The sequence below is a fragment of the Pseudomonas sp. P129 genome (assembly GCF_020312195.1).
Classification (GTDB): Bacteria; Pseudomonadota; Gammaproteobacteria; order Pseudomonadales; family Pseudomonadaceae; genus Aquipseudomonas; species Aquipseudomonas fragariae.
The window spans coordinates 1-114,747 of record NZ_JAGPYS010000006.1 but is presented as its reverse complement, the minus strand read 5'-3'; the positions used below and the strand labels follow the sequence as shown (position 1 = coordinate 114,747).

At 59.9% G+C, this 114,747-nt stretch carries 104 protein-coding genes, 5 tRNA genes and 1 pseudogene (1 of these 110 only partly in view); 74 read left to right on the top strand and 36 right to left on the bottom strand.

The features are described 5' to 3' along the window. A protein-coding gene (locus tag KBY02_RS15975; protein ID WP_024641148.1) for a class II glutamine amidotransferase crosses the window boundary here: on the top strand, positions 1–314 show its final stretch. 487 nt of this gene lie to the left of the window's left edge; only the last 314 of its 801 coding nucleotides appear in the window; the start codon falls outside the window, past its left edge; its stop codon occupies positions 312–314. 46 nt (positions 315–360) lie between these two features. Next, the gene (locus KBY02_RS15970; RefSeq protein ID WP_024651796.1) at positions 361–885 is read left to right on the top strand and encodes a DUF2937 family protein; all 525 of its coding nucleotides are present in this window, start codon (positions 361–363) and stop codon (positions 883–885) included. 37 nt (positions 886–922) lie between these two features. On the opposite strand, the gene KBY02_RS15965 is transcribed toward KBY02_RS15970, so the two are convergent. From KBY02_RS15965 to KBY02_RS15955, 3 genes are all read right to left on the bottom strand, one after another. Beyond that, the gene (locus tag KBY02_RS15965; RefSeq protein WP_225650618.1) at positions 923–1,639 is read right to left on the bottom strand and encodes a WbqC family protein; all 717 of its coding nucleotides are present in this window, start codon (positions 1,637–1,639) and stop codon (positions 923–925) included. A gap of 201 nt (positions 1,640–1,840) precedes the next feature. After that, positions 1,841–3,019 carry a vWA domain-containing protein gene (locus KBY02_RS15960; protein ID WP_111522023.1) on the bottom strand — a complete coding sequence of 393 codons (1,179 nt, stop codon included), beginning with the start codon at positions 3,017–3,019 and terminating at the stop codon, positions 1,841–1,843. 39 nt (positions 3,020–3,058) lie between these two features. After that, the gene (locus tag KBY02_RS15955; protein ID WP_225650617.1) at positions 3,059–3,904 is read right to left on the bottom strand and encodes an AAA family ATPase; all 846 of its coding nucleotides are present in this window, start codon (positions 3,902–3,904) and stop codon (positions 3,059–3,061) included. A gap of 207 nt (positions 3,905–4,111) precedes the next feature. On the opposite strand from KBY02_RS15955, the pseudogene KBY02_RS15950 reads away from it, so the two are divergent. Together KBY02_RS15950 and KBY02_RS15945 are read left to right on the top strand one after the other, a co-directional pair. After that, positions 4,112–4,338, top strand: a pseudogene (locus KBY02_RS15950) (DUF4160 domain-containing protein). Continuing rightward, positions 4,335–4,853, top strand: a complete 519-nt coding sequence (locus tag KBY02_RS15945) for a DUF2442 domain-containing protein (RefSeq protein WP_177410912.1) — start codon at positions 4,335–4,337, stop codon at positions 4,851–4,853. Before KBY02_RS15950 ends, KBY02_RS15945 begins: the two are co-directional and overlap by 4 nt. Here the strand turns inward: KBY02_RS15945 and KBY02_RS15940 are convergent. Beyond that, positions 4,819–5,886 (bottom strand): DUF748 domain-containing protein, encoded by a 1,068-nt coding sequence (locus KBY02_RS15940; protein ID WP_225650616.1) that lies wholly within the window; start codon positions 5,884–5,886, stop codon positions 4,819–4,821. The genes KBY02_RS15945 and KBY02_RS15940 overlap by 35 nt on opposite strands. A 126-nt stretch (positions 5,887–6,012) precedes the next feature. On the opposite strand from KBY02_RS15940, the gene cysK reads away from it, so the two are divergent. Both cysK and KBY02_RS15930 read left to right on the top strand, forming a co-directional pair. Next, positions 6,013–6,987: a cysteine synthase A gene (gene cysK / locus KBY02_RS15935; protein WP_003407253.1), complete on the top strand. Its 975-nt coding sequence runs from the start codon at positions 6,013–6,015 to the stop codon at positions 6,985–6,987. A 175-nt stretch (positions 6,988–7,162) separates the two neighbouring features. After that, complete coding sequence (locus KBY02_RS15930; RefSeq protein WP_024659528.1) at positions 7,163–8,101, top strand: aspartyl/asparaginyl beta-hydroxylase domain-containing protein; 939 nt, start codon at positions 7,163–7,165, stop codon at positions 8,099–8,101. 69 nt (positions 8,102–8,170) lie between these two features. Here KBY02_RS15930 and KBY02_RS15925 read toward each other — a convergent pair whose 3' ends face one another. Further along, complete coding sequence (locus KBY02_RS15925; protein ID WP_060406073.1) at positions 8,171–11,647, bottom strand: PAS domain-containing hybrid sensor histidine kinase/response regulator; 3,477 nt, start codon at positions 11,645–11,647, stop codon at positions 8,171–8,173. Positions 11,648–11,889: 242 nt separating this feature from the next. Here KBY02_RS15925 and KBY02_RS15920 point away from each other — a divergent pair, with 242 nt between their 5' ends. After that, on the top strand, positions 11,890–13,764 hold the full coding sequence (locus KBY02_RS15920) for an MFS transporter (protein WP_003407259.1): 1,875 nt from the start codon (positions 11,890–11,892) through the stop codon (positions 13,762–13,764). Positions 13,765–14,355: 591 nt separating this feature from the next. Here the strand turns inward: KBY02_RS15920 and KBY02_RS15915 are convergent. Both KBY02_RS15915 and rdgC read right to left on the bottom strand, forming a co-directional pair. Beyond that, positions 14,356–15,303: a bile acid:sodium symporter family protein gene (locus KBY02_RS15915; protein ID WP_011267112.1), complete on the bottom strand. Its 948-nt coding sequence runs from the start codon at positions 15,301–15,303 to the stop codon at positions 14,356–14,358. Between the two features lie 96 nt (positions 15,304–15,399). Next, positions 15,400–16,320 carry a recombination-associated protein RdgC gene (rdgC, locus tag KBY02_RS15910; RefSeq protein WP_003317427.1) on the bottom strand — a complete coding sequence of 307 codons (921 nt, stop codon included), beginning with the start codon at positions 16,318–16,320 and terminating at the stop codon, positions 15,400–15,402. 171 nt (positions 16,321–16,491) lie between these two features. Between rdgC and KBY02_RS15905 the strand changes: the two genes are divergently transcribed. The 5 genes from KBY02_RS15905 (at position 16,492) to KBY02_RS15885 (ending at position 19,185) form a co-directional block, all read left to right on the top strand. Further along, positions 16,492–16,567: transfer RNA gene (locus KBY02_RS15905), tRNA-Val, on the top strand. Positions 16,568–16,588: 21 nt separating this feature from the next. After that, positions 16,589–16,665: transfer RNA gene (locus KBY02_RS15900), tRNA-Asp, on the top strand. A gap of 360 nt (positions 16,666–17,025) precedes the next feature. Beyond that, complete coding sequence (locus KBY02_RS15895) at positions 17,026–17,421, top strand: hypothetical protein (protein WP_011267113.1); 396 nt, start codon at positions 17,026–17,028, stop codon at positions 17,419–17,421. A gap of 125 nt (positions 17,422–17,546) precedes the next feature. Continuing rightward, positions 17,547–18,737, top strand: a complete 1,191-nt coding sequence (locus KBY02_RS15890) for a CaiB/BaiF CoA transferase family protein (protein WP_057457602.1) — start codon at positions 17,547–17,549, stop codon at positions 18,735–18,737. A 55-nt stretch (positions 18,738–18,792) separates the two neighbouring features. Next, on the top strand, positions 18,793–19,185 hold the full coding sequence (locus KBY02_RS15885; RefSeq protein WP_003346527.1) for a VOC family protein: 393 nt from the start codon (positions 18,793–18,795) through the stop codon (positions 19,183–19,185). A 32-nt stretch (positions 19,186–19,217) separates the two neighbouring features. Here the strand turns inward: KBY02_RS15885 and KBY02_RS15880 are convergent, their stop codons facing one another. Beyond that, the gene (locus KBY02_RS15880; protein ID WP_004408551.1) at positions 19,218–19,736 is read right to left on the bottom strand and encodes a hypothetical protein; all 519 of its coding nucleotides are present in this window, start codon (positions 19,734–19,736) and stop codon (positions 19,218–19,220) included. 247 nt (positions 19,737–19,983) lie between these two features. Between KBY02_RS15880 and KBY02_RS15875 the strand changes: the two genes are divergently transcribed. The 5 genes from KBY02_RS15875 (at position 19,984) to KBY02_RS15855 (ending at position 23,996) form a co-directional block, all read left to right on the top strand. Beyond that, positions 19,984–21,393, top strand: coding sequence for a DUF4329 domain-containing protein (locus tag KBY02_RS15875; protein WP_011267115.1), 1,410 nt, complete (start codon positions 19,984–19,986; stop codon positions 21,391–21,393). Positions 21,394–21,599: 206 nt separating this feature from the next. Further along, a complete protein-coding gene (locus KBY02_RS15870; RefSeq protein WP_003346532.1) occupies positions 21,600–22,370 on the top strand; it encodes an FKBP-type peptidyl-prolyl cis-trans isomerase in 771 nt (256 codons plus the stop codon). A 366-nt stretch (positions 22,371–22,736) separates the two neighbouring features. After that, entirely contained in the window at positions 22,737–23,189 is a 453-nt protein-coding gene (locus KBY02_RS15865; protein WP_004408555.1) for a YkvA family protein, read from the top strand. A 100-nt stretch (positions 23,190–23,289) separates the two neighbouring features. Continuing rightward, complete coding sequence (locus KBY02_RS15860; protein ID WP_024643196.1) at positions 23,290–23,628, top strand: helix-turn-helix domain-containing protein; 339 nt, start codon at positions 23,290–23,292, stop codon at positions 23,626–23,628. After that, positions 23,625–23,996, top strand: coding sequence for a hypothetical protein (locus tag KBY02_RS15855; protein ID WP_024639956.1), 372 nt, complete (start codon positions 23,625–23,627; stop codon positions 23,994–23,996). The genes KBY02_RS15860 and KBY02_RS15855 overlap by 4 nt, the downstream gene beginning before the upstream one ends. 17 nt (positions 23,997–24,013) lie before the next feature. Here KBY02_RS15855 and KBY02_RS15850 read toward each other — a convergent pair whose 3' ends face one another. Both KBY02_RS15850 and KBY02_RS15845 read right to left on the bottom strand, forming a co-directional pair. Beyond that, positions 24,014–25,786 carry a GGDEF domain-containing protein gene (locus tag KBY02_RS15850; RefSeq protein ID WP_024643195.1) on the bottom strand — a complete coding sequence of 591 codons (1,773 nt, stop codon included), beginning with the start codon at positions 25,784–25,786 and terminating at the stop codon, positions 24,014–24,016. Between the two features lie 117 nt (positions 25,787–25,903). After that, complete coding sequence (locus KBY02_RS15845; protein ID WP_192874572.1) at positions 25,904–27,985, bottom strand: carboxy terminal-processing peptidase; 2,082 nt, start codon at positions 27,983–27,985, stop codon at positions 25,904–25,906. Positions 27,986–28,123: 138 nt separating this feature from the next. Here KBY02_RS15845 and KBY02_RS15840 point away from each other — a divergent pair, with 138 nt between their 5' ends. Then, positions 28,124–29,086, top strand: a complete 963-nt coding sequence (locus tag KBY02_RS15840) for an NAD(P)H-quinone oxidoreductase (protein WP_024643193.1) — start codon at positions 28,124–28,126, stop codon at positions 29,084–29,086. 19 nt (positions 29,087–29,105) lie between these two features. On the opposite strand, the gene KBY02_RS15835 is transcribed toward KBY02_RS15840, so the two are convergent. The 6 genes from KBY02_RS15835 to KBY02_RS15810 form a co-directional block, all read right to left on the bottom strand. Continuing rightward, positions 29,106–29,759, bottom strand: coding sequence for an HAD family hydrolase (locus KBY02_RS15835; protein ID WP_024643192.1), 654 nt, complete (start codon positions 29,757–29,759; stop codon positions 29,106–29,108). A 92-nt stretch (positions 29,760–29,851) separates the two neighbouring features. Beyond that, positions 29,852–30,841: an ABC transporter ATP-binding protein gene (locus tag KBY02_RS15830; protein WP_011267122.1), complete on the bottom strand. Its 990-nt coding sequence runs from the start codon at positions 30,839–30,841 to the stop codon at positions 29,852–29,854. Position 30,842: 1 nt separating this feature from the next. Next, complete coding sequence (locus tag KBY02_RS15825) at positions 30,843–31,640, bottom strand: ABC transporter permease (RefSeq protein ID WP_004408565.1); 798 nt, start codon at positions 31,638–31,640, stop codon at positions 30,843–30,845. After that, positions 31,627–32,469, bottom strand: a complete 843-nt coding sequence (locus tag KBY02_RS15820) for an ABC transporter permease (RefSeq protein WP_003421288.1) — start codon at positions 32,467–32,469, stop codon at positions 31,627–31,629. Before KBY02_RS15820 ends, KBY02_RS15825 begins: the two co-directional genes overlap by 14 nt. Further along, on the bottom strand, positions 32,466–33,272 hold the full coding sequence (locus KBY02_RS15815; protein WP_225650615.1) for an alkaline phosphatase family protein: 807 nt from the start codon (positions 33,270–33,272) through the stop codon (positions 32,466–32,468). Before KBY02_RS15815 ends, KBY02_RS15820 begins: the two co-directional genes overlap by 4 nt. Before the next feature lie 78 nt (positions 33,273–33,350). After that, positions 33,351–34,418 (bottom strand): ABC transporter substrate-binding protein, encoded by a 1,068-nt coding sequence (locus KBY02_RS15810; RefSeq protein WP_011267124.1) that lies wholly within the window; start codon positions 34,416–34,418, stop codon positions 33,351–33,353. Positions 34,419–34,772: 354 nt separating this feature from the next. Here KBY02_RS15810 and KBY02_RS15805 point away from each other — a divergent pair, with 354 nt between their 5' ends. Together KBY02_RS15805 and KBY02_RS15800 are read left to right on the top strand one after the other, a co-directional pair. Next, complete coding sequence (locus tag KBY02_RS15805) at positions 34,773–35,492, top strand: UTRA domain-containing protein (RefSeq protein WP_162886048.1); 720 nt, start codon at positions 34,773–34,775, stop codon at positions 35,490–35,492. Positions 35,493–35,951: 459 nt separating this feature from the next. Next, a complete protein-coding gene (locus KBY02_RS15800) occupies positions 35,952–39,338 on the top strand; it encodes an Ice nucleation protein (RefSeq protein ID WP_225650614.1) in 3,387 nt (1,128 codons plus the stop codon). A 251-nt stretch (positions 39,339–39,589) separates the two neighbouring features. Here KBY02_RS15800 and KBY02_RS15795 read toward each other — a convergent pair whose 3' ends face one another. The 5 genes from KBY02_RS15795 to minC form a co-directional block, all read right to left on the bottom strand. After that, positions 39,590–40,879, bottom strand: coding sequence for a M18 family aminopeptidase (locus KBY02_RS15795; protein ID WP_011267127.1), 1,290 nt, complete (start codon positions 40,877–40,879; stop codon positions 39,590–39,592). Between the two features lie 569 nt (positions 40,880–41,448). Then, positions 41,449–42,084 (bottom strand): RluA family pseudouridine synthase, encoded by a 636-nt coding sequence (locus tag KBY02_RS15790; protein ID WP_024642759.1) that lies wholly within the window; start codon positions 42,082–42,084, stop codon positions 41,449–41,451. Positions 42,085–42,174: 90 nt separating this feature from the next. Then, complete coding sequence (gene minE / locus KBY02_RS15785; protein ID WP_003317453.1) at positions 42,175–42,429, bottom strand: cell division topological specificity factor MinE; 255 nt, start codon at positions 42,427–42,429, stop codon at positions 42,175–42,177. Beyond that, positions 42,429–43,241 carry a septum site-determining protein MinD gene (gene minD, locus KBY02_RS15780; RefSeq protein WP_003317454.1) on the bottom strand — a complete coding sequence of 271 codons (813 nt, stop codon included), beginning with the start codon at positions 43,239–43,241 and terminating at the stop codon, positions 42,429–42,431. Before minD ends, minE begins: the two co-directional genes overlap by 1 nt. A 231-nt stretch (positions 43,242–43,472) precedes the next feature. Next, positions 43,473–44,213 (bottom strand): septum site-determining protein MinC, encoded by a 741-nt coding sequence (gene minC / locus KBY02_RS15775; RefSeq protein WP_003368369.1) that lies wholly within the window; start codon positions 44,211–44,213, stop codon positions 43,473–43,475. A 120-nt stretch (positions 44,214–44,333) separates the two neighbouring features. Here minC and KBY02_RS15770 point away from each other — a divergent pair, with 120 nt between their 5' ends. Together KBY02_RS15770 and KBY02_RS15765 are read left to right on the top strand one after the other, a co-directional pair. After that, on the top strand, positions 44,334–45,266 hold the full coding sequence (locus tag KBY02_RS15770) for a lipid A biosynthesis lauroyl acyltransferase (protein WP_024642758.1): 933 nt from the start codon (positions 44,334–44,336) through the stop codon (positions 45,264–45,266). A 32-nt stretch (positions 45,267–45,298) separates the two neighbouring features. Beyond that, complete coding sequence (locus tag KBY02_RS15765; protein WP_004408362.1) at positions 45,299–46,483, top strand: patatin-like phospholipase family protein; 1,185 nt, start codon at positions 45,299–45,301, stop codon at positions 46,481–46,483. Positions 46,484–46,524: 41 nt separating this feature from the next. Here the strand turns inward: KBY02_RS15765 and KBY02_RS15760 are convergent, their stop codons facing one another. Genes KBY02_RS15760 through KBY02_RS15740 form a run of 5 tightly spaced genes read right to left on the bottom strand, consistent with a single transcriptional unit; the run spans position 46,525 to position 50,096 of the window. Next, the gene (locus KBY02_RS15760) at positions 46,525–46,761 is read right to left on the bottom strand and encodes a Rieske (2Fe-2S) protein (RefSeq protein ID WP_004408361.1); all 237 of its coding nucleotides are present in this window, start codon (positions 46,759–46,761) and stop codon (positions 46,525–46,527) included. After that, the gene (locus KBY02_RS15755; RefSeq protein WP_011267130.1) at positions 46,745–47,602 is read right to left on the bottom strand and encodes an iron-containing redox enzyme family protein; all 858 of its coding nucleotides are present in this window, start codon (positions 47,600–47,602) and stop codon (positions 46,745–46,747) included. Before KBY02_RS15755 ends, KBY02_RS15760 begins: the two co-directional genes overlap by 17 nt. Then, the gene (locus KBY02_RS15750; RefSeq protein WP_024651338.1) at positions 47,602–48,399 is read right to left on the bottom strand and encodes a dihydrodipicolinate synthase family protein; all 798 of its coding nucleotides are present in this window, start codon (positions 48,397–48,399) and stop codon (positions 47,602–47,604) included. The genes KBY02_RS15755 and KBY02_RS15750 overlap by 1 nt, the downstream gene beginning before the upstream one ends. Further along, a complete protein-coding gene (locus KBY02_RS15745) occupies positions 48,389–48,907 on the bottom strand; it encodes a DUF6190 family protein (protein WP_011267132.1) in 519 nt (172 codons plus the stop codon). The genes KBY02_RS15750 and KBY02_RS15745 overlap by 11 nt, the downstream gene beginning before the upstream one ends. Beyond that, positions 48,900–50,096, bottom strand: a complete 1,197-nt coding sequence (locus KBY02_RS15740; RefSeq protein WP_011267133.1) for an aminotransferase class I/II-fold pyridoxal phosphate-dependent enzyme — start codon at positions 50,094–50,096, stop codon at positions 48,900–48,902. Before KBY02_RS15740 ends, KBY02_RS15745 begins: the two co-directional genes overlap by 8 nt. Before the next feature lie 219 nt (positions 50,097–50,315). On the opposite strand from KBY02_RS15740, the gene KBY02_RS15735 reads away from it, so the two are divergent. Beyond that, complete coding sequence (locus KBY02_RS15735; RefSeq protein WP_060400750.1) at positions 50,316–50,996, top strand: acyl-homoserine-lactone synthase; 681 nt, start codon at positions 50,316–50,318, stop codon at positions 50,994–50,996. 1 nt (position 50,997) lies between these two features. On the opposite strand, the gene KBY02_RS15730 is transcribed toward KBY02_RS15735, so the two are convergent. Continuing rightward, on the bottom strand, positions 50,998–51,741 hold the full coding sequence (locus KBY02_RS15730; protein ID WP_011267135.1) for a helix-turn-helix transcriptional regulator: 744 nt from the start codon (positions 51,739–51,741) through the stop codon (positions 50,998–51,000). 287 nt (positions 51,742–52,028) lie between these two features. Between KBY02_RS15730 and KBY02_RS15725 the strand changes: the two genes are divergently transcribed. Beyond that, on the top strand, positions 52,029–53,132 hold the full coding sequence (locus tag KBY02_RS15725) for a transketolase-like TK C-terminal-containing protein (protein WP_024651336.1): 1,104 nt from the start codon (positions 52,029–52,031) through the stop codon (positions 53,130–53,132). Positions 53,133–53,134: 2 nt separating this feature from the next. On the opposite strand, the gene KBY02_RS15720 is transcribed toward KBY02_RS15725, so the two are convergent. Beyond that, the gene (locus KBY02_RS15720) at positions 53,135–53,587 is read right to left on the bottom strand and encodes a MarR family winged helix-turn-helix transcriptional regulator (protein ID WP_004408348.1); all 453 of its coding nucleotides are present in this window, start codon (positions 53,585–53,587) and stop codon (positions 53,135–53,137) included. A gap of 144 nt (positions 53,588–53,731) precedes the next feature. Between KBY02_RS15720 and aceE the strand changes: the two genes are divergently transcribed. Further along, positions 53,732–56,401: a pyruvate dehydrogenase (acetyl-transferring), homodimeric type gene (gene aceE, locus KBY02_RS15715; RefSeq protein ID WP_003415662.1), complete on the top strand. Its 2,670-nt coding sequence runs from the start codon at positions 53,732–53,734 to the stop codon at positions 56,399–56,401. A 97-nt stretch (positions 56,402–56,498) separates the two neighbouring features. On the opposite strand, the gene KBY02_RS15710 is transcribed toward aceE, so the two are convergent. From KBY02_RS15710 to KBY02_RS15700, 3 genes are all read right to left on the bottom strand, one after another. Then, on the bottom strand, positions 56,499–57,353 hold the full coding sequence (locus KBY02_RS15710; protein ID WP_024642752.1) for a pirin family protein: 855 nt from the start codon (positions 57,351–57,353) through the stop codon (positions 56,499–56,501). Between the two features lie 190 nt (positions 57,354–57,543). Then, positions 57,544–57,954 (bottom strand): PA2817 family protein, encoded by a 411-nt coding sequence (locus KBY02_RS15705; RefSeq protein ID WP_004408346.1) that lies wholly within the window; start codon positions 57,952–57,954, stop codon positions 57,544–57,546. A 76-nt stretch (positions 57,955–58,030) separates the two neighbouring features. Then, positions 58,031–60,478 carry an acyl-CoA dehydrogenase gene (locus tag KBY02_RS15700; protein ID WP_116893481.1) on the bottom strand — a complete coding sequence of 816 codons (2,448 nt, stop codon included), beginning with the start codon at positions 60,476–60,478 and terminating at the stop codon, positions 58,031–58,033. Positions 60,479–60,638: 160 nt separating this feature from the next. Between KBY02_RS15700 and KBY02_RS15695 the strand changes: the two genes are divergently transcribed. The 10 genes from KBY02_RS15695 to murB all read left to right on the top strand — a co-directional run bounded on the left by KBY02_RS15695 (position 60,639) and on the right by murB (position 69,716). Next, positions 60,639–61,262, top strand: a complete 624-nt coding sequence (locus KBY02_RS15695; protein ID WP_060400748.1) for a glutathione S-transferase — start codon at positions 60,639–60,641, stop codon at positions 61,260–61,262. Positions 61,263–61,445: 183 nt separating this feature from the next. Next, on the top strand, positions 61,446–62,378 hold the full coding sequence (locus KBY02_RS15690) for an ABC transporter ATP-binding protein (RefSeq protein ID WP_011267141.1): 933 nt from the start codon (positions 61,446–61,448) through the stop codon (positions 62,376–62,378). Continuing rightward, entirely contained in the window at positions 62,375–63,163 is a 789-nt protein-coding gene (locus KBY02_RS15685; protein ID WP_003421319.1) for an ABC transporter permease, read from the top strand. Before KBY02_RS15690 ends, KBY02_RS15685 begins: the two co-directional genes overlap by 4 nt. Before the next feature lie 136 nt (positions 63,164–63,299). Beyond that, positions 63,300–65,516, top strand: coding sequence for a DNA internalization-related competence protein ComEC/Rec2 (locus KBY02_RS15680; protein ID WP_116893480.1), 2,217 nt, complete (start codon positions 63,300–63,302; stop codon positions 65,514–65,516). Positions 65,517–65,558: 42 nt separating this feature from the next. Further along, the gene (locus KBY02_RS15675) at positions 65,559–66,275 is read left to right on the top strand and encodes a MotA/TolQ/ExbB proton channel family protein (protein WP_011267143.1); all 717 of its coding nucleotides are present in this window, start codon (positions 65,559–65,561) and stop codon (positions 66,273–66,275) included. Further along, on the top strand, positions 66,272–66,703 hold the full coding sequence (locus tag KBY02_RS15670; RefSeq protein WP_003317468.1) for an ExbD/TolR family protein: 432 nt from the start codon (positions 66,272–66,274) through the stop codon (positions 66,701–66,703). Before KBY02_RS15675 ends, KBY02_RS15670 begins: the two co-directional genes overlap by 4 nt. Next, a complete protein-coding gene (lpxK, locus tag KBY02_RS15665) occupies positions 66,703–67,698 on the top strand; it encodes a tetraacyldisaccharide 4'-kinase (protein WP_054091479.1) in 996 nt (331 codons plus the stop codon). The genes KBY02_RS15670 and lpxK overlap by 1 nt, the downstream gene beginning before the upstream one ends. Before the next feature lie 17 nt (positions 67,699–67,715). Further along, positions 67,716–67,901, top strand: coding sequence for a Trm112 family protein (locus KBY02_RS15660; protein ID WP_002552679.1), 186 nt, complete (start codon positions 67,716–67,718; stop codon positions 67,899–67,901). Continuing rightward, positions 67,898–68,662, top strand: a complete 765-nt coding sequence (gene kdsB / locus KBY02_RS15655; RefSeq protein ID WP_024639315.1) for a 3-deoxy-manno-octulosonate cytidylyltransferase — start codon at positions 67,898–67,900, stop codon at positions 68,660–68,662. Before KBY02_RS15660 ends, kdsB begins: the two co-directional genes overlap by 4 nt. A 34-nt stretch (positions 68,663–68,696) precedes the next feature. After that, positions 68,697–69,716 (top strand): UDP-N-acetylmuramate dehydrogenase, encoded by a 1,020-nt coding sequence (murB, locus tag KBY02_RS15650; protein WP_024642747.1) that lies wholly within the window; start codon positions 68,697–68,699, stop codon positions 69,714–69,716. Positions 69,717–69,870: 154 nt separating this feature from the next. Here murB and rne read toward each other — a convergent pair whose 3' ends face one another. Beyond that, the gene (rne, locus tag KBY02_RS15645) at positions 69,871–73,161 is read right to left on the bottom strand and encodes a ribonuclease E (RefSeq protein ID WP_162496690.1); all 3,291 of its coding nucleotides are present in this window, start codon (positions 73,159–73,161) and stop codon (positions 69,871–69,873) included. Between the two features lie 726 nt (positions 73,162–73,887). Here rne and rluC point away from each other — a divergent pair. The 3 genes from rluC to sppA are packed head-to-tail and all read left to right on the top strand — an operon-like array spanning position 73,888 to position 76,519. Further along, on the top strand, positions 73,888–74,844 hold the full coding sequence (gene rluC / locus KBY02_RS15640; protein ID WP_003317474.1) for a 23S rRNA pseudouridine(955/2504/2580) synthase RluC: 957 nt from the start codon (positions 73,888–73,890) through the stop codon (positions 74,842–74,844). Then, on the top strand, positions 74,834–75,496 hold the full coding sequence (locus KBY02_RS15635) for an HAD-IA family hydrolase (RefSeq protein WP_024661286.1): 663 nt from the start codon (positions 74,834–74,836) through the stop codon (positions 75,494–75,496). Before rluC ends, KBY02_RS15635 begins: the two co-directional genes overlap by 11 nt. Before the next feature lie 24 nt (positions 75,497–75,520). Next, complete coding sequence (gene sppA / locus KBY02_RS15630) at positions 75,521–76,519, top strand: signal peptide peptidase SppA (RefSeq protein WP_011267147.1); 999 nt, start codon at positions 75,521–75,523, stop codon at positions 76,517–76,519. A 55-nt stretch (positions 76,520–76,574) separates the two neighbouring features. On the opposite strand, the gene KBY02_RS15625 is transcribed toward sppA, so the two are convergent. Next, entirely contained in the window at positions 76,575–77,153 is a 579-nt protein-coding gene (locus KBY02_RS15625; RefSeq protein WP_032656554.1) for a Maf family protein, read from the bottom strand. A gap of 106 nt (positions 77,154–77,259) precedes the next feature. On the opposite strand from KBY02_RS15625, the gene KBY02_RS15620 reads away from it, so the two are divergent. The 32 genes from KBY02_RS15620 (at position 77,260) to KBY02_RS15465 (ending at position 105,212) form a co-directional block, all read left to right on the top strand. Beyond that, positions 77,260–77,787: a YceD family protein gene (locus KBY02_RS15620; protein WP_003390869.1), complete on the top strand. Its 528-nt coding sequence runs from the start codon at positions 77,260–77,262 to the stop codon at positions 77,785–77,787. A 13-nt stretch (positions 77,788–77,800) separates the two neighbouring features. Further along, the gene (gene rpmF / locus KBY02_RS15615) at positions 77,801–77,983 is read left to right on the top strand and encodes a 50S ribosomal protein L32 (protein WP_002552688.1); all 183 of its coding nucleotides are present in this window, start codon (positions 77,801–77,803) and stop codon (positions 77,981–77,983) included. Between the two features lie 4 nt (positions 77,984–77,987). Next, positions 77,988–79,010, top strand: coding sequence for a phosphate acyltransferase PlsX (gene plsX, locus KBY02_RS15610; RefSeq protein ID WP_024639321.1), 1,023 nt, complete (start codon positions 77,988–77,990; stop codon positions 79,008–79,010). A 116-nt stretch (positions 79,011–79,126) separates the two neighbouring features. Then, on the top strand, positions 79,127–80,065 hold the full coding sequence (gene fabD / locus KBY02_RS15605) for an ACP S-malonyltransferase (protein ID WP_032656552.1): 939 nt from the start codon (positions 79,127–79,129) through the stop codon (positions 80,063–80,065). A 15-nt stretch (positions 80,066–80,080) separates the two neighbouring features. After that, complete coding sequence (gene fabG / locus KBY02_RS15600; RefSeq protein WP_024639323.1) at positions 80,081–80,824, top strand: 3-oxoacyl-ACP reductase FabG; 744 nt, start codon at positions 80,081–80,083, stop codon at positions 80,822–80,824. Between the two features lie 193 nt (positions 80,825–81,017). After that, on the top strand, positions 81,018–81,260 hold the full coding sequence (gene acpP / locus KBY02_RS15595) for an acyl carrier protein (protein WP_004408315.1): 243 nt from the start codon (positions 81,018–81,020) through the stop codon (positions 81,258–81,260). A 114-nt stretch (positions 81,261–81,374) separates the two neighbouring features. Next, a complete protein-coding gene (gene fabF, locus KBY02_RS15590) occupies positions 81,375–82,619 on the top strand; it encodes a beta-ketoacyl-ACP synthase II (RefSeq protein WP_003390862.1) in 1,245 nt (414 codons plus the stop codon). Then, on the top strand, positions 82,619–83,434 hold the full coding sequence (pabC, locus tag KBY02_RS15585; protein WP_024643100.1) for an aminodeoxychorismate lyase: 816 nt from the start codon (positions 82,619–82,621) through the stop codon (positions 83,432–83,434). The genes fabF and pabC overlap by 1 nt, the downstream gene beginning before the upstream one ends. Positions 83,435–83,436: 2 nt before the next feature. Then, a complete protein-coding gene (gene mltG / locus KBY02_RS15580; protein ID WP_054091483.1) occupies positions 83,437–84,579 on the top strand; it encodes an endolytic transglycosylase MltG in 1,143 nt (380 codons plus the stop codon). 19 nt (positions 84,580–84,598) lie between these two features. Then, complete coding sequence (gene tmk, locus KBY02_RS15575; RefSeq protein WP_024639326.1) at positions 84,599–85,231, top strand: dTMP kinase; 633 nt, start codon at positions 84,599–84,601, stop codon at positions 85,229–85,231. Then, positions 85,224–86,210, top strand: coding sequence for a DNA polymerase III subunit delta' (locus tag KBY02_RS15570; RefSeq protein ID WP_116893479.1), 987 nt, complete (start codon positions 85,224–85,226; stop codon positions 86,208–86,210). Before tmk ends, KBY02_RS15570 begins: the two co-directional genes overlap by 8 nt. A gap of 34 nt (positions 86,211–86,244) precedes the next feature. Continuing rightward, positions 86,245–86,601: a PilZ domain-containing protein gene (locus KBY02_RS15565; RefSeq protein WP_003409617.1), complete on the top strand. Its 357-nt coding sequence runs from the start codon at positions 86,245–86,247 to the stop codon at positions 86,599–86,601. 14 nt (positions 86,602–86,615) lie between these two features. Further along, the gene (locus tag KBY02_RS15560) at positions 86,616–87,401 is read left to right on the top strand and encodes a TatD family hydrolase (protein WP_004408301.1); all 786 of its coding nucleotides are present in this window, start codon (positions 86,616–86,618) and stop codon (positions 87,399–87,401) included. Positions 87,402–87,705: 304 nt separating this feature from the next. After that, positions 87,706–88,359: a LysE family translocator gene (locus KBY02_RS15555; RefSeq protein WP_024643097.1), complete on the top strand. Its 654-nt coding sequence runs from the start codon at positions 87,706–87,708 to the stop codon at positions 88,357–88,359. A 146-nt stretch (positions 88,360–88,505) separates the two neighbouring features. Then, the gene (locus KBY02_RS15550) at positions 88,506–89,168 is read left to right on the top strand and encodes a TetR/AcrR family transcriptional regulator (protein ID WP_003368424.1); all 663 of its coding nucleotides are present in this window, start codon (positions 88,506–88,508) and stop codon (positions 89,166–89,168) included. 123 nt (positions 89,169–89,291) lie between these two features. Beyond that, complete coding sequence (locus KBY02_RS15545) at positions 89,292–89,894, top strand: DUF4823 domain-containing protein (protein ID WP_003318496.1); 603 nt, start codon at positions 89,292–89,294, stop codon at positions 89,892–89,894. Positions 89,895–89,915: 21 nt separating this feature from the next. Continuing rightward, positions 89,916–90,476: a DUF1285 domain-containing protein gene (locus KBY02_RS15540; RefSeq protein ID WP_004408288.1), complete on the top strand. Its 561-nt coding sequence runs from the start codon at positions 89,916–89,918 to the stop codon at positions 90,474–90,476. Positions 90,477–90,561: 85 nt separating this feature from the next. Further along, positions 90,562–91,575 (top strand): aspartate-semialdehyde dehydrogenase, encoded by a 1,014-nt coding sequence (locus KBY02_RS15535; RefSeq protein ID WP_116893478.1) that lies wholly within the window; start codon positions 90,562–90,564, stop codon positions 91,573–91,575. 109 nt (positions 91,576–91,684) lie between these two features. Then, the gene (locus tag KBY02_RS15530; protein WP_116893477.1) at positions 91,685–94,525 is read left to right on the top strand and encodes a FimV/HubP family polar landmark protein; all 2,841 of its coding nucleotides are present in this window, start codon (positions 91,685–91,687) and stop codon (positions 94,523–94,525) included. Between the two features lie 159 nt (positions 94,526–94,684). Next, positions 94,685–95,509: a tRNA pseudouridine(38-40) synthase TruA gene (gene truA / locus KBY02_RS15525; protein ID WP_004408281.1), complete on the top strand. Its 825-nt coding sequence runs from the start codon at positions 94,685–94,687 to the stop codon at positions 95,507–95,509. 61 nt (positions 95,510–95,570) lie between these two features. Next, positions 95,571–96,191, top strand: coding sequence for a phosphoribosylanthranilate isomerase (locus KBY02_RS15520; protein ID WP_004408280.1), 621 nt, complete (start codon positions 95,571–95,573; stop codon positions 96,189–96,191). Between the two features lie 252 nt (positions 96,192–96,443). Further along, positions 96,444–97,364 (top strand): acetyl-CoA carboxylase, carboxyltransferase subunit beta, encoded by a 921-nt coding sequence (gene accD / locus KBY02_RS15515; protein ID WP_003318491.1) that lies wholly within the window; start codon positions 96,444–96,446, stop codon positions 97,362–97,364. Further along, entirely contained in the window at positions 97,361–98,665 is a 1,305-nt protein-coding gene (folC, locus tag KBY02_RS15510) for a bifunctional tetrahydrofolate synthase/dihydrofolate synthase (RefSeq protein ID WP_096135941.1), read from the top strand. Before accD ends, folC begins: the two co-directional genes overlap by 4 nt. Next, positions 98,649–99,305: an SPOR domain-containing protein gene (locus tag KBY02_RS15505; protein WP_116893476.1), complete on the top strand. Its 657-nt coding sequence runs from the start codon at positions 98,649–98,651 to the stop codon at positions 99,303–99,305. Before folC ends, KBY02_RS15505 begins: the two co-directional genes overlap by 17 nt. Positions 99,306–99,423: 118 nt before the next feature. Beyond that, positions 99,424–100,011 (top strand): CvpA family protein, encoded by a 588-nt coding sequence (locus KBY02_RS15500; RefSeq protein ID WP_003318487.1) that lies wholly within the window; start codon positions 99,424–99,426, stop codon positions 100,009–100,011. A 12-nt stretch (positions 100,012–100,023) separates the two neighbouring features. Beyond that, on the top strand, positions 100,024–101,532 hold the full coding sequence (gene purF / locus KBY02_RS15495) for an amidophosphoribosyltransferase (protein ID WP_003347797.1): 1,509 nt from the start codon (positions 100,024–100,026) through the stop codon (positions 101,530–101,532). Between the two features lie 20 nt (positions 101,533–101,552). Continuing rightward, positions 101,553–102,764: an O-succinylhomoserine sulfhydrylase gene (locus KBY02_RS15490; protein ID WP_011267161.1), complete on the top strand. Its 1,212-nt coding sequence runs from the start codon at positions 101,553–101,555 to the stop codon at positions 102,762–102,764. After that, the gene (locus tag KBY02_RS15485) at positions 102,761–103,579 is read left to right on the top strand and encodes an SDR family oxidoreductase (protein WP_024641122.1); all 819 of its coding nucleotides are present in this window, start codon (positions 102,761–102,763) and stop codon (positions 103,577–103,579) included. The genes KBY02_RS15490 and KBY02_RS15485 overlap by 4 nt, the downstream gene beginning before the upstream one ends. A gap of 149 nt (positions 103,580–103,728) precedes the next feature. Then, a tRNA-Val gene (locus tag KBY02_RS15480) sits at positions 103,729–103,804 on the top strand. A gap of 79 nt (positions 103,805–103,883) precedes the next feature. Beyond that, positions 103,884–103,960, top strand: a tRNA-Asp gene (locus KBY02_RS15475). Positions 103,961–104,075: 115 nt separating this feature from the next. Next, positions 104,076–104,152, top strand: a tRNA-Asp gene (locus tag KBY02_RS15470). A 235-nt stretch (positions 104,153–104,387) separates the two neighbouring features. Next, the gene (locus KBY02_RS15465; protein WP_003397398.1) at positions 104,388–105,212 is read left to right on the top strand and encodes a DUF2242 domain-containing protein; all 825 of its coding nucleotides are present in this window, start codon (positions 104,388–104,390) and stop codon (positions 105,210–105,212) included. Between the two features lie 222 nt (positions 105,213–105,434). Here KBY02_RS15465 and ilvA read toward each other — a convergent pair whose 3' ends face one another. Further along, positions 105,435–106,970, bottom strand: coding sequence for a threonine ammonia-lyase, biosynthetic (ilvA, locus tag KBY02_RS15460; protein WP_080432858.1), 1,536 nt, complete (start codon positions 106,968–106,970; stop codon positions 105,435–105,437). Between the two features lie 315 nt (positions 106,971–107,285). Between ilvA and KBY02_RS15455 the strand changes: the two genes are divergently transcribed. After that, a complete protein-coding gene (locus KBY02_RS15455) occupies positions 107,286–107,519 on the top strand; it encodes a hypothetical protein (protein ID WP_225650612.1) in 234 nt (77 codons plus the stop codon). Between the two features lie 6 nt (positions 107,520–107,525). Here KBY02_RS15455 and KBY02_RS15450 read toward each other — a convergent pair whose 3' ends face one another. Next, positions 107,526–108,566 (bottom strand): AraC family transcriptional regulator, encoded by a 1,041-nt coding sequence (locus KBY02_RS15450; RefSeq protein ID WP_024650822.1) that lies wholly within the window; start codon positions 108,564–108,566, stop codon positions 107,526–107,528. 2 nt (positions 108,567–108,568) lie between these two features. Next, a complete protein-coding gene (locus KBY02_RS15445) occupies positions 108,569–109,702 on the bottom strand; it encodes a carbon-nitrogen hydrolase family protein (RefSeq protein WP_225650611.1) in 1,134 nt (377 codons plus the stop codon). Positions 109,703–109,909: 207 nt separating this feature from the next. Between KBY02_RS15445 and KBY02_RS15440 the strand changes: the two genes are divergently transcribed. From KBY02_RS15440 to KBY02_RS15430, 3 genes are all read left to right on the top strand, one after another. Further along, entirely contained in the window at positions 109,910–111,949 is a 2,040-nt protein-coding gene (locus tag KBY02_RS15440; RefSeq protein ID WP_024650821.1) for an NADPH-dependent 2,4-dienoyl-CoA reductase, read from the top strand. A gap of 84 nt (positions 111,950–112,033) precedes the next feature. Continuing rightward, the gene (locus KBY02_RS15435; protein ID WP_032656534.1) at positions 112,034–112,978 is read left to right on the top strand and encodes a 1-aminocyclopropane-1-carboxylate deaminase/D-cysteine desulfhydrase; all 945 of its coding nucleotides are present in this window, start codon (positions 112,034–112,036) and stop codon (positions 112,976–112,978) included. A gap of 147 nt (positions 112,979–113,125) precedes the next feature. Further along, a complete protein-coding gene (locus KBY02_RS15430; RefSeq protein ID WP_032656532.1) occupies positions 113,126–114,463 on the top strand; it encodes an MFS transporter in 1,338 nt (445 codons plus the stop codon). The last annotated feature ends 284 nt before the right edge of the window (positions 114,464–114,747 follow it).

Here is a 114,747-nt window from a genome sequence, read left to right as displayed (position 1 = left end):
AATATCGCAGCAAAGGCGTGTTCAACTGCCTGTTGAGCGACGGTGACTGGCTGTTTTGCTTTTGCAGTACCAAACTGGTTCAGATCACCCGCCGTGCTCCGTTCGGTCCGGCGAGGTTGAAAGATGTCGACGTGATTGTCGATTTTCAGGCTGAAACCACACCGCACGACGTGGTCACGGTCATTGCGACCGAGCCCTTGACCGAGAACGAAAACTGGAACCGCTATGAGCCGGGCCAGTGGAGCCTGTGGCGCAAGGGCGAGTGCGTGGTGCAAGGCTCGGTCGACACCGTCACCGAGACTGCCAGGCCGTAATACACCAGCACATCGGCTTACTGGATAAAAAAGAAGAGGGATATTGATGCTGCGAAGTTATCTGCGATTGGTCCTGTTCACCATGGGCCTGCTGTTCGGGGTCCAGATTCCCGGTTTCATCAGTGACTACAGCAAGCGTGTCGAAGCGCATCTGATCGAGGCGCAGCAAGCCGTAAAGGGCTATACCGCCACTGCGCAGCAGTTCTTCAAGGGCGATATCCAGGCGCTGATCCAGCACTATCGCAGCAGTGAGGACCCGGTTTTTCGCAGCGATGCGGACACCATCGATACCCTGATGAACCGCACGCATATCCTTGAGCGTCAGTGGCTCGGGCTCCAGGGGCCGTGGTATTCCAAAGCCATCTTCGTGGCAACCTCTTCCGATCCGGATATCCGTCGCGAAACCTTCAATGGTTATACGTGGCAAGTTCTGCTGGCCCCCGAAGTCATCGCCTGGGGCATCATCAGTGCGTTGCTGCTGGCGCTGGTCATCGAGAGCTTCGTGCTGTTGCTTGGCTGGGTTTTCAACGGCGGACGGCGCAAGCCGCAGCTGGAACGTGACTGGAATTGACTGTGGGGCGGGGCATAGCGAAACATCGGCGCGCAGCTCATATGACTGCCCGTGTTTCATTATGTAGATAGGCGAGTACCGTTTCAGGTGCGTTCCACATCAGCACGTCGATGATTGAAAGGTTTTCGACGAAATTCAGAGGTCCCGTGGAATAACTGAATGAAGCGGGCTCGAGAAACCTCAGTTCTATGCCTCGTTCCTGCCATTTGCCGGGTATGAAAATTTCGCGTCCACCTGTGGCGTTGATGTACTGGCGCGCCCCCAGCACGGTGCTTATTTCCAGCGCCCATTGGCCTGCATGTTCAATGGGCGGCAGATCCAGGTTCATCGCCGCACAGCTTTCCCAGTTAAAACTCATGCCTAAATACTCGCAGACCACTTTCAGCGCGCGCGTGTTGAGTTCACACAGGTGGGTGGCAGGTGTGCCGAATGTCTGCTCGACCACCTGCAAGGTTTCCCGGAAGTACGGCGCCTGGCTTCGATAGTGTTCAAGCTGATTCTTGATTCGTCGGTGGGCACAGGCAAGGTCGATGATGGTCGCGTCCTTGATCAGTGCGCCCTCGCTGACACAGACCGGAACATTGATGTATTGCCAGTCGCCTTTGCTGCCCAGTACCCGATTGCGGTTCATCCAGCTTTTGCGTTTGTATTTGACGATGTCAAAGACCAGCCCGCGCTGGACCGCCGCAATGAGCTGGAAGTAACCGATGTAGGGGAAAAAGTAAGGCTGCATGATCCCGAGCGTTTCGTTCATAAGTAACCCGCGACGTCGCGACGGCTGCTCAGGCAAAACGATGGAGTAACTGCAAAACGACCTACTCAATCAGCACTTTTGCGTCTGATTGGTTGTGTGGAACTGTCAGCGTAGTTTGGGTGTTCAAAATGATCATGCTGCTGGTCGGGTGGTATCGGTCGGTCGATGACCGGCTTATACAGCATTGGCAGCAGCCTTATTTCATTTCGCCAGGTAGCGCATGCCTTCTTCCAGACCGCTGAGGGTCAGCGGATACATCTGACCTTCAATCAAATCACGCACGATATGCGTCGAGGTGGTGTAGTCCCAGGCATCTTTCGGGTAGGGATTGATCCAGATGATCTTCTTGAATTTGGCCATGAGGCGCTGCATCCATACATAGCCCGCCTCTTCATTCCAGTGTTCGACGCTGCCGCCGGGCTGGGTGATTTCATAGGGCGCCATCGAGGCGTCGCCGATGAAAATCACTTTGTAGTCCTCGCCATACTTGTGCAGCAGGTCCTGGGTAGCGGTCCGCTCCGAGCTTCTGCGCAGGTTGTTCTTCCACACCGATTCATAGATGAAGTTATGGAAGTAGAAATACTCCATATGCTTGAATTCGGTCTTGCATGCGGAGAACAGTTCTTCACAGACCTTGACGTGCGAATCCATCGAGCCGCCGATGTCGAACAGCAGTAATAACTTGATGGTGTTGCGCCGCTCCGGACGCATCTGAATGTTCAGCAGGCCGGCATCGCGTGCGGTGTGATCGATAGTGCTGTCGATGTCCAGTTCATCCGCAGCGCCCTGACGAGCGAACTTGCGCAGGCGACGCAGGGCCACCTTGATATTGCGCGTCCCCAGCTCAACCTGATCATCCAGATTCTTGTACTCGCGCTGGTCCCAGACTTTGACGGCCTTGCCTTTGCGCTCGCCGGCCTCGCCGACGCGGATGCCTTCCGGATTGTCGCCACCCGAACCGAACGGGCTGGTGCCACCGGTGCCGATCCATTTGTTGCCACCGGCATGGCGTTCCTTCTGTTCTTCCAGACGTTTCTTGAACTCCTCGATCAGTTTGTCGAGGCCGCCCAGCGACTGGATCTGCGCGCGTTCCTCGTCCGTCAGCGAGCGCTCGAACTCTTTGCGCAGCCAGTCTTCCGGGATCAGCGCCTGCAAATGCTCGTCGAGGTTTTCCAGGCCGTTGAAATACGCACCGAAGGCGCGGTCGAACTTGTCGAAATGGCGCTCGTCCTTGACCAGAATCGTGCGCGCCAAGAAGTAGAACTCATCGATGTCGGCGAACACGACCCGCTGTTTCAGCGCATTGATCAGGTCCAGCAGTTCACGCAGAGACACCGGCACTTTGGCCGCGCGCATTTCGTTGAACAGGTTGAGCAGCATGGCTGTCGCCCTTTTACATGGCAGGTTGGATAGACACGATCAGCGATTGCCGCGACGGCTCATGAACGCCAGACGTTCCAGCAGATGTACGTCCTGCTCGTTCTTGACCAGCGCGCCGGCCAGTGGCGGAATGGCCTTGGTCGGATTGCGTTCGCGCAGCACGGCTTCACCGATGTTGTCGGCCATCAGCAGCTTCAGCCAGTCGACCAGCTCGGAAGTGGAGGGCTTCTTCTTCAGCCCCGGCACCTTGCGCACGTCAAAGAATACGTCCAGCGCTTCGCTCACCAGGTCTTTCTTGATGTCCGGGTAATGCACATCGACGATGCGTTGCAGCGTGGCCCGATCCGGAAAGGCGATGTAGTGAAAGAAGCAGCGACGCAGAAAGGCGTCCGGCAGCTCTTTCTCGTTGTTGGAGGTAATGATGATGATCGGTCGCTTTTTGGCCTTGATGGTTTCATCGATCTCGTAAACGTAGAACTCCATCTTGTCGAGTTCCTGCAACAGGTCGTTGGGGAACTCGATATCGGCCTTGTCGATTTCGTCGATCAGCAGAATCACACGCTCCTCGGACTCGAAGGCTTCCCAGAGCTTGCCCTTTTTCAGGTAATTGCGTACGTCGTGGACCTTGTCGACGCCCAGTTGCGAGTCGCGCAGACGACTCACCGCATCGTACTCGTACAGGCCCTGATGGGCCTTGGTCGTGGACTTGATATGCCAGGTAATCAGTTTCGCGCCGAAGGACTCGGCCAGTTGCTCGGCGAGCATGGTCTTGCCGGTGCCGGGCTCGCCCTTGACCAGCAATGGACGCTCCAGCGTGATGGCCGCGTTGACCGCCAGCTTGAGATCGTCAGTGGCAACGTAGGCCGGCGTACCTTCGAACTTCATTGATCCATCCTTTTTCGCATGGGCGCGCATATCCGGTCGGCACGCACGCCGTAAGAGGGGCAAGCAATGCCCTGACTATAACGTGGCGGCCCGATGGCTGTGAACGAAGACGCCTCATTCAGTTCTTGAATGGCGCGTCACGCTGTGACCGGGTGTAAATTGTAACGCTGCTTCTGGTATGGCTAATTTGGCGATACCATGCGTGCCATGTCGACCAAATACAGATTCAGGGATAAATACAGGATTCAGCTGAGAGAAAAAGACCACCTGCCGCCGCATGTTCACCTGACTGGGGGCTGGACGTGCTGATTTGCCTTGAGCTTGTAGAGCCCATGCGCGGAACTGCACCGGCTGTTGTGTTGAGGGAAGCTCTTGAATGGATACGCATTCGCCGTAACGAACTGATGGAGGAATGGAAACGATGGCATCCATGAAACGCCCACGGCTCAAGGAGGTTCATGCCCAGTCTGGATATCGACTGGCCTTGACGTTCATCGACGATCAGCAATTCGTGCTCGACATGAGCGCGGATGTGCAGACTTTTCCTGGGTTACGGCCTTTGATCGCTGCCGATGCCTTTGCCCAGGCCCAGGTGGGCGATGATGGCTGGACGGTTGAATGGCCAGAGCCGGATATCCAGATCGGTGCCGATACCTTGTACCTTGACGCTCAGGCTCAAGCGGCCACCGATGAAAACACGCGTATTTTCATCGGGTGGCGGGCCCGCACGGGTTTGCCCCTGGCTCAGGCCGCAAAAGCATTGGGTGTCAGCCCGCGCAGCATCACCCGCTACAGCAACTCCCGCGAGCCTACACCACGCACTCTGGCGCTGGCTTGCCTGGGCTGGGATGCATTGCAGCAACAGGCACAGGCCGCCGAAGGGCGGGGTGTATACGGCACAGACAAAAAACACGCTAGGAACCCTTGCTGCTCTCATAGCGCGCATTGAATGCCTGCACAAAAGCATTGCGCAGGATCTGCAGAAACGCCTGGAAGCCGCTGATGTCCTGCTGATGGACACTGCCGCTGAGGTCGACGCGTGTGGCGAACTGGTTTTCCCGCTGGTTTTTCAATACGGTTTCGCTGGTGCCGACCAGCGCTTCCCAGATCGAACGGAAAAAGCCCTTGTCCTTGTTTTCGACATCCTGCTGCCAGTTGAATACGTCCACATTGCGCAACAGCGGCTTTATGTAGCCCTTGAGCTGGCCTTTGTCGGCCTGCGCTTCAATCACCACGTCGCCATCGCCGGCGTTGAAATCGAACTTGCCGTAGGCCGACGAGAAGTCGTTGAGTTTCTTGAGCTGGATGCCGGTGGCGCGCAGTTTGAAGTCGAAGTCTTCAAAGTTGCTGAACGGGTCGAATCTGGCTGTGCTCTCCAGATCGGCGTGGCCCAGCAGGCGCGCCTTGCCCTTGAACTCGGCATCGCGATTGCCTTCCACGTCGACCACGTTAGTCAGGTTATAGATGCTGGCATTGACCTGATCCGCCTCGATTTTTACCTTGGGCGTGGAGTTGAAGTTATTGAACGTGATACGCCCGTCGTCGATGCGCAATTCGTTGAGGGTGATAGGCAGCAACTTGTTCATCTGGGTACGCCAGTCGGTGCCTTGACCGGTCTGCGAGTCCTGCTTGCTGCCGCCGTCCACGAAGTTGATTTGCGGATCGGTGAACAGGGCTTTCGCGACCACCGCATGGTCATACCAGAGTGAATGCCAGCTGACTGCCAGTTCGATCATCGGTGCATCGAAGAAGGGCACCGGGACCTTGCCGTCGGTCTTGACGATCTTCAGCCCCTTGATCCGGTACGCCCCTCGCCACAGTGCCAGGTCCACATCGGTGATCTCGCCTCGGTAGTCACCCATGTCGGCCAGTTTGTCGTTCAGATAGTCACGCACCAGGTATGGCAGGGCGATATTGACAGCGATCAGCAGGACTACCAGAGCGGCCAGGGTCCATAGCGGCCAGCTGTAGCGACGTTTCATGACATGAGTCTCCTGTTTCAATGAAGGATTGACTGCTCGCGTCGTCATCCGTTCGGTCAGACTGGACGCCCCAGAGTTGGCGGCATAGGCTTTGGATCTTTAACCGATGTGCACAAGGACACCCTCATGAGCCGTATCTACGCTGATAACGCCCATTCCATCGGTAATACGCCGTTGGTGCAGATCAACCGTATCGCGCCGCGCGGTGTCACCATTCTGGCCAAGATCGAAGGGCGTAATCCGGGCTATTCCGTCAAGTGCCGTATCGGCGCCAACATGATCTGGGACGCCGAAAGCAGCGGCAGGCTCAAACCGGGCATGACCATCGTCGAGCCGACCTCTGGCAACACCGGCATCGGTCTGGCCTTCGTTGCCGCTGCCCGTGGCTACAAGCTGATGCTCACCATGCCCGCTTCCATGAGCATAGAACGTCGCAAGGTCCTCAAAGCACTGGGCGCAGAGCTGGTGCTGACCGAAGCGGCCAAGGGCATGAAAGGCGCGATTGCCAAGGCCGAAGAACTGCTGGCAGGCAACCCCGGGAAATATTTCATGCCGGCGCAATTCGAAAACCCGGCCAACCCGGCCATCCATGAAAAAACCACTGGCCCGGAAATCTGGGCAGACACCGACGGTGCCATCGATGTCCTGGTGGCAGGCGTAGGGACTGGCGGGACTATCACCGGTATCTCCCGGTATATCAAGCACACCGAAGGCAAACCGATCCTGTCGGTCGCGGTCGAGCCGGACGGTTCGCCGATCATCACCCAGGCGATGGCCGGTGAAAAGATCACCCCCAGCCCACACAAGATTCAGGGCATCGGCGCCGGCTTCATCCCGAAAAACCTCGACCTGTCGATTGTCGACCGGGTAGAGCGTGTCACCGATGAAGAGTCCAAGGCCATGGCGCGGCGTCTGATGCAGGAGGAGGGCATTCTGTGCGGTATTTCCTGCGGCGCGGCAATGGCGGCGGCCGTCCGTCTGGCTGAAAAGCCGGAGATGCAGGGCAAGACGATCGTGGTGGTGCTGCCGGACTCCGGCGAACGTTACCTGTCGAGCATGCTGTTCAGCGATCTGTTTACCGATCAAGAGCTTTCCCAGTAACACATCTTCGCAAGTGCGCACTTCATGCGGGCAACGCAAGGGTTTATGATGGCCAGCTTACGACTCGCCGGACGATCAGCGCTGTCCGCCCGGCGCTCCAGCCATTATTCAGAATCATGCATCAGCACTGCCCGCGTGACGTTTGGCGTTATCTGCCCGCTTCAAGGAGAGCTTCATGACCCTTTCATTTGTTGCCAAGGCATCGATCCTGATGCTGTTTCTGGGCAGCACGCTGTACGTTCATTTGCGCGGTCGGGCCCGATTGCCTCTGTTGCGGCAGTTCGTCAACCATTCGGCATTGTTCGCACCGTACAACGCACTGATGTACCTGTTTTCCCGCGTGCCGTCCGAGCCGTATCTGGACCGCAGCAAATTCCCTGAACTGGACGTCCTCAAGGACAACTGGGAAACCATTCGCGACGAAGCCATGCACCTGTTCGACGAAGGCTATATTCGTGCGGCGGAGAAAAACAACGACGCCGGTTTCGGCTCGTTCTTCAAGAAGGGCTGGAAGCGCTTTTACCTGAAGTGGTACGACAAGACCTTGCCGTCTGCCGAGGCGCTGTGCCCGAAAACAGTCGAACTGGTCAACAGTATTCCCAACGTCAAGGGCGCGATGTTCGCGCTGTTGCCGGGTGGCAGTCACCTCAATCCGCACCGCGATCCGTTTGCCGGCTCGCTGCGTTATCACCTGGGCCTGTCCACGCCCAACTCCGATGACTGCCGGATCTTCGTCGATGGCAAGGAGTACGCCTGGCGTGACGGTCAGGACGTCATGTTCGATGAGACCTACGTTCACTGGGTCAAGAACGAGACCGACCAGACTCGTGTGATTCTGTTCTGTGACATCGAGCGTCCGCTGACCAACCGCTTCATGACCCGTATCAACCGCAGCGTCAGCGCGTTTCTGGGCCGCGCCACCGCTCCGCAGAACCTTGACGACGAGCGCGTCGGCGGAATCAACCAGGCGTATGCATTCAGCAAGCGTTTCAGCGATGGCTTCAGTGGCAAGGTCAAGCAGTTCAAGCGCGCCAACCCCAAGGCTTACCGCGTACTGCGCCCGGTTCTGGCAGTGGCGGTACTGACGCTGCTGGGCTACTGGTTGTTTGGTTAAACGACAGTCTTTCCTGTTATTCCGCTCTGATCCGGTTGTTCGTGGCCTCTGCGAACAACCGGCATTCCGTTACCCGTCCAGACTCACATGCCGGCTCAACAGCGCGCGCAGCACTGCAGGCTTGACCGGCTTGGGCAGATAATCGAGTCCCGCCGCATGCACCTGAGCGATCAACTCTGCCCGCCCATCGGCACTGATAAGCACGCCCGGCACCGGTTGACCCAGTCGGGTGCGTAGCCAGACCATGAGTTCAGTACCGGTTTCGCCTTCATCCAGGTGGTAATCCACCAAGGCAATCTGCGGTCGAACGCCATTGTTCAACAGCGCTTCGCATTCCTGGCGATTGCGCGCGGTCCAGACCTGACAGCCCCAGCGTGACAGCAGACTGTGCATACCGATCAGGATGCTGTCTTCGTTGTCGACACACAGCACCTGTGTGCCGTTCAGCGCGGGGCGGCTGACATCGGGCAGCGTAGCGGGGAGTGCCGCCTGGGGCGCGGCCAGCGGTACCCGGACGCTGAACACGCTGCCTTTGCCGGTCCATGAGCGCACCTGCAAAGGATGCTCGAGAATGCGGCACAAACCATCGGCAATCGCCAACCCCAGACCCAGCCCCTTGGCCGCGTGAGTCTTGTGGCTGTCGAGGCGTTTGAATTCTTCGAAGATCACCTTGCGCTTGTCCTCGGGAATGCCCGGCCCCCGGTCCCAGACTTCCAGACTCAGGCTCTCACCGTAGCGCCTGACACCCAGCAGAATGGGGCCTTTGGCATAGCGGAACGCGTTGGTCAAAAAGTTCTGCAGCACCCGGCGCAACAGCTTGATATCGCTGTCGACGCGCAGTGAACTGCCCCTCACACGAAAACTCAGGCCCTGCTCCTGAGCCAGCGCCTTGAATTCGGCACCGAGGGTGTCAAACAGCGCGCTGAGCGGAAACGGCTGGCGGTCCGGGGTGATCTTGCCGTTTTCGATGCGGGAAATATCCAGCAGGTCGCTGATCAGGTCTTCGGCAGAGCGCAGCGAGCTGTCCAGGTGCCGAACCAGTTGCTGAGCGTCGCTGGAAATCCCTTCCTGCTGATGTGACAGCGCAGCGGAGAACAGCCGTGCAGCGTTCAACGGCTGCATCAGGTCATGACTCACCGCGGCCAGGAAGCGGGTTTTCGATTCGTTGGCAGCTTCAGCGGTACCCTTGGCTTCGGTCAGCGCCTGGTTGAGCTGGGACAATTCGTGGGTACGTGCGGCTACCCGCTGCTCAAGGCTTTCATTGACGCCTTTGAGGGCGTGTTCGGCAGCGCGGAACTCGGTGATGTCGGTGAAACTCATGACGAACCCGCCGCCCGGCATCGGGTTGCCAATCAGTTCGATCACCTGGCCATTGGGAAACAACCGCTCCGAGGTATGAGCGCGGCCCTGGCGCATCCAGTGCAGACGGCGCGCAACGTGAACTTCTGCCTCGCCCGGTCCGCAGAGCCCGCGTTCGGCGTTGTAGCGGATGATGTCGGCAATCGGCCGGCCAACGCCGATCAGGCCTTCGGGGTAATTGAACAGCTCAAGGTAGCGACGATTCCAGGCCACCAGCCGCAGGGACTGGTCAACCACGCTGATGCCCTGGGTAATGTTTTCGATGGCGCCCTGCAGCAGCGCGCGGTTGAACTGCAGGACTTCGGAGGCTTCGTCGGCGATGCGTACGACGTCTTCCAGCTGCATGTCGCGACCTTCGATAGCGGCCTTGACCACCGCGCGGGTCGAGGAGGTGCCGAGCACGCCGGCCAGCAGTCGCTCGGTATGCGCGATCCACTCACCGTCGGCATTCAGGCTGGGGTTGAAACCCTTGCCCTGCCTTTGGGCGAAACGGATGAAACTCTGCCGCGCGCGGTCTTCACCGACGAAGCGTGCCGACAGGCTGAGCAGGTCCTCGATCTGCACCGCAAGCAGCGGGCGGCTGAAGTCGCGCCCCTGGGTTTCCTGACCGATGAAACGCCCCGCCTGCCAATGCTCGGCCACTCGCGTGCGCGACAACATCGACACCCAGGCGAACAGCGTGCAGTTGCCGGCCATCGACAACACGACCCCCTGGGTCATCGGCGAGATAGGCAGGTCGAACGGGTTGCTGTGCAGCCAGGAAAGCAGCGGGAAAGTGCTCAGCGACCAGCCCATGCCATGCGCCGCCACTGGCAGCACGAGGGTGTAGAACCAGATGAAGATACCGGCCGCCAGCCCTGCGAAGACGCCACGCCGATTGGCCTGCTTCCAGTACAGCGCACCGAACATGGCGGGAGCCAGCTGGGTGATCGCGGCAAACGCGATCTGGCCGATGGTCGCCAGACTCGCCGTCGACCCGAGCATCCGGTAGCTGACATAGGCCAGCAGGAGAATCATTACGATGCTGATGCGTCTGACAGAAAGCATCCAGTGACGAAACGCTTCGAACGGCCGCTCGGTGTTTTTGCGTCTTAACAGCCACGGCAGCAGCATGTCGTTGGAAATCATCGTCGACAGCGCCACGCAGGCGACGATCACCATGCCGGTTGCCGCCGATGCTCCGCCGATGAAGGCCAGCAACGCGAGTGACGGGTGAGCGTGCGCCAGCGGCAGGCTGATCACGAACGAGTCGGGCAGCATGGAGCCGGGCAGGAGCATTTGTCCGGCCAGTGCAATCGGCACCACGAACAGCGCGGCCAGCGCCAGATAGGCCGGGAACACCCATTTGGCGAGATTCAGGTCCTGAGGCTCGATGTTCTCGACCACCGTCACGTGGAACTGGCGGGGCAGGCAGACAATCGCCATCATCGCCACGCCGGTCTGCACGAACATCGACGGCCAGTTGATCGTGTCTTTCCAGTATTCCTCAAGGCGTGGCGCGAGTTTGGCCTGATTGAGCAGGTCGTCGAATCCGTCATACAGGCCGAACGTGACGAACACGCCGACTGCCATGAACGCAAACAGCTTGACCAGCGCCTCGAAGGCAATGGCCAGCACCATGCCGCGATGGTGTTCGGTGACATCCAGATTGCGTGCGCCGAAGACGATGGTGAACAGCGCGAGAATCAGCGACACCACCAGCGCAGTGTCCTGAGCGCGGGTGCCGGTGGAATCGGCCACGGCACCGATCAGGATATTCACCCCCAGCACGATGCCTTTGAGCTGCAGCGCGATGTACGGCAGCATGCCGATCAGGCAGATCAGCGCCACCATCACCGCCAGGGGCTGAGATTTGCCATAGCGCGCCGCGATGAAGTCGGCGATGGAAGTGATGTTTTCCTGTTTGCTGATCAGCACCATCTTCTGCAGCACCCAGGGTGCCAGCACCATCAGCACGATGGGCCCCAGATAAATCGGCAGAAACGACCATAATTGCTCGGCGGCCTGACCCACTGCGCCGAAAAACGTCCAGCTGGTGCAGTACACCGCCAGCGACAGGCTGTAGACCCAGGCACGCATGGTCGGGCGCAGGGATGCGCTGTAGCGGTCGCCGTAGAAGGCGATGGCGAACATGATGGCCATATAGGTAAGGGCAACGGCCGCAATCAGCCCGCTGGACAGCGACATATCAAATTCCACACCGTATCGATAACGCGCAGTCTCGCACGATGGCCGCGCTTCGTCTTTGTCGACCAAGGTCGAGCGTGGCGCGGTGTCGCAGCCGCCCCGACAAAGCCCGAAGTGATAAAAAAAGCGACACAGGTTTTGTAAAAGAAAATGTCCTATCGACATTCGGCGGCGTTACGTCTTCAATGTGCCTCGGATTGGCCGCTGCGTCAGTTCTCCCCAGCCTCTCAGGACCACGGACGATGAGCCAACAGTCACAATTCAGCCTGCTCGGGAAACGCCGTTTCCTGCCGTTTTTCATCACGCAGTCTCTCGGGGCATTCAATGACAATGTCTTCAAGCAGTCATTGATCCTTGCCATTCTTTACAAGCTCAGCATCGATGGGGATCGCTCGATCTACGTCAATCTATGCGCATTGCTGTTCATCCTGCCGTTCTTTCTGTTCTCGGCGCTGGCCGGGCAGTTCGGCGAGAAATACCCCAAGGACAAGTTGATCCGCATCATCAAGTTCGGCGAGATCGTCATCATGGTGGTCGGCGCCGCAGGCTTTCTGTTCAATCATCTGGAGTTGATGCTGGCCGCGCTGTTCGCCATGGGCACGCATTCGGCGCTGTTCGGGCCGGTCAAATATTCGATCCTGCCCCAGCACCTGCGCGAGAGCGAACTGGTCGGCGGCAACGCGCTGGTCGAGATGGGCACCTTTCTGGCGATCCTGGCCGGCACCATCAGCGCGGGTGTGATGATGTCTTCTTCGCAATACGCCTGGGTGGTGGCGGCTGCCATCGTGCTGGTCGCCTGCCTGGGGTTTCTGGCCAGCTTCGGTATCCCGCGCGCCGAGGCTGCCTCGCCGGAGATGAAGCTCAACTGGAACATCTTCACCCAGTCGTGGGCGACCTTGCGCATGGGGCTGGGGCAAACGCCCGCGGTTTCGCGCTCGATTGTCGGCAACTCGTGGTTCTGGTTTGTGGGCGCTATCTACCTGACGCAGATCCCGGCCTATGCCAAGGAATGGATGTACGGCGACGAAACGGTCGTTACGCTGATTCTGGCCGTATTCTCCATCGGCATCGCGCTGGGCTCGTTGCTCTGTGAGCGCTTGTCCGGGCATAAGGTCGAGATCGGGCTGGTGCCGTTCGGCTCGATGGGCCTGACAATTTTTGGCCTGCTGCTGTGGTGGCATTCGGGCGGTTTCCCGCAGAACGTGCAGGCCAACGACTGGCTGGCGGTGCTGTCCTCCGGGCAGGGCTGGCTGGTGCTGTTCGATATTCTGGGTATCGGCGTATTCGGTGGCTTTTATATCGTGCCGCTGTACGCCTTGATCCAGTCGCGCACGCCGCTGAAAGAGCGCTCGCGCGTCATTGCCGCCAACAATATTCTCAACGCGCTGTTCATGGTGGTCTCGGCGATTGTCTCGATCCTGCTGCTGAGCGTTGCCAAGCTGTCGATTCCGCAGCTGTTTCTGGCCGTGTCGGTGATGAACATCGCGGTCAATATCTACATCTTCAAGATCGTCCCCGAGTTCACCATGCGCTTCATGATCTGGCTGCTTGGCCATTCCATGTACCGCGTCGAACACCGCAATCTGGACCGGATTCCGGACGAAGGCGCGGCGCTGCTGGTCTGCAACCATGTGTCCTTTGTCGATGCATTGCTGATTGCCGGTGCGGTGCGGCGTCCGATCCGCTTTGTCATGTACTACAAGATCTACCAGCTGCCTGTGCTTAACTTCATCTTTCGCACCGCCGGGACCATCCCCATTGCCGGGCGTAACGAAGACATGGACATCTACGAAACATCGTTCAAGCGCATCGCCCAGTACCTCGCGGAAGGCGAACTGGTGTGCATCTTCCCGGAAGGCAAACTGACCACCGACGGCGAAATCAACGGCTTCAAGAACGGCATGAGCCGCATCATCCAGGAAACCCCGGTACCGGTCATTCCACTGGCACTGCAAGGCCTGTGGGGCAGCTTCTTCAGCCGCGACCCGAGCAAGACTCTGTTTCGCCGCCTGTGGTCTCGCGTTGTGCTGGTGGCCGGTTCGCCCATCGCAGCGGACGTGGCAACCCCCGTGGACGTACGTGAAGAAGTGAAAGCGCTGAGAGGAAAAGTGCAGTAGCGCCGGCGCTCCGTACGACTGACGTGCCAATCACTTCGGATTGGCACGATGGCCAAAGGTGACCTGAGCTGGAACCCACATCCACCTGACCTCGCAGAACCGCTGTGTGACGCGGAGCGTCACGAACTGCATTCCCACGCGGAGCGTGAGGAACGATAGTCAAAATCGCATTAACTACCACCGAAATGCTTTTTAACCACGATGGCACAGACGACGCAGAGTGCGACGTAAGTGACGGCTGAGTCCTGGCGCTGATCCGGGGGTAGCCTGGCAGGACGCCAGGCTAGCCGCACCGGGCCATGGATGGCCCGTTGCGGCGACCCCCGGAGCAGTGACAGGGCGAAGGAACCCGACGAAGTCGGGCCGGAAACAGGAGCGAGGGGGTTTGCTTACTTTGGCCCCATCAAAGTAAGTCGCCGAGGGGCGAAAAGGTGACCTGAGCCGAACCCCGATCCACCTGACACCGCAGAACCGCCGTGTGACGCAGAGCGTCACGAACTGCATTCCCACGCGGAGCATGGGAACGATAGTCAACCGTCCAACTTTTTGGGGGCAGTTCACTGGAGCGTGAGGAACGATAGTCAACTGGCATCAACGGACGGACGTATTCTCTTCCTCCGGCATCTTCCTGAAATACGTCGACAGCAACGCCCCGGAAATATTGTGCCAGACACTGAACAGCGCACTTGGCACCGCCGCCAGCGGCGAAAAATGTGCACTGGCCAGCGCAGCGCCCAGCCCCGAGTTCTGCATACCGACCTCCAGCGCCAGCGACTTGCGTTGCGCCAATGGCAGCTTGAAAACCTTGCCAGTGAAATAACCCAGCAGAAAACCGAACGTGTTATGCAGAATCACCACCGCCATGATCAGCAGGCCGGATTCAGCGATTTTCGCCTGACTGGCGGCGACCACCGCGCAGACGATCATCACAATACTGACCACCGACACCAGCGGCAGCACATCGACCGCATAGCTGACCCGCGCGCCCAACAGACGCTGGGCAATCACGCCCAACACAATCGGCAGCATGACCAGTTGCAGGATCGACCAGAACATATCCAGAAAGGACACCGGCAGCCACGCCGACGCCAGGAACCAGATCAAGGTCGGGGTCAGCAGCGGGGCGAGCAGGGTAGTGACCGCAGCGATTGCCACCGCCAGCGCCAGATCACCCTTTGCCAGCCAGGCCATGACGTTGGATGAAGTGCCGCTCGGACAGCAGCCGACCAGAATCACACCCACGGCGATCTCCGGCGGCAGTTGAAACACCTGGCACAGCAACCAGGCCACACCGGGCATGATCACAAAGTGCGCGATCACACCCAGCGCCACTCGCCACGGGTTACGCGCCACTTCAGAGAAGTCTTCGAGTTTCAGGGTCAGGCCCATGCCGAACATGACCAGCCCCAGCAGCGGCACGATCCAGCTCTTAAGGCCAATGAATGCCTGCGGAAACAGAAATGCCAGAATGGCGAACAGCAAAACCCAGTAGGCAAACGTGTTGCCGACAAAACGACTCAAGGCTGCCAACGCACGCATGGCCTGTTCCTTATTGTTGAATAACCGGGGTGAAATGAATGCGCCGTCTGACGAGACGGCGCGGTGTTTCGAGCGGCAGTGCTGCAAGAGCGGGTATCAGATGCCCTGCGGAATCTCTTCGCCGCCCAATGCCTCGAACAGCTCCGGCAGGAACTCGCCGAAGGTCAGCATCATCAGCGTGAAGCTGGCGTCCAGTTGCCCCAACGCTTCGTCGCCACCGTCCTGTTCGGCCTGATCCTGCAGCAGGTCCTCGAACTTCAGACGCTTGACCACCAGTTTATCGTCCAGCACGAACGACAGCTTGTCCTGCCAGGCCAGCGACAGTTGGGTCACGACCTTGCCTGTGCTCAGGTGCAGCTGGATTTCGTCGCCGGTCAGGTCCTGACGCTTGCAGCGCACGATGCCGCCATCTTCATGGGTGTCGCGCAGCTCGCACTCGTCCAGCACGAAGAAGTTGTCGGCCGCTTTCTGGGTCTTGACCCAGTCGGTCATGGTCGCACTCGGTGAAACCTTGACCGTCAGCGGACGTACCGGCAGCGAGCCGATGACTTCGCGCAGGGTCGACAACAGGTCCTCGGCGCGTTTCGGGCTGGAGGCATTGACCAGGATCAGGCCCTGTTTCGGCGCGATGGCGGCGAAGGTGGCGGAGCGACGGATAAACGCACGCGGCAGGAACGCCTGGATGATTTCATCCTTGAGCTGATCGCGTTCCTTCTTGTAGACCTTGCGCATCTGCTCGGCTTCGATCTCGTCGACCTTTTCCTTGAGCGCGTCACGCACGACGCTGCCCGGCAGAATGCGTTCTTCCTTGCGTGCTGCGATCAGCATGAAGTCCTGACTGATGTGTACCAATGGAGCGTCTTCGCCCTTGCCGAAAGGAGCGACGAAACCATAGGTGGCTACCTCCTGGCTGGCGCAGGCGCGCGCCGGCTTGGTCGCCAGTGCTGTCTCCAGCGCTTCGGCATCAAAAGGCACGTCCTGGGTCAGGCGATAGACAAGCAGGTTTTTGAACCACATGAGGTGAATCTCTCTTTCTATACAAAGGCGGGCATTATTCGCTCCTCAGCCGCTGGGGCCAACCCTGTACAGAGCGTTTGTAAGCCTTTGGAAGGATTATAAAAATTATTTAAAAAAGTGCTTGCCAGAGTACAGGTCGCTCCGTAGAATGCGCGCCACACCGAGAGTGAAGGGTGATTAGCTCAGCTGGGAGAGCAGCTGCCTTACAAGCAGCGGGTCGGCGGTTCGATCCCGTCATCACCCACCAAACTCGCTTTTAGTGTTACGCGCAGCGGTAGTTCAGTCGGTTAGAATACCGGCCTGTCACGCCGGGGGTCGCGGGTTCGAGTCCCGTCCGCTGCGCCATATTCCGCTTCAAGGCCCTTGAACTCCTTGAAGCAAACAGAAAGCCCGCCCAGTGCGGGCTTTCTGCTTTCTGTCGTTTGGAAATTCCAACCCCCTCGTGCAATGCCCCCGCGGCAGTTCTATTGAAGTTCTGTAAGAATTATTCTTCGCGAATGTAAGTAATGTCCTTAATTAGTGAAGTTTAAACCAGGCTTGTTAGTTAGCCTTGGTGAGCGCTTGATTTATCCTCTTTGCTGGTATTAGCTGAATGGGTTGATGGGGTATCCAGACATTAAACGTTTTTTGATGATCCCAGATAATTAATCCAGACCGACCGCCGAATCGAGGCGGTCTGATACGATAATGAGCAAAGGAATGACTATGAAAAATCGTTTTAAACTGTTTGTAGGCACTACGGCCTTGATCCTCTCTGCGAGCGCGCTGGCCAAGCCAGTACTGCACACGGCGACCATCGACCAGCACGGCAATATCGTTGCTCAGTCGTCGCCCTGGATCAAGTCTGTAAGTTACAGCAGCCAGAAAGACTACTTCGCGACGTATAAAGTGCTCTTCAAGGAAGGGCAGTTTAAAAAGTCTCCAGGGTTCTGCTCGGTGTCTTCCATTGATACCAGTGATCATGAGCGGCTGTTCTACGGGCACGCCAAGTTGGGCGGCGCTGCGACAACAGAACAGGTCAATGTATTGGGACTTATGGTCGGTAAGCGGGGGGCTTCGGGTGACTCCTCAATGAGTTTCCAGTTGGCCTGCAGTAATTGATTCAATGAACCCCGCCTGGTGCGGGGTTTTTTACGGCGGTCTGATCTGGAGGCGCACCTTCCGGCTTTCCATCCAGCGCATTTGCGCAGATCATTCCTCCACCTCCCAACAAGAAAGGACGTGTCATGAGCCTGCCTCTTCAGGGCATCAAGGTGGTGGAACTGGGTCAGCTCATTGCCGGGCCGTTCGCGACGAAGATTCTCGCCGAGTTCGGTGCCGAGGTCATCAAGGTCGAGCCGCCATTGACCGGTGATCCCCTGCGCAAATGGCGTTTGCTGCATAACGGCACGTCCGTCTGGTGGGCGGTGCAGTCCCGCAACAAACAGTCGGTAACCCTCGATCTGCGCCAGCCTCAGGCGCAGGAGATGGCACGGCGCCTGATCCGCGATGCCGATGTACTGGTCGAGAACTTCCGCCCCGGCACACTTGAAGGCTGGGGGTTGAGCTGGGAAGCGCTGCACGCCCTCAATCCGAAACTGATCATGCTGCGTGTCTCCGGCTACGGGCAGACCGGGCCGTATCGCGACCGGCCGGGTTTTGGCGTGATCGGTGAGGCCATGGGCGGTCTGCGTCATCTGTCGGGTGAGGCAGGGCGCACGCCAGTGCGTGTCGGCGTATCGATTGGCGATTCGCTGTCTGCGCTGCACGGTGTGATCGGCATTCTGCTGGCGCTTCGTCATCGCGAGCAGAATGGCGGCGACGGGCAGCAGATAGATGTCGCATTGTACGAGTCAGTGTTCAACATGATGGAAAGCCTGATTCCCGAGTATTCGGTATTCGATACTGTCCGCGAGCCGGCTGGCAGCAGCCTGCCAGGCATCGCGCCGAGCAATGCCTACCGCTGCAATGACGGCAAGTACGCGTTGATCGCGGGCAATGGCGACAGTATCTTCCGGCGCCTGATGGAAAAGATCGGCCGCGCGGACCTGGCCAGCGACCCCGAGCTTGAGCACAACGACGGGCGGGTCAGGCACGTGGCGCGCATCGATGCGGCCATCTCGACCTGGACCGCCGAACGCTCGATGGACGAAGTTCTTGCAGCGCTCAACGAGGCCCGTATTCCGGCAGGCAAGATCTACGACGCAGCCGATATCGCCAGGGACCCGCATTATCAGGCGCGGGACATGCTGTTGCAGGGCACGCTGGATGACGGAACGCCCGTCACCCTCCCGGGTATTGTGCCTAAACTTCAAGACACGCCGGGGCAGGTACGATCGTCTGCGCCAACACTCGGTCAACACACCGATGCTGTGCTTGAAGCGCATGGCATCGACGCTGCCACCCGTGCCGAGTGGCGTCGGCTTGGCATTATCTGATCCGAAACCTGACCATTGTCGTAAACAGAACTCTATTCCAAACGGAGCTGATCCCGTGATTGATCATCTGGACCATCTGGTACTGACCACTGCCGATATCGACGCCTGCAAGGATTTTTACGTACGCGTTCTGGGCATGACCCCTGAACGCTTTCGTCAGGGGCGTCTGGCATTTCGCTTCGGCAATCAGAAAATCAACGTCCATGAACGCGGCAAAGAGTTCGAGCCCAAGGCTCACTTGCCGGTGCCAGGTGCGCTGGATCTGTGTTTCATCGCCACCATCCCGCTGGAGCAGGTGATTGTGCACCTGCAGGAGCAGGACTGGCCGATCGTCGAAGGTCCGGTCGAGCGCACCGGTGCTACCGGGCCGATCTGGTCGGTGTATGTGCGTGATCCGGATCTGAACCTGATCGAAATTTCCGAGCCGGCGGCTGATGCGTCGATGTAATCGCGCTCGATGAGGGCGGTTGCATCACTGCATCAGCAGCCCTTCGCAGGCGCTCCGTCCTTCGGCACGAATGCGCCTTTTTCGCCTGGCTTGGTGATGATATACGCACGTCGCCACGGCTGATCGTCGATCAGTTTCCAGCGATGGCCGGGGCCGGTGGTGTCCTGCGCCAGCAATACTTCCCCAGGGTGCAGGATAAAGTTCTCGCCGCCGGTGGTGGAAAATTCCAGCGTGCCGGACAGGGTGATCACGTACTGCTCTTCGGGGGCCGGATGCCAGTCAAAGGTCGAGTGCGCCGGGGTTTCCTTGAAGTGCAGGGCGCTGACATCGGTCATGGCTTTTTGATCGATCGAACCCTCGATGACGTGTGACAGATTGTCGGGGCCTGTGCACAGGCGGTAGGCCTTGATGCCCTCAGTGACAACCAACGGCGGCTTCTTGGCGGCATAGGCTGCGCTGACCGGCAACATGGCTGCGGCGGCGATTACGGCCAGGCTTGCCAACTGGCGAGCCGTCGAGCGCGTTGAGCGAAAACGAGTGGTCGGTTGCATAAAAATGTTCCTGAGCACGACAAACTGCGTGAGCCCTGGTCGCCAGTCGCGATGGTCGATGCAGGGTCTGGGCCGATTCGCCCACGCCGCGGATCGAAGCACATCCCGGGATGCTTAAAAATTATCTTTAATTTCATGTTGTTCGGCGCCGGCAGGCGTACGTAACGTCATATTCATCTATGTCACTTGCCGTCTCGGGTTTCCTTACGCTCATGACTCAATCAGTCAGGCTTCCAAGGAGCCCCGCATGCACCCCAGAAAAAGGCGCTACAAACGATCCATCGATCACCACCCCGGCATGCCGGCGCTCAGCGCGCCGTTCGATCATCCTGATGATGCGGCGCGTTATGCCCACGAGCGGATCGGCAATCGGCGTGATCGCGAATACGGCGGTTTCATTCTGGTTCGCAAGGATGGTAAATACATCGCGACCGAACCCATGAACGGCAGCGAGTTCAGCTTCGATCCCAATGAAGTCTTCCCGCGCAATGACCAGGAAGGTTACGTGCTCTACCCGCAAGGGCATGACGACTATGCGGTCTACCATTCTCATCCGTCACTGCAGGCCGGGCTGGACGAGTGGCCGGAGAGTGAAAAGGTCACTTACCCGAACAGTTTTTCAGTCGGCGACATTTATGCGGTGATCGATGATCAGGAGGTGTGTGCGGCGACGTATCTATCCGGGCCTGACGGCTCCCTGATCAAGTACACGCTGTCGCGCTCTGCCGCCGAAGACACATTGTTTGCGCGCGTCTCCGGCCCGCGCAGCATGCCGCACCTGTGTGAACTCAGCCAGATCCACAAGGCGCTGCAGAACCTGAGCATGATGCCCAGTGATGTGGTCCGCCTGCTGGCCGGTGCCGGGGATCTGCACGTGATAGTGCCCAGCCGCCTGTGGGGGCAGGCAGGCAAAGTGCCGGCCGACTGGCAGCCTTACCCGGACGATGCTGCCGCTCGTACACCTCCCGCCAAATCGCCTGCAAGCTGCGAAGCGCAATGGCCACCCCGACCTCTGAGCCTCAGCGCGCCGTTCAACAGTGCCGATGAGGCTGCACGTTACGCACATGGCCGTATCGGCAGTCGTATTCATTCGCAGATCATCGGTTTTCTTCTGTTCAATCCGGTCGCACGAGCCTATCGGATTGCCGAGCCGATTCTCGATGACGGCATGCCGGTGTATGCACCGTGTTCGGCATTTCATCCCGATGCCTATTATCGGCCTGCATTACCTGACGGCTACCGTGTGGACGGCATGTATTTCTGCTCAGCCAATCTGGCCGTCGAGGGCGGACGTGACGTCATCAACGATTTCTTCGAGCCGGATGACCTGCATCGGATGTTCAGTTACCGGCACAAACCGGCACAACGCCGTAAAGGCCTGCCGATTCGCTATGGTTTCGAGATGTCGGCGGTTTATTTCTCGGCAGCCGACGGCGCACTGCTCTGTTACACCCCAAGCCAGTCCGCCGAGGAGTTTCAACTGTTGCAAAGCGTATCGCGAGTGTACTCCGGGGCCGAGTCCGTTCAAGCGCAACTCGCTGCCGGTAACCTCAGCGTGCAGGATTTCGCCCTTCGAGTGGCGCGGGCCGGGCTTCTGCGCGTGCTGCAGACCAGTGAGCGCTGGCCTGATGCCGGTGTGATCAGTCCCGTGGCCTGAGCCCTGTGCAGCGAGCCAGCGCCTTGCCTTCGCGAATCACAAACTGAACTGCAACTGAACAATGCGGTACAGATCCGGGAAAACCTTTGGATACCTGAACTTATCGGCGTTTTCTCCCTCTCATGCCGGTAGCCATTGATCGCGGCGGCCTGATAAGCTCGCGGCTTTACTCGTTTGCCCTTTTGGCGCATGAACAAGGAATTAGCATGAAACAGCATCGGTTGGCAGCGGCGATTGCCCTGGTCGGTCTGGTACTCGCAGGTTGTGACAAGCAAGCCAGCACCGTAGAGCTGAAAACCCCAGCACAAAAAGCGTCTTATGGCATCGGTCTGAACATGGGCAAAAGCCTGGCTCAGGAAGGTATGGATGATCTGGATTCCAAGGCTGTAGCCCTGGGTATCGAAGATGCTGTTGGCAAGAAAGATCAGAAACTCAAGGACGAAGAGCTGGTTGAAGCCTTCTCCGCGCTGCAAAAGCGTTCCGAAGAGCGTCTGGCGAAGATGAGCGAAGAGGCTTCTGCCGCTGGCAAGAAATTCCTCGAAGAGAACGGTAAGAAGGACGGCGTGGTCACCACCGCTTCCGGCCTGCAGTATCAGATCATCAAGAAAGCCGATGGCGCTCAGCCCAAGCCTACCGATGTTGTGACTGTTCACTACGAAGGCAAGCTGATCGACGGCAAGGTCTTCGACAGTTCCGTTGAGCGCGGCAGCCCGATCGACCTGCCGGTTGGCGGTGTGATTCCGGGTTGGGTCGAAGGTCTGCAACTGATGCACGTCGGCGAGAAGATCAAACTCTTCATCCCGAGTGATCTGGCTTACGGCGCACAGAGCCCGAGCCCGGCGATCCCTGCCAACTCGGTACTGGTGTTCGATCTTGAACTGTTGGGTATCAAGGACCCTGCAGCGGCACCGACTCCTGGTGCTGATGCCGACGAAGAAGAGGCAGCTCCTGCCGCTTCGGCTCCGGCCAAGAAGTAACGCACCACCTGGCTACAGAAAACGCCCTGTCTCGACAGGGCGTTTTTGTGTCCGGCTTATTTCCCGAACGCTTGGCCATTCGGGCAGTCCCACTATCATGGATGCATGCAAAGGCATTGTCCGACAGTCCGGCAAGATCAAGGCACTCGTTTAATAGAGGGTGTCGGGTTCACACGTTTGTAGTTTTTTTGTGAGTAAAAAACGCCCGATTTGACTACGGCCCCCCGAAAACGGGGGGTTGAGGCTGGAAAGAAGCCGCTGTTCACAAGGTTATCCACAATTATTGTGGATAACCTTGTGGCACTGGCCGGGCAGGTTCGGCGAATCTGCTTTTATCGAACGACATTTTGCTCAACGGGAGTGGGTATGAAAGCACCGTGGAATTTTATCCGTTATCTGCCCGGAGCCCGGCGTTTGCTGGCCGCTGGACGATTGCCAGGACTGTTGTTCGCTGTCGCGCGCAAGGGCAACAGTGAAGGTAATCGTCTGGGCAAACTCAAGGAAGACCTGCGTTTGCTGCAGGCCTTGTGCCTGGCTTACTGGCGGGGCGAATACCGCGCCATCAGCCCCAAAGCGATCCTGTCCATTGTCGCCGGTCTGATGTACTTCCTCAGCCCGCTGGACGCGATCCCCGACTGGATACCCGGCCTCGGCATGCTCGATGACATCGCCGTGCTGGCGTGGGTTACCAAGCACCTGAGCAATGAGCTGGACGCTTTTCGTGAATGGCGCGCGCAGCAATCGCCCGAGAAACTCATCGTGGTCGAGCAACTGCCGAAGACTCAGGCCCTGCTGGAGCAAGAGCGGGGTAAGGTGTAAGTCTCACGGATTGAACACAAGCCCTGGCGTTCCGCTGTTAAGATGCCTGCCTATGGATCAAGCCTGATCAGTATGCGGTCGTGTAGTACAAGGTGACTCTATGGATCTTCAAGTGATATCCCGTGACGGGGAGCCGGAATACGCCGTGCTGCCCTGGGCGCAGTATCAAGCACTGCTCAAGGCCGCCGGCCTGGCCGGCAAGCCTTCCGAGCCGGCTGCCTCGACTGGCGGCACCACCGCCAGTGAGCTTCCCGGGTTCGATGAATTGCGTGCACTGCGCGAGGCCAAAGGCCTTGAAGCGACGAGTCTGGCGCGTACCGTCGGGATCAGCCCGTCCTATCTGGAACTGATCGAGAACGGTACTCGGCAGCCGGACGGCGCCATCAAACGCAGCCTGGCGTGGGAGCTTGGAGTGCCGGGCTGGCGAGGTGAGTCGTGAGCGTGCGCATCAGTCGTCAGCATTGGGATGGACTGCTCAATGAGCTCGATCTGGCCCGTCGCCAACGGCACCTGCTGACCTATCGCGCTCTGGTGGAACGCCTGCAACTGCCCAGCCCGGCCATGCAGACCCTTACGGCCGCCCTTGAGCACCTCGCCGCCATGGATGCCCGCGCTGAACAGCCCTTGCGCAGTTCGCTGGTCATCAGCCAGGGCGCCAGCCGCCTGCCGCGTCCCGGTTTTTTCGAGTGCGCCGAACGCCTTGGCCGTTTCTCCGGACCTTCGGACGGCGTCGCGGCAGCGTCATGGCACGCCTCGGAAGTGGTTCGGGTGTTTGAATACAGTTATCCGCAAGTGCAAGCGCAGTAGGGGTATGGCGCCGGCGCTCACGCCTGCATCAACAAATCCAGTCGCGTCGAATCGATGACGTGAATGCTGGCGCCGGCGACATCCTTGGCGAAGTGCTTGGCCTGTGAAGCGAGGTCGGCCAATTGGCTGGCATCGACCAGCGTGCAGCTTGCTTCATGCAAGTGCACCACGCCAATCGACAGTGACAACAGGGGGAATTCCTGGCGTTGGCCCTGACGGTTGAGGGCGATGAAACAACCGGCTTCCAGGTGTTCTGCGCGGTAGAAACGCCGGCATTGATTCTGAAAATCATCCAGCAGGGTTTTCAGGCGTCGTTCCCAGTCATCAAAGCCCAGCACCATCAGAAAATCATCCCCGCCGATGTGCCCGACAAAGTCCCTGGCTGGATCGATGCGGTCGTTCAGGCATTGCGCCAGACACAGCAGCACCTCGTCGCCACGCGCATAACCGTAGATGTCGTTGAAGGGCTTGAAGCTGTCGATGTCCACGTAGCAGATCATCGACGCACGGCCTTGCTGCAGCAGTCGAGTCAGGCATTGCTGAATCGGAACGTTGCCGGGCAGCAGGGTCAGCGGGTTGGCGTAACGTGCCTGCTGGATCTTCATTTCGGTAATCAGCTTGAGCACGTCGATCACTCGTCCGAGGCCCAGATAGGAACCGTTCGAGGTGATGATGAAATCCTCCTCGATGCGCTGCCGGGCACGGCTGGTCAACAGCCGGCTGACCTGTTGCAGCGACTGGCTGACCTCCACGGCGAGAAAGTCACTGCTCATCAGACGGCTGATCGGTTTGCGGGCAAACAGCTCGGTGCCGAAGGGCTTGAGCAGGGCCTCGGACAACGAATGCCGGTGGACGATGCCGCACGGTCGGGCGTCGTCATCCAGCACCGCCAGAGAATTGAGGTTGGCCTGCCTGCGAAACGCTTCCAGCACTTCAGCCGTGGGTGTCGACTGGCTGACCGATGGCTGCGGATTGAGCAGGGCAGACAGGTCGGCCGCTTCTTCGTTGAGCGGCGCTACTGCGGTTTCTGTCCTGGGCGGCATGGCGCGGGTGTCGCGCGGCGGGCGCTCCTGAGGTCGGGCCAGCAGATAGCCTTGAACCAGGTTTACACCCATGTCTTTCAGCGTCGCGAGCTCTTCGGGCAATTCAATGCCTTCGGCAATGACCGTCGCTCTGGAGGCCTTGGCCATCTGCAGCATGGAGCCGACGAATTCGCGCTTCACCGCATCCTGGTGAATGCCGTCGATGAAGTGCCGATCGATTTTCACGTAGTCCGGGCGCAGCTCCGACCAGAGTCGCAAGCTCGAATAACCGGCACCCAGATCGTCCAGCGCGATGGAAAAGCCCATGTCGCGGTAGTGGTGCAACGCTTTGTACAGCAGGTCGAAATCGTCGGTGGGCATCTGCTCGGTCAACTCGATGACCACGTCCTTGGGCGCGATGTGGTAGCGACGCAGCATCTCCAGAGTCCGCCCCGGTGGATGCGAGGTTTCGAGCAGCGATTCGGGGGAGACGTTGAGAAACAGCTTGCCCGGCAACTTCTGCTGACTGAAACGTCGGCAGGCGCTGTCCCGACAACTCAACTCCAGCTCGCTCAGACGACCGGCCTGGCGGGCGATGGCGAACAGGTTCAGGGGCGAGTGCAGGGCGCTGTTGGACGGGCCGCGGGTCAAGGCTTCATAGCCCAGGATCCGGTGTTCCGACAGCGAGACGATGGGTTGGAACAAACTGTGCAAATCACCACGAGCCAGAATGGAACTCAGTGCGCTCAGCTGCTCTGTTATGGTCATGGTCGTCTCGAAGAGAATGAAAAAGGGCTGAGCGCTTTCGCGTTCAGCCCCGTATTTCACGACAGCTTCATGACTGTTTGATGACGTTGAAGCTAAATGGCCATCAATGAACCTGCGTTACTTTTTCGCGACAGCGGCACTCAGACCCAGGTAGTCGATGAGAATGCGCCCGGTCTCTGCCAGATAGGCATCGTCCTCGGGTTTGGTTTTCTCGTCTTCCACCGGCAGCGCGTCTTCGTCTTCCTTCTTCAGCTCTTTGAGCGGCTCTTCACCCTTGGCCTTGCGGCGGGTGTTTTCCAGCGCAAGTTGCTTGCTTTCGATAGACGCATGCTCGGCACGACGGTCGGCTTCATTGAGGCTGACGGTCTTCTCGTTCATCAGCTTCTTGGCAAGCGCCAGGCGATCCTCGATGAACACGAACTCGGCGTCTTTTGCCGAACGTGCCTCATGACGCGCCTGCAGTTGGGCCAGGAACGGCCTGAATGGGTCGATCGCCGGCTTGATCGCCGGTTTGATGCTGTCCCACGGCATGGCCTCGGGCAGCGCGCTCTCGCCGATTTCCTTGGTGTCGATCAGCGACGGGTAAGTGATGTCCGGTACCACGCCCTGATGCTGGGTGCTCTGACCGGAAACCCGGTAGAACTTGGCCAGGGTCAGTTTCAGTTCGCCGTGATTGAGCGGCTGAATGGTCTGCACGGTGCCTTTACCGAAGGTCTGACCACCGATCACCAGCGCGCGGTGATAATCCTGCATGGCCCCGGCGAAAATCTCCGACGCCGACGCAGACAGACGGTTGACCAGCAGTGCCATCGGGCCTTTGTAGAACGCGCCCTTGGCTTCGTCTTCCAGCACGTCGACCTTGCCGTCGGCATTGCGCACCAGCACGGTCGGGCCTTTGTCGATGAACAGGCTGGTCAGCTCGGTGGCTTCCTGCAATGAACCGCCACCGTTGTTGCGCAGATCCAGTACCACACCGTCGACCTTCTCGGCCTGCAATTCGGTGAGCAGTTTCTTCACGTCACGGGTGGTGCTCTTGTATTCCGGATCGCCAGCCCGGTAGGCCTTGAAGTCCAGATAGAAGGCCGGAATGTCGATGACCCCGAGCTTGTAATCCTTGCCGTCCTGCTTGAGGTGCAGGATCGACTTCTTGGCCGCCTGCTCTTCAAGTTTCACCGCTTCACGGGTGATGGCGACGATCTTGGTGGTCTGGTCGTTCGGCGCATTGCTGGCCGGGATGATCTCCAGGCGTACCACCGAGCCTTTCGGACCGCGGATCAGCTTGACCACTTCATCCAGACGCCAGCCGATCACGTCGACCATTTCCTTGTCGCCCTGAGCGACGGCCACGATCTTGTCGGCCGGGGCAACCTGCTTGGTCTTGGCCGCCGGACCTGCCGGCACCAGACGCACGATCTTCACGTTGTCGTTATCGCTCTGCAACACGGCGCCGATGCCTTCCAGCGACAGGCTCATGTTGATGTCGAAGTTCTCCGCGCTGTCAGGTGACAGGTAGTTGGTGTGCGGATCGTAGGACATGGCGAACGTGTTGATGTAGGCCTGGAAGATATCTTCGGCGCGAGTCTGATTCAGACGCGCCTGCTGATTCTTGTAGCGCTTGGTCAGGGTTTCCTGAATCTTCGCCGGGTCCTTGCCTGCAATCTTCAACCGCAGGACTTCATCCTTGATGCGCTTGCGCCACAGTTCGTCGAGCTCGGCGGTATCCTTGGGCCAAGCGGCGTCCTTGCGGTCGACCAGCAGGGTTTCCTTGGTATTGAAGTCGAGCTTGTCGACGCCCTTGCCCAGCTCGCCCAGCGCGAAGTTCAGACGCGCGTTGACGCGGTCCAGATAGCGCTTGTAGATGGTGAAGCCGGCGTTCAGGTCGCCACTTTTCAAGAAGTCGTCGAACTGGAACTGCCATTTGTCGAACTCGGCAATGTCGCTGGCCATGAAATAGCTGCGCGAGGGGTCCAGTTGCTTGATGTAGCTCTGGTAAATAATCGCTGAACGCTTGTCGTCCAGGGGCGGCTTGCTGTAGTGATGTCGTTTGAGCAGCTCAACCACGTTGAGACTGGCAATCACTTCATCGCGGTCCGGCTGAAGATTATCCCAGCTGTTGGCGGCAAAGGTACTGGCTGACATCGGCAAAACGCTAAGGCCGACAAACAGTGCGAGGGCAGTGCTGGGGAATAGTTGCTTCATGCTGATTCGACGCGAGGACAATTGATAACGCATATTAGGCCGTCTTTGAGGTCGCCGGTTCCTTTGGACCCGGCCGCATAATGCAAAAGCCCGGGCAAAACAGCCACGGGCTCAGTCTGGACTCACTATGGAGGCACCGTGAAGGCATTGCAAGGCGTTGAAGGACATGTGGAATGGGTCGAGGAGCCGAGTCCGGCCCTCGATGTGGGGCAGGTACGTATCAAAGTGGCTGCGGCAGGTTTGAATCGTGCCGATCTGTTACAGCGCGAGGGCAAGTATCCGCCGCCGCCCGGGGTCACTCAGACGCTGGGTCTGGAGTGCTCCGGCGTGATCGCCGAAGTCGGTCCGGGTTCGTCCTGGGTGGTTGGAGACCGCGTCTGCGCGCTGTTGGCGGGCGGGGCGATGGCCGAAGAAGTGGTGGTCGATGGGCGACACGTGCTGCCGGTGCCGGAAGGGCTGTCGCTGCATGAGGCGGCGGCCATTCCCGAGGTCTATGCCACGGCGTGGCTGAACCTGTTCGAGCTCGCCGGGCTCAAGCCAGGCGAGAAGGTGTTGTTGCACGCTGGCGCAAGTGGGGTTGGTTCAGCCGGGATTCAGCTTTGCAAGGCGTTTGGCAACCCGGTCTGGGTCAGCGTCGGCTCGGCCGAACGGCTGGCCTATTGCGTCGAACTGGGTGCTCAGGGCGGCGTGGTGCGCAGCGAAAGTCTTGAAGGCCTGAACGATTTTGCACCGTTCAACGTCATCCTCGACCCGGTGGGGGCGAGCTATGCCGAGCTCAATGTAAAACTGCTGGCCCTTGACGGCCGCTGGGTGCTGATCGGCGTCATGAGCGGCCGCGAGGCGAAAGTGGATCTGGCTCATGTGCTGGGCAAGCGTATCCGGTTGATGGGCTCGACCTTGCGCAGCCGCGACGACACGTTCAAGGCCGACCTGCTCAGTGACCTGGGACAGCACGTCTGGCCGCTGTTCACGGAAGGCCGCCTCAAGCCGCAACTGGCGAAATCCTTTGCGATCAAGGATGCCGAAGCGGCGTTCGAAGAGCTGGCGACCAATACGGTGTCCGGCAAGATCGTGCTGGTGATCGACGAAAGCCTGGTCTGACCCGGCGGCGCCTCTGGACTCAGCTCCAGTCGTGCACCGGCCAGCCTGCTTTCTGTGCGTGTTCCAGTAACACGGCATCGGGGTTGACCACGTTAGGGTGGTCAACCTTGAGCAGCAGCGGCAGGTCATTGCGCGAATCCGAATAGAAACTCGCACCCTCGAGATTTTCCCCCTCGGCATCCAGCCACTCCATCAGGCGCGTGATCTTGCCTTCCCGATAGGTCAGCACGCCGACAGTGGCCCCGCTGTAGACGCCATGCTGCACGTCCAGCTCGATACCCAGCACTTCGTCGATGCCGAGGCGTTCGGCGATCGGCTTGACCAGGTGCACGCCCGAAGCCGAGATCACCAGAATCCGGTCACCCTTGGCGCGGTGCTTTGCAATGCACGTGCAGGCGTCGCTGTAGATGATCGGTTCGATGACGTCCTCGACCCACGGGCCGACCAGATGCTCGATTTCTTCGGGGGTACGGCCAGCCATGGGCTCCAGGCTGAAGGCCATGTAGTCTTCCATCGCGAGCTTGCCCTCGCTGTAGGCGGCCATCAGTTCGTCGTTGCGTTGCATGAACGACGTCGAGTCAACCCAGCCCAGGCGACCCATCTGCTCGCTCCAGAGCGTGGCGCAGTCACCACCGATCAGGGTCTCGTCCAGGTCGAAAATTGCCAGGGGCATGTGTGCTTATCCTCAGTGTTGGTTACGTTAGCTTCAAGCTTCAAGCTTCAAGCTTCAAGCTTCAAGCTTCAAGCGAAAGCTCGGCGGTTGCGTCAGTCAAGCGCGCACAGCGCCGACGGTTCGATGTTCAGTGTTACACGCCTTCCGTCCGGGTGCAGGTCGTCGGCGCTGCGGTTCAGTACGTCGACCACCAGCTTCACGCCACGGGCCTGTACCCGGTAACGGATGACGTTGCCGAGCAGACTGTGACTGCGTATTTCGCCTTCCAGTTCGCCGGTCAGGCTCAATTGGATCGATTCAGGGCGGATCGCCACACGGCTGTTGATCGGGCGCTGCATCAGGCGCGTGGCGTCGTCGGCTTCCAGCAGGTTGTAGTTGCCGATGAAGCCTGCGGCGAATACGTCCACAGGCGCGGTGTAGAGGGTTTCGGCATCGCCGCTCTGCACGATCCGGCCCTGGTTCATCAGGAAGATACGGTCTGACATGGTCAGTGCTTCTTCCTGGTCGTGGGTCACGAAAATGGTGGTCAGGCCCAGCTCGCGCTGAATGGCACGGATCTGTTCGCGCAGGTTCTTGCGAATCCGCGCATCCAGCGCCGACAGCGGCTCATCGAGCAACAGCAGACGCGGGCGAGTGACCAGCGAACGCGCCAGCGCCACGCGCTGGCATTGCCCGCCGGACAACTGATGCGGGTAACGCGTGGCAAAATCGTGCAGCTCGACCATGCGCAGAATCTCGGCGACGCGCCGTGTACTCTCGTCAGCACTGACTTTCTGAATGCGCAGCCCGAAGGCGACGTTTTGCTCGACGGTCATGTTGGGAAACAGCGCGTAACTCTGGAACACCATGCCGATGTTGCGCTTTTGCGGGGTGAGCGGCACCAGATCGCTGCCATCGAGCAGAATGCGCCCGCTGTTGACCGGGGTCAGCCCGGCGATGCAGCGCAATAACGTGGATTTGCCGCAGCCCGACGGGCCCAGCAAGGTAACGAATTCACCCTTCGCAATGCTGCAGTTGATGTCGCTGAACACTGACGTGCTGGCGTAGCTTTTCTGCAGGTTTTCAATGCTGACAAAACTCATCTCAGTCTTTGTCCTTGTTCAGTCGATTGGCGGCCCAGGTCAGCACCAGCACGAAGAGGAAATAGGAAATCACCAGCGCGCTGTTGAAGTGACCGCTGCTGTTGCGCATGTTGTTGAGGTACACCTGCAGGGTTTCATAGCGCGTGCCGACCAGCAGGTTGGCGAATACGAATTCGCCGAACAGGAACGAGAACGACAGCAGCAGGGCAATCATCAGGCCCTTGCGCAGGTTGGGCAGCACCACCATGAACGCCGCCTGCCAGGTGCTGGCACCGAGCAACCGGGCGGCGTCCATCAGGTCTGTCAGGTTGATGGCCTGCAGGTTGTTGGTAATGGCGCGGTACATGAAGGGCAGGGCGACGGTGAAGTAACAGCCGATCAGAATCCACGGTGTGCCGACCATCGCCATGGGGCCTGAGCCATACAGCTGCAGCAGGCCGACCGAGGAAACTACGGGCGGCACGGCAAACGGCAGCAGGATGAGGATGTTCATCAGCCCGTCGAGGCGCGGAAAGTAGTAATGCACGACGAACAGCAGGGGCAGAATCAACACCACCGAAAGGATCAGTGCGCCGACGCAGACCAGCAGTGACTGGCCGAACGCCGTCAGAAAGCGTGGGTCGCTCCACAGCGCCACGTACCATTTGAAGGTCAGGCCGCTGGGCAGAATGGTCGCCGACCAGCTGGTCGCGATCGAGTACAGGAAGGTGCCGGCCAGCGGCAGCAACAGGATCAGGAACAGCAGGCAGACCACCGTCTTGTGATAAATGCTCGCAGGCCCTCGTTCAACGCGTGACATGGTAGCTCCTTCTCAACAGCCACTGATGGACCACCGTGACCAGGGTCATGAGACCGACCAGAATCATCGCCAGCGCGCTGGCCATGTTCGGGTCCAGCGTGATATCGCCCGCGACCATCGCCGCGATACGGATGGGCAATACGTTGAAATTGCCGGTGGTCAGCGCGTAGACCGTGGCATACGCGCCGAGCGCATTGGCCAGCAGAATGACGAAGGTGCCGAGCAGTGCCGGGGTCAGCACCGGCAGGCCGATGTAGCGCCAGAACTGATAGCTGCTGGCCCCCAGCAGCGCTGCCGACTCGTTCCAGTCTTCGCGCACTGCATCGAATGCGGGGTAGAGCAGCAGCACGCCGAGGGGGATCTGGAAGTAGGTATAAAGGATGATCAGTCCGGTCTTGGAATACAGGTTGAAGTCATCGATGATCCCGGTCTGCTTGAGGATCAGGGTCAGCGCGCCGTTGAACCCCAGCAGGATGATGAACGCGAACGCCAGTGGAACGCCGGCGAAATTGCTGGTCATATTGGCGAACGAGTTGACGAAATCGCGCAGCCGCGAATCCACCTTGCGCAGTGAATAGGCACCCAGAACGGAGATGATGATGCCGAACAGGCTCGACCAGAAGCTGATCTCCAGGCTGTACTGAATGGCCTGCCGATAGAACTTCGAGCTGAACGCCCGGGTGAAGTTTTCCCAGCCCCAGCCGGCATCGCTTTGCAGGCTGTGGATCGCGACCCACAACAGCGGTGCGATCTGAAACACGATGAAAAATACGGCGAAGGGCAGCAGGCACAACAGCCCCAGCCACTTGCCTCGGGAAAAGGTCGTCAATTGAAGATCTCCCGGCAGACCGGTTTGTCGTGAGGGATACCCAGCAGCTCGCAAACGGTGCCGCACAGATCGGTCTGGCGCGGCGCGGCGTCGACATTCAGGCTGAAGGCATCGCCGATAACGAACAGCGGTACTTCACGCTCTTCCGGCAACAGCCCGTTGTGCGAGCGGTCGTTGTTCATGCCGTGGTCGGCGGTTACCAGCACCTGATACCCCGCATCCAGCCAGCGTTGCAGATAGTCAGCCAGAATGATGTCGGCGCTGCGGGCGCTGTTGCGGTACTGCGCAGTGTCGAGGCCGTGCTTGTGCCCGGCGTCGTCGATGTTCATGGGGTGGATCAGCAGAAAGTTCGGGGCGTGGCTGAGGCGCAGACTTTCGGCGTCGGCGAACAGGTGCGAATCAGGGTAGTGGTCGGCCCAGTAGAACAGCCCGTGCTGGATCGGCAGGTCCGCTGCCTCGGTGTGGCGGTCGCGTGCCGGGTCGAACGGCGTGCGGTTGTACAGCTCGCTGACCCAGTGATAGGCCGCCGCTGCCGTGCTCAGTCCGGCGTCGCGAGCATAGTGAAAGATGCTGCGCTGATTCGACAGGCGTGAGACGTTGTTATGCACGATGCCGCTGTGGATGGGCGCGACACCGGTCAGTATGCATTCGTAAAGGGGGCGGGAGAGGGCGGGCAGTTCGCATTCGATCTTGTAGAGCGCGGCCCTGCCTGCATCATGCCAGGCTTGCAGGTGCCCCATCGCATGGCGTGCGACTTCGTAATTGAGGCCGTCCAGCACGATCAGGATGACGTTGTGTTTCATGGGCAACTCGCTTTGAAAGAACGGGCGAGACTGGCTCGCCCGGTGTACACGACTTCATCCCTGAGCCGCAGGAGAGGATCAGTTCATCTCGATGATGACCTGCTCGTTCCACATCTGCGGCAGCGCTTTGGAGGTTTTCTCCCAGGCGTCTGCGTTCTTGATCGGCTTGGCGTTTTTGTACTGGTCTTGCGGCAGCAACTTGGCTTGAACATCTTCAGGCAATTTGATGTGCTCTACGCGAATCGGGCGCGCATTGCCTTCTGCCAGCCTGATCTGACCCGCGTCGCTGAAGGTGTACTCACGCGCCAGCTTGGCGGCGTTCGGGTGTTTGGCATACTTGTTGATGATGGTGGTGTAGCCGGAAATCACCGAGCCGTCCGACGGGATCAGCACGACGTAATCATCGGGTTTGGTCATCTTGGCTTTGTAGCTCAGGCCATTGAAGTCCCAGACCACACCGACTTCGATTTCGCCTTTCTCGATGGTCTGAATGGTCGGGTTGGCCAGCGACAGACGCTTCTGTTTGGCCAGATCGGTGAACAGTGCCAGGCCCGGTGCGATGTTGCTTTCGTCACCTTTCATGGCGATGGCCGCTGCCAGTACACCGTTGGCAGCCTGAGCCGCAGTGCTCACATCGCCGATGGAAACCTTGTATTTGCCGGTTTTCAGGTCAGCCCAGCTTTTCGGGATATCAGAGCCGTGCAGCAGGTTTTTGTTGACGATGAAGGCAATGGTGCCCGTATAGGCCAGCGCCCAGTGGCCGTCCGTGTCCTTGGCCCAGGTCGGGATCTGCTCCCAGGTGGTTGGCTTGTAAGGCTGGGTGACGCCTTTTGCTGCGGCGATAGGGCCGAATGCTGCGCCTACGTCGCCAATGTCACCGCTGGCGTTGTCTTTCTCCGCTTCGAACTTGGCGATCTCCTGGGCCGAACTCATGTCGGTGTCCATGTGCTTGAGGCCGTATTTGGCTTCCAGGTCTTTCCAGATGCCGCCCCAGTTTGCCCAGTCATCCGGCATGCCGAGGCTGTTGACTGCGCCTTCAGCCTTGGCCGCAGCCTCCAGCGTTTTAAGATCCGTGTCCGCCGCCATGACCAGCGAACTCATTGCCATGGCTGAACCGAGGAGTGATGCCAACAAAAGATGTTTCATTCGGAGCTCCTAGTGCACTTCTTGCAAGAAGTGTTCGTTGCGGATTGTTTGGTCTAGATCAGCAATACCTGAGCCAAGTTAGGCTTTTTGCATGACATTTTCGTGTCGTGTCGCGTAGACAAAAGCGTTTTTCAAGGGCCCTGGCAGTGCCTGGCGCTAAGCGTAGACCATCGCAACGTGCGCGCTGAGCAGGGGGTTCGGGGCTGTTTTCAGCACAGTTGGCATGCACCGTGATTTGTCCTGTAACAGGACAGTCATGTACCCGGCCTAGGCTCACAGCAAGGGAGTCAACGGCGTTGACCGCACTGATGTATGCCTCGTAACAGGGCTGGTCTAGTCCAGACGGATACCGGAATGCGCGAAGATGTACCACGGGCGGTAACAACGATTTGCCATGCGCTGCAGGAGCAGATCGAACACGGCTTGTTGCCGCATGGCAGCAAGTTGCCTGCAGAGCGCAAGCTCAGTGAGGTATTCGCCACCACGCGCATCACCTTGCGTGAAGCGCTTTTGCAACTCGAGTCGCAGGGGCTGATTTACCGCGAAGAGCGGCGTGGCTGGTTCATCTCGCCGCCGCGGCTGGCCTATGACCTGATCAGGCGCAGCCATTTCCACGCAATGGTCTGTGCCCAGGGAAGGGTGCCTCACACCCAGCTTCTTTCTGCACGCCTGCAACCTGCTTCAGCGATGATCTGTGAAATGCTGGAACTGCCGGCGCTGTCGAGCGTGATCCAGATCTGTCGCGCGCGGCGAATCGATCAGCGCCTGGTGCTGTATGTCGAGCACTACCTGAGGCCGGAGTTGTTCCCCGGCATTCTCGAACACGATCTGAACGAATCGCTGACCGCACTCTACGCCCGCTGCTACGACATTCACTGCGGCCGGGTGCGCTTCGACATGGTTCCCACGTCTTTGCACAGCGAAGCATCCGCAGCACTGAAGGTTTCACTGGGTAGTCCGGGCCTGCGCATTGCACGAGTCAATTACGACCGCAAAGACCGGTTGATCGATTGCGATCTCGAATACTGGCGTCATGATGCTATTTATGTGCGCGCTGAGGTGCATGGCGACTGAACGCCTGTATTTAAAACCTGCTTGCCAGGCACGGTCTGCACCGTCGTTAGTTGCCTGTTTTCTATAAGTAAATGCTCATTTCAGTGGTCGGAAACTTGCGAGGTGCAGGGCCTGTTTAATAGGCTCTGTGTAACGCATGCGTTTAACTAACAAAAAAAATCAATGAAGATAACGCTGTTGTCTCTTGGGGCGTGGGCGTAGATTAGTTGGTTTTTGTCATCAGGATTTTCAGAGTAATTATTCTAATCTTTCATGAAGAATTTACAAAAAAGTTAGTATTAATTAATGTTTTTTAGTGGGGTGTGGTAGGTTTTTTAGTGCGGAAGGATGTGCGCTGTTAGTGGCTGTTTTGTGCACCATCGTTCCACATTGGATTAAGGCTGACATGGCGGTTGTCCTGTAAAGCAATGCTTGATAAGTGCAGCTGCTTTTATTTAAAGGATCTATGAGGATGCTGTAATGAATATCGACAAGGCGTTGGTGCTGCGTACCTGTGCAAATAACATGGCCGATCATTGCGGCCTTATATGGCCCGCTTCCGGGACGGTTGAATCCAAATACTGGCAGTCAACCAGGCGTCACGAGAATGGTCTGGTGGGTTTACTGTGGGGCGCTGGAACCAGCGCTTTTCTAAGCGTGCATGCCGATGCGCGATGGATTGTCTGTGAAGTCGCCGTTGCAGACATCATCAGTCTGGATGAGCCGGGAATGGTCAAGTTTCCGCGCGCTGAGGTGGTTCATGTCGGCGACAGGATCAGCGCGTCACACTTCATTTCGGCGCGTCAGGCCGACCCTGCATCAACGCCCCCGCCCACGTCAATGACCACGCCCCCGCCCACGCCCACGCCCACGCCTGCGGCAGCACATGTCACATTACCTGTGGCGGCAAGTGTCACGTTACCGGTGGCCGAACAGGCCAGTCATGAAGTGTTCGATGTGGCGTTGGTCAGTGCAGCGGCCCCCTCAGTAAATACCCTGCCGGTAACGACGCCGCAGAATTTGCAGACCGCCACTTACGGCAGCACGTTGAGTGGCGACAACCACAGTCGGCTCATTGCCGGTTATGGCAGTAACGAGACCGCTGGCAACCACAGTGATCTGATTGCCGGTTATGGAAGTACAGGAACCGCCGGTTCCGACAGCTCGCTGGTCGCAGGCTATGGAAGCACCCAGACTGCCGGAGGGGACAGCGCGCTGACGGCGGGTTACGGCAGCACCCAGACCGCCCGCGAAGGCAGCAACCTGACGGCAGGGTATGGCAGTACGGGAACAGCTGGCTCGGATAGTTCGTTGATCGCCGGTTACGGCAGTACTCAGACTTCCGGAGAAGACAGCTCGCTGACCGCGGGTTACGGCAGCACGCAAACGGCTCAGGAAGGCAGCAACCTGACGGCCGGGTACGGCAGCACCGGCACGGCGGGCTCCGATAGCTCGCTGATCGCCGGTTATGGCAGTACACAGACCTCTGGAGGTGACAGCTCGCTGACGGCAGGTTACGGCAGCACGCAGACCTCGGGAAGTGACAGTGCGCTGACAGCAGGTTACGGCAGTACGCAGACGGCCCAGGAAGGCAGCAATCTGACGGCGGGCTATGGCAGCACTGGCACGGCTGGTGCCGACAGCTCGTTGATCGCCGGATACGGCAGCACGCAGACCTCGGGAAGTGACAGCGCGCTGACAGCGGGTTACGGCAGTACGCAGACGGCCCAGGAAGGCAGCAACCTGACTGCGGGTTATGGCAGCACGGGTACGGCAGGTGCCGACAGCTCGTTGATCGCCGGATACGGCAGCACGCAGACCTCAGGCAGTGAAAGTTCGCTCACCGCGGGTTACGGCAGTACCCAGACTGCCCGTGAAGGCAGCACGCTGACAGCCGGGTATGGCAGTACGGGAACAGCTGGCGCTGACAGTTCGCTGATCGCCGGTTACGGCAGCACGCAAACCTCGGGCAGTGAAAGCTCGCTCACGGCAGGTTATGGCAGTACCCAGACCGCACAGCAGGGCAGCGTACTTACATCCGGCTATGGCAGTACGCAAACGGCGGGGGCTGCCAGTAACCTGACCACCGGTTATGGAAGTACCGGCACTGCGGGTCATGAAAGCTTCATCATCGCCGGTTACGGGAGTACACAGACAGCCGGCCACAAAAGTATCCTGACCGCGGGCTATGGGAGTACTCAGACTGCCAGGGACGGTAGCGACCTGATTGCGGGCTATGGCAGTACAGGAACCTCAGGCTCAAGCAGTTCGCTGATCGCAGGTTATGGCAGCACCCAGACCGCGAGTTACAAAAGCATGCTGACCGCCGGTTATGGCAGTACTCAGACGGCCAGAGAACACAGTGACCTTGTCGCAGGCTATGGCAGCACGTCAACGGCAGGTTCAAACAGTTCGCTGATCGCCGGATACGGCAGCACCCAGACGGCGGGCTTCAAAAGCATACTGACCGCCGGTTATGGCAGTACCCAGACGGCACAGGAGCGCAGTGATCTGGTCGCCGGCTATGGCAGCACGTCGACTGCGGGCTACTCCAGTTCCTTGATCGCCGGCTATGGCAGCACGCAGACGGCAGGCTACGGGAGCACGTTGACGACCGGTTATGGCAGTACGCAGACCGCGCAGGAAAACAGCTCGCTCACCACCGGTTACGGAAGTACCTCCACTGCGGGCTATTCCAGCTCGCTGATCGCGGGTTACGGCAGTACGCAGACGGCAGGCTACGAGAGCACGTTGACCGCCGGTTACGGCAGTACGCAAACCGCACAGGAGCGCAGTGACCTGGTGACGGGTTATGGAAGTACTTCCACTGCCGGCTATGCGAGTTCGTTGATTGCAGGTTATGGCAGCACGCAGACGGCAGGCTACGAGAGCACCTTGACCGCCGGTTACGGCAGCACGCAAACCGCACAGGAAAACAGCTCGCTCACCACAGGCTATGGGAGCACTTCCACCGCCGGCTTTGCCAGCTCGCTGATCGCCGGTTACGGCAGTACGCAAACAGCCGGCTACAAAAGTACCCTCACGGCCGGCTACGGCAGTACTCAGACCGCAGAGTACGGAAGTTCACTCACTGCGGGCTATGGCAGCACTGCGACGGCCGGGCAGGACAGCTCGTTGATCGCCGGTTATGGCAGCTCCCTGACCAGCGGAATCAGAAGTTTTCTGACGGCAGGCTATGGCAGTACGCTGATCGCCGGACTTCGCAGTGTTTTGATCGCCGGTTATGGCAGTAGCCTTACATCGGGCATTCGCAGCACATTGACTGCGGGTTATGGCAGTAACCAGATTGCAAGTTACGGCAGCTCGTTGATTGCAGGCCATGAAAGCATTCAGGTCGCCGGAAATAAAAGCATGCTGATCGCCGGCAAGGGCAGCTCGCAGACCGCAGGTTTTCGCAGCACGCTGATTGCCGGTGCGGGCAGCGTACAACTGGCGGGTGATCGCAGCCGGTTGATTGCCGGTGCAGACAGTAATCAGACCGCGGGTGACCGCAGCAAACTACTGGCCGGTAATAACAGTTATCTGACCGCCGGCGATAGAAGCAAACTCACCGGCGGGCATGACTGCACCCTGATGGCGGGCGATCAAAGCAGATTGACCGCTGGAAAGAACAGTATCTTGACGGCCGGCGCGCGGAGCAAACTTATTGGCAGTGAAGGCTCGACGCTCTCGGCTGGAGAAGACTCCACGCTGATTTTCAGGCTCTGGGACGGGAAGAGGTACAGGCAACTGGTTGCCAAAACGGGTGAGAACGGTGTTGAAGCCGATATACCGTATTACGTGAACGAAGATGACGATATTGTCGATAAACCCGACGAGGAAGATGACTGGATAGAGGTAGAGTAGCCAGCGATATTCAAGCACTCCACTACTGAATCATCGACAGGGTGTGTCGATGGAGTTCGGGACATGAAGTCCCTTTATAAACGAATGATCTTTTGTTGCGTAAGATATGGCTCAGGATCATGCAGGCAAAAGCAGCTTTTTTATCGTTGTGATTAGAGAGGTTTTATTTTTTTCAATGGCGTTTACCGGGGTCAATACTGACACGCGAGAGCAGCAGGCCGCTCCCGCGTTACCGATGATCGCCTCAGTCGTTATGGCAGCTCGTGGCTGGCATAGAACGCGCTCAATACCTTGACCAGATGCGCCAGGTCATGGCTGCCGGCCAGTTCGCGGATCGAGTGCATGGCGAACGTTGGCAAGCCGATATCTACCGTGCGGATGCCCAGATGGCTGGCAGTGATCGGTCCGATGGTCGAGCCGCAACCCATGTCGCTGCGTACCACAAAGCTCTGCACCGGGACTTCTTCGGCCATGCACAGATGGCGGAAGAAACCGGCGGTTTCGCTGTTGGTGGCGTAACGCTGGTTGCTGTTGACCTTGATCACCGGCCCGGCGTTGAGCTTGGGGCCGTGATTGGCGTCGTGCTTGTCAGCGTAGTTGGGATGAATGCCGTGGGCGTTGTCGGCTGAGATCAGCAGCGACTTCTGAATCGTGCGCACGTAGTCTTCGCTGCTTGGCAACAGGCGCTGGACGATCTGCTCAAGCATCGCGCCGTCTGCGCCACAGGCAGAAGACGAGCCAACCTCTTCGTGATCGGTGCACACCAGCAGGGCGGTTTCGTCGCTCTCGGTGTTGAGCAGTGCCTGCATCCCGGCGAAACACGACAACAGGTTGTCCAGGCGTGCGCCTGCCAGGAAATCCCCGTTGAGGCCGACCACAGCGGCGCCCTGGGTGTCGTAGAAGCTCAGCTCGTAATCGAGCACCACATCGGCATTGAGCCCGTGTTCGCGGGCCAGTTGGTCGGTCAGCAGCGCACGGAAGTCCGCGCGCTCGTCACCGGCTACCTGCGCCAGGATGGGCGGCAGTTCGTTTTGCGCGTTGATCGCCCAGCCTTCGTTGGCAGTGCGGTTCAGGTGAATGGCCAGATTGGGAATCACGGCGATCGGCAGCTTGAAGTCGATCAGTTGGCTTTCGACCTTGCCGTCGCGGCGGAAAGTGACGCGGCCGGCCAGCGACAGATCCCGATCAAACCAGGGGGCCAGCAAGGCGCCGCCGTAGACTTCGACGCCCAGTTGCCAAAAACCCTGGCGTTGCAGTTCCGGTTGCGGCTTGACCCGCAGGCACGGGCTGTCGGTGTGCGCACCGACCATGCGGATGCCGCCACTGAGTGGCGACTGACGGCCCATGCGGAAAGCGACAATGGAGGAGTCGTTACGGGTGACGAAGTAACGACCTCCGGTTTCTACTGCCCACGTATCACGTTCGTCCAGCCGCTGAAAACCTGCGGCTTCAAAGTGTTGCACGAGGGTGGCAGTGGCGTGGAATGGGGTAGGAGAAGCCTTCAGGAAATCAATAAGGCCTTTGTTCAACTCTGCGCGCATAAATAGCTCCAGACAACAATGGCGCGAGTTTACCGTATTGGATGATTTGCTGCCTTCGGTTGCGCTCATCGCGCAGCTCTCGTGCCGATGCGCTGTGTGACGCAGAGCGTCACGAACTGCATGCCGACGCGGAGCGTCGGCACGATAATCAAAACCGCAGTCATTGCCGCAAAAGCGCTTCTCAACCACGATGTCACTGACGACGCAGAGTGCGACGTTAGTGACGGCTGAGTCCTGGCGCTGATCCGGGGGTAGCCTGGCAGGACGCCAGGCTAGCCGCACCGCGCCATGGATGGCGCGTTGCGGCGACCCCCGGATCAGTGTCAGGACGAAGGAACCCGACGAAGTCGGGCCGGAAACAGGAGCGGGGACTTTGCTCACTTTGGTCCCTCAAAGTGAGTCGCCGAGGGGCGAAAAGGTGACCTGAGCGGAACCCCAATCCACCTGACATCACAGAACCGCTGTGTGACGCGGAGCGTCACGAACGGCATTACCACGCGGAGCGTGGGAACGATAGTCAATCGATGACACCCCAGAGTCGCAGTATGTCGCTCACCGCCCAACTCAGATCAGAACGGCGCAGCACACTCGAAGGTCAGTCGCTCGCCAGTCCCGGGATGCGTGAAGCTCAGCATGCTGGCATGCAGACACAGACGTGGATAGGCCGCCAGCGCTTCCGGATGCGCGTACAGCCCATCACCCAACAGCGGATGCCCGATCGACAGCATGTGCACACGCAACTGATGCGAGCGGCCAGTGATCGGCGTGAGCTCGACGCGACAATAAGTGTCATGCCGCTCGACAACCTTCCAGAACGTCAGCGCGTGTTTGCCACCCTCGTGGTCCACCACATGCCGGGGCTTGGTAGGCGGGTCGTAGCGCAACGGCAGATCGATGCTGCCGCTGTCCAGGGACGGTTGGCCCCAGCACAGCGCGGTGTAGGCTTTCTCGGTTTCGCGGTCATGAAACTGACGCGACAGTTCGCGATGCGTATCGGCATCGCGGGCCAGCAGAATGATGCCCGAGGTTTCCCAGTCCAGACGATGGACGATACGCGCTTCGGGGTAACCGTTTTCCTGCAGGCGGGTAATCAGGCAATCCTTGTTGTCGTCGGCACGGCCGGGAACGGAAAGCAGCAGGGTAGGCTTATCGATCACCAGAACGGCGGCGTCCTGATGAATGATGCGGATGTTCGACAACGGCATGCAACGGCCTCGAAACGCTAGAAACGCCGACGGCGGCAAGGGCGCAGCTTCCGGAGAAGTGCGCCGATACCGCCGCGAGCGACTGCCTGATCAGCGATCGGGCAGGGTGATATTGAGTTCCAGAATAGAACAGCTGCCCTGGCTTTCCAGAGCGACCTGTACCTGATCAGACTCGATATTGACGTATTTACGGATCACTTCCACCAGCTCTTTCTGCAGCGCAGGAAGGTAGTCCGGGGTACTGCGTTGGCCGCGTTCGTGAGCAACGATGATCTGTAGACGCTCTTTCGCTACCGAGGCCGTGCTTCCTTTTTTGCGGTCACGAAAGAAGTCAAAAATATTCATTAATTACCCCCGAACAGGCGTTCAAAGAATCCTTTCTTATGCACATCCAGAAACCGGTGCTCAAGTGTTTTGCCCAGCAGGCGGTCGACCGCATCGCTGTAGGCCTGACCCGCGTCGCTCTGGTCATCGAGAATGACCGGCACGCCCTGGTTGGAAGCTTTCAGTACAGCCTGGGATTCGGGAATCACGCCGAGCAGGGTAACGGCAAGGATTTCCTTGACGTCTTCCACGCCGAGCATTTCGCCCTTGCTGACGCGCTCAGGGTTGTAGCGGGTCAGCAGCAAGTGTTCCTTGATCGGGTCTTCGCCGCGTTCGGCGCGACGCGATTTGCTGGCCAGCAGGCCCAGCATGCGGTCGGAGTCACGCACCGACGAGACTTCAGGGTTGGTCACGACGATGGCTTCGTCGGCGAAGTACATGGCCAGGTGAGCACCGGTTTCGATGCCGGCCGGCGAATCGCAGACGATGTATTCGAAGGATTCCTTCAGCTCCATGAGGACTTTTTCAACGCCCTCCTTGGTCAGTGCTTCCTTGTCGCGGGTCTGGCTGGCGGCCAGCACGAACAGGCCTTCGATCTTCTTGTCCTTGATCAGCGCCTGTTGCAGGTTGGCTTCACCATTGACCACGTTGACGAAGTCATACACGACACGACGTTCGCAACCCATGATCAGGTCGAGGTTACGCAGACCGACGTCGAAGTCGACGATGACTGTCTTGTGGCCGCGCAGTGCGAGGCCGGTACCGATGGCGGCGCTGGTGGTGGTCTTGCCCACACCACCCTTGCCGGATGTAACAACGAGAATCTTGGCCAAGGTGTATCACCCCTAGAGGAAAAGGACATTGAGTCCCTGAAAGGCATCTCCTGGCGCCGCGCACGCCGAAGCATTCTGGAAGCCCTGGGGTCTGATTCCGGAAAGCTAGCACTAAGCTATTACTTTCGACTCATATACCCGCTGAAAAGCAGTGCTTTTCAGAACTTCCTGCCGCCTTCACGACAATTTCGCGACGAATCAGAGATGCTTTGAAAATTGCGGCAGTATCCGTTAAAGACGAATGATGTTCAACACATCACCTGACAAGCTGATCTGGACCGGCGAACCCCATAACGGGTCCCTGCGCAAGTCCTCGGACACCTTGTATTGTCCGGCAATCGAAATCAGCTCGGCGCTCAACTGCTGACAGAAGATGCGTGCCTTGGTATCGCCCTTTATTCCCGCCAGTGCCCTGCCACGCATCGGGCCGTAGACATGGATGTTTCCATCGGCGAGAAGTTCCGCACCAGGACTGACCGGCGCGACTACCACCAGGTCGCCGCCCTGAGCGTAGATCTGCTGCCCGCCGCGTACCGGAGCGGTTATCACGCGGGTCGGCTTGATCAGTGGCTCGGGTGGTTTTTCCGGTATTTTTTTCGGTGCTTCGGCCTCGACCGGGTCGATCACGCGTTCACGTGCGCCGGACGGCGGCAGGACCGGGAGGTCGACGGCAATCGCCGCAGCAATGTCTTCGATGCGGTTGGCGCGGATCGCCAGGGTGCGCAGGCCATGCTGGCGACAGATGCGCACCAGACCCGGGAGATCCACCGGCCCCTCGTTCGGTGCGAGTTTGTCCAGAGCCAGGATCAACGGCGTATTGCTGAAGAAGTTGGGGGCTTGTGCCACCTTGGCGGCCAACTGCCTGTCGAGCGCTTCAAGGTTGGTTCGGGCCAGCTCCATCACGGTGATGGCGAGCATGCTGCCCTTGAGCTGAAATACAGGTTCCGGGTTTTGCGATTCAATCTGGCTCATGGTTGATATACACAACAGCTTGTCGCTAAAAGTGCCGAGACTTATAGCGAGAACGCCCGCGAGCCGCAAGCGGCCAGAACCGTTGTAGAATGCGCGGCCTTTGTTCTGACGGAAGCCCAAATGGATCGCCCGCGTCTTAAAGCCAGTTTCCTTCACCCCCGTTTCTGGCCGCTATGGCTGGGGCTGGGGCTCTTGTGGCTGATTGTTCAATTGCCATTTTGTGTTCTGCTGGTCATCGGTCGGGCACTGGGCGCCATCATGTACCGTGTGGCCACTGATCGAAAAAAAATCGCGTCGCGCAATCTGGAGCTGTGCTTCCCGCATTTGTCCGCGGCCGAGCGCAAGCGTCTGCTCAAGGAAAACTTCGCCTCCACCGGGATTGCCTTTTTCGAGATGGCGATGAGCTGGTGGTGGTCGAAAAAACGTCTGGCCAGGCTTGCCCACGTCGAAGGGCTCGAGCATTTGCAGAGTGCCCAGGAAAAAGGCGAGGGCGTGATTCTGATGGCGCTGCATTTCACCACGCTGGAAATCGGCGCGGCGCTGCTGGGCCAGCAGCACACCATCGACGGCATGTATCGCGAGCACAAGAGCCCGCTGTTCGACTTCGTCCAGCGTCGCGGGCGCGAGCGCCATAACCTTGATTCGCTGGCTGTCGAGCGTGATGACGTGCGCGGCATGCTCAAGTTGCTGCGCGCCGGCCGGGCCATCTGGTATGCGCCGGATCAGGACTATGGCGCCAAGCAAAGCATTTTTGTGCCGCTGTTCGGCATCCAGGCCGCGACCGTGACCGCCACCAGCAAGTTCGCTCGCCTGGGCCGTGCGCAGGTTGTGCCCTTCACTCAGCGGCGTCTGGCAGACGGCAGTGGTTACCGGCTGGTGATCCATCCGCCGCTGGATAACTTTCCGGGGGAAAGCGACGAAGCCGATTGCCTGCGCATCAACCAATGGGTGGAAAAGGCCGTCACTGAATGCCCGGAACAATATCTTTGGGCCCATCGACGCTTCAAAAGTCGACCGCCAGGTGAACCGAAGCTATACAACAAGCATAAATAAAACGCGTCTTCGATCACCGAGGTCAGTTGTAGATGCCAGATCCTGCTGTTGCGATCAATGCTGTGAGGAGTCCGGTCGAACCGGTAACCGGGCTCATTCTTTCAGGTGGTGGTGCACGTGCCGCCTATCAGGTCGGGGTGCTTGCAGGCATTGCCGACCTGTTGCCTGCCGGGGCGCCCAACCCTTTTCCGGTCATTGTCGGCACGTCGGCAGGGGCGATCAATGCAGTGAAACTGGCCAGCGGTGCGCTGCACTTTCGCATTGCCATTCACCAATTGACCGAGTTCTGGCAGTCATTTCGCAGTCATCAGGTTTTACGCAGCGACTGGTCGGGTGTGATCCACCAGGCCAGCCGGTTTTTTGGCCGCAGCCTGATGGGCTTCGGACGAAACATTCCCGTTGCCTTGCTCAACAGCTCACCGCTGCGTGAACTGCTCAACGAGCGGCTGGACCTTTCCGGGATCGAAGCGGCGATCAATGCTCACCACCTGCGCGCGGTGGCGGTGACAGCCTTTGGCTACGAGTCGGGGCAAGCGGTCACGTTTTATCAAGGGCGGGGCACCATCGAGCCGTGGTTACGTCATCGGCGTATCGGTCGTCCGACGCAACTCACCGTGGATCACCTGCTTGCCAGCTCGGCTATCCCGTTGCTGTTCGCTCCAGTGATGCTCGATAAGGAATACTTTGGTGACGGAGCCGTGCGTCAATCTGCACCGATCAGCCCGGCGCTGCATCTAGGGGCCAATCGGGTGCTGGTCGTGGGTGTCAGCGGCAATCCGCGCGGGCTTAAAAGCGAACGACCCGCACCACGTCCACCGAACGGCATGCAGCCGAGTCTGGCGCAGATCAGCGGGCACATGCTCAACAGCACCTTTATTGATAACCTGGAAAGCGATATCGAATTGCTTGAACGACTGAACACGGCCAGCGCGTTGCTGCCCGATGAGCAGATCAGGCAGCCGGGCATGGAGCCGGTGGAAGTGCTGGTGATTTCGCCGAGCCGTCCGCTGGATGAAATCGCGGCCCGCCACCGCCGTGAACTGCCCCCCGCACTGCGCACGTTCCTGCGTGGGCCGGGCGCGACCAGGAGCAGCGGTGCCAGTGTGCTGAGCTATCTGCTGTTCGAGTCAGGTTATTGCAGCGAATTGATCGAGCTGGGGCGTCACGATGCGATTGCTCAGGGTGCCGAACTGAAGCGCTTTTTGCGTCTGACCTGACGTCGCCACGGCAGGAGCGAGCCCTGCCGTGGAGCGCGCTGTTATCTCACTCGGCGTACCTGCAACTGACCGCACGGCGGACCGCTCAGTTGCTCCCCGGTTTCGAGGCTGAACACCGAAAAGTGCAGGGGACAGGTGATGGACCGGCGTTTCTCGTTGACCACTCCATGCTCCAGCCATCCTTCACGATGCGGGCAACTGCTCGGTATCAGGTATTGCTCCTGGCCAATGTGTACGGTGAACGTGTCGGGACGACGAAACTCAGCAGGCTCGTTCAAGGCTGACCTCCTTGTTGAAATGCTTGAGCCGACGGGCTTTTTCTACCGCCAGGTCGAACGCCAGGTTGGTGATCTCGCGTCCCATGCAGATGCCGCGCCAGGCTTTTACCGGATCCAGATCCCCGCTGACGTCCATGGCCTTGAGCAGGCGCTGGCCCTCGATGGCGTGGAAAACGTCGATATGAACGTGTTCTGAATAGTAGGTATGAGCCTTGATCTGCAAGCGCTCGCAAAGCTGCGTGTAGCACTCGAAAAAGAACGGCACCACGGTCTCGAAGTAGGTGATGACGCCGGCAAACCATGACGCATCGTCCGCCCGCATCGCCAGCCAGCAGAACATATTGGGAAAGGTGAAACCGGCGCTGGAGTTGGCGTCTACGTAAAACTGCAGGTCCAGCGGCATTTCCAGTTCGCGCAACAGGTCCTGATAGAGCGTGGTATGCGAGCGTTTGAGGTTCCCCGAGCCGAACTCGTCGATCATCATGCGCAGCATGGGCATCTGTGCGGGAAGGCTGAGCCTGGGCATCAGGTGATAGAACACCTGTGCTTCGGTCAGGCCATCCAGTGCAAACTCCTGAACCAGAATCCGGAATTCGTCGAGGGTCATGTCGTTGGCGACATACTGTGCGCTGGGCGGTACTTCGCTGCTCTCCTGTTCGACCAGCTCGGCCAGCATTCTGCGCAGACCGGCAAGGTCATCAGGCGCATCTGCCGTCATGCTGCGTTCGATGGCATCCTCGATCCAGTGTTGCTCGAACGCCAGAATCGCCTGTGGCATGGGCACCCGCTTTTCGATAAGCGCACGGTTGGCCAGAAACAGTTGCTTGTGCAGGTCTTCCATCAGGCAGCCTCCTCGGTGACGACACGCTCGCTGTTGATCACGCCCCTGGCTTTGAGCTCGCGCTTGATATGCGCGTACCAGTCCGGGGCATTGAGCAGATAACGCTGGTTAAGCGTGGCGACTTCCTGGCTGAGTGCCGGCTGCTGCCGGGCAGCCGCTGTCCGGCACAGCAGCGGTTCCAGATTGGCCAGGGAAACCACATTGCCGTCGGACTCCAGGTCTCCGGCCAGCTGCATTTCCCAGCCGATGAAGTAGTCGACGCCCTCCTGTCGAATGGCATCTACCTGAGCCTGCGGGCGCGACAGCGAGGGCGAGTCCTTCAGGCCAATGACTCTGGGTAACTGCGCGATGGCCTTGAGGGTGGCGAAGGACTTTTCGTTGCCCGACAGGGCGGCCTCGTTGTACATGAAGATATCCATGTGCGTCGCGTCATGAATGGTCTGGTAATGCTCGATGATCGCCTGCTGGCTGATACCGGGCGTCAAGGGTGAGGTAAACATCACTGCTTGAGCACCGGCATCCTGAGCCAGGAGGGCAAAGTCCAGCACCTCCTGCGTCGAATGGCGTTCGATCCCGGCGATGACGCTGCGCTCGCCCGCGTGCCTGAGGGTCAGCGTCAGCATCTGCAGCCATTGCTGACGCGACAGCCGCCAGCCCTCTCCGGAGGTCAGGCATGGAATGTAGCCATCGACATGGGGCGCGAGGCTACCCAAAAGGCGTTCGAGGCTGGCTTCGCAGACTTGCTCCTGCGCGTTCAGAGGCGTTATCAGGGGGACCAGAATGCTTTTACCAGACATGTTGAAAGTCCTCGTTGCTGATCACCATGGCGCAGGACTGGTCATAGAGACGCTGGAGCATCTTCGGGAACGTCTGCCGTCGAATGGTGTTTTCGAATGGTTGAAGGAAAGGCTGCAGCACTTGCAGGCGCAGCAACTCCGGATCGTGGGTATAAAACGGGATTTCCTGCTCCAGCACTTGAGCAGCCAGCAGTTTCTTGTCGGCCGGCAGACCTCTGAACAGCGTTTCACCTGCTGCGCGCTGGAGCACCTGTTCGCTATAGCCCTCACGCTGTATTGCCATGTCGGTGTGCAAGACATCCATGAACGGGTAATAGGCGTCCTGCAGGGCACGGCCTTTCTTCCAGATGATGGCGTCGCAAATGCCTATCTGGGCGAAATTCATCTGCACGCTGCTCTCGTAGAACCGGGAGAAGAACTCCAGGGATTTGTCACGCACGCCGGGATCGGCATGGTGCATGCCCATGAAAACCGTGGCATCGATCATCGGCAGGTCGAAGTCAGACATGGAGGTTCTCCAGTGCCTGCGCAATTGCCTGAACGGCGGCCTCGAATTCGTCCGGCTTGCGTGCCAGTGCCAGGCGTATGTAGCGCTGGCCTTTTTCCGGCTGGCTCCAGTAGAAATACTTGCCCGGCAGTACGTAGACGTCCGATTGCAGCAGATAAGCCTGCAAGTCATCGGCGTTCACGCCGGCGGGTAGAATCTCGAACCAGGCCACGCTGGTATCGATCATCGGTTGCACATACTTCAAGACCTTGCCCTCAAGGCAGGCACGCGCCTTGCTGCGGTTGAGGTCCAGCACCGAGCGCACGGAGTCGAAGTCATCGTCGTTGCTGTCCTCGATGTAGCGGGTCACGACGTTGAGGATGAACGGTGAGACATTCAGCAGGACGCTGGTGACAATGCTGTAGATATCGGCGTTGATGTCGCGGCTGGCCATGAGCGTGGCGCATTTGGTGTCCTGCAGGGGCCAGGTCTTGCCCGTATCTTCCATGACCAGGTATTGAGTGCCGATGTCGTCGAGAATCGCGTAGGCATCCACGCGCTGCTTGCCGGCGGCTTTGAAGAACGAGGCGAAACAGAAATCGAGGATCAGCAGCTTGTTGTAATCCCGGCAGTAGCGGGCCACTTCGACAAACATGTCCGGCCCCTCGGCAAACAGGCTGGAACCTGTCGGGTTGTTGGGATCGACCAGAAAGATTGCGTCCAGTCCGATGGCGGCCTTCTGCAACGTTGCGTACACCTCGGTCGATGACTTGAACAGGCTTTCATCCAGTGCCGACATGGGCACTTCCATGTGTTTCAACAGGTCATGCAGGTTGTCGAAACATGGCTCGATCAGCCCGACGCTCATGTTCTTTTTGCGCAAGTAGGTCGCAGTGATATGCATGGCGATGGACGCGGCGTAGACGAGATAGATTTCGTCGTGGCGTTTCAACGCATGATGCTGGCCGTGGAAGGTGAAGAAGGCCTGAATGAACGTCTGTTCACTCTGATACTGCGTCTGGTTCTGTGCCCGATACCACAGCTCGGGCAGGCTGGCGACGATCATGCGCTGGGTCTCGCTCTGATCCTGGTGCGTGTGGGCATCGGCCAGATTGAAGCGGGTCTTGAGGGCAGAAATTTCGTGTTGGGTAATATCGTCCAGAACAGGAACTGCGTTCAAGGTGTCGATACCGGCATACAGACTATTCATACCATTATCCCTGTGGCGTCATTATTGTTTGGGAAGCCGCCGTCCTGGATATCCAGAACGCCGGAGCAGATTTCCTTATTTTCGGCGCCAATAACACTGTACCTAAGTGCAAACAGCAGGGCGTTAGTGTTTCAGCGTGTTGACCTGTTCTTAAGTACAGTAGATTTGCCTATTTAAATAAGTAATGCTTCACGCTGGTGACGCCGGGTGGGTTTTAGAATGTCGAGCGGGTTTGAATTTCAGGTAGCCAGTTACAGTAAAGTGCCCGTCACGTTGCTGGAAACGCTGTATGCCCTGCGCAAGAAGATCTTTTCGGATCGGCTTGAATGGAAGGTTCGCGTCAGTCAGGCGTTCGAGTTCGATGACTATGACAGTGCCGCTGCGACTTACCTGATAGGCAGCTGGAACGAGGTTCCGCTGGCCGGGCTCAGGCTGATCAACACCTGTGATCCGTACATGCTGGATGGACCGTTTCGCAGTTTTTTCGACTATCCGGCGCCCAGAAATGCTGGCATGGCGGAGTCGAGCCGGTTCTTTGTCGACACGGAACGTGCCCGGTCGCTGGGTATTCTGCACGCGCCACTGACCGAAATGCTGCTGTTCTCGATGCACAATCACGCTGCCTCGGCTGGTCTGGAGTCCATCATCACGGTGGTCAGCAAGGCGATGGCGCGGATCGTGCGCAAGTCCGGGTGGGAGCACCGTGTTCTGGCAACGGGGGAGGCTTCACCAGGCGAGACGGTATTGTTGCTGGATATGCCTGTGAACGCCGACAACCATCAACGGCTGCTCGGCAGCATTGCTCTCAGGCAGCCCGTCACGGATGACCTGTTGCGCTGGCCAATACCGCTCGATGCATCAGCATCCTTGCAGCGAGCACGCATGGACAGCGCAGCCTGAGTCAGACCATGCCCATATTAATGGCTTTGTACACGGCCTGTTTGGCAGTGCGCACTTCGAGTTTGCTGGAAACGTTGGACATGTGAAATTTCACGGTGCGTTCCGAAATGGAAAATATCTCGGCGATTTCGCTGTAGGCCTTGCCCATGGCTACCCATTTCAGCACGCCTATTTCGCGGCTGGACAATTTGCATCGGGTGGGCTGCGGGAAGAGTTCGTGGGGCGCCTGTGTCTTGGTCAAACGGTCATGAAAGCGGATGAGGCTCATCTGGATATCAGCGGCCTTGTCGCGGATTCGCTGATCGAAGTCAGTCTGTTGCCTGGCATTGCAAAGACTCAGAGCGGCAAAAAGCCCGCTTGCATCGTGCAGGGTGAAAGTGGCCCCGGAGGACAGCTGGTATTTGGCCGAGCGCTTCAGGAAGTCATCGGTCTCGACGCCCTGAATGGCATGCCGGGCCTCTCTCCAGAAAAATGGCGTAATGCTATGCCAGGCATGTTTGATGATGGGATCGATAAGGTGATAGTTGGAGGCAATATACGATTTCAGCCAGGAATCAGGATAGTTGGACAGGATGACCGGTTTGACAGTGCGTGTCTTTGGGCTGGAAAAGTAGGCATAGGTGAAATCGCCAATACGATGCAGATCGTTTTCGAAGTCTTCAATCAATTGACGCAGCGGAGCAGGGGCTGCGTTGATCTTGAGGGGCGGGCAGTCAAGTTGGGTGTGCACGGTACGAACCTCCATGTAATACCTTGTCTATTGTTTGTTTGCGGCCTGGCCGTCTTCATTATCCTCATTTGTATTTTCCGCAGTACATGAAAACATGGACTGCGTGTGTCTTTTGTCTTTGAACAAGGGCTTAGCCGTTGAAAATAATACGCTCATCGACCTGCCGAGTTGCGAGCGCACGCATGTTCGGGGACTGGCCATCGCGCTGCGATGAGGCGTGTCAGTGATTTTTATTGCGATTGCAATCATATTCTTGGTTCCATCAAGGTGCAAGGATGCTTGTCCGACAGCAAGGAGTAGTGATGAACAGCGCAAACAGTCATTCGTTGGCACCCCAGACCCGGTTCGCGGCGTTGGCCTGCATGGACAAGATTCAGGCGGTCACGGGGCTTGCGCTGCGTGGGTGTTGTTCACCCCTGTTCGCGATGGCCGATATCGTCGAGCGTCTGACCAGAGATCCTTCCACCTCGCGGCGGATATCGGTGGTACGGGCCAGCAAACACATGTCACGCGGACAGGAAGGCATGCTCTCCAGCGCCTGGCCGTTGAGATTTGCTGCGCAGGCTGGCGCGGTGGAGTTGCCGCTGATTTACATGATCAGCAGCGAAACCTCCGCCGAGTTGAGCGCGCTCGCGTCGGAGTCGTTCCAGCGGGGCATCTTCTGCAACGATATCGAGACGCTGCCGTCACGCTGGCCCAAGGGTGCCCATCCCTGGTTACCGCTTTGGCTGCTGTCGAACCGCAAATGCCAGCCGTTTGACCCTGCGGATGCTGCCGAAGCGCGGGCGATCACACTGCACGCCCTGCACAGTCTGTATGTCGAAGGCCGGAGCGGCTTCTATTACATGGCCTTGCACGACGAGTCCAATGAGGAAGTCAGTGAACTGAGCGATGCTCAGGCTGTGGCGGCCGTACAGGGCATGTACCGGATTGGCGACGCCGTTTGCGGTCATGAAGGCCGTCGCGTACGCCTTCTGGGGGCGGGTCTGGCGCTGCGCTCGGTACGCCAGGCTGCCCGCCTGCTCCGTGAACACTGGGACGTCGATTGCGAAATCTGGAGCTGCCCCAGCTATACCCGAGTGGCCCGCGATGCCGCAGCCGCACGACGCTGGAATCGTTTCCATTCTGCACAACCCGCACGATCCTGGCACCTGCGCGATTGCCTGGGCGAGGGGCAGGACGCGGTGGTAGCCGTCACCGGCTACCCGCAGGCCGTGGTTGAACAGCTGCGTGAGCATGTCCCGGGGCGGTTCGTCGGGCTGGGTGCCGATTCCGCGGCCCCGCAGGGTACGCCTGCAACCCGTCCGGAGTGGATCGTCGTACAGGCCCTGACTGCGCTTGCGGAAGGCGGGCAACTGGGCTACGAGCCGCTGAAACTCGCCTTGCGACGCTATCAGCTGGTCTGATGTCAGCCTTTTCCACCGCTTTGCCGGGCGGCCAGTGCGGCACGCTCCAGCGCGTCGGCGAACACGCGGCGCTGCTGGTCGTCGAATTGCGTCAGAAACAGCTCGTCGACTGCCGTTTCGTAAACCTGCCACATCTGTTTGCGCAGGGTCCGGCCCTTGTCGGTGATCGCTGCCACGGCGCCTCGTCCATCGCTGTCGGACCTGTGGCGCGCCACCAGCCCTTCGCTTTCAAGCCGGTCGACCAGGCGAGTCAGGTTGTAGCGTTCAATGGCCATGACGTCGGCCAGCTCATGCATGCGGCGCATGCCTTGCGGGCCGCTTTCAATGCCCCAGAGCGCGTCATACCACGCATAGGCAGGCAGCCCGGCCGCCGCCAGACGTCGTTCGATTTCGCGAATCAGACAGCGGTGTGCCCTGACGAATCTGAACCACGTATCCGGTTCGGCTGACGACATGATTCACCTTTGTCTGAAATTCTTGAGGGTTGCAATAGTAACCGAGCGCGGGATAAATTCCGGTATTTGATTGCAATTGCAATCAGATTTTTCAAGGCAGACGCCTGTCCGGCGTCCACTGCCGCATCACAGTAGGAGACGACGATGGCACAGCAACCCCGGTTTCTTGACGAGGATCCGCAAGAAACCCGCGAATGGCTCGAATCGATTGAGTCGGTACTCAACACTGAAGGGCGCCCGCGCGCGCACTATCTGATCGATCAGTTGCTGGACTTCGACGTCGCCCAACATGGCGATTTCTACGGTCGGGTCACCACGCCTTACGTCAACACCATTCCCAGTGACCGCCAGCAGCCTTATCCGGGCGACCTTCAGGTTGAAAAACGTATCAACGCGTTCATCCGCTGGAACGCCCTGGTGATGGTGCTGCGTGCCGGCAAGCATTCCGGCGTGGGCGGCCATATCGCTTCCTACGCATCTGCTGCCGTGCTTTACGACGTCGGGTTCGACCACTTCTTCCGGGGGCGTACCGAGCAGTTTGCCGGTGACCTCGTCTATATTCAGGGTCATTCTTCGCCGGGCATTTACGGCAGGGCGTATCTGGAAGGTCGTCTGAGCGAAGAGCAACTGGACAACTTCCGTCGCGAAACCGATCGTGACGGCATTTCTTCCTATCCGCACCCGCGCCTGATGCCGGACTTCTGGCAGTTCCCCACCGTCTCCATGGGGCTGGGGCCCATCACTGCGGCGTATCAGGCACGCTTCATGCGCTACCTGGAGAATCGCGGACTCAAGGAGCATCAAGGACGCAAGGTCTGGGCGTTCCTGGGCGATGGCGAGATGGATCAGCCTGAGTCACAGGCAGCCATCGCTCTGGCCGGGCGCGAGAAACTCGACAACATCATTTTCGTCGTCAACTGCAACCTGCAACGCCTTGACGGGCCGGTACGCGGCAACAGCAAGGTCATTCAGGAGTTCGAAAGTCTGTATCGCGCCGCAGGCTGGAACGTGATCAAGGTCATCTGGGGCGGCGGTTGGGATGCGCTGCTCGAGAAGGACAAGAGCGGGCTGCTGCGTCAGCGCATGATGGAATGCGTGGATGGCGAGTACCAGAACTACAAATCCCAGAATGGCGCCTACGTTCGCGAGCATTTCTTCGGCAAGTACCCGGAGCTGCTGGAACTGGTCAGCGACATGAGCGATGACGACATCTGGAAGCTCTCGCGTGGCGGCCACGATCCGGAAAAAGTCTACAACGCCTATGCTGCCGCGATGCGCCACAAGGGTGGGCCGACCGTGATCCTGGCCAAGACCGTCAAAGGTTTCGGCATGGGCGAGGCGGGTGAGGGGCAGAACATCAACCACCAGTTGAAGAAGCTTGGGGCAGAGGCGATCAAGGCCTTCCGCGACCGCTTCTCGCTGGACATCACCGATGACCAGCTGGGCGACATGCCGTACCTGAAACCGGCCGAGGGCAGTACTGAAGCGCTGTACCTCAAGGCCCGCCGGGCTCAACTGGGCGGTTACATTCCGGCCCGTTTCAGTGACGCTGCCACCCTGCAGATTCCGCCGCTCTCGGTGCTGGATACCCAGCTCAAGAACACCGGCGATCGCGGCATATCCACGACCATGGCCTTCGTGCGCATCCTCTCGACGCTGCTCAAGGATCCGAACATCGGCAAACTGATCGTGCCGATCGTGCCGGATGAGTCACGAACCTTCGGTATGGAAAATCTGTTCCGTCAGATCGGTATTCATTCCCACGTCGGTCAGTTGTACACGCCGCAGGATGCAGGGCAACTGAGCTACTACAAGGAAAGCACCGACGGGCAGATCATGCAGGAAGGTCTGAATGAGTCAGGTGCGATTTCTTCCTGGATCGCGGCCAGTACTTCCTACGCCAACCACGGTGTGATGACCGTGCCGTTCTATATCTTCTACTCGATGTTCGGCTTCCAGCGTGTAGGCGATCTTGCCTGGGCAGCGGGCGACGCCAGGGCGCGGGGTTTTCTGCTGGGCGCCACGTCAGGCCGAACCACGCTGATGGGCGAGGGGCTGCAGCATGACGACGGGCACAGCCATGTCATGTCGTCGACGATACCGTGCTGCGTGTCTTACGACCCGACGTTTGCCTTCGAGCTGGCGGTGATCATTCAGGACGGCATGCGTCGTATGTTTGCCGAAAATGAGGATATCTATTACTACATCACCTTGCTCAACGAGAACTACCCGCACCCGGATCTGCCCGAAGGCGCAGAAGCCGGCATTCTCAAGGGGATGTACCCGTTGCAGGCCAGTGCATCGATCAATACCGGCAAGCACGTGCAGTTGATGGGCTGCGGGTCGATCCTGCTGGAAGTCATCGCGGCCGCCAGACTGCTCGAAGACGACTTTGGCGTGAGCAGCGAAATCTGGAGTGTCACCAGCCTGACCGAACTGCGTCGTGAAGGTCAGGATGCCGAACGCTGGAACCTGCTGAATCCCGAGCAGGAGCCGCGTCTGAGCTACGTGGAAAGCTGTCTGGCAGACAGGGAAGGGCCGGTGATTGTGGCGACCGATTACATGAAAATCTTCGCCGACCAGATCCGTCCCTTTGTACCCATGCGCCGTTTCGTGGCACTGGGCACTGACGGTTTTGGCCAGTCCGATACGCGCGAGTCGCTGCGCCACTTCTTCGAAGTGGACCGTTACTTCGTGGCGGTGGCTGCACTCAAGGCGCTGGCCGATGACGGCAAGGTCGAGCGCAAGGTGGTGGCGCAGGCCATAGAACGTTACAAGATCGACCCAGGCAAGCAGAACCCTGTGCTGGTCTGAGTCGCGCTCGTATCTGCTCTGACACCAGCAAAGCGGTCCGCCTTGCTGGTGAAGGGGCCGCTACAGACGAAGGGAAGTCTGACGGTCCGAACCGGGTTCACGCCGTCAGACGATCTTCCCGGAAGTCACGAATCGCCTGCTCGATCTCTTCCTTGGTGTTCATCACGAAAGGGCCGTATTGCACGATCGGCTCACGCAAGGGCTTGCCTGCAATCAGTAACAGCCGTGCACCCGCGGTGCTGCTGATCTGTACGGCACCGCTGTCGGACAGCCTTGCCATATGGCGTTTGCCGATCGGCTGGGCGCTGCCTTCCAGCTCGACACTGCCTTCATAGACGTACAGCAACACAAGGTGCCCGTCGGGTACGTGCGGGCTGATACGACTGCCGGCAGGCATATCAAAGTCAAAGTACAGAGGCTCGGTATCCGGGCGCTGTACTGCCCCGGCCTGTTGAACCTGACCATCGTCGAAATGCCCTGCCAATACCACCACCTGCACACCGGCCTGAGTGGTGATACTCGGAACGTTTTCCGGCTGGATGTCCTGATAGCTGGCGTCGCTCAGCTTGTTCTTGCCCGGTAGGTTCAGCCAGAGCTGAAAGCCGCGCATGGTGCCTTCTTCCTGTTCGGGCATTTCGCTGTGAATGATCCCGCGTGCTGCGGTCATCCACTGCACACCGCCGCTCTGCAGAAGGCCGACATTGCCCATATGGTCTTCATGACGCATACGGCCTTCAAGCATATAGGTCACCGTTTCGAAGCCACGGTGCGGGTGAGGTGGAAAGCCGGCGATGTAGTCATCCGGCTTGTCCGATCCGAACTCGTCCAGCATCAGAAACGGGTCGAACTGCTCCACACCACGCCCGCCGAAGACGCGCGTCAGTTTGACGCCCGCGCCATCGGACGCTGGCTGACCCGTTTGAATGGACAGGACTTTACGAAATTGAGTCATGGGAGAGGGAGCACTCCTTATCAGATGATACGAAGTGTCATGGTATGCCTGTCTATTCGATAAATTGATTCGAATGCCGGGACTTAATGATCGTATTGATCGATGTGTTGCGCGGTGTGGCGTATTGGCGCGGGGTGACAGGCAACCTGCCCGGAATGACCTCCGGAGCAGGCTTGAAGCCAAAGGATGCTCAGTGCTTGCTGCCCTGCGTCGACATGCTCAGCAGCTGTTTCTCCTGATTCCAGTCAAACGGTTCTTCGTTCTGCTCGGCGTCGTAGCGGCGCTCTTCCAGCGCCTGATACAGCTCGATTTCATCATCCGGCATGAAATGCAGGCAGTCACCGGCGAAGAACCACAGCAGGTCGCGCGGCACCAAGTGCGCGATTTGCGGGTAGCGCTGGATGACCTGGCAGAGGATGTCCTGACCCAGGTACTGGCTTTCGATGGGGTCCTGCGGCAGCAGCTCGACCAGTTCGTCGAAACGCTCCATGAACAGCGCGTGGCTTTCTTCCGGAACCTGCTCGGCCTCGCCCAGCGCGACCAGAATGCTGCGCAGGTGTGCCAGCAGGCCAAGTTGGTGATCGAGAGTGGCGTCGGCCATTGGGTAATCCTCAAATGCAAAAACAGGCGCGAGAGTATAAAGCTCTACGCGCCTGCTGTGTGGTGCGACCTGACTATCAGCGAATCTTGTCGGCTGCCAGGGTCAGTTCTTCCTTGTCGAAATCATCCACATCGATCACCTTGCGGCGGGCTGCCTCGGCGGTACGCAGGGTCTGCGCTTCGTCGGCCTGCAACACACCGAGGCGCAGCGCGGCGTCGATGACCGGCTCGCCAGCGTCCGGCTTGACCTGACCACTCTTGAGGGCCACTTGCAGCTTCTTGTGCAGCGGATACGCAGCGCTGAGCAGGTCGATGGCCTGTTGCAGCGCGCCGACCGGATCGTCTGCTGATTGCGGGCGATAGCAGCCTGCCAGCAACTCTTCCAGCGTCGGATCGCCCTTGGCGCGGCCCAGTACCTGAGCAACTTCGGCATCCAGTCTGTCCGAAGGCCCCTTGTGTCGGCGACCGAACGGGAACACTACGGCACGCAGCACCCCGCCCAGTATCCGGTTGGGGAAGTTGCTGAGGATCTCGTCCATTGCCCGTTCCGAATGCCCGAGGCTTTCTTCCATGGCCCAGCAGAACAACGGGCTCATGTGGTCCGGCGAACCCAGGTCGTGATAACGCTTGAGCGCTGCCGAGGCCAGGTACATATGGCTGAGCACGTCGCCCAGACGGGCCGACAGGCGTTCGCGGCGTTTCAGCTCGCCGCCGAGCAGCATCATGCTCAAGTCGGCGAGCATCGCGAACGCTGCTGCCTGGCGGTTGAGCGCTCGGAAGTAACCCTGGCTCAAGCCGTTACCCGGCGCTCTTTCGAAATGACCGAAGCCCAGGTTGAGGATGAAGGTGCTGGCGGCATTGCTCACCGCAAAGCCGATGTGTTTGAGCAGCAGGCTGTCAAACTCGATCAGCGCCTGCTGTTTGTCCTCACGCCCGGCCAGGGCCATTTCCTTGAGTACGAACGGATGGCAGCGAATCGCGCCCTGGCCGAAGATCATCAGATTGCGCGAGAGGATGTTGGCGCCCTCGACAGTGATGAAGATCGGCGCACCTTGCCAGTTGCGACCCAGGTAATTGTTCGGGCCCATGATGATGCCCTTGCCGCCATGCACGTCCATGGCGTGACCGATACACTCGCGGCCGCGCTCGGTCAGGTGATATTTGAGGATCGCAGAGAGCACTGAAGGCTTCTCGCCCAGGTCGACCGCATTGGCCGTCAGCATGCGCGCACTGTCCATCAGCCAGGCATTGCCGCCGATGCGCGCCAGTGCTTCCTGGATGCCTTCGAATGCCGAGAGAGGCACATTGAATTGCTCACGCACCTTCGCGTACTGGCCGGTGACCAGGCTGGTGTACTTGGCAGCGCCGGTGCCGACGGCCGGCAGCGAGATCGAACGACCCACCGACAGGCAGTTCATCAGCATCATCCAGCCCTTGCCCAGCATCGGCTGACCGCCGATCAGGTAGCTCAGCGGGACGAACACGTCCTTGCCGGAGTTGGGGCCGTTCATGAACGCTGCTCCCAGAGGCAGGTGACGGCGGCCGATCTCCACGCCGGGCGTATCGGTCGGAATCAGCGCCAGGCTGATGCCCAGATCTTCTTTTTCGCCGAGCAGGTGCTCAGGATCGTGGGCCTTGAAGGCCAGGCCGAGCAGGGTGGCGACCGGGCCGAGGGTGATGTAGCGTTTTTCCCAGGTCAGGCGCAGGCCGATGACTTCTTCACCCTGCCACTGACCTTTGCAGATGATCCCGGTGTCGGTCATCGCGCCAGCATCGGAACCGGCCAGCGGACCGGTCAGCGCGAAGCAGGGAATGTCTTCGCCGCGTGCCAGACGTGGCAAGTAGTGATTGCGTTGCTCGTCGGTGCCGTAATGCAGCAGCAATTCGGCCGGGCCGAGGGAGTTGGGCACCATCACTGTGGACGCCAGGTCGCCGCTGCGGGTGGCCAGCTTCATGGCCACCTGAGAGTGGGCGTAGGCCGAGAAGCCCTTGCCACCGAATTCCTTGGGGATGATCAGCGCGAAGAAGCCGTGCGCTTTCATGTGCGCCCAGGCTTCGGGCGGCAGGTCCATGGCCTGGCCGATTTCCCAGTCGCTGACCATTGCGCAGAGTTCTTCGGTCGGCCCGTCGATAAAGGCCTGTTCCTCTTCGGTCAGCTGGACTTTCGGGTAGGCCAGCAGCTTGTCCCAGTCCGGACGACCGCTGAACAGCTCGCCATCCCACCAGACCGTGCCGGCATCGATCGCATCGCGCTCGGTCTGCGACATCGGCGGCAGGACTTTTTGAAACCAGCTGAACATCGGCGCAGTGAAATGCTTACGGCGCAGATCGGGCAGCATTACCGGTACGAACACTGCCAGCCAGAGCAACCAGAACACCGTCAGCAGCCATCCTGGCGCGTGACTGAAAATACCCATGGCCAGCAGGTAGACAGCTACCACGCCAAGCGCCGGGAGCGGGGCGGTTCGCCGATGAGCCAGCCAGGCAATGCCGACGACCAGCACAACAATCCACAACAACAGCATAAGTATTCCTCCGTGATGACCGCCGCTGTGGCAGCGATCAAACTGGTCGCCAGGCAGTGGTGAGGCGACATCGATAGTGACCCCTGGTTGACGAGGAAGTTGCCGCCGCTTAGGGGTAGACTGTGAGCCTTTATTTATCAGCGACTGCGAGGGGAACGCAATGCTCAAGATCTGGGGACGGAAGAATTCCAGCAATGTGCGCAAGGCACTCTGGATTGCCGAGGAAGTGGGCGTACCCTACGAGACGCAGGACGCTGGTGGTGCATTCGGCCTGGTCAACGAAGCGGCCTATCGCGCGAAAAACCCTAACGGCCGGATTCCGATGATTGAAGACGGCGACTTCGTGATGTGGGAGTCCAACGCCATCGTGCGCTATCTGGCCGCCCGACATGCCCCCGATTCTGATTTATACCCCGCAGATCTGCAGGCCCGCGCCAATGCAGACAAGTGGATGGACTGGACCACCTCGACCATCGCCGCGCCGTTCAGCCCGGTGTTCTGGGGCGTAGTACGCACGCCGGCCGAGAAACAGGACTGGCCGGCCATCAAGCAAGGCATCAAGACGCTGCACAGCCTGCTGCTGGTGGCCGACGAGGCGCTGTCGCGACAGCCCTGTCTGTCTGGCGATGCTTTCGGCATGGGCGATATTCCCCTGGGATGCTTCGCCTACGGCTGGTTTGAAATGCCGATTGAACGTCCGCCGCTGCCTCACCTCCAAGCCTGGTATGAGCGTCTCAAGACGCGCCCGGCTTATCGCAAGGCGGTCATGACCCCGTTGACCTGAGCATGTGATGTGAACAGGTGAAAGGGCTGATCGGGCGCATGTCCGGCGCTCGATATTTACTATTAACAGATGTGTCTGTACTTGAACGACGCAGCCGAGCACCATTGCGCGGCTGGGTCGTCACGGCAGGCGGCTGGTGACAGTCATCTTCAATTCCTTTTTCTGATGAGTACCTTTCCCGATATGTCTTCCGCTCTGTCCATTCGGCAGTTAACCAAAACCTACGGCAACGGTTTCCAGGCCTTGAATGGCATCGATCTGGACGTCGCCGAAGGTGATTTCTTCGCCTTGCTGGGCCCCAATGGCGCTGGCAAATCCACCACCATCGGCATCATCTCGACGCTGGTCAACAAGACCAGTGGCACGGTGAACATCTTTGGCCACGACCTGGATCGCGAGCCCGCTGCGCTCAAGCGGTGCATCGGTGTCGTGCCGCAGGAGTTCAACTTCAACCAGTTCGAGAAGACCCTCGACATCGTCGTCACTCAGGCGGGCTACTACGGCATCCCGGCGAAAATCGCCAAGGAACGCGCCGAGCAGTACCTGACGCAGCTGGGGCTGTGGGAAAAGCGCGATGTGCCGTCGCGTTCACTGTCCGGCGGCATGAAGCGGCGCCTGATGATCGCCCGTGCGCTGATTCACGAGCCGCGCCTGCTGATCCTCGACGAACCCACCGCAGGTGTGGACATCGAGTTGCGCCGTTCGATGTGGACCTTTCTCACCGAGCTGAACAGCAAAGGCATCACCATCATCCTCACCACGCACTACCTGGAAGAAGCCGAACAGCTGTGCCGCAACATCGGCATCATCGACCACGGGGTGATCGTGCAGAACACCGGCATGAAGCAGCTGCTCAGCACGTTGACCGTCGAGACGTTCGTGCTCGATCTCAAGGCCTCCTGGCAGAGCGCGCCACAATTGCCCGGTTTCCCTTGCCGCCTGCTCGATAGCCACACCCTGGAAGTGCAGGTCGACAAGAACGTCGGCATCACGGCACTGTTCAGTCAGCTCGCCTTCCAGAACATCGAAGTCTTGAGCCTGCGTAATAAATCCAATCGCCTTGAGGAGTTGTTTGTGTCCCTGGTGGAAAAAAACCTCGCGAAGGTGGCGGTATGACCGTACCCAACGGCGAGTTGCGCCCCAACCTGATCGCCCTGAAAACCATCGTCTACCGTGAAGTGCACCGCTTCATGCGGATCTGGCCGCAGACCCTGCTGCCGCCAGCCATCACCATGGTCCTGTACTTCGTCATCTTCGGTAACCTCATCGGTCGCCAGATCGGCGACATGGGCGGCTTTACCTACATGCAGTACATCGTGCCGGGGCTGATCATGATGTCGGTGATCACCAACTCCTACGGCAACGTGGTCTCGAGCTTCTTTGGTGCCAAGTTTCAGCACTCCATCGAAGAACTGATGGTGTCGCCGGTCTCGCCGCACACCATTCTGGTCGGTTACACCCTGGGCGGTGTATTGCGTGGTCTGATGGTCGGTTTCATCGTCACCATGCTGTCGATGTTTTTCACCGACCTGCAAGTACATCACTTGGGCGTGACCATTATCGTGGTGGTGTTGACCGCGACAATTTTCTCGCTGCTGGGCTTCATCAACGCAGTGTTTGCGCGCAACTTCGATGATATCTCGATCATCCCGACCTTCGTCCTGACCCCGCTGACTTATCTGGGCGGCGTGTTCTACTCGATCAACCTGTTGCCACCGTTCTGGCAGACCGTGTCGCTGGCCAACCCGGTCCTGCACATGGTCAATGCCTTCCGCTACGGCATTCTGGGCGTCTCCGACATCAAGATCAGCATCGCCCTGGCGTTCATGATCGTGGCGACCTTCGTGCTGTATATCGGCTGCGCCAGGTTGCTGGTGAGCGGTCGCGGTATGCGTCAGTAACACATTGGCTTCGACCCGCCAGGCTGGCGGGTCGAGCGCTGGCCGGGACCGGCCGTTCAGATTCTGCAACACACCACCCCTTCCGACATTTCCCCAGTGCGCTGATTCTTGAGGCTTTCCGCTGCAAGGAACCGTCATGCGCACAGGGATGATCGCGCTCGCGCTCGGGCTGCTTGCCCTGCGTTTTCTACCGGCCCTGCCGCCGACCTGGCTACTGCTGCTGATGCCGATACTGGCGTTGATGTTGCTGCCGTTCCGTACCTATCCGCTGGCGTTCTTTCTGCTCGGTTTCACCTGGGCCTGCGTTTCGGCGCAGTGGGCATTGAGTGACCGCTTGGCGCAGCGTCTCGATGGTCAGACGCTGTGGGTGCAGGGCAAGGTGGTCGGTTTGCCCAGTGTCGCCGAAGGTGTGGTGCGCTTTGAACTGGAAGATGCCTGGTCACGACGTGCCAGGCTGCCGGCGCGAATCCGCATGGCGTGGTACGGCGGCCAGCCCGTAAACAGCGGCGAGCGCTGGCGCATGGCGGTCAAACTCAAGCGGCCGGCCGGGCTGGTCAATCCGGATGCTTTCGACTATGAAGCCTGGCTACTGGCGCAGCGCATCGGTGCGACCGGCACGGTGGTGGATGGTCAGCTGTTGGCACCTGCGCGTGCCGCCTGGCGCGATGCCATTCGTCAGCGTCTTCTGACGGTCGATGCGCAGGGCCGGGAGGGCGGTCTGGCTGCGCTGGTGCTGGGCGATGGCTCAGGGCTGTCGAGCACCGACTGGCAGGTGTTGCAGGATACTGGCACTGTGCATCTGCTGGTCATTTCCGGCCAGCACATCGGTTTGCTGGCCGGGGTGATCTACGCGCTGGTCGCAGGCCTGGCGCGCTGGGGGCTGTGGCCACGCTTTTTGCCCTGGCTGCCGTCGGCGTGTGCACTGGCGTTCAGTGCTGCACTGGGCTACGGACTGCTGGCCGGTTTCGAGGTGCCGGTCCGGCGAGCCTGTGTGATGGTCGCGATGGTGCTGCTGTGGCGCTTGCGTTTTCGTCACCTGGGCGTGGTCTGGCCTTTGTTGCTGTCCTTCAACGCGGTGCTGATCTTCGAGCCGCTGGTGACGCTGCAGCCGGGTTTCTGGCTGTCCTTCGCGGCGGTCGGCATTCTGATCCTGATTTTCAGCGGGCGTCTTGGCGCCTGGAGCTGGTGGCAAAGCTGGACACGGGCGCAATGGCTGATCGCCGTTGGCTTGTTGCCGATCCTGCTGGCGCTGAACCTGCCGATCAGCCTCAGCGGCCCGTTTGCCAACCTGCTTGCGGTGCCTTGGGTCAGCGTGATTGTCCTGCCGCCGGCATTGCTCGGAACGCTGTTGCTGCCAGTCCCCGTGGTCGGGGAAGGTCTGCTCTGGCTGGCGGGCGGGGCGCTGCAGGGGCTGTTCGTATTCCTCGGCGCGGTGGCCGCCGCATTGCCGGCCTGGCTGCCCAGTGCCGTGCCGGTCTGGGCATGGTGGTTGAGTCTGCTCGGAGCCTTGCTCCTGTTGCTGCCCAAGGGCGTGCCCCTGCGTCCGCTGGGCTGGCCGTTGCTGTTGCTGTGCGTTTTTCCGCCGCTCGAATCAGTGCCTGAAGGTCAGGTCGATGTGTTGCAACTGGATGTGGGGCAGGGCCTGGCGATTCTCCTGCGCACCCGCAATCACACACTCCTGTATGACGCAGGCCCACGTTTCGGTGAGTTCGATATCGGTCAGCGCGTGGTCGTGCCCGCCATGCGCAAGGCGGGTGTCCGCCATCTTGACCTGATGTTGATCAGCCATTCCGACGCAGACCATGCCGGAGGTGCAGCAGCGGTTCATCAGGCCTTTCCGGTGGCCCGCGTGCTAGGCGGTGAGCTGGCCCGCCTCGCGCCGCAACTCGACGCCCGACTGTGCGAGAGCGGTGCACGCTGGGAGTGGGATGGCGTGGTGTTTTCCACGTGGCGCTGGGAGCAGGGGCCTGACGGCAATCCGGCCTCCTGCATCCTCAGCGTCGACGCCAGGGGCGAGCGTCTGCTGCTGGCGGGCGATATCGACGTGCACGCCGAGCGTGCGGCGATCGACAGCGGGTTCGACCTTCGTGCCCACTGGTTGCAGTCGCCGCATCACGGCAGCCGTACCTCGTCGTCCAAAGCATTTCTGCGCGCCGTGGCACCGGTTGGCGTGCTGATTTCCCGTGGTCGCAACAACGCGTTCGGTCACCCGCATCCGTTGGTCATGGCGCGCTATCGAGGCCTGGGCATCGCCAGTTACGACAGTGCCGAGCTGGGCGCGGTCCGTCTGCAACTGGGGACATTCGGAACGCCACAGGCCGAGCGCGCGCAACGGCGCTTCTGGCGTGATTGAGTGAATGGATATCGATCTCGGCGTTCGGCACTTGGCGACCCTATGGTAGAGTGGCGCCAATTTTTCGAGGGAGTGATCACTGTGTGGGAACTGGTCAAATCTGGCGGCTGGATGATGCTGCCGATTATTCTGAGCTCCATCGCCGCCGCCGGCATCATCATCGAGCGCCTGTGGACGTTGCGTGCCAGCCGTATCACGCCACCGCACCTGCTCGGGCAGGTCTGGCAGTGGATTCAGGAACAGAAGCTGGACAGCGAAAAGCTCAAGCAGCTGCGCGCTGACTCGCCGCTGGGCGAAATCCTTGCCGCAGGGCTGGCCAATTCCAGGCATGGTCGCGAGATCATGAAGGAATGCATCGAAGAAGCCGCTGCCCGGGTCATTCATGAACTGGAGCGCTACCTCAGCGCACTGGGCTCGATCGCTGCCATGGCGCCGTTGCTTGGTTTGCTCGGCACGGTGCTGGGCATGATCGATATCTTCGGCTCGTTCAACAGCTCCGGGGCCACCGCTAACGCCGGTGTGCTGGCAGGTGGTATTTCCAAGGCGCTGATCTGTACCGCGTCGGGTCTTATCGTAGCGATCCCGGCGATTTTCTTTCATCGCTTTCTGCAGAGCCGCGTCGATGAGCTGGTAGTCGGCATGGAACAACAGGCCATTCGTCTGGTTGAAGTGGTGCAGGGCGACCGCGATGTCGATCTGATCGACGCCAAGATCGATCTCAAGTCGCTGGCCAGAGCGGGCGGGGGCAAGAAGAAGTGAAATTTCGCCGTCGCAGACCCCGGGAAAACATCGACATCAATCTGGTCTCTCTGATTGATGTGGTGTTCATCCTGCTGCTGTTCTTCATTGTGACGACCACCTTTACCCGTGAAACCCAGTTGCGAGTGGATCTGCCCCAGGCCGTCACCGGAACGCCGGACGTGGATGCCAGCGCTAAACAGCTGGACATTGCCATCAACGCCGACGGGATTTTCTCGCTGAACAATCAGTTGTTGCCGAAAAACGACCTGGCGACGCTGATCGAGGCGCTGCAGCGCGAGTCGGGGGGCGATACCAGCCTGCCGCTGTCGATCAGCGCCGACGGCAAGACCCCGCACCAGTCGGTCATCACGGCCATGGATGCGGCGGGCAAGCTGGGCTTCAGTCATCTGCGCATGACCACTGTCGAGGCCACACCGGCTAACTGATGGCATTCACTGACCGTTTGCTCGACGCCTGGTACAAGGGCCACCCTGCGCTGGCGCTGTTGCGCCCGCTCGAAGGTCTTTACCGGCGTGTCGTAGAGCGCAAACGGGCGCGGTTTCTGGCGGGCGAAGGTGATATCTATCGAGCGCCGGTGCCGGTCATTGTGGTGGGTAATATCACCGTCGGTGGCACGGGCAAGACGCCGTTGATTCTCTGGATGATCGAGCATTGCCGCCGTCGCGGTTTGCGTGTCGGGGTGGTCAGCCGTGGCTACGGCGCCAAGCCGCCAAGCCTGCCGTGGCGTGTCCTGCCTGAACAAAGTGCCAGCGAGGCGGGGGACGAGCCGTTGCTCATCGTGCAGCGCTGCGGTGTGCCGCTGATGATCGATCCGGATCGCAGTCGCGCCGTACAAGCCTTGCTCGCTGCCGAATCGCTGGATGTGATTCTTTCCGACGACGGCTTGCAGCATTACCGGCTGGCCCGCGACCTGGAACTGGTGCTGATCGATGCCGCCCGTGGTCTGGGCAATCGCCGCTGTCTGCCTGCCGGGCCGTTGCGCGAACCGGCCGAGCGGCTGAACAGTGTCGACGCCTTGCTTTATAACGGTGCCACGGCTGACAGGGACGACGGCTATGCCTTCAGGCTCAAGCCTTCGGCACTGATCAATCTGCGCAGTGGCGAACGTCAGCCAGTGGATTATTTCCCGGCCGGGCAGGCGCTGCATGCGGTCGCCGGAATCGGCAATCCCCGACGTTTCTTCAATACCCTCGAAGGATTACACTGGCGACCGGTGCCTCACGCGTTCGCCGACCATGCTGTCTACAGTGCCGAAGCGCTGACATTTGCACCCGCGCTGCCCTTGGTCATGACCGAGAAGGATGCGGTGAAGTGTCGTGCCTTTGCCGCTGATGACTGGTGGTATCTGGCAGTGGATGCAGTACCTTCCGATGCCTTTGTCGGTTGGTTCGACCAGCAACTGCTACGTCTTTCTCCATGATTGCTTCAGGATCTCCTATGGACACCAAACTACTCGATATCCTCGCTTGCCCTGTCTGCAAGGGACCATTGAAGCTTAGCGCCGACAAGACCGAGCTGATCAGCAAGGGCGCAGGCCTTGCCTATCCGGTGCGCGACGGCATCCCGGTGATGCTCGAAAGCGAAGCTCGCACCCTGAGCACCGACGAGCGGCTGGAAAAATGACCGCAGCGTTTACCGTTGTCATTCCTGCGCGCTACGGCTCCAGCCGCTTTCCGGGCAAGCCGCTGAAAACCATTGCTGGCAAACCCATGGTTCAATTGGTCTGGGAGCAGGCCTGCAAGAGCAGCGCCGAACGCGTGGTGATTGCCACCGACGATGCGCGCATTGTCGAAGCCTGTCAGGCTTTTGGTGCCCAAGTGCTGCTGACGCGCGACGATCACAACTCCGGCACCGATCGTCTGGCCGAGGTGGCCGCGCAATTGGGCCTGGCGGCTGACGCGATTGTCGTCAATGTGCAGGGCGACGAGCCGATGATCCCGCCTGCGGTGATCGATCAGGTGGCGTCCAATCTGGCCGCCCATCCCGAAGCCGGCATGTCCACGCTGGCCGAGCCTATCGACGACGTGGCCGCGTTGTTCAACCCCAATATCGTCAAGGTGGCTACGGACATCAACGGCCTGGCGCTGACGTTCAGCCGGGCTCCCTTGCCGTGGGCGCGCGATGCGCTTGCAGCAAATCGCGACCAGTTGCCTGCCGGCGTGCCTTATCGTCGGCACATCGGGATCTACGCTTATCGTGCGGGTTTCCTGCATGACTTCGTCAGTTGGGGCCCGTGCTGGCTGGAAAACACCGAAAGCCTGGAACAATTGCGGGCGCTGTGGAATGGCGTGCGAATTCACGTTGCCGACGCGCTTGAAGCGCCACCCGGTGGCGTCGATACCCCCGAAGACCTGGAGCGCGTAAGGCGCTTGCTGGAGGGTTAATGCGCTTCGTCCAGTGTTCCGGGAAGGCGAGGGCATGAGCTTGCAGGTGCAATCAGCGATTTCCCTCAAGCCGTTCAATACGTTCGGTGTGGATGTTCAGGCCCGGTTGTTTGCCGAAGCGCACAGCGATGATGATGTTCGCGAGGCGCTGGCCTACTCGGCCAGGCATGACGTGCCGCTGCTGGTGATTGGTGGTGGCAGCAACCTGCTGCTCAGCGCTGACGTGCAGTCATTGGTGGTGCGCATGGCCAGCCGCGGCATTCGCATCGTGCACGAGGACTGTCTCGAGTCGATTGTCGAGGCAGAAGCTGGCGAGCCCTGGCATCCGTTCGTGCAGTCCTGTCTGGAGCTGGGGCTGGCGGGGCTGGAAAACCTCAGTCTGATCCCAGGCACCGTTGGCGCGGCACCCATGCAGAACATCGGTGCTTATGGCGTCGAGATCAAGGATGTCTTCCATAGCCTGACTGCGCTGGATCGTGAAACCGGCGAATTGCGCGAGTTTTCTCTGCAGGACTGTGCGTTCGGCTACCGCGACAGCGTGTTCAAGCATCAGGTCGCGCGCTGGTTGATCCTGCGTGTGCGTTTCAAGCTCAGTCGCGTAGCTCGCCTGCACCTCGAATATGGCCCGGTTCGTCAGCGTCTCGACGAGCAGGGTATCGATCGGCCGACGCCGTTCGATGTCAGCCGTGCGATCTGCGCCATTCGCAGTGAAAAGCTGCCTGACCCAGCAATGCTGGGCAATGCCGGCAGTTTCTTCAAAAACCCGATTATCACTGCCGAACTGTACGCAACGATCAAACAGCAGCACCCAGGCGTCGTCGGCTACCCGCAGGACGATGGTCGAGTGAAGCTGGCGGCCGGGTGGCTGATCGAGCAGGCAGGCTGGAAGGGCTATCGCGATGGTGACGCCGGCGTGCACAAGCTCCAGTCGCTGGTGCTGGTCAACTATGGGCAAGCCAGTGGCTTGCAGCTACTAAGTCTGGCGCGCCGTATACAGACCGACATCGCTGAACGTTTTGGTGTCGAGCTGGAAATGGAGCCGAACCTCTACTGATAGCCTGGGGATGGTCTCTTGTGAGAGGGAGCTCGCTCGCGAAGAGATCAGATCAAGCGCCGCGTATTGAAGATGAGCGTGGTGCAAGCCTCAATCAACGGACATGAAAAAGCCCCGCCTGTTTGCACAGGCGGGGCTTTTTCATGGGCCGGGGTTAGACGAGGGGTTTAGGCTCGTTTTCTTTCTCGGCTTCATGTTGCGGTTTAACTGCTGGTTGCTCAGTTGCCGCTTCTTCGGTCTTTTCCTCGGCTGCCGGTGAAGGCTGGGCCGATTCTGCTTCAGCGGCAGCAGGCGCCGCCTCGACGACTGGAGCGCTGGCAGCAGCGGCTTCCTGTTGACGACGTGCTTCTTCTTCACGCTTGCGGCGACGAACTTCACGAGGATCGTTCGGTGCGCGGCCCGTGCTGCTGACCACTGGTGCAGGCGCTGCTTCTACCGCCGCAGGTGCCTGCTCTTGTGGGGCCGGAGCCTGTTCTTCAACGACCGGCTGAGGCGCGACGTAAGGAGCAGGTTCTTCTTTCAGCGCTACCGGCTCGACGACAGCAGCAGGTGCAGGCGTTGGCAGTTCGGATGATTCAGTGGCTGGCACTTCCTCATGAGCCGCTGCTTCGACCGGCGCCTGTGGTGCTGGCTCTGGCGTCGGCTTGAACGGCACTACGCGTTCTGCGTGAGGTGCTTCGAACAGTTCGGACTGTGCAGCAATCGCAGGTGCTTCGACCGCTGCCGGCTGAACTTCAACCTCTGGAGCAGGCTGCGCTACAGGAGCATCGTCTGCCACAGGGGCTTCAACGGCCGGTGCTTCGACAGTCGGCTCGGCAACGGTCGGTGCTGTTTCGGCAACCGGTGCTTCGGTGGCTGGCGTTTCAGCCACAGGCGCTTCGGCAGCAGTTGCCTGATGCGCAGGCTCGGCGTCTGCAGCGGCTGGGTTGCTGTTGGCACGTTCGGCCTGCTGATGCGCGTCGGCTTCGGCAGGCGCGCTGATCACGCTGCTGGCAGCGGAAGCTGCGGCGGTGAAGCCCAGACCCGCCGACAGGTCGGTGGCGCTGCCTTCTTCTTCGTTGCCGTTCTCTTCGGAGCCTTCGATCACGTTGCCATTGGCATCGCGCTGACGCTCACGACGATTGCTGCGACGACGCTGGCCACGCGAGCGGCGGCGAGGGCGGTCGCCTTCGCTGCCGTCGTTGCCTTCCTGGTTCTCGTCGTTGGTCTGCTCTTCGTTGAGCAGCACTTCCTCTTCTTCGCTCACGGCAGCCGCAGCCTGTTCGGCGCGTGGTTGACGTTCTTCACGAGGTGCGCGCGGCTGGCGCTCTTCACGGGGGGCGCGTTCAGGACGCTCCTCACGAGCGAGGCTCACCGCAGGTGCTGCATCCAGAGGCTCGCGCAGTTCGCGAACCGGACGATCTTCACGCGCTTCACGCGGCTTGCGCTCGCGGGTGGTACGGGCTGGACGCTCTTCGCGCGGTGTCGACTCCTCGCGGGCTTCACGCGGTTCGCGAACGGTGCGCTCTTCACGAGGTGCACGTTCCTCACGCGGAGCACGCTCTTCACGAGGTGCGCGCTCTGCACGTTCTTCGCGGGGGGCGCGTTCTTCACGAGGCTTGCGCTCTTCGTCGCGGCGATTGTTGCGGCCACGGCTCTGCTGGCGGCCGTTGCGGCGTTCTTCGTTGCGGGCTGGACGCTGTTCTGCAACAGGTTTCTCGACCACGACCGGAGCAACAGGCTCTTCCTTGGTCGCGAACAGGCTGACCAGGGATTTCACCAGACCCTTGAACAGGCTTGGCTCGTGAGCGGCGGGTGCCGGTGCAGGCGTTGGTGCAGGGGCTGCGGCTTCTACCGGGACCGGAGCATTGGCACGAGCCGGGGCAGTCTTGACGGCTGCTTCCTGACGAACCAGGGTGCGGGTTGCGGCGGCCAGCGGGGCAATTTCTTCCACTTCGGCAGCGGCAGCAGCGATTTCGTAGCTGGTCTGGCTGCTGTGCGCTTCAGGGCTGTCATCACGCAGACGCTGAACTTCGAAGTGCGGCGTTTCCAGCTGATCGTTCGGCAGAATGATGATGCGGGCACGGGTGCGCAGTTCGATCTTGGTGATCGAGTTGCGTTTTTCGTTGAGCAGGAAGGCCGCGACCGGGATCGGCACCTGAGCGCGCACTTCGGCAGTGCGGTCTTTCAGGGCTTCTTCTTCGATCAGGCGCAGGATGGCCAGCGACAGCGATTCAACATCACGGATGATGCCGGTGCCGTTGCAGCGAGGGCAGACGATGCCGCTGCTTTCGCCCAGCGATGGACGCAGGCGCTGACGGGACATTTCCAGCAGGCCGAAGCGCGAAATACGACCGATCTGCACGCGGGCACGGTCGGCTTCCAGGCTTTCGCGGACTTTCTCTTCCACGGCGCGCTGGTTCTTGGCCGGCGTCATGTCGATGAAGTCGATGACGATCAGGCCGCCGATGTCACGCAGACGCAGTTGACGGGCGATTTCCTCAGCCGCTTCAAGGTTGGTCTGCAGGGCAGTTTCTTCGATGTCGCTGCCTTTGGTGGCGCGCGCCGAGTTGATGTCGATGGACACCAGGGCTTCGGTCGGATCGATGACGATGGAGCCGCCGGAAGGCAGTTCGACAACGCGCTGGAAGGCGGTTTCGATCTGGCTTTCGATCTGGAAGCGGTTGAACAGCGGGACGCTGTCTTCGTAAAGCTTGATCTTGCTGGCGTACTGCGGCATCACCTGACGGATGAAGGTCAGTGCTTCTTCCTGGGCTTCGATGCTGTCGATCAGGACTTCACCGATATCCTGACGCAGGTAGTCGCGGATAGCGCGGATGATGACGTTGCTTTCCTGGTAGATAAGGAAAGGGGCGGAGCGATCGAGGGACGCTTCCTTGATGGCGGTCCACAGTTGCAGCAGGTAATCGAGGTCCCACTGCATTTCTTCGCTGCTGCGGCCCAGGCCTGCAGTACGAACGATCAGACCCATGTCGGCTGGCGCGATCAGGCCATTGAGGGCTTCACGCAGTTCGTTGCGCTCTTCACCTTCGATACGACGCGAGATGCCGCCGGCACGAGGGTTGTTGGGCATCAGAACCAGGTAGCGGCCGGCAAGGCTGATGAAGGTGGTCAGGGCTGCGCCCTTGTTGCCACGTTCTTCTTTCTCGACCTGAACGATGACTTCCTGGCCTTCGCTCAGGACGTCCTTGATGTTGACGCGGCCTTCAGGGGCTTTCTTGAAGTACTCGCGGGAGATTTCCTTGAGGGGCAGAAAGCCGTGGCGCTCAGAGCCGAAATCGACAAAGGCAGCCTCAAGGCTGGGTTCGATGCGAGTGATTCGGCCTTTATAGATGTTGGCCTTCTTCTGCTCGCGTGCACCTGACTCGATGTCCAGGTCGTAGAGGCGCTGGCCGTCTACCAGTGCAACACGCAACTCTTCGGGTTGAGTTGCGTTAATCAGCATTCTTTTCATGTAGTACCGTCGGTTTCCGGGCTGCCGGAAACGGCGTTCGGCACACACGACTTCTCACGGTCGGTGTCAGGGCACGTCAGGAGTGGTTGGACACTCCAGTGTCTAGCGAGGTCCTCGCCCAGAGGGGGCGGAGGGTCGCGACGACGTTTCCTGCTTGCTGTGGTGGCATAAGACACCCCTTTCAGCAAAAGCTTTGTCAGGAGGAGGAATCGACCATCGGTAGCGGACGAGATGAAGCGTCTAGAACAAGCCTTGTGCTACACAGTCCGATGGTTGTGCGTCTCCACCCTACACGTATCCCTGATAATTCGGGTGCTGCCGCGCGCAGAATCCGCAGCGGGTTGGCATTTACCGCGACCTTCGATAGGGAAGGTCGCGCATCATGGCTTGAGGCGTTGTTCCCGAAGCATTCGCTCGTAGCGTCTGAAAGCGACTGCACTTTGTGAACTGGCCATGAACTGTCCGCACTGGCCACGAGCTGTCTGCTCTGCTGTCAGGCGTGTTTCCGGCCTCATGTCACCTGCGCTTGTTACGTTTTCAGCGTGCTCCGTTGTCACCGAACACCGCGTAGGACGGCCTCCCGTCCTTGTGAATTGCGTTGGTCAGGGCCGGTTGTCAACCGTTGGTCCGCTGTCCGGCCGCTTTTGGCGGCGTTCGCGACTATAGCAGCAATCATTAAGTGCTTCAAATCCATAAAAAATTGTTATCATTTGCGGCATGACGAATATTGCCCCTCCAACCCCCGGCGTCCAGCTGGTTGAGGTTGCCCCGGAACTTGCCGGTCAACGCATCGATAACTTTCTGATCACTTATCTCAAGGGTGTGCCCAAAACCTTGATTTACCGCATTTTGCGCAAAGGCGAAGTGCGTGTGAACAAGGGGCGGATCAAGCCGGAGTACAAGTTGCAGGCAGGCGATATCGTGCGCATTCCTCCTGTGCGCGTGCCTGAGCGCGACGAGCCCGTGCCGGTTGCGCAGGCGCTGCTGCAGCGTCTCGAAGCGGCGATCGTCTATGAAGACAAGGCGCTTATCGTGCTCAACAAGCCTGCAGGTATTGCCGTGCATGGCGGCAGCGGCCTGAGCTTTGGCGTGATCGAAGCGTTCCGCCAGTTGCGCCCGGATGCCAAGGAGCTCGAGCTGGTGCACCGCCTTGATCGCGATACATCCGGTCTGCTGATGATCGCCAAGAAACGCAGCATGCTGCGGCATCTGCACGAAGCCCTGCGCGGCGACGGCGTCGACAAGCGCTACATGGCGCTGGTCCGCGGTAACTGGGCAACGGCGCTGAAGCAGGTGCGTGCGCCATTGATGAAAAGCAACCTGCGCTCCGGCGAGCGCATGGTCGAAGTGAATGAAGAGGGCAAGGAAGCCCTGACGATTTTCAAGGTGCTGCGTCGTTTCGGTGACTTCGCCACCATGGTCGAAGCCAAGCCGGTTACCGGGCGTACCCACCAGATCCGTGTGCACACCTTGCATGCGGGGCATGCCATAGCAGGTGACACCAAGTACGGTGACGAGAATTTCAGTCGCGAAATTCGCGATCTGGGCGGCAAGCGTCTGTTTCTGCACGCTTACATGCTGACGGTGCCGATGCCCGATGGCAGCAAACTTAATGTGCAGGCGCCTGTCGATGACATGTGGGCCAAAACAGTGGAGCGTCTGAGTGCGCCGTGATTACGATCTGTTGATTTTCGACTGGGACGGCACACTGGCCGACTCGGTCGGGCGCATCATCCTGTCGATGCGCACGGCGGCCATCGAGACCGATCTTGAAGTGCGCGACGATACGGCGATCAAGGGGATTATCGGCCTGGGGTTGCCCGAGGCGATTCGAACCTTGTATCCGCAGATCAGTGGCAATCAGCTGATCGAATTTCGGCAGCACTACGCGGACAGTTACATGGCAATGGATAACGTGCCTTCGCCGCTGTTCGAGGGTGTGGTGGAGTCGATGCAGGCGTTTCGCGAGGACGGCTATCGTCTGGCGGTCGCTACCGGCAAGGCGCGTCGCGGGCTCGATCGGGTGCTGAAGGCCAATGGCTGGCTGGATTACTTCGATGCTACCCGCGCGGCCGACGAGACCGCCAGCAAGCCTGATCCGCTGATGTTGAACGAGATCATGGCGCACTGCGGGGTTACGCCGCAGCGTTCGCTGATGATCGGCGATGCTTCGTTCGATCTGCTGATGGCTCGCAACGCGGGTATGGATTCGGTTGCGGTGGGTTATGGCGCTCAGCCGCTGGAGTCGCTGCGCCAGTTCGAGCCGCGGCTGGCTATCGAGCATTTTTCCGAGCTGCGCACCTGGTTGAACGGGCGCAGCGTCTAGTTTTCGGGTTGGAGTGATTGGAACATGTCTGACGAATGGAAGGCACCCGTTTCGCAAAGCGCGGACGAGGGCATCAATGGCAGGGAAGAGGCTAAAAGCTGGAAGCTTCTTGAAAAGACGCTGCTGGCCAGTGTTCAGGAACAGCGCCGCGCGCGTCGCTGGGGGATCTTTTTCAAGCTGCTGACGTTCGCGTTCCTGTTTGTTGCAGTGATCGTTCCGATGCTGGATTTCGAGGGCGGCACTTCGCGCCGTTCCAGTCACACTGCGCTGATCGATGTGCAGGGCGTGATTGCCGACAAGGAGGCGGCCAGTGCCGAGAACATCGTCACTGCGCTGCAGAAGGCCTTCGAGGATGAAAAGACCAAGGGTGTGATTCTGCGTATCAACAGCCCGGGCGGCAGTCCTGTGCAGTCGGGCTATGTCTACGACGAAATCCGTCGCCTGCGCGCGGCGAAGCCGGACATCAAGGTGTATGCGGTCATTACCGATCTCGGTGCTTCGGGCGCTTATTACATCGCCAGCGCCGCTGACCAGATCTATGCCGATAAGGCCAGTCTGGTGGGGTCGATCGGTGTGACGGCAGCAGGTTTCGGCTTTGTCGGAGCCATGGACAAGCTCGGCGTTGATCGTCGTACCTATACCTCCGGCGAGCACAAGGCGTTCCTTGACCCGTTCCAGCCACAGAAGGCTGACGAAACGCAGTTCTGGCAGGGTGTGCTGGACACGACTCATCGCCAGTTCATTGCCAGTGTCAAACAGGGTCGTGGCGACCGCTTGAAGGACAAGGACCACCCAGAGCTGTTCTCCGGGCTGATCTGGACCGGCGAGCAGGCTGTTGCGCTCGGTCTGGTGGATGGGTTGGGCAGTGCGAGCTATGTCGCGCGGGATGTGATCAAGGAGAAGGACATCGTCGAGTACACCGTCGAAGAGTCGCCTTTTGATCGCTTTTCGAAAAAGCTGGGCACCAGCATCGCCGAGCGAATTGCCATGCTGGTCGGTTTCAACGGCCCAAGCCTGCGTTGATGGCTTGATGCAGATATAAAGAACCCGGCCACTGGCCGGGTTCTTTGTCTGAGTGTCAGGGTACGCTGACGCCTTCCTTTATTAGCATGTCCACCAGACGTATCAGGGGGAGACCGATCAGGCTGGTCGCGTCGCTGCCTTCGGTGCTGCGAAACAGGCTGACGCCAAGGCCTTCTGCCTTGAAGCTGCCCGCGCAGTCATAGGGCTGTTCGGCATGCAGGTAGCGTTCGATGCTGGCCTGGTCGAGTTCGCGCATGTGCACTGTAAAAGGCACACAGTCGACCTGGCACTCGCCGGTCGAGCTGTTGAGCAGGGCCAGGCCGGTCAGGAAAGTCACGCTTTTGCCGCTCGCCGCCGTCAGCTGTTCCAGTGCGCGTTCGAAGCTGTGCGGCTTGCCCAGGACCTGTTCGTCAAGGACGGCGACCTGGTCGGAGCCGATGATCAGGTGGTGAGGATGCTCTGCAGTGAGTGCTTGGGCTTTCTCCCGGGCAAGGCGCTGTACGAGGTCGAATGCGGCCTCGTCCGGTCGCCGGCTTTCATCGATATCCGGAGACCTGCAGGTGAATGGCAGGCGCAGGCGGGCGAGCAGTTCGCGGCGGTATGAGGAGCTGGAAGCGAGGAGCAGGGATGGCATGCGGTTCTCCGTAGGCTGAGCGTTGATTCTAAAGAGTGGCCGGAGTGACGAACAGGCCTGAATTTCCTTTGACATGCCCGGGGGGCATCCCTAGAATGCTGCGCCTATGTTGAATGACCCGATTCCATCTCACGTTGACCCGCGCAAATTGTCCGATCGCGGCACTACCCTTCAGGGTGAAGTGCTGCTGGGCGATCTGAAGAGACTCTGCGACCCGCTTGCCGACACTGTCGGTACGGTGCAGGCGAAATTCGTTTTTGAGCGTGACGAACGCCGTTCTGTGGTTATCCACAGTTCGATAGACGTCCCGGTCAAGATGGTTTGCCAGCGTTGTCTTGAGCTGGTGACCCTGCCGATCCACAGCGAATGCAGTTACGTTGTGGTGAAGGAGGGTGCGAATACCCAGTCGTTACCGAAAGGTTATGACGTGCTGGAACTGGGCGAAGATCCTTTGGATCTGCTGGCATTGATCGAGGAGGAGCTATTGCTCGCCTTGCCCATTGTGCCTGCTCATCATCCTGAAGAATGCCAGCAACCGGCGGGTCTCGATGAGCCCGAACCGAGCGTGGACGAGGTAACGCGGTCCAACCCGTTCAGTGTATTGGCGCAGTTAAAGCGTGACCCAAACGTTTAGGAGTTAATCAATTATGGCTGTTCAGCAGAACAAAAAATCCCGCTCTGCCCGTGACATGCGTCGTTCGCACGACGCTCTTGAGGCAAGCACTCTGTCGGTAGAAAAGACCACTGGTGAAATTCACCTGCGTCACCACGTATCGCCAGAAGGCGTATACCGTGGTCGTAAAGTGATCGACAAGGGCGCTGACGAGTAATTTCTTGTCCGCTCCGATCATCGCGATCGACGCAATGGGCGGGGACTTCGGTCCCCGCAACATTGTTCAGGCAAGCCTCGCGTGCCTGACAGCTACTCCCTCGCTTCACCTGGCCCTTGTCGGCCAAGCCTCCCTTATTGAAGAACTCGTCTCTGCTCATGAAGCCGTGGATCGTTCGCGCCTGCGTGTCATTCATGCCAGTGAAGCGATTGCGATGGACGAGCGTCCGTCTCAGGCGTTGCGTGGCAAGCCTGACTCTTCCATGCGCGTTGCTCTCGAGCTGGTGGCCAGCGGTCAGGCCCAGGCATGTGTCAGTGCCGGCAATACCGGTGCGCTGATGGCGCTTTCCCGGTTTGTGCTCAAGACCTTGCCAGGGATCGACCGCCCGGCAATGATCGCAGCCATTCCCACTCGCTCGGGTCATTGCCAGTTGCTGGACCTGGGGGCGAACGTCGATTGCAGCGCCGAGGCGCTCTATCAGTTTGCAGTGATGGGCTCGGTGCTTGCCGAGATCCTCGGTGTCGCAACGCCCAGAGTGGCCTTGCTCAATGTGGGCACTGAAGACATCAAGGGCAATCAGCAGGTCAAGCGTGCTGCCGGTCTTTTACAGGCTGCCTCGGGGCTTAACTACATTGGCTATGTCGAAGGCGACGGGTTGTACAGGGGAGAGGCTGACGTGGTGGTGTGTGATGGTTTCGTCGGCAACGTGTTGCTCAAGTCGAGTGAGGGGCTGGCGACCATGATTGCGGCCAGAATCGAGACGCTGTTCCAGCGCAATCTGCTCAGCAGAGCGGTCGGCGCGCTGGCGTTGCCCTTGTTGAAGCGTTTGCAGACCGACCTGGCGCCCGCCCGTCATAATGGTGCGAGCCTGCTCGGATTGCAGGGGGTCGTGGTGAAAAGCCACGGCTCTGCAAGTGTTTCAGGTTTTCAGAGTGCGATTCAGCGAGCGCTCGTCGAGTCCCGTGAAAACCTGCCACAGCGCTTGAAGGGGCGGCTTGAAACGATGTTTCAGGACGGCCTAACCTGAAAATGTGACGCATCAGACTGGTCAGTCATCCAACCGATCAGTCATGTAAATTAGAATTCCCGCGTTCGGCCTGTCCGGACGCCCATTTTGGCGACAATAATTCAGAGGCTTGTCAAATGTCTGCATCCCTCGCATTCGTCTTTCCGGGTCAAGGATCGCAATCGCTCGGTATGCTCGCCGATCAAGGCGCGCACCATCCGCTGATCCTCGACACTTTCGAGCAGGCTTCCGAAGCCCTCGGCTATGACCTGTGGGCATTGACTCAGAACGGTCCTGCCGAGCTGCTCAACCAGACCGACAAGACCCAGCCGGCCATTCTGACCGCTTCCGTTGCCTTGTGGCACGTGTGGCTGGCCGAGGGCGGTGCGGTTCCCGCATTCGTCGCCGGTCACAGTCTGGGTGAATACAGCGCACTGGTGGCCGCGCAAAGCCTGAGCCTGGCCGACGCCGTGAAGCTTGTCGAGCGTCGCGGCCAGTTGATGCAGGAAGCGGTGCCGGCGGGTCAGGGCGGCATGGCCGCCATCCTGGGCCTGGATGATGCCGACGTTATTGCAGCCTGCGCCGAAGCGGCACAGGGTGAAGTCGTCAGCGCGGTGAATTTCAACTCGCCGGGTCAGGTGGTGATCGCCGGTTCCGCCGAGGCCGTCAAGCGTGCCATGGAACTGTGCAAGGCCCGTGGCGCCAAGCGCGCCTTGCCATTGCCGGTCAGCGTGCCATCGCACTGCGAACTGATGCGCCCGGCCGCCGAGCGTTTCGCCGAGGCCGTTGAAGCCATCGAATGGCAAGCGCCGGAAATTGCGCTGGTACAGAACGTCAGCGCCAGTGCCGTCAGTGATCTGGCGACGCTCAAGCGTGATTTGCTGGAGCAGTTGTACAAGCCGGTGCGTTGGGTCGAGTCCATTCAATGCCTGGCGAGCCGCGGTGCGACCCAGCTCGTGGAATGCGGTCCGGGCAAAGTGCTGGCCGGTCTGAACAAACGTTGCGCCGACGGCGTGATGACCTACAACCTTGATACCCCGGACGCCTTTGCCGCCGCGCGCGCGGCACTGGCCTGATTAGGAGAAGCCTGCATGAGCCTTCAAGGTAAAGTGGCACTGGTAACCGGTGCAAGTCGCGGCATTGGCCAAGCCATTGCTCTGGAATTGGGACGCAACGGTGCTGTTGTCGTGGGTACCGCGACGTCAGAGTCCGGCGCCGAGCGCATCAGTACGACGTTCAAGGAAAACGGCATCGAAGGCTTTGGCCTGATGCTGGATGTCTGCGACGCCGAGTCTGTGAATTCGGTTCTGTCCACCATTCAGGAGCGCGTCGGCGCACCGTTGATTCTGGTCAATAACGCCGGTATCACCCGTGATAACCTGATGATGCGCATGAAAGATGACGAATGGTATGACGTCGTCAACACCAATCTGAACAGCCTTTTCCGTCTTTCCAAGGGCGTTTTGCGTGGTATGACCAAGGCGCGTTGGGGGCGTATTATCAGCATTGGTTCGGTTGTGGGTGCCATGGGCAACGCCGGTCAAGTAAACTATGCTTCCGCGAAGGCCGGTCTGGAAGGCTTCAGTCGGGCTCTGGCCCGTGAAGTGGGCTCGCGGGCGGTCACCGTGAATTCGGTGGCACCGGGTTTTATCGATACCGACATGACGCGTGAGCTGCCTGAGGCTCAGCGTGAGTCACTGATTACCCAGATACCCCTGGGCCGTTTGGGGCAAGCCGAAGAGATTGCGCACGTAGTCGCTTTTCTTGCGTCCGAAGGCGCAGGCTACGTTACCGGGGCCACAATCCCTGTTAACGGCGGCATGTACATGAGCTAATGTGACGACCTGTTTCAAAAAAATGTCATACGAGCTGTCTAAAATCCGTTATAAAGCTGCAATCTATGAATGGGCAAAGGTACGGTTGGGCATAAAAGGGGAGAGCGTTAAGCTTGAAATTCGCAAAACCTCTTCTATACACTTACCCACTGGCCAGATGCCTGAACATTTCCACTAGGAGTTAAAACTAGGTATGAGCACCACATCCATCGAAGAGCGCGTCAAGAAAATCGTTGCAGAGCAACTTGGCGTCAAACAAGAAGAGGTTGTCAACACTGCTTCTTTCGTTGAGGACCTGGGCGCTGACTCCCTGGACACCGTCGAGCTGGTAATGGCTCTGGAAGAGGAATTCGAGACCGAAATCCCTGACGAAGAAGCGGAAAAGATCACTACCGTTCAAGCAGCAATCGACTACGTCACTAGCCATCAGGCTTAAGATTTGTAATCGCTGACTGCTGTCACGGGAAAACCGCACTGCTTTAACCGGCGTGCGGTTTTTTCTTTAAAAAACGCTGTGATTGTTCCGTAAACAAGAGAGAAGGAGAGTCCTGTGTCGCGTAGACGCGTCGTGGTCACCGGGATGGGCATGCTTTCGCCACTGGGCAATGACGTGCCCAGCAGTTGGCAAGGCATTCTGGCGGGCCGCAGTGGCATTGGCCTTATCGAGCACACGGACTTGTCAGCCTTCACCACCCGCTTCGGCGGCTCGGTCAAGGGTTTCAACGTCGAAGAATACCTCGCGCCCAAAGAAGCGCGCCGCCTCGATCTCTTTATTCAGTATGGCCTTGCGGCCAGCTTTCAGGCCGTGCGTAATGCAGGCCTCGAAGTCACTGATGCAAACCGTGAGCGCATCGGCGTTGCCATGGGGTCGGGCATCGGTGGTCTGACCAATATCGAAAACAGCAGTCGCCTGCTGCACGAGCAGGGTCCGGGACGGATTTCACCGTTCTTCGTTCCTGGCTCGATCATCAATATGATTTCCGGTTTCCTGTCGATCCACCTGGGCGCACAGGGACCCAATTACTCCATCGCGACGGCTTGCACGACTGCAACCCACTGCATCGGCATGGCGGCTCGCAACATCGCCTATGACGAAGCGGACGTGATGATCGCCGGTGGCGCTGAAATGGCCGCCTGTGGACTCGGTCTGGGCGGCTTCGGTGCAGCGCGTGCGCTGTCGACCCGCAACGATGACCCGACCCGCGCCAGTCGTCCCTGGGACAAGGGCCGTGATGGCTTCGTCCTGTCCGACGGTGCCGGTGCCATGGTGCTCGAAGAGCTTGAGCACGCCAAGGCGCGTGGCGCGACCATTTATGCAGAGCTGGTCGGGTTCGGCATGAGCGGCGACGCTTATCACATGACCTCGCCACCTGATGACGGCGCCGGTGCTGCACGCTGCATCGTCAATGCGTTGCGTGATGCCAAGGTCAATCCCGATCAGGTGCAGTACATCAACGCACACGGTACGTCGACGCCTGCAGGCGATCTGGCCGAAGCTTCTGCGATCAAGTCGGTATTCGGTGATCACGCCTACAAGCTGGCAGTCAGTTCGACCAAGTCGATGACCGGCCACCTGCTGGGCGCTGCCGGTGCTGTCGAAGCGATCTTCAGCGTCCTGGCAATGGTTGATCAGGTGGCTCCGCCGACCATCAACCTGGATGAGCCAAGCGAAGGCTGCGATCTGGACTTCGTGCCTCACGAAGCGCGCCGCATGCCGATCGACGTCGTTCTGTCGAACTCCTTCGGCTTTGGTGGCACCAACGGCTCGCTGGTATTCCGTCGGTTCGCCGAGTAATGCCCGACTGGGTCGATGGCTGCCCCGCAGACGCCTTGTCCCTCAAGGACCGAGGGCTGGCCTACGGCGATGGACTGTTTGAAACCATCGTCGTCAAGGCCGGGCAGCCATTGCTTCTGGAGCGTCATCTGCAGCGTCTCGAAAGCGGCTGCGCGCGCTTGTCGATCGCAACCGATCACGCGCTGATCCGTGCTGAAATGACCCGCTTCGCTGCAGAGCTTGGTGATGGGGTCATGAAGCTCATCCTGACCCGTGGCGACAGCCAGCGCGGCTACGCTCCTGCCCCCAATGCCCAATCGCGTCGAATCCTGCAGGGCGGCCCTGCGCCAGCCTATCCGGGTGTGCATGCCGAGCAGGGCGTGCGCCTGTTTGCCTGCCAGACGCGTCTGGCGGAACAACCGCTTCTGGCCGGCCTCAAGCACCTCAATCGTCTGGAGCAGGTACTGGCCCGCTCCGAGTGGAGTGACAGCGAGCACGCCGAGGGCTTGATGCGTGACACGTCAGGACGACTGATAGAGGGTGTCTACAGCAACCTGTTTCTGGTCAGTCAGGGCCGTTTGCTGACTGCTGATCTCAGCCGCTGCGGGGTCGCAGGTGTGATGCGTGCCGAATTGCTGGATCAGGCACCAAAGCTGGGGCTGACTGTCGATATCCGTGACCTGCACATGTCTGACCTTGAATCGGCAGACGAAGTGTTTCTATGCAACAGCGTGTACGGCGTCTGGCCGGTTTGCAGCTTTGCAGCGTTGAACTGGCCGGTCGGGCCGCTCACCCGTAAACTGCAAGGTATTGCTCGCACCCTTCTGGATATCTGATTTTGATCCGAAAAATATTGGTGTTGCTGGAAACAGCGGTTGTCCTGGCAGGTTTGCTGTTCGGCTTTGCGTTCTGGCAGCAGTACCAGGCGCTGAACCAACCGCTCGAGGTGGCTCAGGAACAACTGCTGGACGTTCCGGCCGGTTCGACGCCGACCGGCGTACTCAATCGATTGCAGGCCGATGGCGTAATCAAGGACGCTTTCTGGTTGCGTCTCTACTGGCGTTTCAACCTGTCCGGGCAGGCCCTGCACAGCGGTGAATACCGCATGGTGCCGGGGATGAACGTCAAAGGCCTGTTCGACGTCTGGAAGCGCAAGGAAGTCGTGCAATACAGCCTGACGCTGGTCGAAGGCTGGAATTTCCGCCAGGTGCGTGCTGCGCTGGCCAAACAGGCCAAGCTCGATCAAACGCTGGCAGGTCTGTCCGACAGTGAGCTGATGGCGAAAATAGGCCATCCCGATGTGTTGCCTGAAGGCCGTTTCTTTCCGGACACCTATCGCTACGTGCGCGGCATGACCGATGCCGAATTGCTCAAGCAGGCTTATAGCCGTCTGGAAGAAGTACTCGACGAGGAGTGGAATGCGCGGTCGCCAGAGGCGCCGTATTCAAACCCTTACCAGGCGCTGATCATGGCGTCGCTGGTCGAGAAGGAGACCGGCGTACCTCAGGAGCGCGGCCAGATAGCCGGCGTGTTCGTGCGTCGCCTGAAGCTGGGCATGCAGTTGCAGACCGACCCGACCGTGATCTACGGCATGGGCGAGCGCTACAACGGCAAGTTGACCCGCGCCAACCTCAAGGAAGCCACGCCCTACAACACCTACGTGATCGCCGGCCTGCCGCCGACGCCCATTTCGCTGGTAGGGCGTGAAGCGATTCATGCTGCTCTTAACCCGGTGGACGGCAGCAGTCTGTATTTCGTGGCCAAGGGCGATGGCAGCCACGTGTTCTCGGACGATCTGGATGCCCATAACGCGGCCGTGCGTGATTATCAGCTCAAGCGTCGTGCGGATTATCGCTCCAGCCCGGCACCTGCCGCACCTGCCGCACCTGCCACACCGGCACCCGTAACTGACTCGCCCCCTTCGGAAAGCGTGCCTGCGGATACTCCGGATGCGCCGCAGTCCGAGCCGAATGCACAATGATGACGATTAAGGATGACCTGTGACTGGCTTGTTTATCACTCTTGAAGGCCCGGAAGGTGCAGGCAAAAGTACCAACCGTGACTACCTGGCGGCGCAATTGCGTGCGCAGGGTGTTCAGGTACTGCTGACCCGCGAGCCGGGTGGTACTCCGCTGGCCGAGCGTATTCGCGAGCTGTTGCTGGCGCCCAGCGACGAGGCCATGAGCGCCGACACCGAGCTGCTGCTGGTGTTTGCGGCGCGTGCACAGCATTTGGCCGAAGTCATTCGTCCAGCGCTGGCGCGTGGCGAGGTGGTGCTCTGTGATCGGTTTACCGATGCCACCTACGCCTATCAGGGCGGCGGCCGCGGCCTGTCCCATCAGCGTATTGCAGCGCTGGAACAGTTCGTTCAAGGCGACCTGCGCCCTGACCTGACGCTGGTCTTCGACCTGCCGGTGGAGATCGGTCTGTCACGCGCCGCTGCACGCGGTCGGCTGGATCGCTTCGAGCAGGAAGGCAGAGCTTTCTTCGACGCTGTGCGCAGCACCTATCTGGAGCGGGCCAGGGCCGAGCCTGCGCGCTATCGCCTGGTAGACGCCGCACAGACTCTGGCCGACGTTCAGGCTTGCCTCGACACCTTGCTGCCTCAGTTGCTGGAGCTGCAACGTGGCTGAAGCCTATCCCTGGCAGGCGTCGCTCTGGCAGCAGATGGCCGGTCGCGCCCAGCACGCTCACGCCTATCTGCTGCACGGGCTGGCGGGTATTGGCAAGCGCGCTCTGGCTGAACGGCTGATGGCCAGCCTGTTGTGCAAGACCCCTGAAGGGCTTGATGCCTGCGGACACTGCAAGTCCTGTCTGCTGCTGGCGGCTGGCAGCCACCCTGACAATTATGTGCTCGAGCCGGAAGAGGCGGACAAGCCGATCAAGGTCGATCAGGTGCGTGATCTGGTCAGTTTTGTGGTGCAGACCGCTCAGATGGGCGGGCGCAAGGTGGTGCTCGTCGAGCCTGTGGAAGCGATGAATACCAACGCGGCCAATGCGTTGCTGAAAAGTCTGGAAGAGCCTTCAGGCAATACCGTTCTGTTGCTGGTCAGTCATCAACCGAGCCGCTTGCTGCCAACGGTCAAGAGCCGTTGTGTGCAGCAGGCGTGCCCGTTGCCCGGCGAACAGATGAGCCTCGACTGGCTGAGCGGCGCATTGCCCGATTGCACGCAGGACGAACGCTTCGAGTTGCTGACGCTGGCCGCCGGATCGCCGCTGGCTGCGGTGGCGCTGCACACGCAGGGCGTTCGCGAACAGCGCGCGCTGGTGGTCGACGGCGTCAAGAAGCTGCTCAAGCAACAACAGTCGGCTACCCAGCTGGCCGAGGGCTGGAAGGATATTCCGCTGTTACTGCTGTTCGACTGGTTCTGTGACTGGTCGCACCTGATCCTGCGCTATCAGATGACCCAGGACGAGGAAGGCCTTGGCCTGGGTGACATGCGCAAGGTCATTCAATACCTGGCGCAAAAATCTTCTTGCGCCAAAGTGCTGGAAATTCAGGACTGGATTCTGGCGCAGCGCCAGAAAGTCATGTCCAAGGCCAACCTCAATCGGGTGTTGCTGCTTGAAGCGTTATTGGTTCAGTGGGCAGGCCTGCCGGGACAGGCGTAGACTCTGCGTTATCCGGAACCGTTGAGGTGTTGTCATGAGTCTGCCGCCGAGCACAGGTCCACGTAATGGCATTCTGTCCCTGACCATCAAGGACAAATCCGTTCTTTACGCTGCTTATATGCCGTTCATTAGAAACGGCGGGCTGTTCATTCCGACCAGCAAAAGCTACAAGCTGGGCGATGAAGTGTTCATGCTGCTCAATCTGATGGACGAACCGGAGAAGGTTCCGGTTGCCGGCCGCGTGGCCTGGATCACGCCAAAAGGCGCACAGGGCAATCGCACCGCTGGCGTTGGCGTGCAGTTCAATGACGGCGACAACACCGCCCGCAATCTGATCGAAACTCACCTGGTCGGCGCTCTCAAGTCCGATCGTCCAACCCATACGATGTAGTTGTGTTTTAAGCCATGCTTGTAGATTCCCATTGTCACCTCGATCGCCTTGACCTTGCCCAGCACGACGGCTCTCTGGATGCAGCCCTCGACGCCGCGCGCGGCAGAGGGGTCGGGCATTTTCTCTGCATCGGTGTCAGCGCCGACAATGCGGGGGCGGTCAAGGCACTCGCCGAACGCTACGCGGATGTCGATTGCTCGGTGGGCATTCATCCGCTGGACGTGAAGCCCGGCGAAATGCCGCCCCTGGACTGGTTGCTCAAGGAACTCGATCACCCGCGGGTGGTGGCCATTGGCGAGACCGGTCTGGATTATCACTACGAACCTGAAGCGGCCGAGATTCAACAAGCGTCTTTCCGTGTTCACCTCGAGGCGGCCAGAATCACTGAAAAACCGGTGGTCATCCACACTCGGGGCGCACGTGCCGATACGCTCAGCCTGCTGCGTGAGGCTGCCTTGCCCCACGCCGGTGTCCTGCACTGTTTCACCGAGGACTGGGAGATGGCCAAGGCCGCGCTGGACCTGGGGTACTACATTTCGCTGTCCGGCATCGTGACGTTTCGTAATGCCGATGCCCTGCGCGACGTTGCAAGGCAGGTGCCCGCCGATCGTCTGCTGGTCGAGACCGATTCCCCGTACCTCGCGCCGATCCCTTACCGGGGCAAGCCGAACCTGCCCCAGTACGTACGTGAGGTTGCCGAGTTTCTGGCAATGCTGCGAGGCGAGTCCTACGAGCACTTTGCCGAGCAGACCACCGCCAACTTTGCCCGCCTGTTTCCGCTGGCGCACGTTCAGCGCTGACGGATGCTCAAATCCGCGGGCAGACAAATCGCAGGCAAAAAAAACCCGGATTCTGGGGGGTGAAGCCGGGTCAAGACCATTAGGAGTAAAACAAAGGCGCGCGAGTCCTTTGGCACCTCTACTGCCGAGTCATTTGGGGAATGATGACGCGTCAGCAGCTTAAGTATTGTTCAGGACGGCGTAGCGTCCAGTGTCTTTTGATCGTTTTTTAAACAGTTTTGGAATACTAAAGCCCTCCTTGAGTGCTCGATGAACACTTTGTATCGGGCGAAATGCGGGGGCGCTGCAGTCATGGAGTGGTGGGGTGGAGTTTTCCAACGGTTTTCTGCTGAGTCTGTCCTTGTGTCTGGACATTGGTCTGGCCAACATCGCCATGATCACGCTGTCCATGCAGCGCGGTTTTTCCAGGGGGCTATGGCTGGGGCTGGGAACCTGCGTCGGTGATCTGGCCTACGCAATCCTGGCGATGCTCGGCATGGCCGTGCTGCTGCAATATGAAGCCGTGCGCTACGTGCTGTGGATTGGCGGCACAGCAGTGCTGGCCTGGTTCTGCTTCAGGATGATCATGAGTGCCACTACCGTCAGCACCGGTCTCGACAGTCAGAAGGTTGAATCGGAAAAATCCAGCCTGGCGCTGTTCCTGCGCGGGATCTTTCTGGCGATGTCCTCGCCCAGCGCCATCCTCTGGTTCGCCGCAGTCGGCGGGGCGCTGATTGCCCGGCAAGGCTCTGATCTTGTCAGCGCTTCGACCTTTCTCGCCGGGTTCGTCGCTGCGGGCGTGGTCTGGTCGATCTCGCTGTGTGCGCTGGCTCATCAGGGTGGGCGATTCATGGGCGAACGAATGTTGCGCTGGTCATACATTGCCTCGGCGCTGATCTTTGCCTACTTCACGTTGTATGTGGTGATCACGGGTTATCTGGAGTTTGTCGTTGCCTCTCCAGCGTTGCCAGCGCACTAGGTTGCCACCGCACTGGAACGGTATCGGGCGCCCGGGCTGACCGGTGCGAATCGTTCATGCAGGTCGACAAGTATGGATGAACCGTGCAATTTAGCGCCGATTGGGCATAATACCCGGCTTCGATTTCGATCCTGACAGACCTCTCTATGCAGAAAGAACCTCGTAAGGTCCGTGAATTTCGCCGCCGTGAGCAGGAAATTCTCGACACCGCGCTAAAGCTGTTTCTCGAGCAAGGCGAAGACAGCGTCACTGTCGAGATGATCGCGGACGCCGTCGGCATTGGCAAAGGCACCATCTACAAGCACTTCAAGTCCAAGGCGGAAATCTACCTGCGCCTGATGCTCGACTACGAGCGGGACCTGAACGAGCTGCTGCACTCGGCCGATGTCGACAAGGACAAGGAATCGCTCTCGCGCGCCTACTTTGAATTCCGTATGCGTGACCCGCAGCGCTATCGTCTGTTCGACCGTCTGGAAGAGAAGGTGGTCAAGGGCAATCAGGTGCCTGAGCTGGTCGAAGAGCTGCACAAGATCCGCGCCTCCAACTTCGAACACCTGACGCTGCTGATCAAAGGCCGCATCAGCGAAGGCAAGCTCGAAGATGTCCCGCCTTACTACCATTACTGCGCTGCCTGGGCGCTGGTACATGGCGCTGTTGCGCTGTATCACTCGCCGTTCTGGAGCAACGTGCTGGAAGACCAGGAAGGCTTCTTCCACTTCCTCATGGACATCGGCGTACGCATGGGCAACAAGCGCAAGCGCGACGGCGACGTCAGCGCCGAACCCACGCCAGATCCCGCCGCCGAATAACGCGCCGCCCCGGTCTTGAGCATCAGCTTCAAGGCTTTGGCGTCGGCTGCGCCAGAGATGGCGCGGAAGCTGCATCCGACGACCATTCGCCGGTTTTCCGTCACCGGTATTTGGGAGGGGATAATGCGTAGCCTGGTTATGCTGCTCGCGCTTCTGGCGTTGAGTGGCTGCATGAAAGTCAGTGACATGGGCGAAGGTGTTCGCGAGCAATTCAGCGATGCAGGTCTGCTCGACCATAGCGAAACCCGTCGTACTGCCAACTGGCGCGTGCAGCCTGACTCGTTCATTTACATCGCTCAGGGCGCCTTCGTACCGCCGGGCAACGCCTATCCGCGGCCTAACGTGGTGGCTGAAGAAGCCTTCAAGGGCTTTATCGAGTACTTCCCGATGGTCCGTCGTGCCCGCGGCCCGCTCGGGCTGGATGAAGCCATGGTCGAGGCGCGTGCTGCGGGCGCGCATTATTTGCTCTATGCACGTTTCGCCAAGGCTGACGACCGCATCGGCAATGGCGATCAATGGGCCGATCAGGAAGCGGTGGACCGTCTGGGTGTCGACAGCGGTGTCATTCAGCTGATGCTGATCGAGACCGGGACCCGTTACCTCATCGACAGCGCACGTATTCGCAGCCGTGGCGGATTGCTGACGCTTTACGACAAAAGCCCCGAGGATTTGCTGGGGCCGCCGCTTGAGGACTACGCTCGTACCTTATTGGGTGTCGAACGCTAGGGCTCGTATCAGGAGAATGGAGTGACCGATTCAAACAAGGCGGGTGATCTGTTCGCACAGATCCCCAAAACCAAAGGGTTGCCGCCTGTTCATTTGTGGAATCCGGACTTCTGCGGCGATATCGACATGCGTATCGCCCGCGACGGTACCTGGTATTACCTGGGCACGCCGATCGGCCGCAAGCCGATGGTCCGGCTGTTCTCGACCATTATGCGCCGCGATGGCGATGACTATTTCCTGATCACGCCCGTCGAGAAGGTCGGCATCACCGTTGATGACGCGCCTTTTGTCGCCGTCAGCCTTGAGGTGCTGGGGGAGGGCGAGGGCCAGGTGTTGCGCTTTCTGACCAATGTAGAGGATCAGAGCGAAGCGGGACCGGAACACCCTTTGCGGGTTGTCACCGACCCTGATACCCAGGAACCGGCGCCGTATATTCACGTGCGGAGCAATCTGGAAGCGCTGATTCACCGCAATGTTTTCTATCAGTTGGTCGAGCTGGCCGTTTCCCGCGATATGGACGGACAGCGCTGGCTGGGCGTCTGGAGCCATGGCGTGTTCTTCCCGATAGGGCTCGAGCCTTGAAATACACACCTGATTGCCGGCTTGAATTGCCTGTCGGCAATGCGGCGGTTAAAGTGCCGCTCCCTGATTTTCCTGAGGTTTTTGCATGAGCCAGTCCTTTGATATCGCCGTAGTCGGCGCAACCGGTACTGTCGGCGAAACCGTTGTGCAGGTTCTGGAGGAGCGCAATTTTCCGGTGGGCAATCTGTACCTGTTGGCCAGCATCGAATCCGCAGGCCACTCGGTGCCGTTTCGAGGCAAGAATGTGCGCGTACGCGAAGTCGACGAGTTCGACTTCAGTAAGGTGCGCATGGCGTTTTTCGCTGCGGGACCTGCGGTCAGTCGCAGTCACGCCGAAAAGGCGGTAGCAGCGGGGTGCACGGTCATCGACCTGTCGGGGACATTTACCTCAACCCAGGCGCCGAATGTGGTGCCGGAAATAAATGCTACGCTTTTGCACAGCCGTGGCGTCGCTCCCTGTCTGGTTGCCAGCCCCAGTGCTTCTGCCACTGCGGTTGCCCTGGCTCTGGCGCCGTTGCGCGGCCTGATCGATATCCAGTCGGTGACGGTAACGGCGTGTCTGGCGGTATCGGCACTGGGGCGTGAAGGCGTCAGCGAGCTGGCACGTCAGACCACCGAGCTGTTGAATGTCCGTCCGCTGGAAACCCGGTTTTTTGATCGCCAGATGGCGTTCAACCTGCTGGCTCAAGTGGGTACTCCAGATGTGTCGGGGCACCTGCCGCTGGAAAGGCGTCTGGTCGAAGAATTGCGCGAACTGCTGGCGCTGCCATCGCTCAAAGTGTCTGCGACCTGCATTCAGGTACCGGTGTTCTTTGGTGACAGCTTCACTGTAGCGCTGCGCACGGCCGGAACGGTCGACGTGGCGGCGGTCAATGCTGCACTCGAGTCTGCAGACGGGGTCGAACTGGTCGATGCGGGGGATTACCCTACGCCGGTGGGCGATGCGGTGGGCCAGGACGTGGTTTATGTGGGGCGCGTCAGGACGGGAACCGACGATTCCGAGCAGCTCAATCTGTGGCTGACCTCGGATAATGTGCGCAAAGGCGCTGCGCTCAACGCTGTGCAGGTTGGCGAATTGTTGATAAAAGACTATGTGTAAAAGATACTTGGCAACAATTTGAATAATTTTTTTAGCGGCGATACGCCTTACACCCAAATGCAGGACTACCTCCCCGGATCTCGGGGAATCTTTAAACAAGGGATGGGCTATGGTTCAGGTTCGTAAACTGGTATTAGCAATCGCTGCGGCATCAGCGCTGTCATCGGGTATGGCGCAGGCGCTGGGGCTCGGGGAATTGTCGGTCAAGTCGACCCTGAATCAGCCATTGGTAGCGGAAATCGAGTTGACCGAGGCGCAGGGGCTAAACGCAACGCAAGTTGTGCCCAGCCTGGCCACCACGGCCGACTTCGCGCAGGCGGGTGTGACCCGTCAGGCATTTCTCAACGATCTCACCTTTACCCCGGTTATCAATGCCAGCGGTAAAAGTGTCCTGCGCATTACATCCAGCAAGCCGGTGCGCGAGCCTTATGTGAAGTTTCTGGTTCAGGTGCTCTGGCCCAATGGCCGGTTGCTGCGTGAATACAGCCTTCTACTCGATCCGCCGAAATTCTCTCCCGAGGCAGCCGCTGCGGCCGCTGCCCCGGCCCCCGCTGCCGCGCCCGCTGCGCCTGCGCAACTGGCAACGGTAGCCCCTTCGGCAGAAGCGCCGGCAGCCGAGGCACCAGCGCCGGCACCGGCTGCCAACCCAGCCGCAGTGCCGCCGCCAGCCGCCGACAAGCAGTCGCAGTACGTCACCGCCAATAACGACACCTTGTGGGAAATTGCTGCGAAGGTGCGTACGGGCGGGACTGTCCAGCAAACCATGCTGGCGATTCAGGCGTTGAACCCGGATGCGTTCATTGGTGGCAACATCAACCGTCTGAAAAAGGGGCAGGTGCTGCGTCTTCCAACGCCGCAACAGACCACCGCGCTGCCGCAATCACAGGCAGTGGCAGAAGTTTCCCGCCAATACAGCGCCTGGCGTGAAGGTCGCCGTCTGCCGGCCGGTACCCGTCAGGTCGATGCTACCCGTCGTGACCGTGCGGGTGCGGCGCCTTCTAAAGTTGATACCTCCGACAACCTCAGCCTGGTTTCGGCAAGCGGCAAGCCTGCGGCGAAAGGTGCGGCGGGCGACGGTGACCTTGGCAACAAGCTGGCCGTGGCTCAGGAAGCGCTGGATACCACACGTCGCGACAATGCCGAGCTGAAAAGCCGCATGAACGACCTGCAAAGCCAGCTCGACAAGTTGCAGCGTCTGGTCGAGTTGAAAAACGGTCAGTTGGCCAAGATGCAGGCCGCTGGCGCCGCCGTGCCTCCTCCTGCCGCCACTCCTGATGCCGCGACGCCTGCCAATGCGGCAGTGCCTGCCTCGCTGGTCGACGCTAACGGTGCGCCGGTCAAACCGGCTGGCGAGATCGCGCCTGAAGATGCGCTGCCTGCCGGTGCTGCCGAAGTTGCGACGCCGGCGCCAGAGCAGCCGCTGGCGGTGGAGCCGGTTGCTGCAACTGACGAGGATGAGGATGCACTGCAGAAAGTCATCAACAACCCTGTGCTGCTTGGCCTGATCGGCGGTGCGGTGTTGCTGATTCTGGCCTTGCTGCTGTTGTTCCTGGCGCGTCGTCGCGCGGCGAAGGCCGAGGCCGAGAAGCACAAGCGCATGGCGCGTGCGCTGGCCGAGGAGTCTGATTTCGTCTCTGACATGGACATGAATGCACCGCCCGCCAGCTTCGACGGGCTTGATGTGCCGCCGCCCAACGTGCGTATGGGCGGCGCCGCAGCCGCCGCTGCCGGTCGTGAACGTCCTGCCGATCCGCTGGTTCAGGCCGAGATCCATATCGCTTACGGGCGTATGAATCAGGCGATCGAGTTGCTGGAAGAAGCCGTCAACGAAGACCCCAAGCGCGACGATATCCGTCTGAAACTGATGGAAATCTACGCCGAGCAGGGTAACAACAAAGCCTATGCCGCCCACGAACGTAAACTGGTGGCTGCGGGAAAGCTTGAAGCTGAGGTCGAGCAGCGGGAAGAACTTAACTCGACCATGAAGCCGGTGGCACCTGTTGCTGCGCCGCTGGCTTCTGAAGCCTCATCGGCTGCTCCTGCCGTCGCTGCAGCCGCCGCGGCGGCTACAACAGCCGCACTGGTTGCAGAGCTTGATGCCAAATATCTCGAAGAACTGCTGGCCGATGATGCGGCAGAGCAGGATGCCGAGCCTGAGCCTGAGCCCGAGCCCGAGCCCGAAATTGTTGCTACACCTGAACCTGAGCCGGCAGTAGTCGCGCCGCTGGCCGCAGAGCCTGTTGAAGAGGCAGACCCGTTCGATAACGATTTTGACTTGAGCCTGGACGAGTTCGAAGAACCGTCTGTGCCTGAAGTCTCTACTGTGAATGACATCGATGACCTGATGCTCGACGAGCCCAAGGTATCAGCGGTAGCGGATGACGAAGAGCTGAGCTTCGAGTCGGTCATGCAGCAGCAGGAAGAGGCCCGTGCAGCGACAACGCCGCAAGACCTTGCCGACTTCGACCTCGATCTGTCCGAGGAAGACCCGGCCCTCAAGAGCGAAGATGATTTCCTGCTCGGTCTTGGCGAGGATCCACTGGATTTGGGTGAAACCTCGCCTGTACCGCCGGTCAGTGATGACCTGGAGCTTCCAGAGGATTTCGACCTGTCGCTGGCGGACGAGATTGAAACCGATCAGGCAAGTCAGGCTTTCGCGACTGAAATCGATGACGTCAATGCCGAGCTTGAGCGTCTTTCGCAGAATCTTGAGCATCCGCCGCTCGATGAGCCGAGATTCACCGCCGAGGATGCGGCAGCGCTGGATGACGAGCCGGACTTCGACTTCATGGCCGGTACTGACGAAGCGGCGACCAAACTCGATCTGGCGCGTGCCTACATCGACATGGGCGATGCGGACGGCGCTCGGGATATTCTTGATGAGGTCGTCACCGAGGGCGATGACGGTCAGAAAAGCGAAGCGCGGGAGATGCTTTCGCGGCTGGCCTGATTCAACCCCGGCAACCTGCACACGGCCGCTTATGCGGCCGTTTGCATTTCAGATGTCCCGCTTGAGTAGCGTGTTTTTTTTGCGGCCGTATAATGGCCGACTTTTCGCGAACCGACAGGCTGTACCACTTTGGCGAATATAGATAACCCGGCCGCCGAGATGGCGGCCGAGGGCTTTTCCCGAATCGCGCTGGGCGTTGAATACAAGGGCTCGCGCTATTGCGGCTGGCAGCGTCAGGCGTCCGGCGTGCTGACCGTGCAGGAAACCCTTGAAGACGCGTTGTCAAAAGTGGCCGCGTCACCGGTTTCACTGATGTGTGCCGGTCGCACGGACGCGGGCGTGCATGCCTGCGGTCAGGTGGTGCATTTCGACACCCAGGCCGAGCGCAGCATGAAGGCCTGGGTCATGGGCGCCAATATCAATCTGCCCCATGATGTCAGTGTCACCTGGGCCAGAGTCATGCCCGCCACCTTTCATGCGCGCTTCAAGGCCATTGCCCGGCGTTATCGTTACGTGATCTACAACGATCAGATCCGTCCGGCGCACCTGAACCAGGAAATTACCTGGAACCACCGCCCGCTGGATGTCGAGCGCATGGCGCAGGCTGCCGAATATCTGGTGGGTACTCACGATTTCAGCGCCTTTCGCGCCGGTCAGTGTCAGGCCAAGTCGCCGGTCAAGCAGTTGCACCATCTGCGCGTGACCCGTCACGGCAAGATGATCGTCATCGATGTGCGCGCCAATGCCTTTCTTCATCATATGGTGCGCAATATCGCCGGTGTACTGATGACCATCGGTACCGGAGAGCGACCGATCGAGTGGGCGCGGGAGGTGCTGGAAAGCCGGATTCGGCGCACCGGTGGTGTCACGGCCCATCCTTACGGGTTGTATCTGGTCGGGGTTGAGTACCGTGATGAATTCCCGCTGCCCGAGCGCTATATCGGCCCCCATTTTCTTACGGGCTTTGCGGAATTGGACGGCTGACGATCCGGGCAGCATTTGCTAACATCCGGGACTTTCCGAAAAACCGGAGGTTACTCACGACATGTCAGCCGTTCGCAGCAAGATCTGCGGGATTACCCGCATAGAGGATGCACTGGCTGCCGCCGAGGCAGGTGCCGACGCGATCGGCTTGGTGTTCTACCCGAAAAGCCCGCGTGCGGTGACGGTATTGCAGGCGCGTGCCATTATTGCCGCGCTGCCGCCGTTCATCACCACGGTGGGCCTGTTCGTCAATGCCAGTCGCTGCGAGCTCAACGAGACACTGGATGCGGTTGCGCTGGACATGCTGCAGTTTCATGGCGATGAGACACCCGAGGAATGCGATGGGTATCATCGCCCGTACGTCAAGGCGCTGCGGGTCAAGGCCGGTGATGACATTGCCGGGGTCTGCCGGACCTATCGCAATGCACGCGGCGTGCTGCTCGATACCTACGTCGAAGGGGTGCCCGGCGGTACCGGAGAAACCTTCGATTGGGCATTGATTCCGGACGACCTGGACAAGCCGGTCATTCTGGCGGGCGGGCTGACGTCGGCCAATGTGGCGCAGGCCATCGCTCAGGTCCGGCCCTATGCCGTGGATGTCAGCGGCGGCGTTGAAAAGAGCAAGGGCATCAAGGATCGGGAGAAGATCCTGGCGTTCATGAGTGCGGTGCACGGTACCTGATGTGACGGCTATTGATCGGCCGCCGTCCATAAGCCTGTTCCCGCCACGAGACACGCGGGTCGAATCGAGTAAGCGGTGGTGCCACTGTGCAACGCCGTCGTTGTGAAAAATCGGGGTGAGGGGGGTGCAGGTCCGGCCGTGAGTCGATCGCTATCCTTTCATCGTCGTCCATATACGAATTTATCTGAGGGCATGCGACTGGTGTTTGATTTGTCAGTCGTTCGAGCCGCACCGGTACTGGAGATATAAAGCATGAGCAACTGGTTGGTAGACAAACTGATCCCATCGATCATGCGTTCCGAGGTCAAGAAGAGCTCGGTTCCCGAAGGCCTCTGGCACAAATGCCCGTCCTGTGAGGCGGTGCTGTATCGCCCTGAGCTGGAAAAGACCCTGGACGTCTGCCCCAAGTGCAACCACCACATGCGTATCGGCGCACGTGCACGACTGAACATTTTTCTGGACGTCGAAGGGCGCGAAGAGCTGGGTGCCGATCTTGAGCCGGTCGACCGTCTGAAATTCCGTGACGGCAAGAAGTACAAGGATCGCCTGACCGCTGCGCAGAAGCAGACCGGTGAAAAGGACGCGCTGATCTCCATGAGCGGCACCTTGCTGGGCATGCCGGTAGTGGCTTCGGCATTCGAATTCTCGTTCATGGGCGGCTCGATGGGTGCCATTGTCGGCGAGCGTTTCGTACGTGCCGCCAACTACGCGCTGGAAAATCGCTGCCCGTTCGTCTGCTTCGCCGCTTCCGGCGGTGCGCGGATGCAGGAAGCGCTGATCTCGCTGATGCAGATGGCCAAGACGTCCGCCGTTCTGGCGCGCCTTCGCGAAGAAGGGCTGCCGTTCATCTCGGTGCTGACCGATCCGGTCTACGGTGGCGTTTCCGCCAGCCTGGCCATGCTGGGTGACGTCATCGTCGCCGAGCCCAAGGCGCTGATTGGTTTCGCCGGTCCGCGGGTCATCGAGCAAACCGTTCGCGAGAAGCTGCCTGAAGGCTTCCAGCGCAGCGAATTCCTGCTGGATCACGGCGCTATCGACATGATCGTCTCGCGCAGCGAGCTTCGTCCGCGCCTGGGTAACCTGCTGGCACAGATGATGAACCTGCCGACCCCTCGTTTTGTCGCCCCCGTTATCGAGCCAATCGTCGTCCCGCCGGCCCCTGCGACGATATGACTTCTACGTCCCTGAGCGACTGGCTCGCTTACCTGGAGCAACTGCATCCGTCTGCCATCGACATGGGGCTGGACCGGTCTCGACAGGTGGCGCTGCAGCTGGGGCTTACCCGCCCGGCGCGCCGGGTGATCACGGTGACGGGCACCAACGGCAAGGGTTCAACCTGCGCCTTTGTCGCCGCCTTGTTGCAGGCTCAGGGTCTGAAGGTCGGTGTCTACAGTTCCCCGCATCTGATTCGCTATAACGAGCGGGTAAAGGTGCAGGGCGTCGAGGCAACCGACCTGGAGTTATGCGATGCCTTCGCTGCGGTCGAAGCTGCCCGCGGCGACGTCACCCTGACTTATTTCGAAATGGGCACGCTGGCGGCATTCTGGCTGTTCGAGCAGGCCCGGCTCGATGCGGTCGTTCTGGAAGTCGGTCTGGGCGGTCGCCTGGATGCGGTCAATCTCGTCGATGCGGATATGGCGCTGGTCACCAGTATCGGGGTCGATCATGCCGAGTACCTGGGCGACACCCGTGAGTCGGTCGCCTTCGAGAAAGCCGGGATCTTTCGCGCAGGTTGTCCTGCGCTGTGCGGTGATCCGGCGCCACCCGAGCCGCTGCTGGCCAAAGCCCGCGAGCTGGGCTGTCCGTTGTTGTTGTGTGGCCGGGATTTCGATCTTTCCATAGGCGATGACAGCTGGGACTGGCGCGGTGTCGCTCACGGCGAACAGATCGAGCTGCGCGGTCTGCCGCTGCTCGACCTGCCCATGCAGAATGCAGCGCTGGCGCTTCAGGCCTTCGCCCTGCTGGGGTATCCATTGCAACCGGATGCGACAGGCAAGGTACTTGCCGAGACCCGGCTCGCCGGTCGTCTCGATCGCAGGGTCGTCAAGTGGCACGGCAAGTCGCTCAACCTGCTGCTGGATGTAGGCCATAACTCCCACGCGGCACAGTTTTTGGGGCAGCGCCTGGCGCGGCAGCCGGTTGGCGGCAAGCGTCGTGCGGTGTTTGGCCTGCTCAGCGACAAGGATCTCGACGGTGTGGTCGCGCACCTGGCGCCGGTCATTGAAGAGTGGGCCGTTGCGCCGCTTCCGACCTCGCGCAGCCGGCCGGCAGAGGAGTTGCAGACGGCCTTGCAGAACCTTGGGGCCCGCGTGACGTCCTATCAGAGTATCGCGTTGGCGCTGGAAGCTCAGTGTGCGCATGCCACGCCCGATGACGAGATTCTGCTGTTCGGTTCATTTTACTGTGTTGCCGAGGCCCTGGAATGGTTGGCCCGGTACACCGATGAGGACGCTGCAAATGGCTTTGCTGGATAACGTATTCAAGCAGCGAATGGTGGGAGCACTGGTGCTGATCGCCGTGGCGGTCATCTTCCTGCCCATGCTTTTCACGCGTGAAGATGAAACACGTCAGGTGCAGGTCGAGGCCCCAGCCGCGCCCCAGGCGCCCGCGGCTTCGCAGGTGCGGGTCGATCCGGTGCCTGTTCCGGAGCCTCAGGTTCTGCCTCAGGAGCCTGTGCCGGGTGACGATGACATGAGCAGCAGCCAGCCGCCTTCCATGCCGATCGCGCCTGCGCCGACCGCCCAGACCGCACCTGCCGCTCCGGCCTCCAAACCAGCTGCCAAACCGGCACCTGCACCGGCGACAGCGGCTGCACCTGCGGCCCCCGCGGCCCCCGCCAAACCTGCGGCACCTGCTGGCGTCGACGCCAACGGCCTGTCGATCAGCTGGTCGGTGCAGTTGGCGAGCATGTCCAATCGTGCGAATGCCGACAATCTGCAAAAGACGCTGCGCACCCAGGGCTACAACGCCTACATTCGCACCGCTGATGGCGTGAACCGGGTGTTTGTCGGCCCGCTCATCGAGCGCGCCGAGGCTGATCGCCTGCGCGATCAGCTCGATAAACAGCAAAAGCTCAAGGGCATTGTGGTGCGCTTTCAGCCCGAGCGCGGTTGACCGTTCGGCACCTGGTGCCCCTGGCACAAAGGAAAATGCCTCGCGCCGGTAATCGCTGCTTACCGGCAGGCGGGCGCTCTGCTAAAATGCGCCGCCTTATCCGTCTGCAGGCTGCAACGTGCCATTTACTCCGGTTGACTGGGCAATTCTCGGAATTGTCGCCATCTCCGCCCTGATCAGTCTGAAGCGCGGCTTCGTAAAAGAAGCACTGTCGTTGACGACGTGGATCATTGCAGGTGTTGTGGCCTGGATGTTTGGCGCAGGGCTGTCGCAGTATCTGGTCAATTACATAGAAACACCTTCGGCCCGCGTGATCGCGAGCTGTACCATTCTTTTTGTCGCCACCCTGCTGGTAGGCGCCATGGTCAATTTTCTGATAGGCGAGCTGATTCGCGTCACCGGGCTTTCCGGGACCGATCGTTTTCTCGGCATGGTCTTCGGCGCAGCGCGCGGAGGCCTGCTTGTCGTTGTGGCGGTAGGGCTGTTGAGCCTGGGGCCGGTGCAACAGGATCAATGGTGGCAGCAGTCCAGGCTGGTGCCGCAATTTCTCATGGTCGCTGACTGGTCGAAAAACCTGATTCTCGGGATGTCCAGCAAGTGGCTCGCCAGCGGCATCAGCGTACCCGCTGACATGCCGTTCAAGGAACAGATCCTGCCGTCTACAATGCCGCAGGATGTGCTCGGTAAATCCAGTTCCACTAAGTAGGGGTTGTGTCGCATGTGTGGCATCGTCGGTATCGTCGGCAAGTCGAACGTCAATCAGGCGCTGTATGACGCGCTTACCGTCCTCCAGCACCGCGGCCAGGACGCTGCCGGTATCGTAACCAGCCATGATGGCCGGTTATTCCTGCGCAAGGACAACGGATTGGTGCGCGATGTGTTTCATCAACGTCATATGCAGCGTCTGGTCGGGCATATGGGCATCGGTCATGTGCGTTACCCCACCGCGGGCAGTTCGACGTCGGCCGAGGCTCAGCCGTTCTACGTCAACTCGCCTTACGGCATCACGCTGGCGCACAACGGCAACCTCACCAACGTCGAGCAGCTGGCCAAGGAAATTTACGAATCCGACCTGCGCCATGTGAACACCAATTCCGATTCGGAAGTGCTGCTCAACGTGTTCGCCCATGAACTGGCCGTGCGTGGCAAGTTGCAGCCAACCGAAGAGGATATCTTCGCGGCCGTGACCGACGTGCACAATCGCTGCCGCGGTGGTTATGCGGTCGTGGCCATGATCACCGGCTACGGTATCGTCGGCTTCCGTGACCCGGACGCCATTCGTCCTATCGTGTTCGGCCAGCGTCACACCGACGAAGGTGTCGAGTACATGATCGCCTCGGAAAGCGTATCGCTGGACGTGCTGGGCTTTACCCTGATTCGCGACCTTGCACCGGGCGAAGCGGTCTACATCACCGAAGACGGCAAGCTGCACACCCGTCAATGCGCGGCCAACCCCAAGTACGCACCGTGCATCTTCGAGCACGTCTATCTGGCGCGCCCGGATTCGATCATCGACGGCATCTCGGTCTACAAGGCGCGCCTGCGCATGGGCGAGAAGCTGGCCGACAAGATCCTGCGCGAGCGTCCGGATCACGATATCGACGTGGTCATCCCGATTCCGGACACCAGCCGTACTGCGGCGCTGGAGCTGGCCAACCATCTGGGCGTCAAGTTCCGCGAAGGCTTCGTCAAGAACCGTTACATCGGCCGGACCTTCATCATGCCGGGCCAGGCTGCGCGCAAGAAATCCGTACGCCAGAAGCTCAACGCCATCGAGCTGGAGTTCCGCGGCAAGAACGTGATGCTGGTGGATGACTCCATCGTACGCGGCACCACCTGCAAGCAGATCATCCAGATGGCCCGCGAAGCCGGTGCCAAGAATGTCTACTTCTGTTCTGCAGCCCCGGCTGTGCGCTACCCCAACGTCTACGGCATCGACATGCCGAGTGCTCACGAGCTGATTGCCCACAACCGCACCACGCAGGACGTGGCCGACCTCATCGGTGCCGACTGGCTGGTCTATCAGGATCTGAATGACCTGATCGAAGCGGTCAGCGGCAGCAAGAAAATCAAGATCGACAACTTCGATTGCTCGGTTTTCGACGGCAAGTACGTGACCGGCGACATCGACGAGCATTATTTGAACCGGATCGAGAGCGCGCGTAATGACGCCTCCAAGATCAAGACTCAGGCAGTGAGCGCGATCATCGATCTGTACAACAACTAATTGGGCAAGGAGTGGGCGGCATGACTCAGGAATGGGATGCAGGTCGGCTGGACAGCGACCTTGAAGGCGTAGGTTTCGATACCCTAGCCGTACGTGCCGGGCATCACCGCACACCGGAAGGAGAGCATGGCGAGCCCATGTTCTTCACCTCCAGTTACGTATTTCGCACCGCCGCCGACGCGGCTGCGCGTTTCTCCGGTGAGGTGCCGGGCAACGTCTACTCGCGTTACACCAACCCGACGGTGCGTTCGTTCGAAGAGCGCATTGCCGCACTGGAAGGTGCCGAGCAGGCCGTCGCTACGGCGACCGGCATGGCGGCAACCCTGGCTGTGGTGATGAGCCTGTGCAGCGCCGGTGATCATGTGCTGGTGTCACGCAGCGTCTTCGGCTCGACCATCAGCCTGTTCGACAAGTACTTCAAGCGCTTTGGTGTCGAGGTGGATTACGTTCCTCTCGCCGATCTGAGCGGCTGGGACGCGGCGATCAAGCCCAACACCAAAATGCTCTTCGTCGAATCGCCGTCCAATCCCCTGGCTGAGCTGGTCGACATCGCGGCGCTGGCCGAGATCGCCCACGCCAAGGGCGCGATGCTGATCGTCGACAACTGTTTCTGCACGCCGGCCTTGCAGCAGCCGCTGTTGCTGGGCGCTGATATTGTCGTGCATTCGGCCACCAAGTTCATCGACGGCCAGGGCCGTTGCATGGGCGGCGTGGTTGCCGGGCGCAGCGAGCAGATGAAAGAAGTGGTCGGCTTCCTGCGTACTGCCGGGCCGACGCTCAGCCCGTTCAACGCGTGGATCTTCCTTAAGGGCCTCGAAACCCTGAACCTGCGGATGCGCGCTCACTGTGCCAATGCTCAGGCACTGGCCGAGTGGCTCGAGCAGCAGGACGGCATCGAAAAAGTCCATTACGCCGGACTGAAGAGTCACCCGCAGCACGAGTTGGCCCAGCGTCAGCAAAAGGGTTTCGGCGCTGTGGTGAGCTTCGAGGTCAAGGGCGGCAAGGACGGCGCATGGCGCTTCATCGATGCCACACGACTGATTTCGATCACTGCCAACCTGGGTGACAGCAAAACCACGATCACTCACCCGAGTACCACCTCTCACGGTCGCCTGGCACCTCAGGAGCGTGAAGCCGCAGGTATTCGCGACAGCCTGATTCGGGTTGCAGTGGGGCTGGAAGACCTGGCTGACCTGCAGGCTGACCTGGCTCGTGGTCTGGCGGCGTTGTGAGTAGCGAGGCCAGCAATCCGGCCAGTGGCAAGCCGGGCGAGGAGTGGGCGTTGAAATTTGCCAGTGTCCACAACGGTCGTGTCGCTCTGGTGACCGGTGCCGCTCGCGGTATCGGGCTCGGCATTGCAGCGTGGCTGATTGCCGAAGGCTGGCAAGTGGTGCTGACCGATCTGGATCGTGCGCGTGGCTCGAAAGTGGCTGGTGCGCTGGGTGAAAATGCCCTGTTCATTGCCATGGACGTTGCCAGTGAAGAGCAGGTCGCAGCGGGCGTGGCCGAGGTGCTTCGCCAGTTCGGTCGTCTCGATGCGCTGGTGTGCAACGCTGCGATCGCCGATCCGCACAACACGACGCTGGAAAGCCTTGAGCTGTCGCACTGGAACCGTGTGCTGGCAGTCAACCTCGGCGGTCCGATGCTGCTGGCCAAGCATTGTGCGCCATACCTGCGTGCGCATTGCGGCAGCATCGTCAACCTGACCTCCACACGCTCTCGCCAGTCGGAGGCCGACACCGAAGCTTATGCAGCCAGCAAGGGCGGTCTTATGGCGCTGACACATGCGCTGGCGATCAGCCTGGGGCCGGAGATTCGTGTCAACGCTGTCAGCCCTGGCTGGATCGACGCGCGTGACCCCTCGTTGCGCAGAGCCGAGCCGTTGTCCGAGACCGATCATGCCCAGCACCCGGCCGGCAGAGTAGGGACGGTCGAGGACGTTGCAGCGATGGTTGTCTGGCTGTTGTCCAGAAACGCCGGTTTCGTGACTGGGCAGGAGTTCGTGGTCGACGGCGGCATGACGCGCAAGATGGTGTACGCCGAGTAGTTTGCGCGGGCGAGCTTCGATTGAGCTATTGCTTGTGCTTTTGGTGTGTGGTGAGGGTTTTGTGATTGAGGCGGTTTTTAAAAAACTTCAATCAGGCTATTGACTTAGGTTCGTTAGGTGCGTAAATTTCGCGGCCTCAACGAAGCAAAGGGTGATTAGCTCAGCTGGGAGAGCAGCTGCCTTACAAGCAGCGGGTCGGCGGTTCGATCCCGTCATCACCCACCATCGTTGAGTTTGAAAGCTGAAGTACGAGGGCTTTCAAAAGTGATTTTACAAAGCTTATACGGACGCAAGTCCACAATGCGCAGCGGTAGTTCAGTCGGTTAGAATACCGGCCTGTCACGCCGGGGGTCGCGGGTTCGAGTCCCGTCCGCTGCGCCATATTTGTAAAGATCGGGTTCGCCGGGTCTGCGATTGAAAAGCCCAAGGGTCTTTCAGTCACGTGTACAGGAAGCAGCCTACCCAAGGTTTGTTTCAAACAGGTTTACAGCGATACGCAGCGGTAGTTCAGTCGGTTAGAATACCGGCCTGTCACGCCGGGGGTCGCGGGTTCGAGTCCCGTCCGCTGCGCCATACACCGCTTCAAGGCCCTTGAACTCCTTGAAGCAAACAAGAAAGCGGCCCTAGGGTCGCTTTTTTGTTGTCTGCGTTTTGTGTGTCTGCGAGCCGGGGTTCGTGCGCCTGGGCATGGGTTGTATCCAAATCCTTTTGAACTGTACGTTGATCCAGCGTCGACCTTGTTGCAGACTTACCGCCATTTACCAGTTCGCAGTCTTGCTGGCAGTCTTTTCCTTCCTCAGGATTTTCGATGTTTAAGCTACTGAACGTTCGTACCGCCTTCTGGATTTCTGCCGTGTTGATGGCAGCCGGCTGTTCATCGCCCAAGCAGGCGGTTTACGATCATGAACACTTCGACGACGCCGGAACCTTCTCCCGAAGCTATCCTGCGACCGACATGGCTTACTGCGAGGCAGGGCGGCGTGCCTTGCTTAGTCAGGGCTATATCATTACCAGCAGCGACCCGAAGATGATTGCCGGCCGCAAGAGCTTCCAGCAGACCGGCGATACGCATATCGAGATCAGCTTCAATCTGGTGTGTGCCGCCGATGCGAAGGATGGCAATTCCACCATGTTTGCCAACGCCCTGCAGGACCGTTACGCGCTGAAGAAAACCAACAACTCGGCCAGCCTCGGTGTAGGCGTGCTGGGCTCCGTGTCGATGCCGATAGGCTCTACTGACGACTCGATGGTCAAGGTCGCCAGCGAGACCGTCTCGTCAGCGAAGTTCTACGAACGCTTTTTCGGTCTGGTGGAAAACTTCCTGCCGCCTGAAGTGAAAAAGGCTGCGCATATTGTCGAGAAGCCCAAGGCCGACCTGGGTGTGCCTGACACCGCTCCCGCAGCCCCGGCGGCTCCCGCCAAGGCTGCCGAGCCTGCGAAGCTGGCGCCTGCGTCGTCAGAAAACGCGCCGAAGGCCGAGCATGCTGCCGAACCGGTTACGCCTGCTGCAAGCGAACCTGTGCCTGCGCCGTCTGAACCGGCTTCGTTCAAGGCAGAAACGGTCGAAACGCCGGCCGCAGAACCTGCAGAAAGTACCACTCCCACGCCAGTCGAGCCCGCCCCGGCGCAGTAAAGTGTGGTGCGGAGCGTCGGTAACGAAGCCTGTCTTGCCCACGCTCCGCGTCCTGCCCTTGTGACGCAGAGCGTCACGAACTGCATTCCCACGCTGGAGCGTGAGGAACGATAGTCGTCAGGGATAACACCATCGTGCCCATGCTCCGCGTGGGTATGCCGGTCTGGACGCTCTGCGTCCTCTTGTGACGCGGAGCGTGAGGAACGAGAGATATCCTCGGCCTCAGCCCAGAAACAACCGGTAAGCCGGGTTCTCGCTTTCATCCCAGTACCGGTAACCAATCTCATCCAGCGCAGCACCGACCAGATGCCGCTCTTCCTCCGGCACCACCAGCCCGGCAACCACTCGGCCATCGGCTGCGCCGTGGTTGCGGTAGTGGAACATGGAGATGGTCCAGCGCCCGCCCAGGCGGTTGAGGAAGTTGAACAGCGCGCCCGGTCGCTCCGGGAACTCGAAGCGCAGCACCACTTCATCGTCGACCCGCTCGGCATGCCCGCCGACCATGTGGCGGATGTGCAGTTTGGCCAGTTCGTTGTCTGTCAGGTCCAGCACCGGGAAGCCTTGCCCGGTCAGGCTGGCGATCAGGGCGCTGCGTGGGTCGTTCTCGGGATGGGTCTGCACGCCGACGAAGATGTGCGCCTCGCGGTCGGTGTGATAGCGGTAGTTGAATTCGGTGATCTGCCGCTTGCCGATGGCCTCGCAGAACGCCTTGAAGCTGCCCGGTTGCTCGGGGATGGTCACGGCAATGATCGCCTCGCGGCCTTCGCCCAGTTCGGCGCGTTCGGCCACGTGCCGCAAGCGGTCGAAGTTGACGTTGGCCCCGGAATCAATCGCCACCAGCGTCTGGCCGCTGACGCCGCGCTGCTCGACATATTTCTTGATCCCGGCCACGCCCAGCGCGCCGGACGGCTCGGTGATCGAGCGAGTATCGTCGTAAATATCCTTGATCGCCGCGCAGATCTCGTCGGTGCTGACGGTGATCACTTCATCGACATAATGGCGGCACACTTCAAAGGTGTGATGGCCGATCTGCGCGACCGCCACGCCATCGGCAAACAGCCCGACCTGGCTCAACACCACGCGCTCCCCGGCGGCCATCGCCGCCTGCAGGCAGTTGGAATCGTCCGGCTCGACGCCGATCACCTTGATCTCCGGGCGCAGGTATTTCACGTAAGCCGCGATACCGGCAATCAGACCGCCACCCCCGACCGGAACAAAGATCGCATCCAGCTGACCCGGTTGCTGACGAAGGATCTCCATCGCCACAGTGCCTTGCCCGGCGATGGTGTCAGGGTCGTCATACGGATGGATGTAGACGAAACCTTGTTCGTCGACCAGCTTCAGCGAGTAGGCCAGCGCTTCCGGGAACGAATCGCCGTGCAGCACCACGGTGGCCCCCCGCGAGCGCACGCCCTCGACCTTGATCTCCGGCGTGGTGCGCGGCATGACGATGGTCGCCTTGATCCCCAGCTCACGCGCCGCCAGCGCCAGGCCCTGGGCATGATTGCCTGCCGAGGCCGTCACCACGCCCCGTGCGGTCTGCTCTGCGGGCAATTGTGCGAGCTTGTTGTACGCACCGCGAATTTTGAACGAGAACACCGGCTGCAGGTCTTCGCGCTTGAGCAGCACCTGATTGCCCAGCCGTTCGGACAGCTGGCGAGCGCCTTGCAGCGGCGTTTCGATGGCAACGTCGTAGACGCGCGAGGTGAGGATTTTGCGCGCGTAATAGTTGAGCAGAGCGTGCGGGGCCTGGCTCATCGCATCGCCTCTTCATACGTCGTGCCTGGATACCCGGCGAACGCGCGCGGCAGACCGATAATCAGGTCCAGAGAAGCGAGAAGGGCGATAGAGCGAGGGATGGCGATCATGTCTGACTCCTGATTCGGCAATTGTTGCCCGGGAGACAGAAGAAACCCGCCTCCAGGGCGGGTTTTTGGCAAACGTCGGCTAACCCGCCATGACTGGAATGACGGTAATAATCTGGCCGAGGTTGTGCTTGATGAGGTTCATGAGCAGGAGGTTAGGTCGACACTGGCATGCAAGTCAATAGCGCCCGTCAGCTACGGGGGTGACGTGAATACTGAATCGACCACGGTCTTTTTCGTCTGTTTGACAGGAATCAACATTTTTATTTCACATTGGCACTTTAATGTTGATCTTGCGGTCAGTTATTTCAGCTTTGATTATCACCCCCACTCACTCAGCCAAGAGGACGAAGAAATGGACGAATACCAGGAAGAACTACTCGAATACCGTGCATCGGAACTGGACCCGGTAGAGCCTGCCGACGACGCTACCGAACTGTGAACGGCTTCATGCGCTTTGACGCTGGCTGCGGCGGAACTCTCCCGGAGTCTGCCCGTTCCAGCGTTTGAAGGCGCGTTGAAAGGCTTCGGCAGAAGCGAATCCCAGCAGGTAGGCGATCTCCCCGAACGCCAGTTCAGTGTCGCGAATGTACGTCATTGCCAGGTCGCGCCGCGTGCCATTGAGCACTGCGCGAAAGCAGGTACCTTCCTCGGCCAGCTTGCGACGCAGCGTCCAGGTCGGCAGTTTGAGCCTTGCTGCCACTTCCTCCAGATCCGGTTCACTTCCGCCGTTCAATAACGGCCCCAGCAATTGAATGATGCGTTCACGCAGGCTGCGGGTGCGGGTCTGTTGTTCCAGTTCGCTTTCGCACAACTGCAACAGGTGCCGCCAGGTGCTTGGGCAATGGTCGGGGTTGCGCAATGCCAGGCTGGTCTGGTCCAGACGCAGTTGGTTGGTCGCCGCGCCAAACACCACCGGGTTATCACTCAGTACGGCGTATTGCGCGGCATAGTCAGGCGCTTCGAATTCGATCTCGACGCGTTGTGCGCGCAGTTCGGTGCCTGCCAGCGTGGAAAGCTGAGCCAGCCAGCCAGCTAAAATCGAGTCCACCACAAACCTGTTGTAAGCGTTATAGGGGCTGATTGAATAGAAGCGCATCCAGGCGCCGCCCGCGTCCTCATGGAAGCTCGACTGACCGCGATAATTGGAGCCATACAAGGGTTCAAAGCGGATCAGGGTGCGTGCCGCCTCGCGCACGTTGGGTGCCTGGGCCGCGGTGATACCGGCCAGACCTGCCTGCGCGAAACGACTCAGCTGGCCCATGCGCAAGCCCAGCCCGGGCTGGCCGGTCAGCTGGATGGCAGCGTGTCCCAGGCGCATGTAGCGCGGGATCGACAGCCGCGCCCGCGCCTGGCTCAGGCGAATCGGGTCAAGACCGTACTGCTCCAGCAGCGCGTCAGGGTTCCTGTCGAAACTGTTGACCGCATCGCTCAGGCTCTGGATGAAACCCACTGACAGATCACCCAGGCGCAGGGTCAGGGTCGGCATCGTCAAAGCCAGAGGTTGATCAGGCGCGCACCGCCAGCGGCAGCATTTTCCTGCTGCGGCTCGGCGATCGTCTGCCCAGCGTGGCTGGCAAAACTTTGCCCGGCCACGCCCTGACTCCAGAACTGCCCGCGCATGAACACGCTGATCCCGGCTTGCGCAGTGCTTTGCGGAACACGCCCGGTCAACGTCAGGTGATGCCAGGCTTCGCCCTCGCTGGGCGTGTCGGTCGGCACGTCGATGTCTGTATGCCTTGGCTTGCGCCACGGTTCGGACCAGGCGGCCTTGCCGATGACGAAGGCCGGCACTGCAATCAGTTGCGCACCGTTCTGGTTCAGGCGCGCGTAATTATCCGGGTACCAGCTGTCGCTGCCGATCAGCACACCCAAGCGCCCGGCCGGGGTGTCGATCACATTCAACGGTGCGTCGCTTGCCGTGCGCACATAACGCTTCTGATAGCGCTCGGGGTACAACTGACGCTGCGGCTGACCGAGCGGCAGCCCATCGCTGCCAAACGTCAGGCTGCTGTTATACAGCGCGCCACTGCCGACTTTCAGTTGGCCATCTTCAACGCTGGGATCGGGCAGCACAATCGAGCCTGCCACCAGTGTGACGCCGAACTCTCTGGCCAGGCCGCCAAACAGTGTCTGATAGTCCCGCGCCATCGATCGGGCCTTGATCCGCAGGTGGGCGTCATCCAGACGGTCCCTGCCTTCGGCCCCCAGGATCGCCGTGATAAATTGCAACGGATTGCTCCACGACAGCCATTCCATGGCGTCATCCAGCGTGGTGGCTTGATAGAGCTGATCCTTCTCGCCACTGGCGAACAGCCAGGTGCCGATATGTTCCGGCAGTACCACCACCGTGCGTGGGTTGATCAGCCCCTTGTCACGGGCCTGTTGCAAATAAGCGGCGAGCTTGCGGTGCAGTCGCTCGGTGTTCTGGTAATCAGTCGGAAACAGTTCGGGCTCGATCCCCAGCAGGTTGCCGCGCTCACCGGGCTGGCCTTCATTGATGGCCAGACGAATGCGCAGATCGGACAGGTAGTGACCCGCCGGACGTTGATCGGTCCAGATCGCGTAGCTGACGAGGCTGGCAACGCTCAGCAGAACCAGGCAGATGGCGAAGAGTTTGCGCATAAAAAGATCGAATGACGGCCATCGGGAAATTGTCGACTAGGGTAGGGCGGCGTCAGGCGCTTGCCAAGTGCCACTGCGCGTTTGGATCAATAACTTGTCACTTTCGGTCATTGAGTGTGTGGCGGGATGCGTCTTTACTGGTGCCCATGAACCAGAGGACCCGCAGAGGTCCTTGCTATTCCGTGATTGACTCGATGGAGCTTCGCCATGACTGCTGCTCATTATCCGCACCTGCTGGCCCCGCTGGACCTGGGCTTCACGACCTTGCGCAACCGCACCCTGATGGGCTCGATGCACACCGGTCTCGAAGAGCGGCCGGGCGGCTTCGAGCGCATGGCGACCTATTTTGCCGAACGCGCCCGTGGCGGGGTCGGGCTGATGGTCACCGGCGGCATCGCGCCCAACGAAGAGGGCGGGGTGTATGACGGCGCGGCAAAACTCACCAACGCCGAAGAAGCGGAGCGCCATCGTATCGTGACCCAGGCGGTCCATGACGCTGGCGGCAAGATCTGCCTGCAGATCCTGCATGCCGGTCGCTACGCCTACAGCCGCAAGCAGGTCGCGCCTAGCGCCATTCAGGCGCCGATCAACCCGTTTACGCCGCGAGAGCTGGATGAAGAGGGCATCGAAAAGCAGATCGCTGATTTCGTGACCTGCTCGACACTGGCCCGCAGTGCCGGTTATGACGGTGTCGAAATCATGGGCTCGGAAGGCTACTTCATCAATCAGTTCCTGGCCGCGCATACCAACCACCGGACCGACCGTTGGGGCGGCAGCTATGAAAACCGCATGCGGCTGGCGGTCGAGATCGTCAGGCGCGTGCGTGAGGCGGTCGGGGCGCAGTTCATCATCATCTTTCGCCTGTCGATGCTCGATCTTGTGGAAGGCGGCAGCAGTTGGGAAGAAATCGTCGAGCTGGCCAAGGCGGTCGAGCAGGCCGGTGCAACCCTGATCAACACCGGCATCGGCTGGCATGAAGCGCGCATTCCGACCATCGCCACCAAGGTGCCGCGCGCCGCATTCAGTAAGGTCACTGCGAAACTGCGCGGCTCGGTTAGCATCCCGCTGATTACCACCAACCGGATCAATACCCCGGAAGTTGCCGAGCGCATTCTCAGCGAAGGTGATGCGGACATGGTCTCGATGGCTCGTCCGTTTCTGGCCGATCCCGAGTTCGTCAACAAGGCCGCTGCGGGCCATGCCGAACGCATCAACACCTGCATCGGCTGCAACCAGGCCTGCCTCGACCACACCTTCGGCGGCAAGCTGACCAGCTGTCTGGTCAATCCGCGTGCCTGCCACGAGACCGAGCTCAATTACCTGCCCACCCTGCAGATCAGGAAAATTGCCGTAGTGGGTGCCGGGCCTGCCGGTCTGGCCGCGGCGACCGTCGCCGCACAGCGCGGGCATGAGGTGACGCTGTTCGATTCGGCCAGCGAAATCGGCGGCCAGTTCAATATCGCCAAGCGCGTGCCGGGCAAGGAGGAGTTCGCCGAAACGCTGCGTTACTTCCGCAACAAAGTGCAGGAGACGGGTGTTCAGTTACGTCTTGGCAATCGGGTAAAGGCTGCAGACCTGCTGGACGCAGGCTTTGACGAGGTGATTCTGGCGACCGGCATCGCGCCGCGCACACCGGCCATCCCCGGCATCGATAACCCCATGGTGTTGAGCTATCTGGACGTCATATTGCAGCGCAAGCCGGTCGGACGCCGCGTGGCGGTGATAGGCGCGGGTGGTATCGGTTTCGATGTGTCGGAATTTCTCGTGCATCAGGGTGTGGCCACCAGTCTGGATCGCGAGGCTTTCTGGAAAGAGTGGGGCATCGATACGACGTTGCAGGCTCGCGGCGGTGTCGCCGGGGTCAAACCCGAAGTCCACGCGCCGGCACGCCAGGTGTTTCTGTTGCAGCGCAAGAGCTCCAAGGTGGGCGACGGCCTGGGCAAAACCACCGGCTGGATTCACCGCACGGGGCTCAAGAACAAACAGGTGCAGATGCTCAATGCCGTTCAGTACCTGAAAATCGACGATGCAGGGCTGCATATTCGCATCGGCGAAGACGGCGAGGAAAAGCTGCTGGCGGTGGATAACGTAGTGATCTGTGCCGGGCAGGACCCGTTGCGTGAGCTGTATGACGATCTGCTCAACGCCGGGCAAAGCGTGCACCTGATTGGCGGCGCGGATGTTGCCGCAGAGCTGGACGCCAAGCGGGCCATCGACCAGGGCTCACGTCTGGCCGCCACTCTGTGACAGACAATGCCTGATCAAGGGTTTTGCAACGCAGCCTGCTGACCGGCGAAGACCCTGAAACGGCTTGTCTGTAAACTGCGGCGCATGATGCTCGACGCCCTCGGCTGGCAACCCACTGCTCCCCTGGAACGCTTGAACCTGCCCTGGCTGCAAGACGCCGGGGTCGAGGTTGCGATCCTGCGCCTGGACCTTATCGACGCGCTGATCAGCGGTAACAAATGGTTCAAGCTCAGCGAGCACCTCAGTCTGGCTGTTGATTCGGGGGCCGAGGGGTTGATCAGCCTCGGCGGCGCACATTCCAATCATCTGCATGCCCTGGCCGCTGCAGGCAAACGCTTCGGTTTCCCGACGGTCGGCCTGTTGCGCGGTCATGCCCAGCAGACGCCAACGGTGCTCGATCTGCAGGCTTTCGGCATGCAACTGCACTGGCTGGGTTATGCCGGCTATCGTGAGCGGCATGCTGCGGGCTTCTGGTCGCCGTGGCAGGCCCGCTATCCCGGTCTTTATCCGATTGCCGAAGGCGGTGGCGGGCTTGCCGGTGCATTGGGTTGCGGTCGGTTGCGGGCAATGCTCGACGCGCAGCTCGGGCACCTGGGCTGGGACGATTACCACGGATGGTGGTTGGCGGCAGGCACCGGCACCACGCTGGTCGGCTTGCTGTTGGCAGAGGCGGGCGCCCGGCCGGTGTATGGGGCGATGGCTGTGCCCGAGGATCACGGGGTCGCGCAAAACATCATCGCGGTGCTGAATGAGGCGGCCGGTGCGCAAACCGATGTCGCGCCGCGCCTGCCACCCACTTGTATTCTGCTCGATGCCAGCCGCGGCGGTTTCGCCAGAACCGACGCGGCGCTGCTCGGTTTCATTGCCGACAGCGAGGCACAGAGCGGTGTACCTCTGGAGCCGCTGTACACCGGCAAGGCGTTGCTGGCCCTGCATGATGAAGTGCTGGCCGGTCGTTTCGCGCCCGGCACCCGGCTGGTCTTCGTCCACACCGGCGGCCTTCAGGGGCGGCGTGCGATGGGCCTGTAAGCCACGTGGCAGAGCCTTTGGCATGAATTCTGCGCAGAACGATGCGAGACGTCGGCCCTGACTACGTGGATGACACTTCTGGAGAGGGGCATCCGGGTCGCTGTCTCGATAATCGATCCATTCCAGATCAACACGCCGAGGCCCGCCATGACCACTACTACCGTAGAGCAAGTCGACCCTGCCACGCTGAAAAAAGTCATCGTCGCTGCGGCCATCGGCAACTTCGTCGAGTGGTTCGATTTTGCCGTCTATGGATTTCTGGCGACGACGATCGCGCTGCAGTTTTTCCCCAGCGGCGACAGCAGTGCAGCGTTGTTGAAAACCTTTGCCGTGTTCGCCGTGGCCTTTGCATTCAGACCGCTGGGCGGGATTTTCTTCGGCATGCTGGGTGACCGGATCGGGCGCAAGAAAACCCTGGCCATGACCATCCTGCTGATGGCCGGCGCCACCACACTGATCGGCCTGTTGCCGACCTATGCCGCGATCGGTGTGATGGCACCGGTGCTGCTGACCATCATTCGCTGTGCGCAGGGTTTCTCGGCCGGCGGCGAGTATGCCGGTGCCTGCGCGTACCTCATGGAGCACGCGCCGCGCACGCAACGTGCCTGGTACGGCAGCTTCGTTCCGGTCTCGACGTTCTCCGCATTCGCTGCTGCGGCGGTGGTGGCTTACGCACTGGAGTCGTTTCTGTCGACCGAGGCCATGGGCAACTGGGGCTGGCGTCTGCCGTTTCTGATTGCTGCGCCGCTGGGGCTGGTCGGGCTGTACCTGCGCTGGAAGCTCGATGAAACCCCGGCGTTTCAGGCGGTTGCTCAAGAACACGACGTGGCTCACTCGCCGCTCAAGGATACCTTGCGCCATCACGCCGCGGCGATGTGCTGTCTGGGCGCATTCGTGTCACTGACGGCGTTGTCGTTCTACATGTTCACCACCTACTTCGCGACCTACCTGCAAGTGGCCGGTGGACTGAGCAGGGCAACGGCGCTGCTGGTCTCGTTGATCGCGCTGGCCTTCGCCGCCGCCCTCTGCCCACTGGCCGGTGCCTATTCGGATCGGGTAGGGCGCCGGGTCACCATGGCAACGGCCTGCATTCTGTTGATGGTCGTGGTGGTTCCATCATTCCTGATGGCCAGCTCCGGCTCGTTCATCGCCTCGATCATCGGCGTCATGCTGCTCGCCGTGGGCGCAGTGCTGTGTGGCGTGGTAACAGCCGCACTGCTGTCGGAAACCTTTCCCACCCGTACCCGCTACACCGCCTCGGCGATCACCTACAACATGGCCTACACCCTGTTCGGCGGCACCGCGCCGCTGATGGCAACCTGGCTGATCAGCATGACCGGCAGCAACCTGTCGCCCGCGTTCTACCTCATCGCCGTGGCAGCACTGGCAATGGCCGGCGGCATGGCCCTGCCGGAAACCTCGAAAATATCGTTGCATGATGTACCTGTTACAGGCGAGGAACCGGTGGTGGGGTCAATTGCCTGAGGGCAGAGGCCGGAAACGAACATGGCTCGCATCGCAGAGCGCCGTGTGACGCAGAGCGTCACGAACTGCATTCCAACGCGGAGCATGGGAACGATAGTCAACAGAATCCCATGTCTTACGCGCAGCCACTGGCGCAAAAGCGCTTTTCAACCGCGATGTTACTGACGACGCAGAGTGCGACGTTAGTGATGGCTGAGTCCTGGCGCTGATCCGGGGGTAGCCTGGCAGGACGCCAGGCTAGCCGCACCGCGCCATGGATGGCGCGTTGCGGCGACCCCCGGATC

Bases quoted from the DNA above. Each gene is read 5' to 3' on its own strand.
- KBY02_RS15770 (WP_024642758.1), top strand. From the start codon at position 44,334: ATGGATCGCCCGCGTCTTAAAGCCAGTTTCCTTCACCCCCGTTTCTGG.
- KBY02_RS15845 (WP_192874572.1), bottom strand. From the start codon at position 27,985: ATGAAGCAACTATTCCCCAGCACTGCCCTCGCACTGTTTGTCGGCCTT.
- KBY02_RS15805 (WP_162886048.1), top strand. From the start codon at position 34,773: ATGCGCGAAGATGTACCACGGGCGGTAACAACGATTTGCCATGCGCTG.
- fabG (WP_024639323.1), top strand. From the start codon at position 80,081: ATGAGCCTTCAAGGTAAAGTGGCACTGGTAACCGGTGCAAGTCGCGGC.
- aceE (WP_003415662.1), top strand. From the start codon at position 53,732: ATGGCACAGCAACCCCGGTTTCTTGACGAGGATCCGCAAGAAACCCGC.
- minE (WP_003317453.1), bottom strand. From the start codon at position 42,429: ATGAATATTTTTGACTTCTTTCGTGACCGCAAAAAAGGAAGCACGGCC.
- KBY02_RS15435 (WP_032656534.1), top strand. From the start codon at position 112,034: ATGATGCTCGACGCCCTCGGCTGGCAACCCACTGCTCCCCTGGAACGC.
- KBY02_RS15625 (WP_032656554.1), bottom strand. From the start codon at position 77,153: ATGCCATCCCTGCTCCTCGCTTCCAGCTCCTCATACCGCCGCGAACTG.
- KBY02_RS15450 (WP_024650822.1), bottom strand. From the start codon at position 108,566: ATGCCGACCCTGACCCTGCGCCTGGGTGATCTGTCAGTGGGTTTCATC.
- KBY02_RS15815 (WP_225650615.1), bottom strand. From the start codon at position 33,272: ATGAAACACAACGTCATCCTGATCGTGCTGGACGGCCTCAATTACGAA.
- KBY02_RS15895 (WP_011267113.1), top strand. From the start codon at position 17,026: ATGAAAAATCGTTTTAAACTGTTTGTAGGCACTACGGCCTTGATCCTC.
- KBY02_RS15720 (WP_004408348.1), bottom strand. From the start codon at position 53,587: ATGTCGTCAGCCGAACCGGATACGTGGTTCAGATTCGTCAGGGCACAC.
- KBY02_RS15955 (WP_225650617.1), bottom strand. From the start codon at position 3,904: ATGAAGTTCGAAGGTACGCCGGCCTACGTTGCCACTGACGATCTCAAG.
- kdsB (WP_024639315.1), top strand. From the start codon at position 67,898: ATGACCGCAGCGTTTACCGTTGTCATTCCTGCGCGCTACGGCTCCAGC.
- KBY02_RS15725 (WP_024651336.1), top strand. From the start codon at position 52,029: ATGAACAGCGCAAACAGTCATTCGTTGGCACCCCAGACCCGGTTCGCG.
- KBY02_RS15710 (WP_024642752.1), bottom strand. From the start codon at position 57,353: ATGACTCAATTTCGTAAAGTCCTGTCCATTCAAACGGGTCAGCCAGCG.
- KBY02_RS15430 (WP_032656532.1), top strand. From the start codon at position 113,126: ATGACCACTACTACCGTAGAGCAAGTCGACCCTGCCACGCTGAAAAAA.
- KBY02_RS15505 (WP_116893476.1), top strand. From the start codon at position 98,649: ATGGCTTTGCTGGATAACGTATTCAAGCAGCGAATGGTGGGAGCACTG.
- KBY02_RS15835 (WP_024643192.1), bottom strand. From the start codon at position 29,759: ATGCCCCTGGCAATTTTCGACCTGGACGAGACCCTGATCGGTGGTGAC.
- KBY02_RS15870 (WP_003346532.1), top strand. From the start codon at position 21,600: ATGAAACAGCATCGGTTGGCAGCGGCGATTGCCCTGGTCGGTCTGGTA.
- minC (WP_003368369.1), bottom strand. From the start codon at position 44,213: ATGAGCCAGATTGAATCGCAAAACCCGGAACCTGTATTTCAGCTCAAG.
- KBY02_RS15685 (WP_003421319.1), top strand. From the start codon at position 62,375: ATGACCGTACCCAACGGCGAGTTGCGCCCCAACCTGATCGCCCTGAAA.
- rluC (WP_003317474.1), top strand. From the start codon at position 73,888: ATGACGAATATTGCCCCTCCAACCCCCGGCGTCCAGCTGGTTGAGGTT.
- KBY02_RS15550 (WP_003368424.1), top strand. From the start codon at position 88,506: ATGCAGAAAGAACCTCGTAAGGTCCGTGAATTTCGCCGCCGTGAGCAG.
- KBY02_RS15750 (WP_024651338.1), bottom strand. From the start codon at position 48,399: ATGTCTGGTAAAAGCATTCTGGTCCCCCTGATAACGCCTCTGAACGCG.
- KBY02_RS15440 (WP_024650821.1), top strand. From the start codon at position 109,910: ATGACTGCTGCTCATTATCCGCACCTGCTGGCCCCGCTGGACCTGGGC.
- KBY02_RS15560 (WP_004408301.1), top strand. From the start codon at position 86,616: ATGCTTGTAGATTCCCATTGTCACCTCGATCGCCTTGACCTTGCCCAG.
- KBY02_RS15565 (WP_003409617.1), top strand. From the start codon at position 86,245: ATGAGTCTGCCGCCGAGCACAGGTCCACGTAATGGCATTCTGTCCCTG.
- KBY02_RS15660 (WP_002552679.1), top strand. From the start codon at position 67,716: ATGGACACCAAACTACTCGATATCCTCGCTTGCCCTGTCTGCAAGGGA.
- murB (WP_024642747.1), top strand. From the start codon at position 68,697: ATGAGCTTGCAGGTGCAATCAGCGATTTCCCTCAAGCCGTTCAATACG.
- KBY02_RS15860 (WP_024643196.1), top strand. From the start codon at position 23,290: ATGGATCTTCAAGTGATATCCCGTGACGGGGAGCCGGAATACGCCGTG.
- pabC (WP_024643100.1), top strand. From the start codon at position 82,619: ATGCCCGACTGGGTCGATGGCTGCCCCGCAGACGCCTTGTCCCTCAAG.
- KBY02_RS15925 (WP_060406073.1), bottom strand. From the start codon at position 11,647: ATGTCGCTGTCCAGCGGGCTGATTGCGGCCGTTGCCCTTACCTATATG.
- KBY02_RS15800 (WP_225650614.1), top strand. From the start codon at position 35,952: ATGAATATCGACAAGGCGTTGGTGCTGCGTACCTGTGCAAATAACATG.
- KBY02_RS15795 (WP_011267127.1), bottom strand. From the start codon at position 40,879: ATGCGCGCAGAGTTGAACAAAGGCCTTATTGATTTCCTGAAGGCTTCT.
- KBY02_RS15970 (WP_024651796.1), top strand. From the start codon at position 361: ATGCTGCGAAGTTATCTGCGATTGGTCCTGTTCACCATGGGCCTGCTG.
- KBY02_RS15790 (WP_024642759.1), bottom strand. From the start codon at position 42,084: ATGCCGTTGTCGAACATCCGCATCATTCATCAGGACGCCGCCGTTCTG.
- KBY02_RS15730 (WP_011267135.1), bottom strand. From the start codon at position 51,741: ATGGAGGTTCGTACCGTGCACACCCAACTTGACTGCCCGCCCCTCAAG.
- cysK (WP_003407253.1), top strand. From the start codon at position 6,013: ATGAGCCGTATCTACGCTGATAACGCCCATTCCATCGGTAATACGCCG.
- KBY02_RS15865 (WP_004408555.1), top strand. From the start codon at position 22,737: ATGAAAGCACCGTGGAATTTTATCCGTTATCTGCCCGGAGCCCGGCGT.
- ilvA (WP_080432858.1), bottom strand. From the start codon at position 106,970: ATGAGCCAGGCCCCGCACGCTCTGCTCAACTATTACGCGCGCAAAATC.
- KBY02_RS15535 (WP_116893478.1), top strand. From the start codon at position 90,562: ATGAGCCAGTCCTTTGATATCGCCGTAGTCGGCGCAACCGGTACTGTC.
- rdgC (WP_003317427.1), bottom strand. From the start codon at position 16,320: ATGTGGTTCAAAAACCTGCTTGTCTATCGCCTGACCCAGGACGTGCCT.
- KBY02_RS15740 (WP_011267133.1), bottom strand. From the start codon at position 50,096: ATGAATAGTCTGTATGCCGGTATCGACACCTTGAACGCAGTTCCTGTT.
- folC (WP_096135941.1), top strand. From the start codon at position 97,361: ATGACTTCTACGTCCCTGAGCGACTGGCTCGCTTACCTGGAGCAACTG.
- KBY02_RS15675 (WP_011267143.1), top strand. From the start codon at position 65,559: ATGGTAGAGTGGCGCCAATTTTTCGAGGGAGTGATCACTGTGTGGGAA.
- KBY02_RS15465 (WP_003397398.1), top strand. From the start codon at position 104,388: ATGTTTAAGCTACTGAACGTTCGTACCGCCTTCTGGATTTCTGCCGTG.
- KBY02_RS15875 (WP_011267115.1), top strand. From the start codon at position 19,984: ATGCACCCCAGAAAAAGGCGCTACAAACGATCCATCGATCACCACCCC.
- KBY02_RS15700 (WP_116893481.1), bottom strand. From the start codon at position 60,478: ATGCTGTTGTTGTGGATTGTTGTGCTGGTCGTCGGCATTGCCTGGCTG.
- fabD (WP_032656552.1), top strand. From the start codon at position 79,127: ATGTCTGCATCCCTCGCATTCGTCTTTCCGGGTCAAGGATCGCAATCG.
- acpP (WP_004408315.1), top strand. From the start codon at position 81,018: ATGAGCACCACATCCATCGAAGAGCGCGTCAAGAAAATCGTTGCAGAG.
- KBY02_RS15890 (WP_057457602.1), top strand. From the start codon at position 17,547: ATGAGCCTGCCTCTTCAGGGCATCAAGGTGGTGGAACTGGGTCAGCTC.
- KBY02_RS15690 (WP_011267141.1), top strand. From the start codon at position 61,446: ATGTCTTCCGCTCTGTCCATTCGGCAGTTAACCAAAACCTACGGCAAC.
- KBY02_RS15830 (WP_011267122.1), bottom strand. From the start codon at position 30,841: ATGAGTTTTGTCAGCATTGAAAACCTGCAGAAAAGCTACGCCAGCACG.
- KBY02_RS15915 (WP_011267112.1), bottom strand. From the start codon at position 15,303: ATGCGTGCGTTGGCAGCCTTGAGTCGTTTTGTCGGCAACACGTTTGCC.
- KBY02_RS15850 (WP_024643195.1), bottom strand. From the start codon at position 25,786: ATGACCATAACAGAGCAGCTGAGCGCACTGAGTTCCATTCTGGCTCGT.
- KBY02_RS15940 (WP_225650616.1), bottom strand. From the start codon at position 5,886: ATGAAACGTCGCTACAGCTGGCCGCTATGGACCCTGGCCGCTCTGGTA.
- KBY02_RS15530 (WP_116893477.1), top strand. From the start codon at position 91,685: ATGGTTCAGGTTCGTAAACTGGTATTAGCAATCGCTGCGGCATCAGCG.
- KBY02_RS15765 (WP_004408362.1), top strand. From the start codon at position 45,299: ATGCCAGATCCTGCTGTTGCGATCAATGCTGTGAGGAGTCCGGTCGAA.
- KBY02_RS15930 (WP_024659528.1), top strand. From the start codon at position 7,163: ATGACCCTTTCATTTGTTGCCAAGGCATCGATCCTGATGCTGTTTCTG.
- sppA (WP_011267147.1), top strand. From the start codon at position 75,521: ATGTCTGACGAATGGAAGGCACCCGTTTCGCAAAGCGCGGACGAGGGC.
- KBY02_RS15445 (WP_225650611.1), bottom strand. From the start codon at position 109,702: ATGCGCAAACTCTTCGCCATCTGCCTGGTTCTGCTGAGCGTTGCCAGC.
- KBY02_RS15825 (WP_004408565.1), bottom strand. From the start codon at position 31,640: ATGTCACGCGTTGAACGAGGGCCTGCGAGCATTTATCACAAGACGGTG.
- KBY02_RS15755 (WP_011267130.1), bottom strand. From the start codon at position 47,602: ATGGAAGACCTGCACAAGCAACTGTTTCTGGCCAACCGTGCGCTTATC.
- KBY02_RS15745 (WP_011267132.1), bottom strand. From the start codon at position 48,907: ATGTCTGACTTCGACCTGCCGATGATCGATGCCACGGTTTTCATGGGC.
- purF (WP_003347797.1), top strand. From the start codon at position 100,024: ATGTGTGGCATCGTCGGTATCGTCGGCAAGTCGAACGTCAATCAGGCG.
- KBY02_RS15545 (WP_003318496.1), top strand. From the start codon at position 89,292: ATGCGTAGCCTGGTTATGCTGCTCGCGCTTCTGGCGTTGAGTGGCTGC.
- KBY02_RS15810 (WP_011267124.1), bottom strand. From the start codon at position 34,418: ATGAAACATCTTTTGTTGGCATCACTCCTCGGTTCAGCCATGGCAATG.
- KBY02_RS15945 (WP_177410912.1), top strand. From the start codon at position 4,335: ATGAAACGCCCACGGCTCAAGGAGGTTCATGCCCAGTCTGGATATCGA.
- accD (WP_003318491.1), top strand. From the start codon at position 96,444: ATGAGCAACTGGTTGGTAGACAAACTGATCCCATCGATCATGCGTTCC.
- KBY02_RS15880 (WP_004408551.1), bottom strand. From the start codon at position 19,736: ATGCAACCGACCACTCGTTTTCGCTCAACGCGCTCGACGGCTCGCCAG.
- KBY02_RS15705 (WP_004408346.1), bottom strand. From the start codon at position 57,954: ATGGCCGACGCCACTCTCGATCACCAACTTGGCCTGCTGGCACACCTG.
- truA (WP_004408281.1), top strand. From the start codon at position 94,685: ATGGCGGCCGAGGGCTTTTCCCGAATCGCGCTGGGCGTTGAATACAAG.
- KBY02_RS15490 (WP_011267161.1), top strand. From the start codon at position 101,553: ATGACTCAGGAATGGGATGCAGGTCGGCTGGACAGCGACCTTGAAGGC.
- KBY02_RS15680 (WP_116893480.1), top strand. From the start codon at position 63,300: ATGCGCACAGGGATGATCGCGCTCGCGCTCGGGCTGCTTGCCCTGCGT.
- KBY02_RS15920 (WP_003407259.1), top strand. From the start codon at position 11,890: ATGAGCCAACAGTCACAATTCAGCCTGCTCGGGAAACGCCGTTTCCTG.
- KBY02_RS15620 (WP_003390869.1), top strand. From the start codon at position 77,260: ATGTTGAATGACCCGATTCCATCTCACGTTGACCCGCGCAAATTGTCC.
- lpxK (WP_054091479.1), top strand. From the start codon at position 66,703: ATGGCATTCACTGACCGTTTGCTCGACGCCTGGTACAAGGGCCACCCT.
- rne (WP_162496690.1), bottom strand. From the start codon at position 73,161: ATGCTGATTAACGCAACTCAACCCGAAGAGTTGCGTGTTGCACTGGTA.
- KBY02_RS15960 (WP_111522023.1), bottom strand. From the start codon at position 3,019: ATGCTGCTCAACCTGTTCAACGAAATGCGCGCGGCCAAAGTGCCGGTG.
- KBY02_RS15735 (WP_060400750.1), top strand. From the start codon at position 50,316: ATGTCGAGCGGGTTTGAATTTCAGGTAGCCAGTTACAGTAAAGTGCCC.
- rpmF (WP_002552688.1), top strand. From the start codon at position 77,801: ATGGCTGTTCAGCAGAACAAAAAATCCCGCTCTGCCCGTGACATGCGT.
- KBY02_RS15695 (WP_060400748.1), top strand. From the start codon at position 60,639: ATGCTCAAGATCTGGGGACGGAAGAATTCCAGCAATGTGCGCAAGGCA.
- KBY02_RS15965 (WP_225650618.1), bottom strand. From the start codon at position 1,639: ATGAACGAAACGCTCGGGATCATGCAGCCTTACTTTTTCCCCTACATC.
- KBY02_RS15520 (WP_004408280.1), top strand. From the start codon at position 95,571: ATGTCAGCCGTTCGCAGCAAGATCTGCGGGATTACCCGCATAGAGGAT.